Annotated in this window: 101 protein-coding genes and 1 tRNA gene (2 of these 102 running past the window's edge); 68 read left to right on the forward strand and 34 right to left on the reverse strand. The window is 41.7% G+C overall.

The genetic code is table 11. From position 1 onward, the window contains the following. The 3 genes from AHMF7605_RS09140 to ruvX form a co-directional block, all read right to left on the reverse strand. Nucleotides 1-1,587: the 5' portion of a DNA polymerase III subunit gamma/tau gene (locus tag AHMF7605_RS09140; protein ID WP_106928538.1), read on the reverse strand. 342 nt of this gene lie to the left of the window's left edge; the window shows 1,587 of its 1,929 coding nt (coding positions 1-1,587); it begins with the start codon at nt 1,585-1,587; its stop codon lies beyond the left edge, outside the window. 205 nt (nt 1,588-1,792) lie between these two features. Then, nucleotides 1,793-2,674, reverse strand: a complete 882-nt coding sequence (locus AHMF7605_RS09145) for an SDR family oxidoreductase (protein ID WP_106928540.1) — start codon at nt 2,672-2,674, stop codon at nt 1,793-1,795. Nucleotides 2,675-2,843: 169 nt separating this feature from the next. Further along, entirely contained in the window at nt 2,844-3,257 is a 414-nt protein-coding gene (gene ruvX, locus AHMF7605_RS09150) for a Holliday junction resolvase RuvX (RefSeq protein WP_106928542.1), read from the reverse strand. A gap of 487 nt (nt 3,258-3,744) precedes the next feature. On the opposite strand from ruvX, the gene AHMF7605_RS09155 reads away from it, so the two are divergent. Both AHMF7605_RS09155 and AHMF7605_RS09160 read left to right on the forward strand, forming a co-directional pair. After that, nucleotides 3,745-5,415 carry a S41 family peptidase gene (locus tag AHMF7605_RS09155; RefSeq protein ID WP_106928544.1) on the forward strand — a complete coding sequence of 557 codons (1,671 nt, stop codon included), beginning with the start codon at nt 3,745-3,747 and terminating at the stop codon, nt 5,413-5,415. Between the two features lie 93 nt (nt 5,416-5,508). Next, entirely contained in the window at nt 5,509-5,844 is a 336-nt protein-coding gene (locus AHMF7605_RS09160) for a DUF6984 family protein (RefSeq protein WP_106928546.1), read from the forward strand. A gap of 70 nt (nt 5,845-5,914) precedes the next feature. On the opposite strand, the gene AHMF7605_RS09165 is transcribed toward AHMF7605_RS09160, so the two are convergent. The 3 genes from AHMF7605_RS09165 to AHMF7605_RS09175 all read right to left on the reverse strand — a co-directional run bounded on the left by AHMF7605_RS09165 (nt 5,915) and on the right by AHMF7605_RS09175 (nt 7,939). Next, nucleotides 5,915-6,751 (reverse strand): phosphatidate cytidylyltransferase, encoded by an 837-nt coding sequence (locus AHMF7605_RS09165; protein ID WP_106928548.1) that lies wholly within the window; start codon nt 6,749-6,751, stop codon nt 5,915-5,917. A gap of 241 nt (nt 6,752-6,992) precedes the next feature. After that, nucleotides 6,993-7,589 (reverse strand): CPBP family intramembrane glutamic endopeptidase, encoded by a 597-nt coding sequence (locus tag AHMF7605_RS09170; RefSeq protein ID WP_146153553.1) that lies wholly within the window; start codon nt 7,587-7,589, stop codon nt 6,993-6,995. A 38-nt stretch (nt 7,590-7,627) separates the two neighbouring features. Continuing rightward, nucleotides 7,628-7,939: a hypothetical protein gene (locus AHMF7605_RS09175; protein ID WP_106928551.1), complete on the reverse strand. Its 312-nt coding sequence runs from the start codon at nt 7,937-7,939 to the stop codon at nt 7,628-7,630. 57 nt (nt 7,940-7,996) lie between these two features. Between AHMF7605_RS09175 and dusB the strand changes: the two genes are divergently transcribed. Both dusB and AHMF7605_RS09185 read left to right on the forward strand, forming a co-directional pair. Beyond that, the gene (dusB, locus tag AHMF7605_RS09180) at nt 7,997-8,989 is read left to right on the forward strand and encodes a tRNA dihydrouridine synthase DusB (protein ID WP_106928553.1); all 993 of its coding nucleotides are present in this window, start codon (nt 7,997-7,999) and stop codon (nt 8,987-8,989) included. A gap of 131 nt (nt 8,990-9,120) precedes the next feature. Beyond that, on the forward strand, nt 9,121-9,585 hold the full coding sequence (locus AHMF7605_RS09185) for a GxxExxY protein (RefSeq protein ID WP_106928555.1): 465 nt from the start codon (nt 9,121-9,123) through the stop codon (nt 9,583-9,585). A gap of 62 nt (nt 9,586-9,647) precedes the next feature. On the opposite strand, the gene AHMF7605_RS09190 is transcribed toward AHMF7605_RS09185, so the two are convergent. Beyond that, nucleotides 9,648-11,381: an amino acid permease gene (locus AHMF7605_RS09190; protein WP_106928557.1), complete on the reverse strand. Its 1,734-nt coding sequence runs from the start codon at nt 11,379-11,381 to the stop codon at nt 9,648-9,650. 112 nt (nt 11,382-11,493) lie between these two features. Between AHMF7605_RS09190 and AHMF7605_RS09195 the strand changes: the two genes are divergently transcribed. Together AHMF7605_RS09195 and AHMF7605_RS09200 are read left to right on the forward strand one after the other, a co-directional pair. After that, a complete protein-coding gene (locus AHMF7605_RS09195; protein ID WP_146153554.1) occupies nt 11,494-11,892 on the forward strand; it encodes a hypothetical protein in 399 nt (132 codons plus the stop codon). 286 nt (nt 11,893-12,178) lie between these two features. After that, nucleotides 12,179-13,873, forward strand: coding sequence for a PAS domain-containing protein (locus AHMF7605_RS09200; RefSeq protein ID WP_106928561.1), 1,695 nt, complete (start codon nt 12,179-12,181; stop codon nt 13,871-13,873). A 12-nt stretch (nt 13,874-13,885) separates the two neighbouring features. Here the strand turns inward: AHMF7605_RS09200 and AHMF7605_RS09205 are convergent, their stop codons facing one another. After that, nucleotides 13,886-15,007, reverse strand: a complete 1,122-nt coding sequence (locus AHMF7605_RS09205; protein ID WP_233218992.1) for a sensor histidine kinase — start codon at nt 15,005-15,007, stop codon at nt 13,886-13,888. 305 nt (nt 15,008-15,312) lie between these two features. Between AHMF7605_RS09205 and hemA the strand changes: the two genes are divergently transcribed. The 4 genes from hemA (at nt 15,313) to AHMF7605_RS09225 (ending at nt 20,201) form a co-directional block, all read left to right on the forward strand. Next, nucleotides 15,313-16,590, forward strand: a complete 1,278-nt coding sequence (hemA, locus tag AHMF7605_RS09210; RefSeq protein WP_106928565.1) for a glutamyl-tRNA reductase — start codon at nt 15,313-15,315, stop codon at nt 16,588-16,590. Between the two features lie 898 nt (nt 16,591-17,488). Further along, nucleotides 17,489-19,273 carry a T9SS type A sorting domain-containing protein gene (locus AHMF7605_RS09215; RefSeq protein WP_106928567.1) on the forward strand — a complete coding sequence of 595 codons (1,785 nt, stop codon included), beginning with the start codon at nt 17,489-17,491 and terminating at the stop codon, nt 19,271-19,273. Nucleotides 19,274-19,683: 410 nt separating this feature from the next. Further along, entirely contained in the window at nt 19,684-19,887 is a 204-nt protein-coding gene (locus tag AHMF7605_RS09220; protein WP_106928569.1) for a hypothetical protein, read from the forward strand. Beyond that, nucleotides 19,884-20,201: a PIN domain-containing protein gene (locus AHMF7605_RS09225; RefSeq protein WP_106928571.1), complete on the forward strand. Its 318-nt coding sequence runs from the start codon at nt 19,884-19,886 to the stop codon at nt 20,199-20,201. Before AHMF7605_RS09220 ends, AHMF7605_RS09225 begins: the two co-directional genes overlap by 4 nt. A gap of 579 nt (nt 20,202-20,780) precedes the next feature. On the opposite strand, the gene AHMF7605_RS09240 is transcribed toward AHMF7605_RS09225, so the two are convergent. The 9 genes from AHMF7605_RS09240 to AHMF7605_RS09285 form a co-directional block, all read right to left on the reverse strand. Continuing rightward, the gene (locus AHMF7605_RS09240) at nt 20,781-21,587 is read right to left on the reverse strand and encodes a hypothetical protein (RefSeq protein WP_146153555.1); all 807 of its coding nucleotides are present in this window, start codon (nt 21,585-21,587) and stop codon (nt 20,781-20,783) included. Between the two features lie 8 nt (nt 21,588-21,595). Then, on the reverse strand, nt 21,596-21,775 hold the full coding sequence (locus AHMF7605_RS09245) for a hypothetical protein (RefSeq protein WP_106928577.1): 180 nt from the start codon (nt 21,773-21,775) through the stop codon (nt 21,596-21,598). Next, the gene (locus tag AHMF7605_RS09250; RefSeq protein WP_106928579.1) at nt 21,775-22,860 is read right to left on the reverse strand and encodes a toxic anion resistance protein; all 1,086 of its coding nucleotides are present in this window, start codon (nt 22,858-22,860) and stop codon (nt 21,775-21,777) included. Before AHMF7605_RS09250 ends, AHMF7605_RS09245 begins: the two co-directional genes overlap by 1 nt. 10 nt (nt 22,861-22,870) lie before the next feature. Then, the gene (locus AHMF7605_RS09255) at nt 22,871-23,308 is read right to left on the reverse strand and encodes a hypothetical protein (RefSeq protein ID WP_233218993.1); all 438 of its coding nucleotides are present in this window, start codon (nt 23,306-23,308) and stop codon (nt 22,871-22,873) included. A gap of 536 nt (nt 23,309-23,844) precedes the next feature. Next, nucleotides 23,845-25,182, reverse strand: coding sequence for an MFS transporter (locus AHMF7605_RS09265; RefSeq protein ID WP_106928583.1), 1,338 nt, complete (start codon nt 25,180-25,182; stop codon nt 23,845-23,847). A 140-nt stretch (nt 25,183-25,322) separates the two neighbouring features. Further along, entirely contained in the window at nt 25,323-26,108 is a 786-nt protein-coding gene (locus tag AHMF7605_RS09270) for an SDR family NAD(P)-dependent oxidoreductase (protein WP_106928586.1), read from the reverse strand. 198 nt (nt 26,109-26,306) lie between these two features. Further along, a complete protein-coding gene (locus tag AHMF7605_RS09275) occupies nt 26,307-27,365 on the reverse strand; it encodes a sugar phosphate isomerase/epimerase family protein (protein ID WP_106928588.1) in 1,059 nt (352 codons plus the stop codon). 124 nt (nt 27,366-27,489) lie between these two features. After that, nucleotides 27,490-30,057, reverse strand: a complete 2,568-nt coding sequence (locus tag AHMF7605_RS09280) for a DUF7133 domain-containing protein (protein ID WP_106933408.1) — start codon at nt 30,055-30,057, stop codon at nt 27,490-27,492. Nucleotides 30,058-30,362: 305 nt separating this feature from the next. Beyond that, nucleotides 30,363-31,748 carry a Gfo/Idh/MocA family oxidoreductase gene (locus AHMF7605_RS09285; RefSeq protein WP_106928590.1) on the reverse strand — a complete coding sequence of 462 codons (1,386 nt, stop codon included), beginning with the start codon at nt 31,746-31,748 and terminating at the stop codon, nt 30,363-30,365. A gap of 656 nt (nt 31,749-32,404) precedes the next feature. On the opposite strand from AHMF7605_RS09285, the gene AHMF7605_RS09290 reads away from it, so the two are divergent. After that, on the forward strand, nt 32,405-33,337 hold the full coding sequence (locus AHMF7605_RS09290; RefSeq protein WP_106928592.1) for a hypothetical protein: 933 nt from the start codon (nt 32,405-32,407) through the stop codon (nt 33,335-33,337). A gap of 10 nt (nt 33,338-33,347) precedes the next feature. After that, the gene (locus AHMF7605_RS09295) at nt 33,348-34,892 is read left to right on the forward strand and encodes a phosphatase PAP2 family protein (RefSeq protein WP_106928594.1); all 1,545 of its coding nucleotides are present in this window, start codon (nt 33,348-33,350) and stop codon (nt 34,890-34,892) included. Nucleotides 34,893-35,127: 235 nt separating this feature from the next. On the opposite strand, the gene AHMF7605_RS09300 is transcribed toward AHMF7605_RS09295, so the two are convergent. After that, a complete protein-coding gene (locus AHMF7605_RS09300) occupies nt 35,128-36,150 on the reverse strand; it encodes an ABC transporter ATP-binding protein (protein ID WP_106928596.1) in 1,023 nt (340 codons plus the stop codon). A 443-nt stretch (nt 36,151-36,593) separates the two neighbouring features. On the opposite strand from AHMF7605_RS09300, the gene AHMF7605_RS09305 reads away from it, so the two are divergent. Continuing rightward, a complete protein-coding gene (locus AHMF7605_RS09305) occupies nt 36,594-37,568 on the forward strand; it encodes an SGNH/GDSL hydrolase family protein (protein WP_158267482.1) in 975 nt (324 codons plus the stop codon). Nucleotides 37,569-37,619: 51 nt separating this feature from the next. Here AHMF7605_RS09305 and AHMF7605_RS09310 read toward each other — a convergent pair whose 3' ends face one another. From AHMF7605_RS09310 to AHMF7605_RS09325, 4 genes are all read right to left on the reverse strand, one after another. Further along, the gene (locus AHMF7605_RS09310) at nt 37,620-37,823 is read right to left on the reverse strand and encodes a hypothetical protein (RefSeq protein ID WP_106928601.1); all 204 of its coding nucleotides are present in this window, start codon (nt 37,821-37,823) and stop codon (nt 37,620-37,622) included. Nucleotides 37,824-38,180: 357 nt separating this feature from the next. Further along, a complete protein-coding gene (locus tag AHMF7605_RS09315; RefSeq protein WP_233218994.1) occupies nt 38,181-39,287 on the reverse strand; it encodes a peptidoglycan DD-metalloendopeptidase family protein in 1,107 nt (368 codons plus the stop codon). Between the two features lie 487 nt (nt 39,288-39,774). Next, the gene (locus AHMF7605_RS09320) at nt 39,775-40,521 is read right to left on the reverse strand and encodes a Mut7-C RNAse domain-containing protein (protein ID WP_106928602.1); all 747 of its coding nucleotides are present in this window, start codon (nt 40,519-40,521) and stop codon (nt 39,775-39,777) included. A gap of 110 nt (nt 40,522-40,631) precedes the next feature. Beyond that, complete coding sequence (locus tag AHMF7605_RS09325; protein ID WP_106928605.1) at nt 40,632-41,069, reverse strand: hypothetical protein; 438 nt, start codon at nt 41,067-41,069, stop codon at nt 40,632-40,634. A 552-nt stretch (nt 41,070-41,621) separates the two neighbouring features. Here AHMF7605_RS09325 and AHMF7605_RS09330 point away from each other — a divergent pair. Next, the gene (locus tag AHMF7605_RS09330) at nt 41,622-42,626 is read left to right on the forward strand and encodes an NAD(P)/FAD-dependent oxidoreductase (protein ID WP_106928606.1); all 1,005 of its coding nucleotides are present in this window, start codon (nt 41,622-41,624) and stop codon (nt 42,624-42,626) included. Between the two features lie 15 nt (nt 42,627-42,641). Next, on the forward strand, nt 42,642-42,962 hold the full coding sequence (locus AHMF7605_RS09335) for a 2Fe-2S iron-sulfur cluster-binding protein (protein ID WP_106928608.1): 321 nt from the start codon (nt 42,642-42,644) through the stop codon (nt 42,960-42,962). A 230-nt stretch (nt 42,963-43,192) separates the two neighbouring features. Here AHMF7605_RS09335 and AHMF7605_RS09340 read toward each other — a convergent pair whose 3' ends face one another. Further along, on the reverse strand, nt 43,193-43,858 hold the full coding sequence (locus AHMF7605_RS09340; RefSeq protein ID WP_106928610.1) for a helix-turn-helix transcriptional regulator: 666 nt from the start codon (nt 43,856-43,858) through the stop codon (nt 43,193-43,195). A 355-nt stretch (nt 43,859-44,213) separates the two neighbouring features. Here AHMF7605_RS09340 and AHMF7605_RS09345 point away from each other — a divergent pair, with 355 nt between their 5' ends. The 7 genes from AHMF7605_RS09345 to AHMF7605_RS09375 are packed head-to-tail and all read left to right on the forward strand — an operon-like array spanning nt 44,214 to nt 50,149. Beyond that, nucleotides 44,214-44,540 carry a HesB/IscA family protein gene (locus AHMF7605_RS09345; protein WP_106928612.1) on the forward strand — a complete coding sequence of 109 codons (327 nt, stop codon included), beginning with the start codon at nt 44,214-44,216 and terminating at the stop codon, nt 44,538-44,540. 21 nt (nt 44,541-44,561) lie between these two features. Beyond that, the gene (sufB, locus tag AHMF7605_RS09350) at nt 44,562-46,007 is read left to right on the forward strand and encodes a Fe-S cluster assembly protein SufB (protein ID WP_106928614.1); all 1,446 of its coding nucleotides are present in this window, start codon (nt 44,562-44,564) and stop codon (nt 46,005-46,007) included. 21 nt (nt 46,008-46,028) lie between these two features. Then, the gene (sufC, locus tag AHMF7605_RS09355) at nt 46,029-46,796 is read left to right on the forward strand and encodes a Fe-S cluster assembly ATPase SufC (protein WP_106928616.1); all 768 of its coding nucleotides are present in this window, start codon (nt 46,029-46,031) and stop codon (nt 46,794-46,796) included. 1 nt (nt 46,797) lies between these two features. Continuing rightward, on the forward strand, nt 46,798-48,144 hold the full coding sequence (gene sufD / locus AHMF7605_RS09360; RefSeq protein ID WP_106928618.1) for a Fe-S cluster assembly protein SufD: 1,347 nt from the start codon (nt 46,798-46,800) through the stop codon (nt 48,142-48,144). A gap of 4 nt (nt 48,145-48,148) precedes the next feature. Continuing rightward, nucleotides 48,149-49,399 (forward strand): aminotransferase class V-fold PLP-dependent enzyme, encoded by a 1,251-nt coding sequence (locus AHMF7605_RS09365; RefSeq protein WP_106928620.1) that lies wholly within the window; start codon nt 48,149-48,151, stop codon nt 49,397-49,399. Nucleotides 49,400-49,409: 10 nt separating this feature from the next. After that, nucleotides 49,410-49,841 (forward strand): SufE family protein, encoded by a 432-nt coding sequence (locus tag AHMF7605_RS09370; RefSeq protein WP_106928622.1) that lies wholly within the window; start codon nt 49,410-49,412, stop codon nt 49,839-49,841. After that, entirely contained in the window at nt 49,838-50,149 is a 312-nt protein-coding gene (locus tag AHMF7605_RS09375) for a metal-sulfur cluster assembly factor (RefSeq protein ID WP_106928624.1), read from the forward strand. The genes AHMF7605_RS09370 and AHMF7605_RS09375 overlap by 4 nt, the downstream gene beginning before the upstream one ends. A gap of 135 nt (nt 50,150-50,284) precedes the next feature. Here the strand turns inward: AHMF7605_RS09375 and AHMF7605_RS09380 are convergent, their stop codons facing one another. After that, nucleotides 50,285-50,848 carry an NADPH-dependent FMN reductase gene (locus AHMF7605_RS09380; protein ID WP_106928626.1) on the reverse strand — a complete coding sequence of 188 codons (564 nt, stop codon included), beginning with the start codon at nt 50,846-50,848 and terminating at the stop codon, nt 50,285-50,287. Nucleotides 50,849-51,125: 277 nt separating this feature from the next. Here AHMF7605_RS09380 and AHMF7605_RS09385 point away from each other — a divergent pair, with 277 nt between their 5' ends. From AHMF7605_RS09385 to AHMF7605_RS09430, 10 genes are all read left to right on the forward strand, one after another. Then, nucleotides 51,126-51,749 carry a TetR/AcrR family transcriptional regulator gene (locus AHMF7605_RS09385; protein WP_106933409.1) on the forward strand — a complete coding sequence of 208 codons (624 nt, stop codon included), beginning with the start codon at nt 51,126-51,128 and terminating at the stop codon, nt 51,747-51,749. A gap of 17 nt (nt 51,750-51,766) precedes the next feature. Beyond that, complete coding sequence (locus tag AHMF7605_RS09390; protein ID WP_106928628.1) at nt 51,767-52,945, forward strand: TolC family protein; 1,179 nt, start codon at nt 51,767-51,769, stop codon at nt 52,943-52,945. Between the two features lie 103 nt (nt 52,946-53,048). After that, on the forward strand, nt 53,049-53,993 hold the full coding sequence (locus AHMF7605_RS09395) for an HlyD family secretion protein (RefSeq protein ID WP_106928630.1): 945 nt from the start codon (nt 53,049-53,051) through the stop codon (nt 53,991-53,993). Then, nucleotides 53,990-54,928: an ABC transporter ATP-binding protein gene (locus AHMF7605_RS09400; RefSeq protein ID WP_106928632.1), complete on the forward strand. Its 939-nt coding sequence runs from the start codon at nt 53,990-53,992 to the stop codon at nt 54,926-54,928. The genes AHMF7605_RS09395 and AHMF7605_RS09400 overlap by 4 nt, the downstream gene beginning before the upstream one ends. Continuing rightward, nucleotides 54,928-55,671, forward strand: coding sequence for an ABC transporter ATP-binding protein (locus AHMF7605_RS09405; RefSeq protein WP_106928634.1), 744 nt, complete (start codon nt 54,928-54,930; stop codon nt 55,669-55,671). The genes AHMF7605_RS09400 and AHMF7605_RS09405 overlap by 1 nt, the downstream gene beginning before the upstream one ends. A 19-nt stretch (nt 55,672-55,690) precedes the next feature. Continuing rightward, the gene (locus AHMF7605_RS09410) at nt 55,691-56,839 is read left to right on the forward strand and encodes an ABC transporter permease (protein ID WP_106928636.1); all 1,149 of its coding nucleotides are present in this window, start codon (nt 55,691-55,693) and stop codon (nt 56,837-56,839) included. After that, a complete protein-coding gene (locus tag AHMF7605_RS09415; RefSeq protein WP_106928638.1) occupies nt 56,836-57,954 on the forward strand; it encodes an ABC transporter permease in 1,119 nt (372 codons plus the stop codon). The genes AHMF7605_RS09410 and AHMF7605_RS09415 overlap by 4 nt, the downstream gene beginning before the upstream one ends. A 240-nt stretch (nt 57,955-58,194) precedes the next feature. Further along, nucleotides 58,195-58,419, forward strand: coding sequence for a CDGSH iron-sulfur domain-containing protein (locus AHMF7605_RS09420; RefSeq protein WP_106928640.1), 225 nt, complete (start codon nt 58,195-58,197; stop codon nt 58,417-58,419). 158 nt (nt 58,420-58,577) lie between these two features. Then, nucleotides 58,578-59,402: an MOSC domain-containing protein gene (locus AHMF7605_RS09425; RefSeq protein WP_106928642.1), complete on the forward strand. Its 825-nt coding sequence runs from the start codon at nt 58,578-58,580 to the stop codon at nt 59,400-59,402. Nucleotides 59,403-59,473: 71 nt separating this feature from the next. Next, nucleotides 59,474-59,995, forward strand: a complete 522-nt coding sequence (locus AHMF7605_RS09430; RefSeq protein WP_106928644.1) for a GNAT family N-acetyltransferase — start codon at nt 59,474-59,476, stop codon at nt 59,993-59,995. A 1-nt stretch (nt 59,996) separates the two neighbouring features. Here AHMF7605_RS09430 and AHMF7605_RS09435 read toward each other — a convergent pair whose 3' ends face one another. After that, nucleotides 59,997-60,497 carry a DUF2062 domain-containing protein gene (locus AHMF7605_RS09435; protein ID WP_262512341.1) on the reverse strand — a complete coding sequence of 167 codons (501 nt, stop codon included), beginning with the start codon at nt 60,495-60,497 and terminating at the stop codon, nt 59,997-59,999. 620 nt (nt 60,498-61,117) lie between these two features. On the opposite strand from AHMF7605_RS09435, the gene AHMF7605_RS09445 reads away from it, so the two are divergent. The 9 genes from AHMF7605_RS09445 (at nt 61,118) to AHMF7605_RS09485 (ending at nt 74,593) form a co-directional block, all read left to right on the forward strand. Continuing rightward, on the forward strand, nt 61,118-63,064 hold the full coding sequence (locus tag AHMF7605_RS09445; RefSeq protein ID WP_106928650.1) for a DUF2339 domain-containing protein: 1,947 nt from the start codon (nt 61,118-61,120) through the stop codon (nt 63,062-63,064). A 116-nt stretch (nt 63,065-63,180) separates the two neighbouring features. Continuing rightward, nucleotides 63,181-63,906 (forward strand): peptidylprolyl isomerase, encoded by a 726-nt coding sequence (locus AHMF7605_RS09450; RefSeq protein ID WP_106928652.1) that lies wholly within the window; start codon nt 63,181-63,183, stop codon nt 63,904-63,906. 411 nt (nt 63,907-64,317) lie between these two features. Further along, nucleotides 64,318-64,728 (forward strand): hypothetical protein, encoded by a 411-nt coding sequence (locus AHMF7605_RS09455; RefSeq protein WP_146153556.1) that lies wholly within the window; start codon nt 64,318-64,320, stop codon nt 64,726-64,728. 578 nt (nt 64,729-65,306) lie between these two features. Further along, nucleotides 65,307-67,646, forward strand: a complete 2,340-nt coding sequence (locus AHMF7605_RS30920; protein ID WP_106928656.1) for an InlB B-repeat-containing protein — start codon at nt 65,307-65,309, stop codon at nt 67,644-67,646. A gap of 204 nt (nt 67,647-67,850) precedes the next feature. Further along, nucleotides 67,851-68,432: an RNA polymerase sigma factor gene (locus AHMF7605_RS09465; RefSeq protein WP_106928658.1), complete on the forward strand. Its 582-nt coding sequence runs from the start codon at nt 67,851-67,853 to the stop codon at nt 68,430-68,432. Between the two features lie 119 nt (nt 68,433-68,551). Continuing rightward, nucleotides 68,552-69,283 (forward strand): head GIN domain-containing protein, encoded by a 732-nt coding sequence (locus AHMF7605_RS09470; RefSeq protein ID WP_106928660.1) that lies wholly within the window; start codon nt 68,552-68,554, stop codon nt 69,281-69,283. A gap of 75 nt (nt 69,284-69,358) precedes the next feature. Next, complete coding sequence (locus AHMF7605_RS09475) at nt 69,359-70,354, forward strand: FecR family protein (RefSeq protein WP_106928662.1); 996 nt, start codon at nt 69,359-69,361, stop codon at nt 70,352-70,354. Between the two features lie 31 nt (nt 70,355-70,385). Further along, nucleotides 70,386-71,993, forward strand: a complete 1,608-nt coding sequence (locus AHMF7605_RS09480; RefSeq protein WP_106928664.1) for a DUF4974 domain-containing protein — start codon at nt 70,386-70,388, stop codon at nt 71,991-71,993. 95 nt (nt 71,994-72,088) lie between these two features. Further along, on the forward strand, nt 72,089-74,593 hold the full coding sequence (locus tag AHMF7605_RS09485; protein WP_233218995.1) for a TonB-dependent receptor: 2,505 nt from the start codon (nt 72,089-72,091) through the stop codon (nt 74,591-74,593). 223 nt (nt 74,594-74,816) lie between these two features. On the opposite strand, the gene AHMF7605_RS09490 is transcribed toward AHMF7605_RS09485, so the two are convergent. The 4 genes from AHMF7605_RS09490 to rsmA form a co-directional block, all read right to left on the reverse strand. After that, complete coding sequence (locus AHMF7605_RS09490) at nt 74,817-75,209, reverse strand: HIT family protein (RefSeq protein ID WP_106928666.1); 393 nt, start codon at nt 75,207-75,209, stop codon at nt 74,817-74,819. 5 nt (nt 75,210-75,214) lie between these two features. Next, the gene (greA, locus tag AHMF7605_RS09495) at nt 75,215-75,688 is read right to left on the reverse strand and encodes a transcription elongation factor GreA (protein WP_106928668.1); all 474 of its coding nucleotides are present in this window, start codon (nt 75,686-75,688) and stop codon (nt 75,215-75,217) included. A 189-nt stretch (nt 75,689-75,877) separates the two neighbouring features. Continuing rightward, the gene (locus AHMF7605_RS09500; RefSeq protein ID WP_106928670.1) at nt 75,878-76,831 is read right to left on the reverse strand and encodes an NAD(P)-dependent oxidoreductase; all 954 of its coding nucleotides are present in this window, start codon (nt 76,829-76,831) and stop codon (nt 75,878-75,880) included. 94 nt (nt 76,832-76,925) lie between these two features. Further along, the gene (rsmA, locus tag AHMF7605_RS09505) at nt 76,926-77,708 is read right to left on the reverse strand and encodes a 16S rRNA (adenine(1518)-N(6)/adenine(1519)-N(6))-dimethyltransferase RsmA (RefSeq protein ID WP_106928672.1); all 783 of its coding nucleotides are present in this window, start codon (nt 77,706-77,708) and stop codon (nt 76,926-76,928) included. Nucleotides 77,709-78,016: 308 nt separating this feature from the next. Here rsmA and AHMF7605_RS09510 point away from each other — a divergent pair, with 308 nt between their 5' ends. The 9 genes from AHMF7605_RS09510 to accC all read left to right on the forward strand — a co-directional run bounded on the left by AHMF7605_RS09510 (nt 78,017) and on the right by accC (nt 86,122). Continuing rightward, on the forward strand, nt 78,017-79,462 hold the full coding sequence (locus AHMF7605_RS09510) for a leucyl aminopeptidase family protein (protein ID WP_106928674.1): 1,446 nt from the start codon (nt 78,017-78,019) through the stop codon (nt 79,460-79,462). A gap of 104 nt (nt 79,463-79,566) precedes the next feature. Then, the gene (gene pdxA, locus AHMF7605_RS09515; protein WP_106928676.1) at nt 79,567-80,577 is read left to right on the forward strand and encodes a 4-hydroxythreonine-4-phosphate dehydrogenase PdxA; all 1,011 of its coding nucleotides are present in this window, start codon (nt 79,567-79,569) and stop codon (nt 80,575-80,577) included. A gap of 70 nt (nt 80,578-80,647) precedes the next feature. Then, a complete protein-coding gene (locus AHMF7605_RS09520; protein WP_106933411.1) occupies nt 80,648-81,187 on the forward strand; it encodes a YceD family protein in 540 nt (179 codons plus the stop codon). 40 nt (nt 81,188-81,227) lie between these two features. Further along, entirely contained in the window at nt 81,228-81,413 is a 186-nt protein-coding gene (gene rpmF, locus AHMF7605_RS09525; protein ID WP_106928678.1) for a 50S ribosomal protein L32, read from the forward strand. A 4-nt stretch (nt 81,414-81,417) separates the two neighbouring features. Beyond that, nucleotides 81,418-82,359 (forward strand): phosphate acyltransferase PlsX, encoded by a 942-nt coding sequence (gene plsX / locus AHMF7605_RS09530; protein WP_106928680.1) that lies wholly within the window; start codon nt 81,418-81,420, stop codon nt 82,357-82,359. A 29-nt stretch (nt 82,360-82,388) separates the two neighbouring features. Beyond that, nucleotides 82,389-83,387: a beta-ketoacyl-ACP synthase III gene (locus AHMF7605_RS09535; RefSeq protein ID WP_106928682.1), complete on the forward strand. Its 999-nt coding sequence runs from the start codon at nt 82,389-82,391 to the stop codon at nt 83,385-83,387. Between the two features lie 103 nt (nt 83,388-83,490). Continuing rightward, nucleotides 83,491-84,054 carry an elongation factor P gene (gene efp, locus AHMF7605_RS09540; RefSeq protein ID WP_106928684.1) on the forward strand — a complete coding sequence of 188 codons (564 nt, stop codon included), beginning with the start codon at nt 83,491-83,493 and terminating at the stop codon, nt 84,052-84,054. Between the two features lie 4 nt (nt 84,055-84,058). Next, the gene (gene accB, locus AHMF7605_RS09545) at nt 84,059-84,556 is read left to right on the forward strand and encodes an acetyl-CoA carboxylase biotin carboxyl carrier protein (RefSeq protein WP_106928686.1); all 498 of its coding nucleotides are present in this window, start codon (nt 84,059-84,061) and stop codon (nt 84,554-84,556) included. A 216-nt stretch (nt 84,557-84,772) separates the two neighbouring features. Next, the gene (gene accC, locus AHMF7605_RS09550) at nt 84,773-86,122 is read left to right on the forward strand and encodes an acetyl-CoA carboxylase biotin carboxylase subunit (protein ID WP_106928688.1); all 1,350 of its coding nucleotides are present in this window, start codon (nt 84,773-84,775) and stop codon (nt 86,120-86,122) included. 113 nt (nt 86,123-86,235) lie between these two features. Here the strand turns inward: accC and AHMF7605_RS09555 are convergent, their stop codons facing one another. Continuing rightward, entirely contained in the window at nt 86,236-86,814 is a 579-nt protein-coding gene (locus AHMF7605_RS09555; RefSeq protein WP_106928691.1) for a DUF3109 family protein, read from the reverse strand. Between the two features lie 158 nt (nt 86,815-86,972). Here AHMF7605_RS09555 and AHMF7605_RS09560 point away from each other — a divergent pair, with 158 nt between their 5' ends. Then, entirely contained in the window at nt 86,973-87,515 is a 543-nt protein-coding gene (locus tag AHMF7605_RS09560) for a YfiT family bacillithiol transferase (protein ID WP_106928694.1), read from the forward strand. A 34-nt stretch (nt 87,516-87,549) separates the two neighbouring features. Here the strand turns inward: AHMF7605_RS09560 and tsaD are convergent, their stop codons facing one another. Then, nucleotides 87,550-88,554: a tRNA (adenosine(37)-N6)-threonylcarbamoyltransferase complex transferase subunit TsaD gene (tsaD, locus tag AHMF7605_RS09565; protein WP_394336196.1), complete on the reverse strand. Its 1,005-nt coding sequence runs from the start codon at nt 88,552-88,554 to the stop codon at nt 87,550-87,552. Between the two features lie 6 nt (nt 88,555-88,560). Between tsaD and AHMF7605_RS09570 the strand changes: the two genes are divergently transcribed. From AHMF7605_RS09570 to AHMF7605_RS09610, 9 genes are all read left to right on the forward strand, one after another. Further along, nucleotides 88,561-93,141, forward strand: a complete 4,581-nt coding sequence (locus AHMF7605_RS09570) for a translocation/assembly module TamB domain-containing protein (protein WP_106928698.1) — start codon at nt 88,561-88,563, stop codon at nt 93,139-93,141. Between the two features lie 226 nt (nt 93,142-93,367). Then, a complete protein-coding gene (locus AHMF7605_RS09575) occupies nt 93,368-94,267 on the forward strand; it encodes a cell division protein FtsX (protein ID WP_106928700.1) in 900 nt (299 codons plus the stop codon). Nucleotides 94,268-94,409: 142 nt separating this feature from the next. After that, on the forward strand, nt 94,410-94,625 hold the full coding sequence (locus AHMF7605_RS09580) for a DUF3098 domain-containing protein (RefSeq protein WP_106928702.1): 216 nt from the start codon (nt 94,410-94,412) through the stop codon (nt 94,623-94,625). Next, the gene (locus AHMF7605_RS09585; RefSeq protein ID WP_106928704.1) at nt 94,626-95,465 is read left to right on the forward strand and encodes an undecaprenyl-diphosphate phosphatase; all 840 of its coding nucleotides are present in this window, start codon (nt 94,626-94,628) and stop codon (nt 95,463-95,465) included. Between the two features lies 1 nt (nt 95,466). Beyond that, nucleotides 95,467-96,162 (forward strand): tRNA pseudouridine(55) synthase TruB, encoded by a 696-nt coding sequence (gene truB / locus AHMF7605_RS09590; RefSeq protein WP_106933412.1) that lies wholly within the window; start codon nt 95,467-95,469, stop codon nt 96,160-96,162. Continuing rightward, entirely contained in the window at nt 96,149-97,084 is a 936-nt protein-coding gene (locus AHMF7605_RS09595) for a bifunctional riboflavin kinase/FAD synthetase (RefSeq protein ID WP_106928705.1), read from the forward strand. The genes truB and AHMF7605_RS09595 overlap by 14 nt, the downstream gene beginning before the upstream one ends. Before the next feature lie 409 nt (nt 97,085-97,493). Next, nucleotides 97,494-97,922 carry a tail fiber domain-containing protein gene (locus AHMF7605_RS09600; protein WP_106928708.1) on the forward strand — a complete coding sequence of 143 codons (429 nt, stop codon included), beginning with the start codon at nt 97,494-97,496 and terminating at the stop codon, nt 97,920-97,922. Nucleotides 97,923-98,383: 461 nt separating this feature from the next. Then, entirely contained in the window at nt 98,384-99,289 is a 906-nt protein-coding gene (locus AHMF7605_RS09605) for a bestrophin family protein (protein ID WP_106928710.1), read from the forward strand. 131 nt (nt 99,290-99,420) lie between these two features. Continuing rightward, entirely contained in the window at nt 99,421-100,044 is a 624-nt protein-coding gene (locus tag AHMF7605_RS09610; protein WP_106928712.1) for a carbonic anhydrase family protein, read from the forward strand. 27 nt (nt 100,045-100,071) lie between these two features. Here AHMF7605_RS09610 and AHMF7605_RS09615 read toward each other — a convergent pair whose 3' ends face one another. After that, nucleotides 100,072-100,923, reverse strand: coding sequence for an endonuclease/exonuclease/phosphatase family protein (locus tag AHMF7605_RS09615; protein WP_106928714.1), 852 nt, complete (start codon nt 100,921-100,923; stop codon nt 100,072-100,074). Between the two features lie 372 nt (nt 100,924-101,295). Beyond that, on the reverse strand, nt 101,296-103,359 hold the full coding sequence (locus tag AHMF7605_RS09620) for a cation:proton antiporter (RefSeq protein ID WP_106928716.1): 2,064 nt from the start codon (nt 103,357-103,359) through the stop codon (nt 101,296-101,298). A 527-nt stretch (nt 103,360-103,886) separates the two neighbouring features. On the opposite strand from AHMF7605_RS09620, the gene AHMF7605_RS09625 reads away from it, so the two are divergent. The 6 genes from AHMF7605_RS09625 to AHMF7605_RS09650 all read left to right on the forward strand — a co-directional run bounded on the left by AHMF7605_RS09625 (nt 103,887) and on the right by AHMF7605_RS09650 (nt 113,739). Continuing rightward, nucleotides 103,887-107,060 carry a SusC/RagA family TonB-linked outer membrane protein gene (locus tag AHMF7605_RS09625; RefSeq protein WP_106928718.1) on the forward strand — a complete coding sequence of 1,058 codons (3,174 nt, stop codon included), beginning with the start codon at nt 103,887-103,889 and terminating at the stop codon, nt 107,058-107,060. 83 nt (nt 107,061-107,143) lie between these two features. Continuing rightward, on the forward strand, nt 107,144-108,625 hold the full coding sequence (locus AHMF7605_RS09630; RefSeq protein ID WP_233218996.1) for a RagB/SusD family nutrient uptake outer membrane protein: 1,482 nt from the start codon (nt 107,144-107,146) through the stop codon (nt 108,623-108,625). 33 nt (nt 108,626-108,658) lie between these two features. Beyond that, the gene (locus AHMF7605_RS09635) at nt 108,659-110,122 is read left to right on the forward strand and encodes a sulfatase family protein (RefSeq protein ID WP_106928719.1); all 1,464 of its coding nucleotides are present in this window, start codon (nt 108,659-108,661) and stop codon (nt 110,120-110,122) included. A gap of 11 nt (nt 110,123-110,133) precedes the next feature. Continuing rightward, entirely contained in the window at nt 110,134-111,525 is a 1,392-nt protein-coding gene (locus AHMF7605_RS09640) for a sulfatase family protein (RefSeq protein ID WP_106928721.1), read from the forward strand. A gap of 428 nt (nt 111,526-111,953) precedes the next feature. After that, on the forward strand, nt 111,954-112,652 hold the full coding sequence (locus AHMF7605_RS09645; protein ID WP_106928723.1) for a TIGR04283 family arsenosugar biosynthesis glycosyltransferase: 699 nt from the start codon (nt 111,954-111,956) through the stop codon (nt 112,650-112,652). A gap of 16 nt (nt 112,653-112,668) precedes the next feature. Further along, complete coding sequence (locus AHMF7605_RS09650) at nt 112,669-113,739, forward strand: NAD(P)H-dependent oxidoreductase (RefSeq protein ID WP_106928725.1); 1,071 nt, start codon at nt 112,669-112,671, stop codon at nt 113,737-113,739. A gap of 130 nt (nt 113,740-113,869) precedes the next feature. On the opposite strand, the gene AHMF7605_RS09655 is transcribed toward AHMF7605_RS09650, so the two are convergent. Beyond that, a tRNA-Ser gene (locus tag AHMF7605_RS09655) sits at nt 113,870-113,954 on the reverse strand. 257 nt (nt 113,955-114,211) lie between these two features. Here AHMF7605_RS09655 and AHMF7605_RS09660 point away from each other — a divergent pair. Continuing rightward, nucleotides 114,212-114,775 carry a DUF4468 domain-containing protein gene (locus AHMF7605_RS09660; protein ID WP_106928727.1) on the forward strand — a complete coding sequence of 188 codons (564 nt, stop codon included), beginning with the start codon at nt 114,212-114,214 and terminating at the stop codon, nt 114,773-114,775. Between the two features lie 147 nt (nt 114,776-114,922). Beyond that, a protein-coding gene (locus AHMF7605_RS09665) for an FG-GAP repeat domain-containing protein (protein WP_106928729.1) crosses the window boundary here: on the forward strand, nt 114,923-115,343 show its beginning. The gene runs 743 nt beyond the window's last position; 421 of the gene's 1,164 nt are visible here — the first part of the coding sequence; its start codon is at nt 114,923-114,925; its stop codon lies off the right edge, out of view.

The following is a 115,343-nucleotide window of genomic DNA, read 5'->3' on the forward strand; positions in this document are numbered from 1 at the left end:
GAACTCAAATGAATTAACTGGTCGTATAGCTCCATTACTAAAACTTTCCAATTCTTCTTCTAAAACTACCGCCACCTGATTAGCCGCAGGGCTTTGTACTTGCGCCTTTATATCTTTCAAGCTCGGCAGCTTTACTATTTTTTTTGCCGGCGCCACCGGTGCTGCCGGACGAACAAATGTCTGTTCGGTATACTGATCTTCGGGTACATTCGGGGCCGGTAAGGGCACGGTGGGCACGGGTGGTAATTTGTTTATTGCGGTAGGCGAAGTAACCGGCATAGGTTCCGAAACAGTATTTCCGTTAGTAGCTGGGTTTGTTCCGGAAACTGAACTTGTACCATTAACTACTATCGCTGGATTTACATTGTGGCCGTTAGCCACAGAAGCAGAACCATTCGAAACTGTAGTAACCGGATTTATTGGGGTACCAGTGGCTCCGTTAGTTTTTTTTTTGACGTCGCCGTTAGAGGAGAAGTCTTTCGCAAAGGAAACCGCCGAAGGCAGATGCACCAGTTTCATGAGGCAGAGCTCTACGTGCAGGCGCTGATTTTTACTGTTTTTAAAATTTTGATCGCACGCCGCTACAATATTTAAACCGGATAATAACAACGACAACGAAGCTTTCTGAGCTTGTTGGGCGTATTTGGTTTTAATATTATCTGAAACTTCGAGCAACTGCACCGTTATCGGGTCTTTACACACCAATAAACTCCGGAAATGCTCGCCAATGCCTAAAACAAAATTATGCGCGTCGAATCCGTTTTTTAAAATTTCGTCGAATAAAAGTAAAGTACCCGATAAATTATTGGCCAGGAAATAATCGGTCAGTTTAAAATAATAATCATAATCCAGGATATGAAGATTATCTACCGTGGCTTTGTAGGTAATCTTGTTGCCGGAAAATGTAACCATTTGGTCGAAAATGGAAAGCGCATCGCGCAAAGCACCATCGGCTTTTTGCGCGATTAAATGCAAAGCATCGTCTTCGGCGGTAATTTCTTCTTTGGTGGCAATACTACCTAAGTGTTTTACCATATCTTCAATCCGGATGCGGTTAAAATCGAAAATCTGGCAGCGCGATAAAATGGTAGGAATAATTTTGTGCCGTTCGGTAGTTGCTAGAATAAATATAGCGTATGAGGGCGGTTCTTCGAGGGTTTTCAGGAACGCGTTAAATGCCGAGTTCGAGAGCATGTGCACCTCGTCAATAATATATATTTTGTATTTACCGGTTTGCGGAGCGTAGCGAACCTGCTCCACCAAATTCCGAATATCTTCTACGGAGTTATTAGAAGCCGCATCGAGCTCGTGGACGTTAAAAGAGGCATTATTATTAAAACTCCGGCACGATTCGCAAACATTACAGGCCTCGGTGGTAGGCGTTATATTCTGGCAATTGATGGTTTTAGCTAAAATACGCGCACAAGTAGTTTTACCCACCCCCCTCGGACCACAAAATAAAAATGCCTGAGCCAGGTGGTTACTGTTAATGGCATTTTTAAGAGTAGTAGTAATGTGGTTTTGCCCCACCACGCTATCAAAGGTAGCTGGCCGGTATTTACGAGCCGATACAACAAAGTTTTCCATCCTTAAACAAAGATAAGAAAACCGGTGTAAGGTTGAAAGCTAAAAGTTTAAGCTTACACTAACCTTCTTATAGTCAGATGATTAAATTAAAAGCAGGAATTTTATTGTTAAATCTTAGCTTTTGGTTACGTCTATTGCTGCTCTCAAATTATAAACTGTAGGCTCTATTATTTTGATTGAAAGTAACTCTGACTAAAACGAAAAATTACAGGTTCTCCGGAATAAAACAATCAGCGTTTTGCTGGGCAAATTCTTTAAAAGTTCTGGCTCGCTGCCCGGTAATTTTTTCTACTGTGTCGGTAATGGTAGCGCCATAACCTGATTTTAAAATATAATTAAGCTCCATCATGGCATCTATCATCCAATCCGGTGTGTGAATGCCGCTCATGACTTGTCGGGCGGCTTGTTCCGGCACATCCACGTAGGTGATGGTACGCCCGGTAACCTCCGTTAAAACAGCAGCAATCTCCGGTACCGAAATAGCTTCTGGCCCGGTTAACTCCAATATCTCGTTTTTGAAGTCTGGCCGCGTTAATACCACTTTGGCAACGGCGGCAATATCGTGCGCATCAATGTAACTTACTTTTCCTTCTGCCAGTGGCTGGTAAATTTTGCCTTCCTGTACAATACTGGTTCTTTCGAAATTGATAAAGTTTTGCATAAACGAAGCAGGCCGCAAGATAACATACGGAATACCGGTAATTTCTAAATACTTTTCTATTTCCCGGTGCCAGCGGCCCAACTGAATACCTGGTTCCGCATCGGCCCCGCTAGCGGATAAACGTACAATTTGTTTTACTCCGGCTTGCTTTGCTTCATCAATTAGTTTTTTAGCTATTTCAACTTGATTATGGGTAAACGGAGTAACCAGGAAAACGCGGGTAACACCGGTAAAAGCTACCTTTAAGGATTCGGGCCGGGCAAAATCAAGCTCTACTAAATCCACGTTGGGGAAAACTTTAAGCCGGTCGCCTTTTATAATGGAATGCACTCCGGCCCGTACTTTCACATCTTCCGAAGATAAAGCTTTAACTACCTCGTTCCCTACCGTGCCGGTAGCGCCCGTAACTAGAATGGTTTCGTGCATAGCTTTCTTAAATTTCAGGATAAATTAAATACAACTGGCAAAATAGAATTTTTAAATTCAGGCAATTACAGTAGTAAGCCAATAATTGGTAAAATGTTTTACTAAGCAGCTAAATTTTTACGAACAGTTTCGGGTGGTAAGTCTTTTTCTTTGTAATGTAACTGATTGTTTATGGATTTGCTTCCAGAAAGGATTGCAGAATTAAGGCGGCGCTTACTTTATCGACGGTAGCTTTGTTCTGGCGGTCTTTCTTTTTTAATCCTCCATCAATCATCGCCTGAAAGGCCATACGGGAGGTAAAACGCTCATCTAAAGTATGTACCGGAATAGTTGAAATTTCTTTTTGCAGTTTGCGTACAAAACCAATTACTGCACCGGTTACATCCGTGGGCGTATTATCCAGTTTTTTGGGCATACCTACCACAAAAGCTTCTACCTCTTGCTGCTGAATGTACTTTTTTAAAAAATCGTAAATATCTTTGGTAGGAATGGTATCTAGGGGGGTTGCGATTAACTTTAAAGGATCGGTTACGGCCACTCCTACCCGTTTATTTCCGTAATCAATAGCTACAATTCTGCCCACAAGTAGTAAAAAATTTAAAAATAGATAGAAAAATTTATTTGTTAGCGGTATGGATTAGGTTACCCACGCCTTTTATGATAAAGTACCAGAGTTTCACGCATATTTTCACAAGAAATAAGGTAATTTTTTGGTAATTGGTTATACCTTTTATTTAATAAGCCGTTAACTTAAAATTAAATTATTTTCATCTGCCAAGGCGAAAATAACGGCAATTTGGCTCAACTTAAAGCAGCCGAAATTACGTAGATACCCGAAAGTAAAGCATGTTCCGGAAGTATTGAATAGTAAGTAGTTGCCTCTTATTTTTAATTAGTTTATAAGTGAATCAGAGATTATTGTTCTATTGGTATTCCATACATAAGGCTGCAACTTTATTTAAGGGGTATTTGTCTAAAAAAGTAGTAAAATATTCTTTATTTTGATATATTAGATTGCTATTGCCCGCAGGCAATTTGGAAAGCTGCCTGCCCAAATAAGTTTAATACATATGAGCGAAAAATTTAAAAACTCTTCTTTCCAGGTAAGATTACCTTTGTTTCTGGGTTTAGCATTGGCAGTTGGTATTTTAATCGGGGCGAATGGGTTTCGGCCTTCCGGTAATAACCCCCAGGGAACCGCAAAAAGTTACCTTAAATTCCGGGACATTCTTTCTTACATCGATCGGGATTACGTGGATACGGTAAATGTAGAAGAACTGTCGGACTTTGCCATAAACAAGATGCTCGAAAAGCTGGACCCGCATACAGCTTATATTCCGGCCAGTGAAATGGATGTGGCCCGGTCGTATTTAGAAGGTGATTTTGACGGTATAGGCGTTGAGTTTAATATCTTTAAAGATACCGTTTACATTGTAGCTCCGCTTAGTGGCGGCCCCTCGGAAGCAGTAGGTTTGCAAGCCGGCGATAAAATCATTAAGGTAGATGGTAAAACCATTGCCGGAAACGGTATTACCACCCAAGGAGTTTTTGAAAGATTACGTGGCAGTAAAGGCACCAAAGTAAACCTGACCATTCTGCGGCGGAACGAGAAAAAACCAATGGATTTTACCGTTACCCGCAATAAAATACCTACCGTTTCGGTTGAAACCGGCTATATGGTAGATAATCGTACCGGGTACATCAAAGTTACCCGCTTTTCGGCCAATACCTACGATGAATTTAAATCAACCTTGGTTAAATTAAAAAAGAAAGGCATGGACCGGCTCATCCTGGATTTACGGGGTAACCCGGGCGGCTACATGGACCGGGCGACGCGCATGGCCGATGAATTTATCTCGGGTAATAAAAAAATCGTCTATACCGATGGCAAGGGTACTAAATACGACAATGAAACCTATGCCCACGTGCGCGGAGAATTTGAAGACGGGCCGGTAATTGTACTGATTGATGAGGGCAGCGCTTCGGCTTCCGAAATTGTTTCGGGAGCTTTACAAGATAACGACCGTGCCTTAATTGTAGGTCGGCGGTCTTTCGGGAAAGGTTTGGTACAAATGCCTATTCCGTTGAATGATGGCTCTGAATTACGCTTAACTATTTCGCGCTATTTCACGCCCAGTGGCCGTTCCATCCAGAAGCCATATACCGAAGGCATGGAAAACTACGAAATGGATATTTTAAATCGCTTCCAGCGCGGGGAGTTTTTCCATCCGGACAGCATTAAATTTAATGATTCATTAAAGTATAAAACACTGCATGGCCGTATAGTTTACGGCGGCGGCGGAATTATGCCGGATGTATTTGTAGCCCGCGATACCATGGAAGTTAGTAATTACCTGAACGAACTTTACAGTAAAAATTTAGTCCGCGAATTTGCGCTCACTTACTTCCAAGACCATAAAGCCGAACTGCAAAAAATGCCTTTCGAAAAGTTTAAAGCTACTTTCGAGGTAAGCGATAGAATGTTGGACGCTATCAACAAAGAGGCCAAGGATTTAAAAATTAAATACAACGATACGGAATTTAAACGATCCAAAAACCTGCTTAAAAATAATATCAAAGCGTATATTGCCCGTAGTGTTTACGGTCCGGAAGGATTGTATCCTATCTTTCACGAAACCGACCCTGATTTCCAGCAAGCACTTAAATTGTTCGACCAAGCCAATAAGTTAAACAAAGGCTACGTGCAATTAGGTATCAATAAATTTAGAGTGGAAAATTAGAAAGAATACGATTTAACCATTAAAAAAACGGTTGATTTATTAACTTAAATCAGCCGTTTTTTTAATAAATAATGCGGAATTGGTATTACAAAAATGACTAAAAGACCGATAAAGGAACAAGAACTAAATCTGGTTAAGCACCTACTTCAACTTACTTCCAAATTAAATTTTGATTTAACTAAATTTACTACCGTTATAGAATTAGAAGATGGTGGAATGGGTAGTATTCGTTTTATAAATAATAAGCCCGCCAGAGTTTATGGGACAGATCTTGTGCAAGTTGAATATATTGACGAAGACAAAGTTCCGGTATTAATTACGGTAACCATAGGTAATCATCAAGAATTGTTTGAACTGGAATTTTGGAAAGTAGATTTTGGGAAACTCCTCCGTAATCCCAATCCTTCTGAAATAACCATAAAAAACTAAAGAACAAATATTTTAGCCGATCAAACTGAACGATGATTGCAGTAATGTTTAATTTTTCTTATTGTAGATTTTAAAACAACTTCAGGAAAGCAACGATAAAAGGTACTACTAATACTAAGCTATCAAACCGGTCGAGAATACCACCATGACCAGGAATAAGAGTACCTGAGTCTTTTACCTGCAAGCTACGCTTTAATAGCGATTCAATTAAATCGCCGAGTACACCGAAAATAGAAACGATTACGGCAATACCCAACCACTGCAATAAATTTAAGTCCTGAAAATACACCGACAGAAAATAGCCAACCAGTAGAGCAGCGAAAGCACCGCCAACCCAACCTTCCCAAGTTTTACCCGGCGAAATTCTTGGAAATAATTTATGCTTACCAAAAGTTTTCCCAACAAAATATGCCCCTGAATCAGAAGCCCAAATTAGCAGCATCGTACCCATAATTACTTGCCAACTATAATAGCCCTTTAAAAAGCCTAAAATGGGCAGCATACTAAAAGAGCCGCCTACGTACAACATTCCGACAAGTGTAAGAGCAATATTTACAAAGGGTTGTTCTTTTTTACGGAACAATTCGGCGATAAAAACAAAAAAAACAATGGGGGGCAAAGCAAACAAGGCCTTTGGTTGCACCACTTTTAATTGCAGCAGAAAAATTAACACGAATAAGGCACTGCCTAATACAATGCCGGCGTTGTAATTAGGCGCAAAACCCCGCAAAGTAAGTAATTGATAAAATTCCCGAATACCGAGCACCGTTAAGCCGAGAAATAAAACAGCAAATGTCCACTGATCAAAGTAAATTGCGCCGATAAATAAGGCTCCCCCGGCTAAGCCCACCAATACACGTTGCTGAAAATTATTTAACTGCTTTTTTTCGGTTGGTTCAGCGGGCATTTTATTTAGTACTTGTTTCCGGGTGCAAGATAAAAAGTTAATGCCAACTAAACCTTAGCCCACTCTTATTTCTAAGGCGGCTATTTCACTTCTTTAAAAGGATTAGCTGAAATATAATCCTGGAAAATCCTGAATAATTATCCTAAATAAAGATTTTATCAATGAAAAAACTTAAACTTAGTTTCTAAATTTAAATGGATAATAATACCGGAAGATTTAATTTCAGATTTGCCCTAGAGTTTTAAGTTGTTGGCAGTTCGGAAGGCTGCTTCATAGGTAAATTTTTGTAACTCCGGTAAAGGTATAAAAGGGTGAGTACGCTGATAATTAAAGAAAGCATAATACTACTCAAGGGCATAGCCGTGGTAGCCTCAATCTGAAAGTTTATAAATTTTCGTTGTTGCAAGTAAAGAACCAGTACGGTAAAACCATTATTCATAAAATGCCCGGCAATGGGCACCCAGATATTACCCGACCAAGCGTATAAGTATCCTAGAATGGCGCCTAATAACATGCGCGGAATAAAGCCATAAAACTGCATATGAATAGCACCAAAAATAAACGCGGCTACCCAAACGGCTACATGTGTATTTCTCAATACCCGGTTTAAGCTGCGCTGCAGCAAACCTCTGAAAACAATCTCCTCTCCTATCGCCGGAATCAAACCAAAAATCAACATACCAAAAAGAAACTGTCCCGGATTATCAAATACAGTTAGTTGGTTAGTTAAAACTTTGAGAGTTTCTTCCTTTGACTTTGCCCAGGTTTCAAAAGCTTTTAGCGCTTCCGGAAAATGCACGTTGGCATTCCAGTTAATTACCCAGGAATTGGCGGGCATAATAAACAAGATCACTAAAGCACTAAGCAATACCAAACTCAGTGGTACGTATTTTTGGGGGATAAGTAAGTACCCGGTCTCCGGTTGCTGGCGTACACATACGCTAACGGCCCCAAAGTAAAAGCAAATAGATGAGTTACCCCCTGGAAAAGGTTAATGGCCATTTTTCCGTTAGGTTGAGCATTTGGATTTTGGGTGAGTTGGGTTATATCGATTAATTTCACATTAAATAATACCTTCATGAGTACCAGCGCTATAAAATTGCCGATGAAGAAGCCACCGGCAATAAAAAGCAATAATACCAGCATAGCCGTAAAGGGGTGTAGGTCTTTCGAAATGAAACCTTTCATAGCGGGATTTCGGTTTAGAAATGGTAAATTTACGCGAATTTTTAAATAATCTATTCTTTGGTAAAGATAGGAAATATTACTCTACCGGACTTTCCGCTTCTATTAGCGCCTATGGAAGACGTGAGCGATCCGCCCTTCCGGGCCGTATGCAAGGCGAACGGCGCCGACTTCATGTACACCGAATTTATTTCGTCGGAAGGATTAATTCGGGCAGCCGCTAAAAGCCGGCAGAAATTAGATGTATTTGATTACGAACGCCCTATTGGCATACAGATATTTGGCAGTGATATAGAATCTATGCGGGAGTCAGCGGTAATTTCTGCCGCTGCCGGGCCGGACTTAATTGATATTAATTACGGCTGCCCGGTAAAAAATGTGGCTTGTAAGGGAGCTGGCGCGGCTTTGTTACGCGATGTTCCTAAAATGGTGCAAATGACCGCAGCCATTGTAAAAGCCACTACTTTACCGGTTACGGTAAAAACCCGCCTCGGCTGGGACGATGCCACGAAAAACGTAACCGAAGTAGCGGAGCGCTTGCAGGATATTGGTATTCAGGCCTTATCCATTCACGGCCGTACCCGGGTACAGATGTACAAAGGAGAGGCTGATTGGCGTTTAATTGCCGAAGTAAAAAATAATCCCCGCATTAAAATTCCAATTTTCGGTAACGGGGATATAGATTCTCCGCAAAAAGCGCTGGAATACAAGAACCGTTACGGGGTGGATGGCGTGATGATTGGCCGGGCCGCTATTGGTTACCCTTGGGTATTCCGGGAAATAAAACATTACGTGCGAACCGGCGAGATGCTGGCTCCGCCAACGTTAGAAGAACGGATTACCAATTGCAAACTACATTTCAGCCGTTCTCTGGAATGGAAAGGTGAACGTCAAGGCATTTTTGAAATGCGCCGGCATTATGCTAATTATTTTAAAGGCCTGTCTAATTTTAAACCCTTTCGCGTGCGCTTGGTTCAAACCGAATCCCCGGCAGAAGTTTACGATATTTTAGAAGAAGTAGCTTTATCAGAATCGCTGATTTACGCGGATTAAGGGATTACGCAGATTTTTATCTTGTCTTTGGTAAATTTGTTTGCAGCAAGCGTTTATGTACTATAATCAAAACTCTAATTTAACTCACTTAAAGAGTTAATGCTCATTTCTTTTGGTTACCCTTTAGTAAAATGAATAAAGAGTATGCTTATGCGGATATCACCCGAAAAGTAATTGGTTGTGCTAGGCAAGTTCATACTGTATTAGGTAATGGCTTTCAGGAAGTTATTTATCAACGTTCTTTAGCAATTGAAATGCAGGCTGCCGGACTACAATTTGCTAGGGAAATAGAGATGCTATTATATTATAAAGACCAGGAGGTGGGTATCCGTAGAGTTGATTTTCTAGTAGAAAATCCTGTATTAGTCGGATTAAAAGCCGTATCAGAGATTACTATGCTTCACCATGCTCAAATTATCAACTATCTTAACGCTTATAGATTGCAAGTAGGTTTATTGGTTAGTTTTGGTGGAAAAAGCTTAACATATATACGATTCGTAAAAACAAAAAACTTACGTAATCTCATTTTACTAATTCTAGCCATCATATTAAACTCTCCATCTATTTACATCTGGGTAATACGCAAATCCGCATAAATCTGTGATCCAAAATTCAATCTGCGTAACCCTTGAATTTGCGAAAATCTGCGATTCTGGAATTAGCGATTCAGTTTACTATGCCGATAACTGTAACTAAAGTAAATCACTAGACCTAAAGCCAGCCATAATAGAAAACGGCTCCAGTTGGTAATACCTAATTCGGTCATTAGGTATAAATTAGTGAGCAGGCCTAAAACCGGTATTAAAGATAAATTTCGGGTATAAGCATAGTACGTAAGAACCAGGCATACCACCAAGAATCCGTACATAGGCAACCGGTGTTTTACTACGTCCCAACCTGAATTTATTCCGTCGCTTAAACTAAAGAAATGCTGTATTCCTTGGGGATTAAAGTACAATGCTACGAGTATGCCTACTAGTAATAAGGTGGGCAAAATAAATTTAGCGTTATAATAAGGTACCCGGAAACCTTTCGTACCGGGCAACCGGGCTTGGTCGTGGTCGATGAGTAAAATACCGCCGCATACCAAAACAAACGCGAACAAAGTACCAATGCTGGTTAAATCGGTTACTTCCGTCAGGTTCATAAATAAAGCCGGAATACCTACCGCCATACCTGAAATAATAGTAGCGAAATAAGGAGTTTTAAACTTTGGATGAACCTTGGAAAAAGCATGGGGCAACAAGCCATCGCGGCTCATACTCATCCAAATCCGGGGCTGCCCAATCTGAAACACCAGCAATACACTCGTCATGGCAATTACAGCGCTGAAAGCCACAATACCGGAGATTATATTTAAATGTAACCGCTCGAAAACGTAAGCCAGTGGATCCCCGATACCGAGTTCAGTATAAGACACCATGCCCGTTAAAACTAAGGTGATGGTTACGTACAAAAGAGTACAAATAATCAGCGCGTAAATCATGGCTTTCGGCAAATCGCGCTGCGGGTTTTTACATTCCTCGGCCGTAGTAGAAATGGCATCGAACCCGATATAAGCAAAAAATACCGCGGAAACTCCTTTTAAAACTCCGCTTATTCCATTGGGGGCAAAAGGGCTCCAGTTAGCCGGTTGTACGTAAAAAGCGCCTACTACAATCACCATTATAATTACCAGTAATTTAAGCAGCACCAGAAAATTTGCGGTTTGTTTCGATTCTTTAATACCTACGTAAACCAGGTAAGTAATAACAATGGTAATGAACAAGGCCGGAATATCGGCCACTAAACGAATGGGACCAAAAGTAGGCGCTATTTGCCAGGCAGAGTAAGCATCTCGTAAAATAGGAGTAGCATCGGCCAGCGTTTTACCTTGCGCCAAAAGTTCCGTAACCGCCGAGTGGCCCCGGGAAGCGGATAAATAATCCATGGTCAGGTACAAAGGAATATCTAAACCCAACCCGCTTAAAAAAGAAGTAAGGTAATCGGACCACGAGATGGCTACCGCAATATTACCGATGCAATACTCCATTAATAAATCCCAACCAATAATCCAGGCGATTAATTCTCCGAAAGAAGTATACGCATAGGTATAAGCACTACCCGAAACCGGCACGGTAGAGGCAAACTGAGCGTAGCACATGGCCGAGAAGGCACAAGCCACGGCGGTAAATACAAATAAAAGCGAAACAGCCGGACCGCCTGCCGCACTGGCATTACCAATCGTACTAAAAATGCCCGCCCCAATTACCGCCGCTATACCCAGCGCCGTTAAGTCTCTTAAAGTAAGATTGCGCACCAAACCACCCGTAGTATGCAAGGATTCGTTATGGTCGAATTCGGCAACAATAGAAGCTATATCTTTTCGGCGAAAAAGATTCCTAAAATTCATAAGAGGTAAGTAAAAGCGGAAAGTACAAATTATTTACATAACAATGGCAAAACTATTATCTTGCCCGGCAACCGAAAGGTAGATGTTTCACCGTAAACTTCCGGTATTTTTTATGAATTCAGAAGCTATTTTTAAAAAGTTACGCTTATCACCCAACCAAAAAATATTGGTTATCAACGCACCAGCCGAATTTTCAGATTTACTTACCGAATTTGCGTATGATGCCCAATTTAACCCGAAAAATAAAGGCCTTTACGATTTCATCGCGGTTTTTAGCACTTCAAAATCAGAAATGGAAGATGTAACGCAATCGGTAGCAGAAGCAGGTAAATACGATTGTTTATTCTGGACCTGCTATCCCAAAGGAACCGGAAAAATGAAAAGCGATCTGAAACGAGATACTATCTGGAACGTGGTAGAGCAGATTGGTCTACGTTGCGTTACCCAAATTGCCCTCGACGAAACCTGGTCTGCTTTACGAGCCAGACCTCACGAGGCGGTAGGTAAATAAAAATTTCAAATTTATTCGGGTTGTTATTAACTCGTAAGTAATACTACCTATTTTTTAAATAGTATGAGTAGTATATAAAAATTCTAAAAACTTAATCTAGATGGTTTTAATTTATGCGGAACAAAAATTATATTAATAATTCATTTTATTCTGGTTTAAAGAGCATCATTTCATTGTTATAAATGGCATTGACTATTACCTAAGTGCGCCGGGCTGACCGCAGTTAATTGCCGCCGCTATTCCGATCAATTCTTATTGTTGTTGTAAATATTCCTAGTCTGGCCTTATGACAAACCAAAAATATGAGTCGGTTCTAACGCAATTAAGTACCATTATAGTTACCGATGCCAAAGGTTTTATATTGGAGGTAAATGAAAATTTTTGCCGAATCAGCCAGTATACCAGTTCTGAGTTAATCGGTCAACCTCTCCGTAATTTCCAGTTAGAGCCCCCACCCGAACAATTTTTTACTAATCTATCTTTTACTACTGCTCCTATTTGGCGCGGAGAAATTAAGAATAGAGCAAAAAACGGTAGTTACTTTTGGCTGGATTCGTCGATTGCACCTTTTACAGATGAAAATAGTCAAACAAGCGGTTTTATTTTTAACTGTTCGGATATTACAACTAAGAAAGAAGAAGAGGCCAAACTAATCCGGCAAGTTCAAAAATTTAATTTTATTGTTGAGCATAACCCAGATGGCTTCATTAATGTAAATGCGGACTGGCAGATTACGGGCTGCAATAAAAAAATGGAGGAAATTATTGGCCTGAAGCGGGAACAAAGTTTAGGTCGCGATTTCATTCAACTATTTGTGGCTGGAACTACTGGAGCCGATAAATGTACCGATTTAGAAAAAGCTTTAGCCGAACAAGAACCCACCAGCTTTGATGTATATTGTCCGGGTCGGAAAGCCTGGTTCGAGGTTAGTGTTTACCCCGATGGGAGAGGTCTGGCTTTAACTTTCCGGGACATTACCGAACAAAAATTAAATATTGAGAAAATAAAGCAGTCGGAACAACAATTACGGGCCATCCTACAAAGCACGGTTTCCGCCTTCTTTTTTCTTGGCTTAGATATGCGCGTTATCAGTTTTAATGAACGCGCCCGGCAAAGCATAAAACGCATGTATAATAAAGAACTACAGGCAGGAGATGATATTCGACAGTATAGCTTTGAAAAGGAAACCCGGGCAATAACAGAACCTTTTCAGAAAGCCTTACTGGGAGAACCCGTAGAAATAGAGCGTAAAACGCAGGTAAAAGGCAAAACAGAATGGTACTGGATGACTTACTTTCCCGTTTTTGATGAAGATAACCAAATTATGGGCGTAGTGCTAAACGCCGTAAATATTGATAATCTTAAACTTTTTGAAACGGAAACTTTGCGGATGAACGAACGATTTCGGCTGGCCGCTAAAGCTACTAACGATGCTATTTACGACTGGGACATAGAAAAAAATAAATTTCAGAGGTACGAAGCTTTTTACGAGATGTTTGGCTATCCGCCCCAAGAGGTAGCAAGCTCGCTAAGTTGGTGGGCGCAACGGATTCATCCGGAAGATAGAGGAACGGTGGTAAGCAGTTTAAATCAGGCTATCTTAGATAATCAAATGCATTGGCAAGCGGAATACCGTTTTAAATGCCACAACAATAGCTATAAATTTGTGTACGACCGGGGCTACATTGTTTATACGGAAACGGGTGCGCCTAACCGCATGATTGGAGCTTTGCAAGACATTCAGCAAGTAAAGGAACACGAGCTTAAAATAACCCAGCAAAACGAACAACTCCGCGAAATTGCTTATTCCCAATCGCACGAAGTCAGGCGGCCGGTGGCCAATATTCTGGGCTTATTAAAATGCTTAAAAAAAGAGGATTTTGGTACGAAAAACCAGCAGGTTTTACAATACTTAGAGCAAACTACCGTAGAATTAGATCAACTTATCCGCAAAATAGTAGATAAAACGTACCATACGTAATCCGTAAATTTCTTAACGATTCAGCATTACCCGGAACATGGTGCCTTTGCCTAATTCCGACCATTTTACGTATAACCGGCCCTGGTGGTAATTCTCGATAATCCGCTTGGCCAAAGCCAGCCCTAAACCCCAACCTCGTTTTTTAGTGGTATATCCCGGCAAAAACACATCGTTCAGTTTACTTTTAGGAATGCCCTTACCCGTATCTTTAATATCAATGGCTACATTATTTTTGTTTTTACCGGCAAAAGAAAGCCGTACATCAATACTGCCTTTGCCATCCATGGCATCAATGGCGTTTTTACAAATATTTTCAATTACCCACTCAAACAGCGGAATATTTACTTTCGCCGGCGTATCCGACGGGAATTCAGCTTTAACGCTAAAAGCTACTTTCTTCGATACCCGGTTTTGCAAATAACTAATGGCATTCTCGGTCACGCGTAAGATATTTTCATCTTTTAATGTGGGTACCGAGCCAATATTACTAAAGCGTTCAGTAATAATTTCGAGCCGCCGTACGTCTTTACCTAATTCTTCGACAATAGGTTCATTCTGGAAATTTGGGCTAGCTTTTAAGTACTCGTACCAGGCCATCAACGACGAAAGCGGCGTACCCAGTTGGTGCGCGGTTTCTTTCGCCAGACCTACCCAAACCCGGTTTTGCTCTGCCTTACGGGAATAACTAAAAGCAAAGTAAGCCATCAGCGAAAAGCAGGCAATTACCGTTAACTGCACGTAAGGATAGTAGCGCAATTGAGAAAGCAAAGCTGAATCTTTATAAAAAATATAGTTTTTATTCGGACCGTAATCCACCAGAATGGGGTTATGCTGCTCCTTCATAATAGCTAACTCGCGTTTTAATAGTTCCAGTTTTTTACTTTCAGCAATATTTTTCGGGAAAGGAATATTCTTCGAATCCTGCACATTTTCCTGCCCATCCGTTAATATAACCGGAATAGTTTTATTGGCATCAATAATTTCTTCCTGAATGAAAACCTTATTGTCGTCACTTTCGCTATCAATCATAAACCGCAATCCTCTGGCGTAGAGTGCTATCCGTTGCCTTTCGATTTCGGAGAGTTTACTTACCAGAATGTTGCTGTAAATAACGGTTGCCGCGCCAATCAACAAGGCGATAACGATAATAACTAACTTTAATCTGGTTTTTTGGAATATATTGGTATCATTCTTTGTTAAGATAGCAGCACTCCTACTGTATGGTATAAGCAGTTATTATAAATAAAAGTATAATCAGTGCTGTTAATAAACGAAAGTTACCTGTAAAACAGATGCCCCAAGGCTAAAATAATTAATGATTTATTAAGCTAAACAAGTAGGTTTATTTAAAATGATTATAAATAAACTTGGTTTTTGAATACATAGTTTTAATTTTAGAAATCGCAATGTAATATTGCGGGCTAGTTCGTTCCTTTATCATGCTTCAAAATTTTAAAGCAGTAACGTTATCGTATAAAAAGGCACCTTTGGATATCCGCGAGCTCATAGCTTTAGACGAGATCTCCTGTAAGCAGTTTTTGCAGAACCTTAAAGATTTTATTCAGGCATCGGACCTGCTGGTTCTTTCTACCTGCAACCGCACTGAGGTTTACTACACTTCTGACTCAGATGCCAGTGCCGAAATTGTAAAGCTTTTGGGTATTACCAAAGGCATTGCCCATATAACGCAATACCTCGATTATTTTACTATTATCAATAGCCATGCGGACGCCGTGCAGCATTTGTTTGAGGTGGCTATGGGACTGGATGCTCAGGTAGTCGGCGATATTCAAATTTCAAATCAGGTAAAGCAAGCTTACCAGTGGTCGGCGGATAATGGTACGGCGGGTCCGTTCTTGCATCGTTTGCTGCACACTATATTTTTTACCAACAAGCGGGTAGTACAAGAAACCTCTTTCCGCGATGGCGCGGCTTCTACTTCGTACGCGGCCATTGAGTTAGTAGAAGAATTAACGGCGGATATTCCCGAACCAAAAATTTTAGTGGTAGGTATTGGCGAAATAGGGGCTGATGTTTGCCGTAACTTAAAAGAATCGGCGGCTTTTCAACACGTTACTATTTCGAATCGTACGGAAACGAAAGCGCAACTATTAGCCGACGAATGCCAGTTACAAGTACTTCCCTTTGAAGATATTGTATCAGGCTTGAAAGAGGCGGATGTAATTATTTCTTCTATTGCCACCCATTCGCCGTTTTTTACTTCCGAGATGATAAAAAGGCTGAACGTGTTATCGTATAAATTCTTTATTGATTTAGCGGTGCCGCGCAGCATTGAAGCCGACGTAGAAAATATTCCGGGAGTATTGGTTTATAATATCGATACTATCCAAAACAAGGCTACCAAAGCTTTAGAGCAACGCTTGGCTGCGATACCTAAAGTACAGGAAATTATTGCCGAATCTATTGAGCAGTTCAACGACTGGTCGAAAGAAATGATGGTGTCTCCTACGATTCACAAATTAAAGAATGCGCTGGAAACCATCCGTCAGGAAGAAATGGCCCGTCACCTGAAAAAATTAAGTCCGGAAGAAAGCAAGCGCGTCGATGAAATTACCAAATCGATGATGCAAAAAATCATCAAGTTACCAGTCCTGCAATTGAAAGCAGCCTGCAAACGGGGGGAAGCCGAAACGTTAATTGATGTTCTCAACGATTTATTCGATTTGGAAAAACAACCGGATGAGCAGGCATCATAAATAATTTTGTACAACTAAACAGCAACGGCCCGAAAAATTCGGGCCGTTGCTGTTTAGACGAAAGTTAATTTATCTATCCCCTAATTGCTAGTCAAGATAACTCAGCCTTTAACTCATTTCAAGTGCATTGGATAGTTTTTACGGAAAAGCTACTTTTGATTTTACTCACCACCTGGAGGTACTAGAAAAGCAAACTAAATTCAATTTATAAGCTGGGTAGTTCAATGGGACGGTTGTCCTTGAAGAAGCTGCAATTTCTTACATGAATGAAAAATTCATTCGAATACTCCACCCTATCATTCTTCTTTTTTCTTCCTATAATCATAAGAAACCAAGTTTAACCGGTTCCTTCATGAACCCTTTTGATTATCGCCGCAGACCGCAGCTATGTTCAAATTCCTGCCAAATAACAAGTACTACTAGCCAGTAGTGGAATACCCATTCTTTTCCGGTGGTCGCTCATTTACCTTCACCACACAAAGAACATAAATCTACCGCTATGACAAGTTTCTCTCCTTTACTTCCATTACTACAGGTACTCCAGCCAGGTATAATACCGGTTTTCTGCGAACCATTCTATAGGGCAATCTCTCCTGTTCGAGGGCATTCGACCAAAGACAAAGTACAATTTCTATTCGGCCTTTTCATCGTTTATTTTTCTATTTTATCCACTATAACCTCTTTTATTTCCCTGAAAACTTACATCCACCAATTTACTACAGCTTTACTGGTGCAGTCACTTTTTCAACCCGGATTTACTAATGCAACAGTTAGGCTTTCCCCGGTAAATTTTACCAAAATTAGCTAAGCCCCACACTTAAAAACGAGGCAGCAAACCTGGTACTAGTCATCTTCTTCTTCCTAAATTTTTTATCCAATCATTTTAAAGTCTATCCATATGAAAACTGTATTCACTATTATTTTGCTCTTGATTTTTCATCTGGCCCAGGGCCAGGTAAGGTATTTTCAGCGTGAGTTTAATTTAAATTACGTGACGCCTTTATACCGGCACGAACGGTTAAACGGCGGCATCCGAACCCATTTTAATTTTGATGCGAATAATCCTTACTATTTTGTAGGCATTGGCACCTCGTACAAGAACCCGGCGCTCGCCTCTCCCAACAATACCGCCGACCGTTTGCGCTTTATCCGTTTAGGTTCATTAAGTAATGTCTTAGCTAATCGCAGTCATCAGTACGCCCGAGACGGAAAAGCCTTGAATGTCCAAGGTAACAGTATTACAGAAATAAAGATTGCGGCCGGAAATGGCGGTTATGTAGCAGTTGGGGCAGTTTCCAGTAATTCGGTAACCGGGGCAATAGCCACCGGGGGAAGTGATGTATTATTTACTAATTTAAATTTCAATGGTTTTGTGGTAAACTCCTCCCGGATAGATATTGCCGGGGGGAGCGACATTGCCTGGAGTATCAAAAGATCGAATACGCTTGCGGGTGGCCAACCTACCTGGATTATTTGCGGCGAATCGAAGCAAGGAGCCACCCATACGGATAGTTTCGTGGCGCGGGTAACTTCGGCCGGCGCTATTATCTGGTGCAACCGTTTTAACTTCGACCCGGGGGGAGGTTTGTTCAATTCCGCGCATTGTATCGCCAAACAACTGGTAGAAGATGCCAATGGAAATATTTACGTAGTGGGTACCTTGCGGGATAATACGGGAAATAACGGCACGGATGGGCTGGCTTTTAAACTCGGACCGGGTGGTAACTTAATTTGGGCCAACAATTACCACTTAGCATCCGACGATGAGTTTCAAGCGGTGCGAGTAACGGTAGATAATAATTTAATTGTGGGTGGCTTCACCAATTTTACCGGCCTGTATAATATGCAGATTACCAAACTAACCGCCGCTGCCGGCGCCATTCAATTTCAGAATATCCTGCGAGCCAGAAATGGCAATACTACCTACCCTAGCAAGTGCTACGATATTTTAGAAGCACCCGGACCAAACTATTACCTGGCCGGCGTTATCTCCCAGGAGGGCGTTAACCGCGAAATGATGTACCGGACGGGTGCCGGAGGAGCAGGAATTAACTGGAATAGTTATAATCCGATGGTATTTAGTGTGGGATTTGGTCTGAGTTATGTACCGGATAACAATTGCCCGGGCATTGCTTATTTCTCTTCGCTGAAAAATACCAACAATCCGGTTTTTAGTGATAGCCACATCATGAAAACCGATTTAACCACGAAGACCTGTAATTTTATGTTTCCGAAAGCTCCCTCTAATTTAGCATCTAATTTGGTACGATTCGCCCGGCCACGGCGAATGCAACCAGCGGGTTCAGTAGCCGGATTAACCTGCACCACTGTAACTTACGACGATAAGCTGATTTGTAAGGTAGATTGCCCTGCAGCCGCAAGCGTTATTACGCCTGCTGATTCTAAGTTACCAGAGCCTCCTAAGGCAAATAGTAAATTAGTACTTGCTCCTAACCCAGTTACTCAAAATCTGCATATAGAGGCGGCCTCTTTGCCCACTGGCGCGTACCAAATTGAGCTAAAAGATATGCTAAAAGGAAATACTGTCCTGCAAAGAACGAACAACCTGCGTACAGGAACGCTGACCACCGACCTGGATTTATCAACGATTCCTTCCGGAGTCTATCTGCTTACGATTAAGTCGGGAACCTTGGTACTGCAACAGAGAGTAGTGAAGCAGTAAGATATATTGATTTCTTAAATATCGGTAAGAAAAGGACAGCTAATTCATTTTGCTGTCCTTTTCTTTAGTTAAACTTACTTAACGCACCTGCCGAACCCGGCGCATAAACTTACCTTTCAGTTAAAAACGAAAGAAGTACAGTATTTCTTGACCATGCAGGAATGGAAATCTAAAATTGGTTTAGTGAACAGAAAGAAGCAAAAGAGAGTTGACCAAGTCCTGGAAAACTTAATTATAGATTTTTATCTTGTAGGAGCAGTAGCTAGAGCTGTTTAGATGAGAGGAATAAATAATATCGCACTCAAACGAACAACAGGAGATATAGTTTTTGCAGTCTTAATAAATAATGTTAAGGGTTATTTAAAAAACAGTGATAGAAATATTTCGTAAATTTGAATAAATGAAAGCTTATGATAGTTGAAAGGACAAACAATGAATTAATCATCCGGCTTCCGGCAACTGTTGATGCGGCAGAAATCCAAGACTTATTAAGTTATTTAAGGTATCAAGAGTTGACTTCTAAGTTTACCGTTAAACAGAGTAAAGTGGATAAGCTTGCCCGGCAAGTTAATCAGGGCTGGTGGGAGCGCAACAAAGACAAGTTTATTAAATGAGAATTGTTGTTGACACCAACATTGTCTTTAGTGCTATTCTTAACTCTTCCGGAAACCTTGGTAAAATCCTCATTCATTCTAAAAAACATTACCAGCTATACTCTTGTCATTACCTCAAGGAAGAAATCTTTGAACATAAGAACAAGCTGTTAAAGCTGACAAAATCAACAGAAAATGAATTATTAGAACTCATTGACTTAACTATCCGCAATATCCAGTTCTTGAACGAAGCCGTTATTTCAGAAAAGACTATTTTAAAAGCTTATGAGCTTGTTAGAGACGTAGATGAAAATGATACTATTTTGTTGCTTTAACCAAGCATTTGAAAGGTTCTAAATTATGGACCGGAGACAAAAAACTTATATCAGGGCTTCACAAAAAGAAATTTACGCAAATAATATCCATTGCTGAATTAAACGCCTTTCTGGACCGAAAAGAAGAAATAAAAACGTCCGCTAATAATGTGTATATAAAACTCTTGCTTCACTACAGATTTTTTATATACTAACCGATGCTGTATACGAGAAATCGAGAAATTAAAATTACTTGAAGGAGATGGAAAGTTTTCTTACTTATGAACCCGAACCTACGCTAACCGGTACCCAGCCTGGCACCGGCCATACGGCTACAGCACTAAAATGGATTACTGTATTAACCGTTGACCAATACACTTGACTTTTCCAATACTTTATCACTCCATTTACGCAAAGCGGCAGTAAAGTAGATATAGATGTAAAATTTAAAATCCACAGCACAGAAAATAGTCCACTGGATGAAACCAAACCGCAATACAAAAATGCCAAAGAAGCAGCTAAGCAATTAGGGTTGAATTTTGAGGAAGAGTAAGGTAGATAACGTATTCTCCTCGAAACGCTTTATTTCTCACAACCCTTTTACTTCCGGCTAATTTTCACCGGAAATAAGCGAAAATCATTTAAGTTGAGCGCGTATAAAAAACCTTCCCAGTGCACGATGGGTACTAAACCGGTAGGCTGGGAGCCGTTGTTATTAAATATGGAAAGCAATGCATTACCCATATAGGCAACATTCCGGATTCCCAGGCAGGTAGAAACGTATTGCAAAAAACCTTCTTTTTCTAAATCAGAAGAAGTATATCCAATTTCTCTAGAGATAAGGTTACCCGCAGCATCTTCTTTATAATATAATAATTTGGCGCTAGTGTCGATGGAAATATCGGGTATGGTTAATTGGGGAATATTCCGTTCCGGAGTTCCCGGGGTGAAAATCGGACCTGGTGGAGAAATAGCTCTCACCATTTCTATTTTCCGGTATTCTTCCAGGTTATGTTTGTTTTTGAAGGCTCTTGATTTTTCCGGTAACGACGTTGTTCTCCCATTGCGGTACGGCGAAGCAGCAATATTTTCCCGTTGCAGAAATACATCCAGAATGACCGTGAACGTATTAATAAAATGATCGGTATTCCGGAGATGAAAAATCTCTAACTCGTAGCCTCGTTTTTTGCCTTCGAGGTAGTCGTGAATAGTTTGCGTTTTTTCGTAAACGGCTTTTATTTTAACTTCGTGCGGGGTGCCTTTATAGCGGTTACATAAATGATGCAGTTCCTTTAAACGAGCTTTGGAGTCACGGACGTAGGTAACTTCTTTTACATCCACATCCGGTTTTGTTCCCACTACTATCCGATCTTCCGATGCCTCGCTCCTAGTAAAAAGGGAACGCATAAATTGTATCATTTAGTAAGTAATCTTTTCAGGTGCAGCGTTTCTATTTCGACTTGTATCTTTTCCGATTCTTTTAATTGCTCCAAATAAGCATCCAGCTTTTGCAGGTATAAATCCAAAATAGCGTCCTGCTCTAACGTCAGAACGCTTTCTGGTTTGAGCTCCCGGTTATTTTCTCCGTTCGCCATTATTCAATTTCAATTTGTTTCGATTTTCCAAAAGTACCCACAATTTTACGGTTGAGTTCTTCCTGCACGGCGGCTAATTCTTTCACGGCCTCGGTCCGCTTCCGGGCGCCTTCTTCGGATATTTTAATCACCGCGTCCAAAGTTTCTACCATATCGCGGTTTACTTTTTTCAGGGTTTCCACGTCTACGATGCCGCGCTCATTTTCCTGGGCGGCCGTAACCACGTTGGTTTTTAAGAGTTGGGCATTTTTGAGCAGCATTTCGTTGGTAGTATCCGTTACTTTTTTCTGAATTTCCAGGGCTTTTCGCTGTTTTTCCAACCCTAAAGCAATGGCTACTTGTTGCCGCCAAACCGGAATTACCGTTACAATCGAATTCTGGATTTTCTGGGCCAGCACATCGTTGGTGGTCTGAATCATCCGGATCTGCGGCATGGATTGGGTAGCAATGGTGTGCGACAGCCGGAAATCGTGTACTTTCTTTTCCAAGCGTTCTTTAAAGCCAATCATATCGCTGAGGCGCTGCACGGCAATTTCATCCTGGTTGCTGTTTTCTACTTCGGCTTGCAGCTTCGGAATAATTTCGTTTTCGATTTCCGCAATTTTCATGGTGCCGGCCGCAATTACCGCCCGTACCTCGTAAATGTACTCTACCGCTTGTTTAAACATTACTTCCAGGCTGGTAGAATCCTTTAAAACACTTTGCCGCGTTTTTTCCAATTTCAAAACCACGTCGTCTACGTTTTCGGAAATGGTGTTATACTGGCTGGCAATTCTTTTAGACTTATCGGCAATTTTTTTCACGAAAGGCAACTTCGAAAAGAAACCCGGCTTTTCCGATTCGTCTACCTTAATCATGTTAATTTGGGCTAGCAATTCGTTTATTGCTTCGCCGGCATCGCCCGAATCTTTTACCTTTACTTTGGTAAGCAGCTCGTTCGAATAATTTCCGAGTTTACGTTGGGTATCAACCCCAAAGTTGTTCAGGCTTTCGGGCTTAGTAGGATCAATGGCTTTCGAGATAGCCAGCGCTTTTTGCTGGATTAACTCTTTATTTTCGGCAATGGAGATATCGGTTTCTTCCATAGTATTTATTTCATAATAGGTTGTAGTGGTTTAAAGTAACAGCGCTCAGGTATTTTTTAATGTTTTCGTGCCGTTCATTGGTTTCGTACCATTCAATTTCGTTTAAAGGCAGGTAATCGCCTAATAAACCTTGTACTTCTTTCAGTAAGGCTTCTCCTTTGCGGGTTCTGAATTCCGGATTTCGGTAATCCGCGCTGAGATACTGCACTTTTACTTGTCCGCTTTGAGTAATAGCCAGTTCCTTCACTTCCACTACTAGTTCCGAAGACTTATTACTACCATTGGTAATTACGGTTTTGTACACTCCTTTATTGCCTTCTTCTAAAGCGGCAATACATTTTTCCCGGACCTCCCGCACTGCCCGCCGCAATAGTGGCTTCGGCCGAATGTGATGACCATATATATAGCCCAGTATTGCTCCTATAATTAATAACAAAAAAGCTCCCATAAATTTTTAATTTTAACAGAGTACCAGTTTATTTATATACGCGAAACGATGCTAAGCGGCCAAGCATTGTCCTCACCTCAACTATATCTTGTACGGTACTGTACTGGCCGCAACAGCTTCTGGTTAAACCTAACTGGTATTTGGTTTTCTGGCAACCTTTTAAACCAACTCCCAGAAAATAGCCTAACCTACCCTTACCAGATTCCTTTTATTTACTTAAATATGAACAAATTATTTTACTAAAATTTTATCTAAGTATAAACTTTTCACTCAAAGATATTCGTCGAATTAAATGGGAACAATTGCCGGGCGTTTACCGGGTACGAATTACCGGTAAAAAGAGGATTCCATCGGTGAGTATTTTCAATAAAGCAGGAAGAAAAAATTAGGCGCTTATATAAAGCCTAATTAAAATAAAAAATGCAAATCTTTCCGATTTGCATTTCGCGGCTTTGCCATTCCTTACCATCCCTCTGTTTACCAAAATTTTAAAGAAAGCATCCGTAAAATTAATGGCTAAAAACTCTTTTAAATTTCTATTTTGAGGTCGAAAGTAATTCCTGTTCTTTAGGCTCGGTTGGTGCGGTTACCTGCTCTATTTTGCCCACTAAAAATAAATAAGAACAGGCTCCAATTAACCCTAAAGTACCGATAAAAATTAAAGCGGGTTTAAAATCACCGCCTTTTACCAGAAAACCTATGACAATAGGAACGACAATAGAGGCCAGATTACCCATAAAATTAAAAACACCGCCGGTTAAACCAATTAAATGCTTGGGTGATAAAATAGAAACAAAAACCCAGGAAATTAAAGCCATACCAGCGCCAAAGAAAGCGAGCGCCATAAAGAATATAATGGCGGCCGTACCGGTACTATAATTGGCGCCAACAATGCTGGCCGAAACTATTAAGCCAATAATAATAGGCGTTTTGCGGGCCATTCCAATAGATTTACCTTGCCGGATTAAGTAATCGGAAACAAAGCCCGATAAAAGCAAACCAGCACAAGCGGCCAGAAAAGGAATAGAAGCCAGGTAGCCCGTTTTAATAAAGTTTAAACCCCGGTATTGAACCAGGTAAGTAGGAAACCAGGTAAGAAAAAACCACAACATGGCGTTCATGGCGAACTGCCCGATGTAAACTCCCCACAAATTACGGTTGGCAATTACTTGTTTTAAGTTTTCCCACTTCCAGATGGAAGGCTGACCAGCCGCAACTTTTTTCCCTTCGATCAATCCGCCGCCTTTTTGAATATAATTTAGTTCTTCCTGGTTTACGCGCGGATGTTCCAGGGGATCGCGATACAAGAAATACCAGATTACTCCCCACAACAAGCCCACCAGACCGGTTGTTACAAATAAACCTTTCCAGCCAAAATAATACTGAATCGTTACTAATACCGGGGTGAAAAATGCTAAGCCGATAAATTGCCCGGAAACGTAAAGGGCAATGGCCGAAGCTCGCTCGTGGTTGGGAAACCAGCTGGTAACAATCCGGTTATTAATCGGGTAAGAAGGCGCTTCGAACGCGCCGGTAGCCAAACGCAAACCAAATAAACTCACAAACCCACGGGCAAAACCCTGGCATAAAGTTGCTACCGACCACGTAATTAAACACAAAGCATATAACACCCGCGGGCCAATTTTATCGGCTAGCAGCCCTCCCGGAATTTGCAAAATAGCGTAGGTCCAACCAAAAGCAGAAAAAATCAAACCCATCTCCACGGTGGATAAATTCAAATCTTTGCTCAAAGTAGCCGCGGCAACCGAAAGGTTGCTGCGATCTAAATAATTAATCATAACGTTGATAAACACCAACGCCAGCATGGCATAACGAATTCGGGTTTTTCGGGTATTGCCACTTAGGTTTTCCATGGAGAAGAGCTTGCTTTAGACACTTAAATTTTAAATTAACGGCACAGTAGTAATGAACCGATAGTAGAATACAGAATAAGGAAATCAGGCATTTAAGATTACGTTAGAAGCAACCGAAAAAGCTTTACTATCCTCTTAAATTAACGGGCCGTCCAGCCACCATCTACGGTAAGCATGGAGCCTACCATATAACTACCGGCTTCACTCGCCAGAAAAATGGCAGCCCCCTGAATTTCGCGCATTTCGCCCCAACGACCCAGGGCGGTAGCCCCTACCACAAACTTTTTACCTTCTTCGGTATCGGCAATGGGAATGTTCATTTCGGTGAGAAAAGGTCCCGGACAAATGGCATTTACGTTGATATTAAAAGGGGCTAGTTCTAAGGCTAAGGCCCGGGTCATTTGTACGACGGCTCCCTTGCTCGAAGCATAAGGTGTCCGGTTCGATAAACCCACTAAACCCAAGGTACTAGCCAGGTTAATAATACTACCGCGGTTATTTTTTTTCATGTAGGGAGTAACGGCTCGGCAGCACAACCAGGTACCGTTTACATTTACCTCCATTACTTTGTTAAAATCCGCAGGAGTTACTTCGTCAATAGCACCCCGAATATTTATACCGGCACTATTAATTAAAATATCTATCCGGCCAAAGGTGTCCATCGCGACAGATGCCATGGCTTCAGTTTGTTCCTGGTTAGTAATATCGGCGCTAAAGGAAATAGCCGGTACGCCAAAATCCTGGCTCAACTCTTCGGCAGCTTTGGCGCCTTCTTCCGCATTCCGGTTTACCAGCATTACCTTAGCCCCCGCCGAAGCCAAACCGGCTGCCATAGCTAAACCTAAACCCTTAGAACCACCGGTTATAATGGCAGCTTTACCGCTTAAATCAAATTGTTTAATTCCGGGAAGTAGTTCGTTACGCATGGAGGATTGTTAAATTGTATGTATGTGATGGAGAATGTATTTTAGTTGTTGCTTTTGAATAATTTCTAAATCAATGAAAATTTCCATCCGTCATTAGTGTTTACTGAAAAGTAAATTTCTCTTCTAAGCGCCAGTACTGGCTCACTACTACCGGAAGGGATTGTTAAGTACTTTGCTTTTAACTAAAAAGCTGGATAATTATAATCTTACGGAGTTTTTGCTGTAAGCCAAACAGGCGAGGATGTTGTTTTCTTCGGCAGCTAACCGTTCCTCGGGAGTGAGTTGCGAAACTCGTGGTAAACCGGTAGTGTATTTATGCTGTCTTACCATCCGCAGGGTACGGGCCAATTCGGTGCCGGGTACTCCCGAAAAAGTTGCCCAGTAATCATCTTTCAGGCACGGAATTTCCAAGGGATCGCGGGTAATCATTTCCAGGTTAAAAGTTACGTTAGGATTATGCTGCCGGCAAAGCGCCATTATTTTAGGTAAATCCAGAATGCCTTTACCTAAAGGCACTTCGGATAGCAAGAAACCATCCGGATATTCGTCGACCCCCATATCCTTTACGTGGGTACTAAAAACATAGGGCACCAAGGTTTTAATAACCGCCATAGGATCTTCGAGTAAAGAAATACTATTACCAAAATCCAGAGTAACACCAATCCATTCGCTGTTAACTTGTTTTAATAAAGCTTCCAACTCCTTTGCGCGCCAATCTTTATGGTTTTCAACGGCTAACTTCATTTTATGCTTCCGCAATATGGGCTCGGCTAATTGTAAAGAACTGAGCGCATTCTTCTGCAGTTCGGCAAAATCTTCGGCGGAGTGGTAAGTTTCGTAACGACGGCCGCTGGAGCATACGGTCCGGAGCACCTGCATACCTGCTTCTTTGGCGTTTTTAACTTCTTGCTCAAAAGCCGCTACCTCTTCCGTTTTTTTAGGTACGCCAATTGAACCTTCTATATAAAGCCCTAACTTCTCGCGCCGGTCCCGTACTTTTTTAGCGAAATCGTTTGTCCAGTCTTTTACCACTACTTGCACCCCACCCGCCCCTATTTTATGGCAATGTTCTATAAGATCCACGGCATCAGCAAAGCCGGGATATTTCGCACTGGGCGTTTTGGAGTTCCAGCGGCTGCCGTACGAATGCACCACAATACCCATCGGGATATCTTTAAAAAGAGAGGTAATGGTACCTGGGATAGACATCGCCAACGCGCCGACCGAAGCTTTATGTAAAAAGTCTCTTCTATTCATTAGTTTAAGCATTAGATTTGATTTTGGCAAAAGTTTATTCCTCAAATTAAAAATCGGTAAATACATCAGGTATCTAATCCACTTTAATAGAAGCAAGTATTCTGAAAAATAAGCTAAAAATCAACTACTTAGCTTCCGCGGCTTTTGTTTCCAGAACGTACTTTTTCAACTCTTCGGATTTCCAGGGTACCACCCGGCCCTGCGACGTTAAACGGGTAGCACCAACTGTGCGCTTGCCTACCGGACCCGCGTTATTCCCCCATTCGTTCCGGATATAAGTTAAAATAGCCGTAATAGAAGCATCGTCCATGGTAGAATGGGCCGGCATTACGGGTAATATTTCGGGGGCATCGTAAACTTTGCCGGTTACTTCCACGGGGCCTTCCATGCCGTGTAAAACTATTAACGCTAATCGCTTTTCATCGCCTAAAACCCAGTCGGAGCCAACCAGTGGCGGCGCAAAACGGTTTAAACCTGCTCCGTTAGTTCCATGGCAACCCGCACAAGTAGTAAGAAAATGCTGGCGCCCTAGAGCGAATAACTGTTGCTGCTCTTCGTTTAAAAGATTGGTTTTCGTTGCGTTTTCGTTAGCTGCCGGAACTGTATGGCCAGGCCATTGAAACAATTTAATTAATGTTGCTAGACGGGTAGGATCTATTTCCCGGGATGATTTGGTGAAGATAGCTGGGGCCGAAGTTAGCTGGATTGGTGGTGTTTTGGCATTACTGCCGCTCATCGACAAGCCAGTGAGCACCGCATTTGTTCTCCAAGATAATGCTTTATTATTTTTATTTAGTAAAGTTAAAAGCTCCGCTAACTCACCGGAATCCCGCTTTTTTATGATAGCTGTAGCTAACATTTCCAGAAAAATTTCTTTCGCCGGTTCAGCCGTTTGCCAGGCAGGTACTTGCCACAGTTTTTGCAAAAAAGCAAATTCCTGATTAGGTAAACTGCTTAGTACCGCATCCCGGATTAAGGCCGAGGAACCATACTTTTCGACAATACCCGCTAATAAGGTGTGGGCTACTTTCTGGTCGAGGCTGGAGGCAGATAGTGCTATTTGCAGAATTTGTTCCATCGGTGCGTTTTCCCATTCCTGCAAAAGTTTCTTTCCTAATTGTTCCTGAACTGTTTTATTTTTCTGCGCAATTGGCTCCAGTAATCGTAAGGCAGTAGTCCGAATTAGTGGATTTTGGTCGGCTACCAGGCTGAGCAGTAAATTTGGGTTTTCTTTTTTTAATCCGGATAGGGTCCATAAAGCGTGAAAGCGCCCTAAGTCATTCTCGCCTTTAGTGGCTAAAGCCATTAATGCTGATTCTGCGCCCGGGTCGTTGCGTTCTACGAGAAGGCGCTGGGCCATATCCCGGTACCAGCCGTTTGGGTGCGACAAATACGTTACAAGTTCTAAAGTAGTGGCCGTTGAAAGTTGCGGAGTTTTAGACAAGCTGCCTTTCTCCGGCACAATCCGCCAAATGCGGCCCCGGTGAATGGGCTGCACCAGCTTCCGGCTAAGCGTTTGCTCCTTTAAGTAGGGGGTAATATACGCTCCGTGCTGCACTAATCCGCGGTACATATCGGCGATGTAAAGGGCGCCATCCGGCCCGGTTGTTAAATGGACCGGCCGGAAACGTTCGTCGGTAGATGCCAGAAATTCTTTACCCGGGTGCGGATCGTGCGCCGAAAGCGTAATTCCGTTTTCTTCTACCACGTTGCGTTTAATCAAATTCCCCGAAGGTTCGCACACAAAAACATTGCTGTAATATTCTTTGGGCAAGGCCGTGCCCCGGTATACGTGCGGCGAGCAAGCGGCCGTAAATTCGAGTAAGCGACCTTCTTTATCTAAAGTACCGGGTATGTACCCCCGGTTCACGGCCGGATTCGGCCGGATGGGATAAATGCGACGGTCAACGGTTAGGCCGTGGTCAATGCCGGTGGTAGGTTTATGATTTTTGTTCCGGCTAAGGTAATTAGGCGGCACTAAATCGGCGTGTAACTGCGACCAATTGTAATTGTAGTATAAGCGGCCTTCATCGTCCTGACTAATGCCCCACTGCCCACGGAACTCGGTACTATCCCGCAACCACTTTCCGTTTTCCAGGCGGTAACGCAAACGGGATTTAGCGTTGTAATACCAGTTATCCGAATCGCGCCAGAGTCCATTGCCGGAATGTTCCGGTAAAGGGCTACCCGCGTAAGTAGAATCAATCAGGGTTTTCGTATCCGCTTTTAAATCGTTGTTTAAATCTTGGGTAAGCCATAAAGAACCATTTTCCGCGACTAAAGCCCCGCCGGGAACAAAAGTCAGCGCTCGAGGCATAATCAGGCTATCGAGGTAAACCGTGCTCCTATCCATGTGGCCGTCGCCGTTGGTATCTTGCAGTATTGATACGCGGCCTATTTTTTCTTTTTCCCCGGTTCCGTCAATCGTGGGCATAAAACCGCGCATTTCTACGGTCCAGAGTCGGCCATCGGCATCGAAGGCAATTACTACCGGATCCTGCACCATTGGCTCGGAAGCAACTAATTGAATTTTTAAACCAGGCTCTAATTGAAAAGTAATTAGTTCTTCGGCCGGAGTTTTAGCCGGAGAAGGGCCTTCGTCCGGCTTATTGGTGGTACCCGGATTCACGCAGGCAGTAAGCCCCCAAAAGCCCAGACCTAAAAAGCAAATTAAATAAATGCGCTTCCCCATAGTAGCTGAAATTGCTTTACTTACATACATGCCTTCACTAATTAGGTGTATAAGCCCCTTAAACTGGTATACTCGCCGGCGAATGAGTTAGTTGAAGCGTTTTTATCTCTCCCGAATGCCAAACAACTAATTTCCCATTCTCGAAAACTTCTACCTATTCTATCACCTTATTAAAACTGCTCCAATCAAAAAGGCAACTTTATTTTTTAATAAATTCTCTCTTTACAATTTAAAAATTATACTTGCTCTTGACCATAAGCAACCAGAAGCAAGTACAATTTATGGCTGGGTAAAATGACTTTATTTTAAACCATGGTTGGGTCGGGATGAACGTAGGGTTGGCGGTAAGGTTTTTTTAACAAGGCCGTAGCTTCGGGGTCGCCTACCACTTCTCTTTTTTTCGGGTCATAAACCAGCGGGCGACCTACTTGCATGGAAATATTGGCTAAAAGGCAACTGGCCGTAGAGATGTGCCCTTCTTCAATATCGGCTACTGGACGGCTACCTTTTTCAATGGCCGCCAGGAAGTCCAGCATGTGCCGGCGAGTGGCCGGAGCGGCGTTTAACTCAATTTTTGGTTCGGTTGGTTCGGTTACATCTTCGGGGTACTTTTCCTTTTCGTACAGCACATCCAAGTGAATTTTCTTGCCTTCACTACCTTCGCCCTGCGGAACAAAATCGCACTGCATGGTGGAGGCAAATAAAGTACCTTTATCGCCGTACAAAGTAAGCGACCACGGATAATCAGGGTTGGCCGGCGTACCCCAGCTCCGGTGCGTCCAGACGCAGTTCAGGCCATCGTACTCAAATAGAGCCGACTGAGTATCCGAGATATTAGATTTTCCTTCTTTCTGTACGTAAATACCACCCGTAGAACTAATCTTCTTGGGCCAGCCAAGATTCAGCATCCACCGTGCTGTATCAAACATGTGAATACACATATCGCCCATAATACCGTTGCCGTATTCCATGAAAGTACGCCACCACCGCACGTGCGGCAAGCCGTCGTAAGGACGGAGCGGAGCCGGTCCGGTCCACATCTCATAATCTAAAAAGGCAGGTACCGGTTGTTCGGGCGGGTTGCCATTGGCGCGCATGTGAAAATAGCAACACATTTCTACGTGCGATACTTTACCGAGTAAACCGGCATCCACAATATTTTTCTTCGCATCAATTAAGTGCGGAGTACTTTTGCGTTGGGTACCTACTTGTACTACTTTGTTATATTTGCGGGCCGCAGCTACCATGGCCTCGCCTTCTATTACATCTTTGCTAATGGGCTTTTGCACGTACACGTGGGCACCCGCTTTTACAGCATCAATGGTTTGCAGCGCATGCCAATGGTCCGGCGTACCAATAACCACAATATCTAATTTATTTTCGGCTAATAGTTTACGGTAATCGCCGTAGAGTTTCGGTTTCTTCTTTGATTGTTGGCGTTGGCTTACCAGTTCGGCGGCCTTTTCCAGCATGTTCTTGTCCACATCGCACAAAGCCACCACGTTTACCGGAGCTACCTGAATTAGGCGGAGCAAATCGCTTTTACCGTACCAACCCGTACCAATTAGAGCCACTCTGAGAGGCTTAGCCGGATTAGTGAAATTCATACCTTGAGCCCCCAAAGCCGTTAGGGCCAGCGATGCCGTTGCTCCTTTTAAGAAACGACGCCGGTTAAATGTAAAATCACTCATGTAAATATAGGTTTAAGGTTAGTAGAAGCACATTCCGGTAAAGCCTGTTAAGTAGAGCAAAAAATCAAGCTAAAAGGTAATTTCTACAGGCTTCCAACGAGCAATATACAAATATTCTGGATAGCACAAAGCGAATAACAATAGATTATGAATTTAAGAATACTGTAGGTCAAGCTTGTAGAAAAGTAGAAAGAAGAGAAGAGAGAAACAACAATTTTCCACGCTAATTCACGACAAGTTTTTACTTGAAAAATTCAAATAACCAGTCATTAACGAGATTTTAAATTAGACTTCTAGGTTATTTCACTTGATATTTTAACTTTACTCTATTGTTCTTCTAAAAAATAGAATAGATACTTGAAAAATTCTTAATACTTAGAGAATATAATTATCTTAATTAAAATTATTTAATTTTTAGGATGTTTTTTACGGAATACTATTTTAAGTATTAAAACTTATTACTTAAATTTAGGAATGAAAATAATTTAATAGAGAATTTTTCTATTAGCTTATATTTAAAAACAGTTTATAATTACGATAATCAATAATTTCTTTTATGTTCTAATACACTCCTTCCCGGCCATTCTGGCTCAAAAATCAACCTAATTTTATTGTAATTTCTGCTAATATATTTTACGCCTTATTATTAATCATCCATGAAAAAAAAATTTTACCCACTACTTTGGTGCTTTTTCTTCTTAGGATTTATTCCTATCCTTTCTCATGCTCAAACCGAACAAGATGCCTTAATGATGGGCGAACGAAAGTTGTGCGTCGCGGGCTCCGTTGGCTATAATAGCTGGACCAATTACTGGGAAGGCACTTTTAAACGTGATAACGAAAATATAGGCCGGGTATCTACCAAATCGGCCATGTTAATGCTGAACTATGGTATTAAGAGTAATCTAAATATTTTGGCTTCCCTGCCTTACATGAAAACTAAAGCAACGCAAGGTACCTTAAGTGGTTTAGGCGGTTTTCAGGATGTGGGCGTTTTTGTGAAATGGCTGCCCTGGCAAAAACAGTTCGGTCGTCAAACCGTTTCGTTGTTTGCCGTAGGCGGTTATTCTACACCTTCTAATAAGTACAATATTGATTTATTACCCATGTGTATTGGTTTAGGCAGCAATATTCTGAGTGGCCGCTTAATAGCCGATGTGCGGGTAAGTAACTTTAATCTTACCTTATCGGGCGCTTACCTGCATCGGAGCAACGTAGAAATTGATCGTTCGGCTTACTACACCGATCACCAGATTAATTCACACGAAGTAAAAATGCCCGATGCCGGTAACTTTCAACTGCGTACTGGTTACCGCAGCCGGTTGTTAATTGCAGAAGCTTTCGTGGATAATATGACTACTTTCGGCGGTTTTGATATCCGGAAAAATGATATGCCTTTTGTGAGCAATCAGATGAATAGCACGAAAGTGGGCCTGGAAGCCAAACATTATTTAGCGAAACTACCCTCTTTAGGTTTTCACGCGAATGCCTGGCGCACATTGGCGGGCCGGAATGTTGGCCAGGCTACTGGCTTTATGGCCGGTGTGGATTATATATTTGATTTTTCTCCGAAAACTGCAAAAAATTAGCTATCGTTAAATGAAAAAGATTTTCACCCTTCTGCTTTCCGGCATTTGCTTTACTTACCTGATTTCCTGCGATAAAGACATCACCGAAAGTAATGCTGGCTATCCCGCTCTACAACCCGTTAAAACCGATGCCGAAGCCGGTAATTGGTCACCGTTTATTGTTTCTTCTCCGGCGGATTTTCCGGTTCCTGCCCCGCAACCTACTTCTTCCTCGGCTTATCAGCAAGAATTACAAGAGGTTAAGCAACTCTCTTCTAACTTAACCGACGAACAAAAGCGCATTATTAATTACTGGAAAGCAGGAAGTGTGCTGCGTTGGAACGAAATTATGCGAAATTTAGTGGCCAAACATAATCTACCACCTTACCAAAAAGAAGACAATACGTACCCGGTACCTAGTGCGGCAAATCCTTTTGCTTATCCTACTTTTCCTTTTTCAAATCCGCCTTATGCGGCCCGGGCTTACGCTTACGTGAGCGTGGCCCAATACGACGGCTTAGTAATGGCCCATCATTTTAAAGATGAATTTAAGCGTTCGGCTCCTTACCAGGTAGATAATTCTTTAAATCCGGCCATTCCAAAAAGCGAATTAGCCGCTTATCCTTCGGAAGATGCCGTTGTGGCGGGCGCTTCCTTCGAAATGATGAAACTTTTATTTCCGGCGGATATTGCTTACATCACCAAAATGGCGGAAGAAGAAAAAAGTTACCGTTTATGGAGCGGAGCCAACGTGCGCAGTGATATTGTAGCCGGCGATTCTTTGGGTCGTTGGGTAGCTCGTAAAGTAATTCAAAGAGCCAAAACGGACGGTATGGGAACAGCGGGCGGTAACCCGGCACTTTGGACTAAGTTAGAAGACGATTGCAAAGCTAAAGGCGAAACTCCCTGGTATTCGCTGGAATTCCCGAAGCGGCCTCCTATGTTACCGGCCTTTGGCAACGTGAAACCTTTATTGTTTAGCCCTACCGAAGTACCTGCAATCCGGCCGGCGGCTCCCCCATCTGCCAATTCAGAACAAATGCGTAAGGAATTAGACGAAGTCTTAAGTTATACTCAAAATCCTACCCGTGAGCGGATGCGCATTGTTAATTTTTGGGCGGATGGCGCGGGCACGTATACTCCTCCCGGACATTGGAATGCCATTGCTACCGACGAATTTGTGAAGCACCAGTACAGCGAGGTGCGCTGGGCGCGTAATTACGCATTATTAAACGCTTCCTTAATGGATGCGGCTATTTTATGCTGGAACACCAAGTATTTCTACTTTAATGCTCGTCCTTGCCAGCTAGACCCGAAAATTAAAACTTTAACCGGCGTGCCTAATTTCCCGGCATATATTTCCGGGCACTCCACTTTTAGCGGAGCCGCCGCCACGGTTTTAGGTTATTTAATTCCGGCTCGTGCCGGAGAATTTCAGGCGATGGCACAAGAAGCATCTAACTCCCGAATGTACGGGGGAATACATTATCGCTCCGACTGCCAGGCCGGCTTAGAAACCGGTCATAAAATTGCTAGTTACGCCGTTGAACGCGCAAAAGTAGACGGCGCCAATTAATTATTTAAGTTCTTAAAATAAAATCCCCTTCTAAGGATTGAACTTTAGAAGGGGATTTTTTATGCTTTTTCCGGTAAGGTACCCGGCTGTTTGTGTTTTAACGGCAAAGTTCTGGCTTCGGACTACTTAGTTACACTAGCAGTTTCTCATGGAAGCTTAAAAAGGCTAGATGAGGTAACTTTGATTAATTATTATCAGATAAAACATAATCCTTTTTAAAGAGGAAAATTAACTTTCAAATAAACCAAACTGCTTCCGGATCTACTGAAATAAAAATAATATTACCCTTTTTGAAATCCCGTGCTTCCGTTTTAACCTTAATAGTTAAACCCAATAAAGCTACTTCCAGCAGGTAATAACTTCCAAAAAAGCTTACTTTTTTTACTTTCGCGGCAAGTCCCCTACCTACAGCAGAAACAATTTTAAAACTTTCCGGCCGGATAAGCATATTTTTCTCTTTTTCCTTTATTCCTGGATTTTCAGTTAAAACCTTGGCTTTTGTTGAGGGCAGCAAATTGTAATCGCCGAATAAACCCGCCGTATAAACATTTACCGGTTGCCGGTAGATCTGTTCGGGTGTACCTCGCTGAATAACTTTTCCGGCTTGCATGACGAGTATTTCATCGGCCCACGCAAGCGTATCCTGAGGGTCGTGCGAGATAAGAATACAGGTTATTTGCAAACTTTCACTAATGTCCCGGATAACGGCTTTTAATATATTCTTATGCACCATATCCAGGTTAGAAAAAGGCTCGTCGAGTAATAGAAGTTGAGGTCCCGAAAGAAGCAAACGAGCCAAGGCAATCCGCTGCCGCTCCCCGCCCGACAAGTGTTCGGTACGCTTTGGTAACAGGTGCGTGATGCGACAAACTTCGTATAAGTTTTCGGCCTCTCCCGGCCCTAGCTTATTAGCGTATTGTAAAACTTGTTCTACCCGTAAAAAGCGGGGCAACTCAAACTGCTGCGACAAGTAAACAATCCCCGGATGTCCCGGAATTAAGTGTTCCTGCGGACCTTTCACGCGTTTCTGTGCAAAGCGCACTTCACCGGAACTAGGCTGCACCAGTCCCGCAATGGTTTGCAGCAAAGTACTTTTCCCTGAACCCGTTTCGCCGGCAATAGCTATTTTCTGCCGCTTTTCTTGCGAAAAACTAATATCCTGCAAAACCCAACTGCCTGCCTCTTGTAAATGAATGCCCGATACTTGTAAAAGTGTTTTAGCCGCCGTTACTTTCTTAGGCGGGGTTACTTGATGCATAATTAAAAAGGAAAATTTCCCGTAATAATCCGGATTTTCTAACAGAGATAAATTGTTTTTTTACTCTTTGCGGCTCCTTAGTCCAAGTAACCAGTCTTTTAATTTTTAGATACGGAATATCTCTACCACCTACTTCCCAGGTTGCGGATCTAAATGGCTACTTTCATTACTCCGATCAGGAAATAATTATTCAGTAAATAATTAGTGAATTCTGATTCAAAAATTCAAGCCCAAATGTAAGATTTAACCGTAGAAACTAACCGGATTGTTAGTAATCTTGCGCTATAACTCCTGCAAATAGTAACTGCTTTTATGAAATTCAAAGGTAATCGCCTGCTTCTCTTTTTTGCTGCTTAAGTTTAAGCTGCGCCCGACCCGAGGTTAATACAAAAAACACTAATATCTTACCCGCTTCTGCTTTACAACCTTATGGCAGATACGTAGTGAACCAAGAGCAAAATGTAGAACTAATAAGCTCGGCTGTGCATTTTGGTTTTAGTTTTGAGGGAGAAGAATGTCAGATATATGCCACTATCCCTAATCCTGAAGGGCATAACTATTTGCAGTATGAGCTGGATGGGGTATATCAAAAAAGAATTAAAATAAGCGGCAACTCGCAAGAACCTATTCGCATTACAGCTCCGGGAGCAGGTACTCACACGATTTGGATTTACAAAGCTACTGAAGCGCATACCGGTCCGATTGGGATTCAAAAAATTGCCGCTAAAAACATAAAATCTATCAAAAAGCCGACTCAGCCGTTAATAGAATTTATTGGCAATAGTATTACCTGCGGAGCGGCAGCGGATCCTTCGGAAGTACCTTGTGGCACCGGGGTTTACCACGACCAGCACAACGCTTACATGGCTTATGGGCCTAGGGTAGCCCGTAGTTTAGGAGCTAACTTTATATTGAGCAGTGTAAGCGGAATTGGCATCTATCGTAACTGGAATAGCAACGGACCCACCATGCCACAAGTATATGAGAAGCTAGACTTTCAGGATCAGAATTCAAAACTTTGGCAATTTGCCACTTTTACGCCCCAAGTGGTAAGCATTGCTTTGGGTACGAACGACTTCAGCAAGGGCGACGGTAAAAAGGAAAGATTACCTTTTGATAGTGCCAGCTTTGTGAGCACTTACATTAGGTTTGTACAAGTAGTAAAAACGAAATATCCGCGGGCGCAAATAGCTCTTTTAAGCAGTCCAATGGTAAACGGCTCCAACCGAACCCTTCTGCAAAATTGCCTCACTGCCGTAAAACAAAGCACCGACACTTCCTATCCAGCCGATAAACCCGTAGCCTTGTATTTTTTCCGGCCTATGCAAGCCCGGGGTTGTAGTGGACATCCGAATGTAGAAGATCACGCTATTTTAGCAGCCGAACTAGAACCATTTTTTAAGCAATTATTGCTGTAAAGGAGTATAGAAGATTTATCCAACCAGAGTTATCAAAAACCTCTTAGTGAACTAATTAGTATTACTAAGTAGCTTTTTAGGAGAATTTTGAATAGCATCGTACACCACCGGACCGAAAAAAGCCAGATTTTCTAGAATACAGGTCATGCTGTAGAATTTTTTCGGATCAACGTCCGGATGCTCCGCCATAGCAACCAGGATATTATCTAAAGCGTTCTGGAATTTATAATTAAAATCTTCTTTGGTTATTTCCATGTAAAATTAAGGTTAGCTACTATTACCTTTCCCATTATGTAAAGGATAAAATTACCGGAATAGTGCCCGATAAAAAATATGAAAGGCGTAATTGCGCCAAAAGGTTTTAGAGCAAATCTACTCTTAATGAAAATCCAACTTAGGTAAAGTTCAAAGAAGATTTCACGTTATTTTTGGTGATTCAGATAGATTAGCAATTTTTTTGCAATGAAAAACCATCTTACTATATACTAAAATTTACGGACCTGCTCTTCCAGTTATCTTTCTTTCATTAACCTTTTCGTAGAGTTTCAGCTTTTTCGGCTGCCAGTAAATCGGATTTTGCCGGTGAAACAGGTAATGCTTCCATCCGTTTAATCATTTCTGCTTTACTGGCAAGAAAAGCTGCTTGATTTTTTGGTTAACGGGTTCTGCTAAAGGTAATTTAACGCGTAAGGCATCTACTTGTTTGCCATTTTTCCAGAGGCGGTAACACAAATGCGGCCCCGTAGAAAGGCCTGTACTGCCCACATAGCCAATGGTTTGTCCTTGCGCAACACTTCGGCCGCGCCGAATACCTTTCGCGAACCGGGATAGATGCAAATATTGAGTAGTAAAGGTTTTGTTGTGTTGAATTTTTACGTAATACCCATTGCCAAAATTATAAGCTGCCTCTACTATTTTACCTTCGCCTACGCTGCGGATGGGGGTGCCCCGAGGAGCGGCAAAGTCCGTTCCTAGATGCGCTTTAAAGCGTTTCTGTACCGGGTGAAAGCGGCTCATGGTGTACCGGGAACTAATCCGAGTGTATTCCAAAGGCTCTTTCAGGAAAGCCTTTTTAAAGCTTTTGCCATCCTGATCGAAATAGCTGATGCCTTTGCCCTGATCAAAGCCAATGGCGTAAAGCGGTTGACCACTATGTTCGAAAAAAGCAGCTTTTAGAATTCCGTAGCCAATACTATTACTATTTACCAGCTTTTCCTCATAAATTAATTTAAACTGATCGCCGGGTTGCAAATGATTCAGGTTTAGCCGCCAAGCGTAGATATCGGCTAATTGATTTACCAACTGCGCCGATCCGCCGGCCGCCAGCACCGACTCATATAACGACCCTTTGATTTCACCAGCCAGTTCCCGCTCAACTACTTTAATTTCCCGTTCATGGCGCGTTACCGCTAAGTCTCCCCGCAAATCGTATATCACGTAGTCCGAATTACTTGGTTCGTAGATAAAATACTGGGCGGTTTGAGCGGAATCAAGAGTATGCAAGAGTACGTAGGGACGCTGGGATTGAATGCGCCGAACGTTAAAAACAGATTTAGCTTTTTGGGCCAGGTTATGTACCGTAGTGGGAGAAATATTATAATGCGTTAAAATATCCGATATACTCTCGCCTCGCTCAATGGTTCCTTCTACAATGGCTAAAGAATCGGTAGCTATTCCGAATACTATTGGAGCCAGCTTTTTTATTTCTTTTGCAGCCACCGGAAGTTTTTGGGCGGTAGGGGCGGAAGGCTGTAGCTTAGTAAGGACTCGAGTTATATCAAAGTTTAGGGTCTGAGCAGCAGAAAAAAAGATGAGAAAAGATAATGCGATTAGGATGACCAGACCTTTATTACGTTTGAACATTAGTTATACACCTTGGTTAAAAATTAATAAAGAAGGCGCAAAACTAGGTTCTTACGTTTAGAAATAAAAATTTTAAGCAGCACAATAATCTTCGTTTAAATAGGTTGTAGCCACTACATATAGCTATTTTTATTCAGTTTAAGAAAAACCTGAGGTTTACTGATCCTTTATAATCATCTGTTAGTTAGCTATTTGCCTCCTTAAACCCGGCAAGCCTCCTTTGACAAACTAAATCTCGGAAAAATGCTTATTGAGGAAAATAATTGAGAAAAATAAAAATTCAAAACGTATTAATTTTATCAATCTGTTGTAAATAATGTGTAATAATACGTTCACTCTTTAGCTAATTGGCTTGTTTTAGTTTCTCCACAAAGGCTTCCATGCGCTCATAGTGAGAACCTTTCCAGAAGACCCGGCCGCAACTCTGGCATTGATGAAATTCCTGAAAATAGCGTTTCGTTTTGGGTAGTAATTTTTCCAATATGCTTTCCTTTGGTACCAAACTTAAAGTACCATTACAAACCAAACAACGGGTAAATGGTTGAATAACCGGCAGAAGGTGGAAATAAGCAAGCACTTCAGCGAGTTGCTTTTCCGGATGCTGCGAACGTAGCCAATATCCCCATAGCACAGCTTTGTGTTTTAACAAGCCCACATCGCGGGTAAGAATAATGCGTTCTTCCATTACAGATAGCTGCACAATCGTTTTATCGTCGTAGTCGGTACGGTAAAGCGTATCAAAGCCCAGTAGCCGCAGGCTTTTGACTAATTTGCCTAAGTGTACATCCAGAATAAATTTATTCCAAACCGGTAAAGTAGCTTGCCGGGAATACGCCGCGAAATGAACATTATATAATCCGGCCGGATAAACCGATACAGTATCGTTTAATTGAAGAAGATAATAGAAATCTTCTGGTTTACCGTTTACTAAAATTACATCTACCTCTGGATGGGGCACTCCTAGTGCTTCTATGGCATCTTTTACGGCCGGGGTACCACTAAATGAGTGAAAAACAACTATTGCTTTTTGGGAAGAAGGCAGAAAATCATTCAGGTTACCGAAAAAATGAAAGTAAGCTGTTTTATCCATCCTCCTTTAGCGACTAATTCCCTTTTAGGCATTAACCGATTACTTTATCCTTATCCGCTAAAAATTGAAAAAATACTGGATAAAGTAAGCTGATAGAAAAGGAATAAAAATTAAGATACCGCAAACCAAGCTTGCCAGGGTATGCGGCTAAGAATAAGCAAAAGGCCCAAACCATAAAAAACAAAAATGCTTCGGAAACGCGCTTTACCTATTTTTAAACGTTTGGCCCGCGCGTACCCAACTGTTATGAGCACGACCGCGAGAACCATAGTAAGCGGATGTTCCAGGATATACAACCGGGAAGTAGCGTCTTTCATGGCAGCCCCCGACGCGTTGGCGGCACCCAGAGGAGAAACGAAATATAAAACTAAACCAATTACCCATTGCAAATGCGTGGGAATCAATCCAAGTAAAGCACGTTTCCGGTCTTTATCGACGAAAGGCCGGTTTTGCATCCAACCTCCCAGCGCCGTGAAAATGCTAAATAACAAGCCTAATAAAACCAGGTAAGCTAAATAAGAATGCAAGTGTTGTAATCCGGTGTACATACGTTTTGAAATTAAAAATTTTATCCGCAACTAAAATCAGCATCTAATGAATAACGCCTCAATATTAGTTATTTTTTTACGAAATCTGCATCCGGCAATAATTTGAAGCGCGTCTAAAAGAAAGTTACTTTATTACAGCTATTTAAATTCTAAAAAATAAGTTTAAGGAATGAATGAGTTTATCCACCTAAAATTTATTTTATTTCAGGTAATTAAAACTAAAATAAAGGCCAAAAAACTTTTTTGAGAAATATAGCTTGTTTAATAAGCTGGAGATATTACTTTTGCAAATAAAACAAGTAGTAACTTGTAAAATTAAAATGTTAGATTTTTCGCCAATCCCTTTTCTTACCTTTAAGATTATTTGTTGTAGCTAGGCACCCGAAGGTCTTAGCTATTAACGGTTGGCTTTCCACTCTATTTTGCCCGTGTAACCGGCGCTTTCTCATTAAACTAAACTTTTACTATTACTTCTGGCTTTATTAAAGCAGAGGAAGAAACAGGCCTTATTCTGTTTCTACTTTATTTTATTTAAATCTTCTATATAAAATCATGATAACTACTGATATATGCATTATTGGTGCCGGTCCCGTGGGCTTATTTGCCGTTTTTGAAGCCGGATTATTAAAAATGCGTTGCCACTTAATAGATGCTCTCCCTCAGGTGGGCGGCCAATTATCGGAAATTTACCCGCAAAAACCCATCTACGATATTCCTGGCTTTCCGGCAATTAATGCCCAGGATTTAGTCAATAACCTTTTAGATCAGATTAACCCTTTTCATCCTACTTTCACCTTAGGCGAACGCGTAGAAAAACTGGCTCGCCAGGAAGATGGTTCTTACTTATTAACTTCCAACGAAAATACCCAGATTCACTGCCAGGTAGTAGTAATTGCGGCCGGACTAGGCTCTTTCGAGCCCCGTAAACCAGCCGTAGAGCGGTTAGAAGATTTTGAAGGCAAAGGCGTAGCCTACATGATAAAAAATCCGGAGTTGTTTCGGGATAAACGCATTGTTTTAGCTGGCGGTGGCGATTCCGCCCTGGATTGGACCTTATTTTTATCGGAAATAGCCCGGGAAGTTACCTTAGTCCACCGGGGCGAAACCTTCCGGGGCGCACCGGATTCTGCGGAAAAAGTATTTACTCTCGCGGAACAAGGCCGGATTAATTTAATTCTGAATGCGAATGTTACCGCTTTAAACGGCAATGGTCATTTAAAAGAAATTTCAGTAGCCCGGAAAGATAAAATAGTATCCAGCCTAGATGTAGATTATTTTATACCCCTTTTTGGTTTAACTCCTAAACTGGGCCCCATTGCCGACTGGAATTTAGCCATTGATAAATCAGCCATTGAAGTAAATACCCAGGATTTTTCGACGAATGTAGAACGAATTTACGCTATCGGGGACATTAATACGTATCCGGGTAAGCTAAAGCTAATTTTATGCGGATTTCACGAAGCGGCTCTAATGGCGCAAAGTGCTTTTAAGTACGTTTTCCCGGCTCAAAAATTGAGTTTTAAATACACCACCGTGAATGGTATTCATGCCTTATAATTTGTTTACTGTAATATGATTCACTTAACCATAGAAGACCGGGATGGGAACCGCCAGGACATTGAAATACCGGAAGGCATTAATCTTTCTCTGATGGAAGTGTTAAAAGCTTCGGAATACGATATTTTAGCTACTTGCGGCGGTATGGGAATTTGTGCTACCTGCCACGTACAGGTTTTAGAAGCTCCCAACTCCTTACCTCCTGTTAATGATACTGAATTGGATATGCTCGATACCTTACCCGAAGCCGGTCCGGATAGCCGTTTATCTTGCCAGCTGCGGGTAAATGAAGACATGGAAGGAGCTATTTTTAAGATAAAAGGAGAATCGAATTAGTAAAACGCTCCCGTTAAAACAAAAATGCCAAAGATACACTTTGGCATTTTTGTTTTTTATCACCTTAATTAAAGCAAATTTTAATCTATTAGGACTCCCGCACTAAGTCCTAGTTATATGGCTGCTTTTTACGGATAAATTATCTTATCCATGGCCTAAACAATACAGATTAGTAGCTGGCCCCGTTACACAATTTACAAAATCTCTAAAAAATAATAAAGTCAAACTTTTTAAAGCACTAAAGTAATACGGTACGCACAACGGCGGGCACCTTCCAAAATATGATCTACGCGTTTTACCTCTACTTCACTGCCTAATACCTGCTTTAAAATGCGTAATTCCGACCGGCAAATAACGGGATTAGCCGTAGCGGCTGCACATATTGGGCAATGATTTTCGACTAATAAATAACCAAATTCATCTTTTTGCCAAGACGCAATATATCCTTCCTGGTGGCGGATGGTAGCAAAGCGATTAATTTTTTCTTCTAAGCTATGGCAATCTTTTAATGCTTCGGCATACCGGGAAAAAACTTCTTCGCCCCGCCGATCAATAATTTGTTCTAAAACTTGTTCGCCCAGCTCGGCTTTAATGGTATTTAGTAATTGCACCGACAAGTTGTCGTGGGTATTAGGAAAGCGCGCATTACCTGCCGCCGTTAAACTCCAGTTTAATGTAGGCCGTCCCACCCCTTTCGCTTCGGAAGTAGCTTGTACTAAACCTTCTTCGGCTAATTTTAAAAGATGCAAACGGGCACCTTCGCCGGTCATTCCTAAAACTTGGGCAAGACTTCCGGCTGTTTTCGGTCCCTCGGTTTTTAGCACCTTCAATATTTTTTCAATAGCCGATTGAGAGCTGACAGAACTACTTTCCAAGTAATTACTTGTTTTATTCATTATTGTGATAACTTTGCCTCACTTTATACACCAGACCGGATAAATTGCAAATATACTTTAATTAAAGAGAGCCGTTGGGTATTCAACTATTATTAAACAAGGAACAAGAAACAAAGTAAAAGGGTGCTTAATTGAATACATTTTTATTTTGTCTGATACATTTAAGATCAACATTCAGACGGTTAAATCTTTCGGTTAAGCAAACTTACCCAATTTATATTTACTTTTGCGTCAAATTCATTTGCCAGTACCCTTACTTTTTACGAAGTACGGAGCAGAATAGTCGAATCCGGGAGTTTATTTTGCAACCTATTACTTGGAATATTTGTTAATTATGTAACTAATCAGAAATATTATGATTACTGTATCCTCAAAAGCAAAAGAATATATCGGCCAGTTAATGGCAAAAGAACGTAAAGATACTGATACCTTTGTGCGGGTGGGCGTGAAAGGCGGTGGCTGCTCAGGTTTAGAGTATCAGCTGCAATTTGATTCAGAAAAAAAAGAAACCGACGAGGAATTTCTGGACAAAGACATCAAAGTAATAGTGGACCGCAAAAGTCTGCTTTATTTATTTGGTACCGAACTGGATTATTCGGATGGCCTGAATGGTAAAGGCTTGTTTTTTAATAATCCTAATGCTTCCCGGACTTGTAGTTGCGGGGAAAGCTTTGCGGTATAAACAATATTTTAAACTGGCAGCATGAAAGATAGTAATGAAATAATTAACGACTTTGCCACCAAGGAATACGAGTATGGCTTTGTCACCGATATAGAAATGGATATTGCTCCGGCCGGATTGGACGAAGACATTATTCATTTTATTTCTAATAAAAAAAACGAACCATCCTGGTTACTTGACTGGCGATTAAAAGGTTATCAAGCTTTTCAGAAAGAGTCTATGCCGCAATGGCAGAATTTTGAAATGCCGGAATTTGATTTCCAGAAGATTTCCTACTATGCCGCTCCAAAGAACAAGAAAAAATACGAAAGTCTGGATGAAGTAGATCCGGAGTTATTAGCCACTTTCGCTAAACTGGGAATTCCTTTATCGGAACAAAAAACTTTGGCTGGGGTAGCGGTAGATGCGGTTTTTGATAGTATTTCGGTTGCGACTACTTATAAAGAAAAGCTAAAAGAACTTGGTGTAATTTTCTGTTCTATCAGCGAAGCCGTGCAGGAACAACCGGAACTGGTAAAGAAATACCTGGGCTCCGTAGTGCCGCATTCCGATAATATTTTTGCGGCTCTTAATACGGCCGTATTTTCCGATGGCTCTTTTGTGTACATTCCGAAAGGTGTTCGCTGCCCGATGGAGTTATCTACTTATTTCCGGATTAACAGCCAAAATACCGGCCAATTCGAGCGCACTTTAATTATTGCCGACGAAGGCAGTTATGTAAGTTACCTGGAAGGCTGCACCGCTCCTATGCGCGACGAAAACCAGTTACACGCAGCTGTTGTGGAATTGATTGCTCTGGGAAATGCGGAAATCAAATATTCTACGGTACAAAATTGGTATCCCGGCGATAAGGACGGCAAAGGTGGTATTTATAACTTTGTAACTAAACGTGGTATATGCAAAGGAGCCAATGCCAAAATTTCCTGGACGCAGGTAGAAACCGGTTCGGCCATTACCTGGAAATATCCCAGCGTTATTCTGCAAGGCGATAATTCCAGCGGTGAGTTTTATTCGGTGGCGGTAACCGGTAACCGGCAAATTGCGGATACGGGTACTAAAATGTACCATTTAGGTAAAAATACCAAAAGCCGGATTATTTCTAAAGGTATTTCCGCAGGTCAAAGTAATAACAGTTACCGGGGTTTGGTGCAAATTGGATCCAAAGCCGATAATTCCCGCAACTTTACCCAGTGTGATTCTTTGCTGATTGGCAGCCATTGCGGCGCCCATACGTTTCCTTATATCGAAACGAAGAATAGCACCGCGATGGTGGAACACGAAGCTACGACTTCTAAAATCGGGGAAGATCAGATCTTTTATTTGAATCAAAGAGGAATTGATACCGAGAAAGCAGTAGCGCTAATCGTAAACGGATACGCGAAAGAAGTTTTAAATCAACTGCCGATGGAATTTGCGGTAGAAGCACAAAAATTATTGTCTATTACCCTCGAAGGTAGCGTGGGTTAATACTAAATAAATAATAAATAAATGCTAAGCATTAGAAATTTGCACGCCGAAGTAGAAGGCAAAAAGATTTTAAAAGGAATAAACTTAGAAGTTAAGGCCGGAGAGATTCACGCCATCATGGGTCCAAATGGTTCCGGTAAAAGCTCCCTCTCGTCCGTTTTGGCGGGCCGGGAAACGTACGAGGTAACCGAAGGCGAAGTACTTTTTGATGGCAAAGATTTACTGGATATGGCACCCGAAATCCGGGCCCGGGAAGGTTTGTTTATGGCTTTCCAGTATCCGGTTGAAATTCCGGGCGTATCTAATATCAACTTTCTGCGTACGGCTTTAAACGAAATCCGCGAATACCGCGGATTACCCCAGTTGGAAGCAAAAGAATTTTTAAAACTCACGAAAGAAAAACAAAAGCTGGTTGAGTTTCAATCCAAGTTGGTGAACCGTTCGTTAAACGAAGGATTCTCCGGCGGAGAAAAGAAGCGAAACGAAATTCTGCAATTAGCTATGCTGGAACCTAAGCTTTCTATAATGGACGAAACGGATTCCGGCTTAGATATAGATGCGTTGCGCATTGTAGCGAAAGGTGTCAACCAAATCCGCAATGAGCATAATGCTTTTATCTTAATTACGCACTACCAACGGCTTTTAGAATACATTGTACCCGATTATGTGCATGTATTGTACGATGGTCGCATTGTTAAGTCCGGCACCAAAGAACTGGCGCTGGAACTGGAAGAAAAAGGCTACGACTGGATAAAAGAAGAATTTAAAACGGAAGAAACAGCCCACTAAAATGGCTAATCAAATATCCACCCTCCCTTTATATCAAGACCTGTTACATGGTTTTGATAGTTGGTTAACGAGTAGGCAAACCACCGGCCACGAGTTCACGCTGCCTCTTCGAAAAAAGGCAATGGAGCATTTTCAAGCAATGGGTTTCCCTTCGCGTAAAGTAGAAGACTGGAAATACACCAATGTATTGCCTTTTCTCCAGGAACCGTATGAATTTAACCCGGACATTATCCAGAATACGGATAAAGCGGCTATTACGCTGGATAACATAAATATTCCAGGATTAGATGCTTACCGAATTGTATTAGTAAACGGTCAGGTACAATTGGCTTTGTCTGATGAGTTACCAGCCGGCATTCAGATAAAAAGCATTGTCGGAGCCGAAAGCGAACCTGCCTTTCAGGCCAATTTTGGGCAACAGATTAAACTGGACAAGTACCATTTTGCCGCTTTAAACACGGCTTGGTATGCCGATGGTTTATTTTTAGAAGTTCCGGCTAATACAGTTTTAGAGAAACCTTTCCATTTAATTCATATTTACGCGGGAACCGGAAACTTATTCATTCAACCCCGGAATTTAATAGTGATAAACCGGAGTGCGGCAGTTAGTATCGTGGAATCAGTTATTTCGGATAATTCTACCGGCGATATTTTTGTGAATAGTGTATCGGAGGTAGTAGTGAAAGAAAATGCTCAGGTACACCAATATTATTTGCAAACCAACAGCAAAAATGTACGGCAGGTAAACCACACCGAAGTCAGCCAGAAACGTAACAGTGTATACAATAACTACACGTTTTCTTTACCCGAAGCGGACTTGCTGCGCAACAACCTGCATCTAAACCTGAACGATGAGTATACCGAAAGTCATTTGTACGGTCTGTATTTAGTTAATGGTCGTCAGCTGACAGATAATCACACCTTTGTAAACCACTTGCATCCGCATTGCGAAAGTAATGAGGTGTATAAAGGTGTATTGTTAGATAATGCCACTGGTGTGTTTAACGGTAAAATTTTTGTGCAACGCGATGCCCAGAAAACCAACGCTTTTCAGCAAAATAACAACTTGCTATTAAGCAATAAGGCTACTATAAATTCTAAGCCGCAGTTAGAGATTTTCGCCGATGATGTAAAATGTAGTCATGGTTCTACTGTAGGGCAATTAAGCCAGGAAGCTATGTTCTATTTACGTTCCCGGGGCATTTCGGAACAAACCGCGCGCCGTTTATTGGTAAGTGCCTTTGCTTTTGATGTTACCCAGAATATTCAGATTCCGGCGGTAGAAGCCTATATAAATAAATTAATTACCCAACACATTCCTGCCGAACAGGAGTTGGTTAAAGCCTAAAATTATGCCGGCAAACTTTATTTTCGAAACAAGCGCTCAACTGGACATTCAAAAAATCCGGGCAGATTTTCCGCTGCTGGCCACTCAGGTATACGGTAAACCATTAGTATATTTAGATAATGCCGCTACCACGCAAAAACCTGAGTTAGTTTTACGAGCTATTCAGGACTACTATACGCAGTACAATAGCAACGTTCACCGTGGGGTGCATTATTTAAGTCAAGTGGCCACCACGGCCTACGAAGATGCGCGCACCAAAGTAGCAGCCTTTATTAATGCCAAACATACCCACGAAGTAATCTTTACCCGCGGAACTACGGATGGCATTAACTTAGTAGCCAATTGCTTTGGTCGTAAATTCTTAAAAGCCGGCGATAGTATATTAATTTCTGCTATCGAACACCATTCGAACATTGTGCCTTGGCAAATGATTTGCGAGGAACGGGGGGCTACTCTTAAAGTAATTCCGGTAAATGAGAAAGGTGAATTAATTCTGGAAGAACTGGATGAATTACTGGATGATACGGTAAAGTTGGTAGCCGTAACCTATATTTCGAATACTTTGGGTACTATTAACCCGGTAAAAGAAATTATAACCCGGGCTCACCAACAAGATATTCCCGTATTGGTTGATGCTGCCCAAGCGGCACCCCATTTACCTTTAGACGTGCAGGAATTAGACGTAGATTTTCTGGCTTTCTCGTCGCATAAAATGTACGGGCCTACCGGAATTGGCGCTTTGTACGGCAAAGAAGCCTGGCTGAACCAGTTACCCCCTTACCAAGGTGGCGGCGACATGATTAAATCGGTTAGTTTTAAGAAAACAACTTACAACGAGTTGCCTTTTAAGTTTGAGGCGGGTACTCCCAGCATTGCCGAAGGAATTGCTTTTGGGGCCGCTATCGATTATCTCCAGATTTTAGGAATTCCTAATATTCAGGAAGCGGAAAGCCAATTATACGCGTATGCCGTTGATGCCCTGCAAACTATTGATGAGCTGCGCTTTATTGGGGAAGCCAAACACCGGGCGGCCTCTATTTCATTTTTAGTAGGCGATGCGCATCCGTTTGATGTAGGCGAAATTTTAGATAAACAAGGCATTGCGGTTCGTACCGGTCACCATTGTACGGAGCCCATTATGCAATATTTTAACATCCCGGGTACAGTAAGGGCTTCTATCGCTATTTACAATACTACCGAGGAAATAGATAAATTGGTAGCTGGTATCAAAAAAGCGGTTACCTTGTTAAGCTGATTTATTTAACATGACGATAGAGGAACGGCAGGACCAGATTATTGAGGATTTTGAGTTGTTTGATGACTGGATGGATAAATACGAATATATTATTCAGTTAGGTAAAGACTTGCCTCTTATCGATGAAAAATATAAAACCGACGAAAACTTGATTAAAGGCTGTCAGTCGAAGGTATGGCTGCACGCCGATTACGAAAATGGCAAATTAATTTTCACGGCGGATAGTGATGCTATTATTACCAAAGGCTTGGTGAGTATGGTGGTACAGGTTCTTTCGGGACATACCCCCCAGGAAATTGCGGAAGCCAATATTTATTTTATCAATGAAATTGGCTTACAAAACCACCTTTCTCCTACCCGTTCTAATGGATTATTATCCATGCTGAAACAAATAAAACTTTACGCCCTCGCTTACCAAACCCAAGCTTTCAATCCATCATGAACCCTTCGGAATTAAGAGATAAAGTAGAAGAAGCTTTACGAACAGTACACGACCCGGAAATTCCGGTAAATATTTACGATTTGGGTTTAGTGTACGAAATTAAAGTAGAAGAAGGTTCGAAGGTTAGAGTTACCATGACTTTAACCGCCCCAGCTTGCCCCGCAGCTGGCGATATTATTTTTGAAACTCAGAGTAAACTAGAATCAATTGAAGGAGTAACGGATGCCTACGTGCTTCTCACCTTCGACCCACCTTGGAACCGCGACATGATGAGCGAGGAAGCTAAATTAGAGTTAGGTTTCTTATAGGCATAGTTCATTTAAGGTAAATATTATTGCGTGGGTGTAGTTAGCTAACTACACCTTTTTATTTACTTTTTGATAAAGCAATTTTATACGTTATTAAAGTAGTTTTTGACTCCCGGATGATATGCAAAAGCGAAATCAATCAGGAGGATTCATTTTCTCTCTTGCTTCCATGCACCATACTAATTCTTGCAAAAAGGTTTGGGTTCTTTTTTCTGTACCCGTAATATCTGCCGGATATCCGTTTTCGTCAAAGGCTTCTTGAACATGGGGTACCTGGTAGCGGGCGGGTATTACCCAAACTCCTTTCTTCCATAAAGAAAATATTAGTGAAGGATAAACTAAAACCCCACCAAATGCACCAGTAGATACCGTAACAATTCCCGTAGGTTTCCGCTTCCATTCTACCGATAACAAATCAATCACATTTTTCAAACTTGCCGGAAATCCACCGTTGTATTCCGGAGTAATTACCACTACTCCGTCAGCATTTTTTATGCGGGTAGCAAAATCTACAATTTGAGGAGAAGGGTCAATCATAAATCGTAGCCTTTCTTCGAAAATAGGAAATTTATAATCCTGCAAATCAATTAAATCCGCAGTTGCAATTTCATTTTTCTCTACGTATTTTTTAAAATAAAGCCCTACCCGGTGGCTATTTCGCCCGGCACGAACACTCGTGGAAAGAATGGCGATATGCATAAAAATAAGTGTAAAGGATTACATTTTAGTTTACTATTTTATAACAATTTCCAGGGCCTTTGTTCCTTTAACTTAGAAAAAAGAAATTTATTCCTCATAAAAAAATAGTGAAGCCTAAAAAGTAATTACAAAAGCTATTTGCTTTTAACTTTTAGTTGATGTTAAACTTTCCATTTTATCATTCAGCTTTCGCTTCCAAAGATTTATTTAAATTTCTGATAAAACTTTTTTTATTTAAAACTAGTATTTACATTTGTTAACCAAATGGTTAAATTTAATGGTTAAAAAACTAAAAGATCAGTCTACCGAACAGCGCATTTTAGAAGCTGCAAAAACAGTTTTTATTCACAAAGGAATGGCTGGTGCCCGAATGCAGGATATTGCCGATGAAGCTGGTATTAATAAAGCCATGCTGCATTATTATTTCCGGAGTAAAGAAAAATTATTTGAGGTGATATTCCGGGAAGCGGTAGGAAGGTTTTTGCCGAAGCTTAACGCTATTATTGCGATGGATTCTTCCTTGTTCGAAAAAATTCATGTTTTTTGCCGGGAATACATTAGTGTTCTCACCGAGAATCCTTACATACCCTTATTTGTAGTAAATGAGGCGAATAAGCAATCCCATGCTTTCTTGAGTTCTATGATGGGAAGTCAAAAACCGAACTTACCTGCTTTAATTAACCAAATTGAAGAAGAGGTAAAAAAAGGAATTATCCACCCCATTAGTCCGGCGCAATTATTATTAAACATGATGTCAATGTGTATTTTCCCGTTTCTTGGCCGGCCCATTTGGAATTTTTTATCCGGTATGGATGAATTACAATTTAATTTTTTGATGCAGCAGCGTAAGGAAGAAGTAGCAACCTTTATTATCAGTTCCATAAAAAAACAAAAAGAATAACCTTAAAATTTTTTGTCATGAAATTAACTATTTGGTTAAACACTTTGGTTATTTTATTTTTAATCAATCTACCCCTTGCCCGAGGTCAAACGGTTACTTTGGAGCAATTGCAGCAAAAAGCCCGCGAAAATTACCCGCTTACCCGGCAAAAAAATGTAATTCAGGAAAGTAATGCGCTTTTGCTGCAAAACATTAACAGAAACAACTTACCCCAATTAGTCATTTTGGGGCAGGGTAGCTATCAATCGGATGTAACCAGTATTAACTCTCCAATACCTGGTCTGGAGATAGAAGCACCCGCTAAAGACCAGTACCGGATTACCACCGAACTAACCCAACCCTTATACGATGGGGGCTTGAGAAGATCCAAACAACTCGTGCAGCAAATAACTAGTGAAACGGAAAACCAGCGATTAGAAGTAGAGCTTTATAAGCTGCGGGAACAAGTAAATCAAATGTACTTTGCTATTATTCTGTTGGAGGAACAAGCCCGGCAAGCATCTCTTTTGCAAAAGGATCTGGCCATTGGCATCAAGCGAACTCAGGCCCAGGTAGCCAATGGTATTACTTTTAAATCAAACCTGAATGTGCTTCAAGCCGAACACCTGAAAGCGGGCCAGCGAATCATTGAATTGCAAAATACCCGCTTAGGCTATTTACAAGCCCTGAGTTTATTAACGGGCGAACCATTACCGCTAAATATTCAACTTACCCGGCCAGTGGCACCCGCCATCTCTACTACTCCGGAAATTCGCCGGCCCGAACTCAATCTTTATAGTAAACAAATACAAGTTTGGGAAGCCCAGAAAAAAATGGTAGAAGTAGGCTTACGACCTGGTCTTAGCTTTTTTGGACAAGGTGGCTACGGGAGGCCCGGCCTGAACTTACTCAAAAATGAATTCGATTACTTTTACCTTACCGGCTTACGTTTTACGTGGCGTTTAAATACCTGGTACACCCACCGCAACGAAAAGAAAGTTTTAGACCTGAATAAGAAAACAACCAACTTGCAACAGGAAATTTTCTCATTAAATATCAATATGCAACTCACCCGCGAACGCGCGGAAATTCAAAAACTGGAAGAATTAATCAAGAGTGATCAGGAAATTATAGCGCTTCGGGAAAGCGTAAAAAATCGGCCCAAGCCCAACTGGAAAATGCCGTTATTACCGCCAACGACTTTTTACGCGAGGTGAACGCCAAAGACCAAGCCCGGCAGGCTTTAATCATTCACCAGGTGCAGCTATTGCAATCGCAAGTAAACTATCAAACTATTTCGGGCAATTAATTTATCTAAAGATGAAAAATATATTCCTAGTATTATTGCTAACCACGAGTCTAGTCTCCTGCCATTCGGGAGAAAACATCCACGATGCCTCCGGCACTTTTGAGGCAGATGAAGTTATTGTATCAGCGGAACTGAGCGGTGAAATTGATTCTTTAGCAATTGAGGAAGGACAAGTGATACCGGCCGGTAAAATTGTTGGGTTAATTGACGCCGAAAATGTAAGACTCCAAAAAGAACAAGCTGAAGCAAGTTTAAAAGCTTTAGCGGTAAGAACCACCGACGTTGGGCCGCAGGTATTACTGTTAAAAGATCAGTTAGCTGTGCAGCAAGTACAATTAAAATCCTTGTTACGGGAAAAACAACGCACCGAAAATCTTTTAAAATTAGATGCCGCCACCGGCAAACAACTCGATGATATAAATACCCAGATTGACATTTCCGAACGCCAAATACGAGTCATACAGCAGCAGATTAAAGTTCAGCAAAACGAAGTAGCTACCCGCAACCGGACGATACTCAGCGAAAGGCAACCCATGCAGAAACTTATTGCCCAATTGGGCAGCCAACTAAGCAAAGCGCAGGTGCGCAATCCAATTGCCGGTACCGTACTTACCAAATACGCCATGACCGGGGAAGTAACCGCACCCGGTAAAGCTTTATACAAAATAGCCGATTTATCTACCCTAACCCTGCGGGCTTACATTACCGGAGATCAGTTATCGCAGGTTAAAATTGGGCAGCCCGTAACGGTGCTGGTAGATAATGGCCAGGAAAATTATAAAAAGTTGTCCGGTACCATTACCTGGGTAGCCAGCCAAGCCGAATTCACGCCTAAAACCATTCAAACCAAAGACCAGCGGGCTAACCTGGTTTATGCCGTGAAGGTAAAAGTTAAAAATGATGGATTTCTGAAGATTGGCATGTATGGTGAGGTAGCATTAAACACAGCCTCATGAAAACAATAGTAGTAAATAATCTGGTAAAGACTTATACAACCGGTAAGCAAACGGTACAGGCTTTAAAAGGAATTTCGCTGGAGGTAGATTCCGGGGAGCTCTTTGGCTTAATTGGCCCCGATGGCGCCGGTAAAACCACGCTCATCCGGATTTTGGTAACGCTGTTATTAGCTGATTCGGGCTCTGCCCAAGTAGATGGCCACGAAGTAGTTCAGGATTATAAAATTATCCGGCAGCGGGTGGGTTACATGCCCGGCACTTTTTCTTTGTACCAGGATTTAACAGTGCAGGAAAATCTCAACTTTTTTGCTACCGTTTTTAATACTTCCATTGAAGAGAATTACGACTTAGTAAAAGATATCTATGTTCAGATTGAGCCTTTTAAAAACCGGCGGGCAGGCAAGCTTTCCGGGGGTATGAAACAAAAGCTGGCCTTGTGCTGCACTTTAATTCATAAGCCAACTGTTCTTTTTTTAGATGAGCCCACTACCGGGGTAGATGCCGTTTCCCGGAAAGCATTCTGGGATATGCTGGCTAATTTGAAAAAGCAAGGCATTACCACCTTGGTATCTACCCCTTACATGGACGAAGCCGCTATGTGCGACCGGGTGGCCCTAATTCAAGAAGGTACTATTCTGGCTATTGACCGTCCGGCAGTTATCAACCAGCAATTTCACAAACCCTTGTTGGCTATAGCCTCTACCGCCATGTTCCGGCTATTAAACGATTTAAAAAATTATACTGAGGTAATTGCCGCTTATCCTTTCGGCGAATACCAGCACGTAGTTATGCAGCCCGACTACCATCCGGAACAATTGGAAAAATACCTGCAAGGCAAAAATCATCTGGATTTAGAAATAAAAATTGTTTCCCCCAATATCGAAGATTCATTCATTCAACTAATGTCTAAAAACCAAAATCAAATCCTTTCCTAATGAATAATTACAGCATTGTTTGCGAAAATTTGAGTAAAACCTTCGGCAGTTTTAAAGCAGTCGATAACATTTCCTTTTCTGTAGAAAAAGGCGATATATTTGGTTTTCTGGGCGCAAATGGAGCGGGTAAAACAACTGCTATCCGTATGTTTTGCGGCTTATCTAAACCCACTTCCGGCAAGGCTACGGTAGCCGGCTTAGATGTATTTACTCAAACCGAGCAGATAAAAAAGACCATCGGCTACATGAGTCAGAAATTTTCTTTGTACGCCGATTTAACGGTAAGAGAAAATATTCAATTATACGCCGGTATTTACGGCAAATCCGATCAGTTTATTAAAGAAAAAAGCCGGCTTGTACTGCAGCAATTGAAATTAGAAAAAGAAGCCGATCAGTTGGTCGGTTCGTTGCCCTTGGGTTGGAAACAAAAACTGGCTTTTTCGGTGGCTATTTTCCACGAACCGCAAATAGTTTTTCTCGATGAACCTACCGGCGGCGTAGATCCGATTACCCGTCGCGAGTTCTGGCAAATGATTTACGAAGCCGCCGAACGGGGAATTACCGTTTTTGTAACCACCCACTACATGGACGAAGCCGAATACTGTAACCGGGTTTCGATAATGGTTGATGGCCGGGTGGAAGCCTTAGGCAAACCCAAGGAGCTAAAAAACACTTTTAATGCTGCTAACATGGGAGAAGTATTTCTGAAACTTGCCCGTCAAGCCAAACGCTCCGGAGAATGAATTTGAAAAATGAAAAATCATGAAAAATCACCTGAGTACCGGTAAAGTAAAAAATAATAAACACCGGCAATTTCTTTCGCTGGTTAAAAAAGAATTTTCCCACATTTCCCGCGACCCGAAAACCTTAATTATTCTGTTGGGAATGCCTATTGTGCAGATTATTATATTTGGTTTTGCCTTAACTAACGAAGTAAAAAACGCGCGCATCGGCGTATTTGATCAGGCGCAGGATGCCAGCACTCAAGCCTTAATTTCTCAAATAGAAGCCAGCCAGTATTTCGAAATTTTCCGGCATTTTAATTCTTACCCCGAAATTGAACAGGAATTTAAAAAAGGCACCATAAAAATTGCCCTGGTTTTGCCCCAAAACTTTGCAACCGACTTGCAGCACTTTAACAAAGCCCAGGTACAACTTATCGCCGATGCTTCTGACCCCAACGTAGCCAATACTTTAATTAACTATGCTTCTGCCGTTATTTTGGATTTTCAGGATAGAACTACCGCGAACAATGGCCTGCCTTACACCATCCACACCGAAACCCGGATGTTGTACAATCCGCAATTGCAAGGTACTTATAGTTTTGTTCCCGGGGTAATGGTTATGGTTTTAATGTTGGTTTGTACCATGATGACGGCTATTACCATTGTGCGGGAAAAAGAACTGGGTACCATGGAAATACTGCTAGTATCGCCGCTGCAGCCGCTTAAAATTATTGTAGCTAAAGCAGTGCCTTACTTGCTTTTATCTATGCTTAACATTGCCAGCATTTTGCTCTTGAGCGTATTTGTGTTGCAAGTACCCATTAATGGCAGTTTGCTCTTGCTTTTGGCCGCCAGTATTCTTTTTACCATTACCAGTTTGTCTTTAGGCTTGCTTATTTCTACGGTTACTGATTCGCAACAAACCGCCATGTTCATTTCTTTAACGGGTTTGTTTTTACCCACCGTTATGCTGAGCGGATTTATGTTTCCGATTGAAAACATGCCTTTGCCGCTGCAGGTAATTTCTAATCTGGTGCCGGCTAAATGGTTTTATAGCATTGTAAAAACGGTAATGATTAAAGGTGCCGGATGGGCAATAATCTGGCGGGAAGTTCTGGTATTAACCGCCATGACTTTGCTCTTCCTGGGCTTAAGTATTAAAAATTTTAAAATCCGGTTAGCATGAGAACCTTACAATTTTTGCTGCGCAAAGAGTTCCGGCAAATATTCCGGAACAAGTCCATACTACGCATTATCTTCGTGATGCCTTTAATGCAATTACTGGTTTTGCCCTGGGCAGCGGATTATGAAATGAAGAATATCCGTTTAACCGTAGTAGATCACGATCATTCCGTCAGTTCGCAAAAATTAATCTCCAAAATAAATTCTTCGGGTTACTTTTTATTGTATGCCTATACTCCCTCCTACCAACAAGCCATGGCCACCCTCGACCGGGATCAAGCCGATTTGATTTTAGAAATTCCGGTGGATTTTGAAAGAAATATAATCAAGGAAAACGAATCTACTGCTTTAATAGCCGTAAACGCCATCAATGGCATGAAAGCAGGTTTAGGCAATGCTTACCTGCAAAGTGTAATCCGGGATTTTAATAACCAGGTCCGAACCGAATGGATTCAGCCTACCCGTTTTTCGCCGCAGCAAGTTATGGAAGTAACCACTTCTAACTGGTACAATCCATTACAAAAATACAAAGACTTTATGGTTCCCGGTATTTTAGTGGTGCTGGTAACCATGGTAGGTTCGTTTCTGGCTTCTTTAAACATTGTAAAAGAAAAGGAAATTGGTACCATCGAACAAATGAACGTAACACCGGTAAAAAAATACCATTTTATTCTGGCTAAACTTATTCCTTTTTGGGTGCTGGGGCTTTTTGTGTTGAGTTTAGGCTTGCTCATTGCCTGGGCGTTTTACGGCATTGTACCCGTCGGCAATTTGCTCGTTTTATATACCTACGCGGCAGTTTATCTGCTGGCCGTTTTAGGTTTAGGGTTGTTGCTTTCTACTTATTCCGAAAATCAGCAGCAAGCCATGCTGCTCTCCTTTTTTCTGATTATGGTTTTTATTTTAATGAGCGGCTTGTATACTTCCATCGAAAGCATGCCTTTGTGGGCTCAGTATCTAACCAAAATTAATCCGGTATCTTACTTCATTCAGGTTATCCGAATGGTAATTTTAAAAGGCAGCGGATTGGCCGATATCTCCCAACAACTATTTATTACCGTCGGATTTGCTTTGCTACTCAATGCCTGGGCCGTTGTAAATTATAAAAAGCGGAGTTAAATAACGCAAGTAGCAAGTTATTAGATTTTTATTAGGTTAAACAGTTGAATAGCAATGATTTTGCAACAATATTATCTTCTAGAATATGATTAGCTAATCCTCGTTTAAAAGCTGTTAATAAACCTACCAGCCTCGTTGAAGTATCTGTTATTATAATTAATCCTTAAATTTTGAAGCCAATACCTATTCGCCTTCGTTATAAGGCTTATCTTTGTCGAGATTTAACTGTACCCCCACTATATGAAAACCCGAATTACTGTAAATAGCAATGGTTCTTTAAAAATACAAGGCGACGATTTTGAAATTGTAGATGCCCAAGGCAATGCTTATGATTTAGGTGGCCGCGAGATTGTTTCTATCTGCCGGTGTGGCTTATCCAGTAACAAACCTTTCTGCGATGGCTCCCACAAAGGCCATTTCGAGCATGTAGCCGAAGCTTTTGCTTTACCTCCCCGCAAAGTTTAAGGCGGGCAGGTTCAGGTAAAACATTTCGGTTTTAGTAAATATTATCTAAAAAAATTGAATTAAAATCTTCTTTCCGATTACCTGCTAGTTATTCTTTAGATTTTGAGTAAATAAAATCTATCCATTCAGTTATTAAATTGTATTTTATCTCCTGGTAAATGGCCTCACCGCTTATTTTAACTGATATCTATATTTATCCCATTAAATCGTTGGGCGGGGTGCGCGTAGATAGAGCCTTAGTAGAGCCACAAGGGCTGCAATATGATCGTCGTTGGTTGTTGGTAGACGAAACGGGCACTTTTTTAACGCAACGGGTATTTCCGCAAATGGCACTGCTGCAGGTACAGTTGCTGCCTACCGGTTTACTCGTAACGCATAAACAACAAGTGGCCGAAAGCTTGTTTATTTCGTTTGATTCCCAAAATTACCTGAATACCCCATTAACGGTTACTATCTGGGACGATACGGTAGCTGTGGTAGAAGTTAGCTACGAAGCTAATGCCTGGTTTAGCCGGCTGCTGCGAATAAACTGTTGCTTAGTATTTATGCCACCCGAGGCACATCGCCCGGTTGAACCGGATTTCGCCCAAAACCATGAACCCGTAAGTTTTGCGGATGCTTTTCCTTATTTGTTAATTGGTCAGGAATCCTTGAACGATTTAAATACTCGTTTACCGGAACCCGTACCCATGAACCGGTTCCGGCCCAACCTGGTATTTTCGGGTGGTGAGCCCTTTACGGAAGATTCCTGGCAGGAATTTAAAATTGGAAATCAGAACTTTGCGGCCGTAAAACCCTGCGCCCGCTGCGTTTTAACCACCGTTAACCAAGACACCGCCCAAAAAGGTACCGAACCCCTCCGGACCTTGGCTACTTACCGGACCATTAACAAGAAAGTACTATTTGGCCAAAACGTACTTCCCCGTTCAGGCGATTTATTATTGCAAACGGGAAATCCTATTTCAGTTCTTACCTACCGTTAATTAAAGAAGCTGATAATTAATAAATTAAAACTTTAATTTTAGTAGCTATATACTACTCGTATTCTTTCCGTATGCACGCAAATACTCCGGCGCAACTAAAAAATACCCCTATTCGGACTGCTCAAAATCCTAAAGATATTCCGGTTATTATGGATTTGGCCGTTCAAACCTGGGCTCCTACTTATCAGAATATTGTTTCGGCGGAGCAGTTAGGCTATATGTTTCAGGAAATTTATAACCCCAAAGCATTAAAGCAACAAATGGAGGCCGGTCAGCAATTTTTAATTTTGTACCAAGACCAGACTCCAGCCGGTTTTGCCTCGTATTCTCCTTTACCAAATAATACTTTTAAGTTAAATAAATTGTACGTAGCGCCCGCCTTTCACGGATCTGGTTTTGGGCGGTTGCTTATTAGTGCCGTAGAAGAAGCGGTAAAAAATAGAGGCGGAATTACTTTACTGCTAAATGTTAACCGGCATAATCCGGCCAAGCTTTTTTACGAAAAATGCGGGTATACGGTAGCCTACGAAGAAGACATTCCTATTGGTCCTTACTTTATGAACGATTACGTTATGCAGAAGAGCTGGCAGTAGCTTATGGTTGCTCCTCCGGCAAAGGCAGGCGCTTTAATAATTTTCGCACAACGGGTAGCATTAGCACATAGCAGAAAAAGGTGAGCGGCCCCGCCAGAACCAGCCACAATAACATTCCCGCGAGATTAGCCAGCCAAATAGTCTTTAAAGCAACTACCCAATCTTGTTTAAATAAAGCGGTTATCTCGCTTAAACTTAAATTAAAAGTGGTTAAAGGAAAAACTTTTAACCCCACCTCAATAAAAGGAATGTACAAAATCAGGTGCAAGGGACTAATTAAATAACAGATTAAAAGCAAGGCCGGTAAATTTAGCTTAAACCGTAAGGCTAATAAGGTGCATAAAAAAGAAGTTAGCCCAAACAAAGGCATTAGCCCAATTACTACCCCCAAAGCGCCTGTAACCGCTAACTTTTGGGGCGTAATCCCCATTGTAAGCAGGTTTTTAAAAGGATGAACAACCTTTCTTTTAAAGTAAGAAGGCTTGTGGTGCGGTGTAAGCAAAAGAACTATTTTTACGGGTACGCTCTTAATAAATAATGCAAAGCTTTAATTCAGATTCATTTGCAACGCAATTATTCGCTGGCAAATTAACTGTTTTTAGCAACTTTCATCTAAAAACATTATTTAATCTAGTTAACCTTGTTTTTTATTTAGAGAAGGTGTCTCAAAATTGAGACCAGAATGTAATTAGTAAAAATTTTAATACTGGTTTTAAAATGCTCATACACAGAATCCAGAGTAATGCTAAAACCATTGGTAAAATTATTTCGGTAGCTAAAAGGTTAAAAATCCCTAAATTTCAGGTAAATCATACACCTAAACAACTTCTTTCTTATTTCTACAGATTTGGTATTACTGTTAAGCGTAATACTACTACAACAAAATTGCCTTGTAATACCGTCATTTTACCGGGAATGGGCAAATTCGGGTACTTCAACGCTCGTTATAAAAAAGGTGTAGAGATAATTATTTGATTAATCTTATGAATGCAGATTTTTTAATTTGAGAGATATCTACCTACCGTGATAATACCACCCGGAAACAAATGCTTCTTTCATTTAAAGTTGTAGTTTTAACTTTATCTAATTATTAAATTTAAACAAAATCGGGAATTCGATTAAATGGAGGCTGTTTACTATTTTAGCTTGTTGGCGATATTACTAATTGTTGGCTTGTTTTTGTGGCAACTGCTGGTAAAAATGCGGGAAATAAGCGCAGAGTTACGGCATTTGCGGCAAGAACTTACGCAAAGCAAGCATTCTCCGGTTACTCGTTCCCAATCTCCTGCTCCCGTTTTTATTCCTGAAGAACCTGTTATACCGGTAAATCGAGAAGATTTAGTGCAAAATCAGATCAGAACTGAGATAAAAATCAAAACTAAACCTATTAAACGCCCGTCTTTCTTTGAACGAAATCCTGACCTGGAAAAATTTATTGGGGAGAACCTGATTAATAAATTGGGAATTGCCGTGCTGGTATTAGGAATCGGATACTTCGTTAAATTCGCGATTGACCAGAATTGGATAAATGCTTGGGGACGGGTATGGGTTGGTTTTGCCGCTGGGGCTGGTTTATTAGGTTTAGCGCATTGGTTACGTCGGCAATACGCGGCTTTTAGTTCGGTGCTGGTAGGCGGTGGGTTAGCGGTTCTGTATTTTTCCATTGCCCTGGCCTTTCACGAATACCAATTGTTTTCCCAAACCCTGGCCTTTATTTTAATGGTAGGCGTTACGGGATTTTCGGTATTTATGGCTATTACCTACGACCGCCAGGAACTGGCGGTGCTTGCGCTGCTAGGTGGGTTTGCCTCCCCTCTTTTGGCTAGCTCGGGAGGTAATAATTACCGGGTATTGTTCATTTACATCCTGATATTAAATATTGGTATGCTGATTCTGGCCTATTTTAAAAACTGGTCGGTCATTCGGGTAATTTCTTATTTAGCCACGGTAATTCTTTTTGCGGGTTGGCTGGTAGCCAAAGTAATAGGAGAACCGCAAGGTCCTTATCTGGGCGGATTTATTTTTGCCATGCTCTTCTACCTGGTGTTTTTTGCCATGACCGTAGTGTATAATCTGAAACAGCAACAATCTTTTACGCTTCTCGAAATTGGTCTTTTGCTGAGCAATACGGCTTTTTTTTACTTATGTGGCTTGTATTTATTAGATCAGTTAGCCTCCGGAACGTATCTGGGCCTTTTTTCGGCTGTAATGGCGTTTTTTAACGGAGTAGTGGTTTGGCAATTAAAACAGTCCACCACTGTAGATCCTAAGCTGCGCTACTTGCTCGGAGGTACGGGAATATTACTTTTATACCTGGCCATATTGTTTGAGCTTACTTATCGATTAGGCAGTACCAATACCGAAATGCGCGAAATAAAGTACCTGGTTGTTGCCAGCTATCATTATCTTTTTGCCTTGCTAATTATTCGCTTTTTACCCACCACTGTTCAAACCAGGTGGCCCTTCCGGGAAGTATTGCTGGGATTTAGTTTAGCTTCGTATGTACTTTTGGTACAACCCATTGTGCAAGAAGCGCGCAACACTTATTTACTGCCACCCGGAGGAAGTATATTGCCATTTGTGCTGCACTACTCTGCTGTAATTTTGTTAATACTGCTCCTCTACTACGGCTTTATTTATTACCGCGACACTTTCGGCTTGCATTCTAAAAAAATGAATGGCTTATTATGGGTTGGTTGCGCTGCCTTCGTGTACCTGGCCAGCACGGAATCGGATCACTTATTAGCGCTGTGGCAATACAGGCCCGGTCAGAATTTAGCTACTTTGCTGCAACAGCAGCATAAAATTTATTTTCCAATTTTGTGGGGGCTCGCTTCTTTTGGCTTTATGCTTTTGGGTATGCGTTATAAACTAAAAACCCTGCGACTGGCTTCCCTGAGTTTATTTTTCATCACTTTATTAAAGCTTTTTTTATTCGATATTCAGAAAATATCGGCGGGCGGACGAATTGCGGCTTTTATTTCTTTGGGCGTTTTGTTATTGGTAGTTTCTTTCCTGTATCAAAAATTAAAGGTTTTGTTACTCGATGATACTCCACCCGAAAAGTAAAACAAAAGACTGGCTGGTTCGCAAACAAGAATTATTTTATTAGCCAAACCCTAACTCTTATATTTACTCATTCTTGTATTTACTCGTTCTTGGTTAAACGCATCTTTCTTTTAAATATGAAAGCATTACGGTTTTTTACTTGTTGGTTGGGCCTTTTGAGTTATGTATTTTTGGCGGGGTGTTCCGGTAAATCAAAAAACCCTGATTTAGGTACCTACGAGACCCTTACCGACGCCAATGCTACCGAAATCCTTACTAAATTCGGTAAAGAAAATCCGGAAACGCTGGTTACCATTAGCACCAGTATGGGCAAAATAAAAGTACGCTTATACGAAGATACGCCCCTGCACCGGGCAAACTTTGTGCGGCTGGCTAAAATGGGTTTTTACGATAACACTATTTTTTACCGGGTGCTCCGCGATTTTATGATTCAAGGAGGCGATACCCGGGAACGTAAAATCAAAAAAGATAAGTACGGCGTTCCCAGCGAAGTAAAATCCAATCATTTTCATAAACGCGGCGCTTTGGCCATGGCCCGCTACGACGATGAATTTAACCCTAAGCGCTTATCTTCGTCGCATAATTTTTATCTGGTGCAGGGAGTAGTGCATAACCAGGAGAGTCTCGACGACATTGCCCTTACTAATAAAATTACGTTTTCGCCGGAGCAAATCAAAACCTATACCACCCTTGGCGGCGTTCCGTCCCTGGATACTAAATACACGGTATTCGGCGAAGTGGTGGAAGGCTTGGAAGTAATTGATAAAATTGCGAAAGTACCCGTCGACCCAAACGACTTCCCGGTACAGGACATTTTCATGACAGTAGAAGTAGAAGAATAATTTTTAACGATAAAACCGCTTCCTTATCTTAATTACCTACCAGGAATAGGGTTATAGATGTGGTTAAAAGACTATGTATTTTTCAAAAATCTTTCTAACTTTAGACTAAAACCGTATTAAAATTTTACAAACTAACCAGTTATTTTCTTCCTACCTTACTAGTTGAATTTATTATAATTTTTTTAGACTATATTACGTCTAATAACGTATATAAAAAAGTTAAAAAATTTAGATTGTTCTTCTATTTTACTCTTACTTGATAGGCTTCTACTCCGGTAGCAGCTACCTATTGGTTGTTCCTAAATTTACTCTTTAAGCTCCCCGATAATCTGGAATTCTTTTGTGTGGGTTCTGCATTAAGTTTTGGTAATGGTGCGTCTGGTATATCAAATCCTAATAGGTAAAGCGTCTATGCTTTTTTTCACTCAAAACAATATTGAAATTGAATATCACTCTGAAACCGGAATTATAGAAGTAAGATGGATTAAAATATTACAAGAAGAACACTTATGCACCATGTGGGAGGAAATTTTAAAATGTATTGCAAAATACAATATAAACTATCTTCTTTTTGATGCGAGTCATCTGGATTATATTCCATTTTTACACCACGAACGAACAACTCTCATCTTTCAAACCGAACTACCCATTACCCCTCTGAAAAAAATTGCCATTATCCTCTCCGAAAAGGTGCCGAATCTTTTAAAGATTGAAAACTTATTTCGGCGGTATACGCATCTCAATAGCCCAAATTTAGAATTTAAATTATTCCATCATCATTACGAAGCCTTGGACTGGCTTCTGGAATTCACAAAGTATTAGTTAGTAAAATCTGATGCTAATGAAAGTTTATGAATTGATGTGCGGCGTGGGGTGACTAAACTCTATCAATTCAGCGTAGAACTGGAGTTAATATTCTAAACTAACTTTGTTGAAGTACTTAGATTACAAGCTGATTTTTTGTCATTACTAACTGTTGAGCTGGTTCAAAAAACCAACTTATTGGTAAATCGATATTAAGGCTACTACCCATTCTGCCTTTTCCCTCGTTCATTTTTGTTTCAATGTTAGCCTGATTGCGCCGTACTTTTATATCTGTCAGAAAATAGACGAAGCAGGTAAATCCAAAGAAATGACTCTATTTGGTTATGTAGGCCTTTACTCAAAATGGAATGCCCATCTAAATTATTTAAGCAGGTATTTATAACCATTACGTTAAATCTTCAATCATTTTGCCCTTACTTTTTTGATTTTTCCATTTAATTTCTTATAATCATTCTGATAATTAGTATAAATTTACTTTTCGCCTACAGAGTATAGTTTAATTCAAGGGCTTATAAACCTTCGATTTTTCATCTTTTCTGTAACACGACCCACATAAATAAAAAGTTAAATGCTCTATGAAATATAAAATTATTCTGCTAGGTATTCTTTTCCTCTCCACTCTATCTCTTCGGGCCCAGGTAGATGTAGATAGTGCCTTTCGCCATTCCGCCAGCCAAACCAAAGTAATGCTCCAGGAAATTAAAAAAGCCCTGACCACCAAATACCCGGAATTAGTGGTGCCTCGGACCCTACGCCCAAGTGGTGAACTTAAACTTATTCCCTCCCGCGATTGGACCAGCGGTTTCTTTCCGGGAAACTTGTGGTTTTTATACGAATATACCCAAGATCCACAATGGCTAGCCGAAGCCAAAAAGTTTACGGCCGAAATAGAAAATGAAAAATTGGATCTTACTTCTCACGATGTTGGCTTTAAAGTGTATAACAGTTTTGGCGCGGGCTACCGGCTGACTCAGGATACAGCTTATCGTTCCGTCATTATTCAGGGTGCTAAATCGTTAATTACGCGTTTTAATCCTAAAGTGGGTTGTATTCAATCTTGGAAAGCCTGGAACAAGTGGCATTATCCGGTTATTATTGATAATATGATGAACCTGGAACTACTTTTTGCCGCTACCCGCTTAACCGGCGACTCTACTTATTACCAAATTGCCATGAGCCACGCCGACACTACTATGAAGAATCATTTCCGGGCGGATTACAGTTCCTATCACGTGATAGACTACGACCCCATAACCGGAAAAGTACGCAAGAAAAACACGCACCAAGGTTACAGCGATTCTTCGGCTTGGGCCCGGGGGCAATCCTGGGGTTTATATGGCTTTACTATGTGCTACCGCGAAACCAAAAAGCAAAGCTACTTAACGCACGCCGAGAATATAGCTTCCTTTCTTTTAAAAAATCCGCGTTTACCATCGGATATGGTGCCTTACTGGGACTATGATGCCCCGCTAATTCCTAATGAACCGCGTGATGCCTCGGCGGCGGCCGTAATGGCCTCTGCCTTGTATGAACTTAGTACCTATAGCAAGAACAAAAAAATTTACCGGGCTGCCGCCGATAAAATAGTAAATAGTCTGGCTAGTTTGTATGCTTCGCCGGTGGGGCAAAACCGGGGTTTTATTTTATTGCACAGTACCGGCCATAAACCCGGTAATTCAGAAGTGGATGTACCTTTAATTTACGCGGATTATTATTACTTGGAAGCCTTGATACGCAAAAATGAAACAAACTTACCTCCCCGTTTAAATGCTATTAGTAACAAGTCCGTTATTAAAGGCCGAAAACTAAGATTTACCGTTTCCGCTACCGATGGTAATCCGAATCAAATTCAAAACTATTCTTTAATTAATGCCCCGGCAGGAGCTAATATCAATTCCGCCACCGGTGTTTTCAACTGGACTCCCCAACAAACCGGAACGTATACTTTCTTTGTAAAAACTACTGATAGCGGCTCGCCTGTTTTAACCAGTCAAAAGCGGGTAACGGTAACCGTTACCCCGGTGCCTTACTTTTCTTTGCAGGTAACCGTTAACGGTTCCGGAACAGTTACCCAAGAGCCTTTACAAGATAGCTACGCTTATGGCACGAAGGTGGCTTTAGCGGCCATTCCCGCGGAAGGTTATACATTTAACGGCTGGAGCGGGGACGTAAATAGTAAAAATCCAACCTTGCCTTTGGTCATGACGGGCGATAAGCAAGTTACCGCCAATTTTGTTTTACAAACCACCCAAGACCTTGTTAAATTAAATCTCATTAACACTGAAAACAAGGAAATAATAACTACTCTCACGGAAGGCATGGTCTTAAACGTAGCTGCTTTGCCTACAAAAAATTTAAACATTGAGGCTGTAATAAATCCATCCACCGTAAAGAGCGTTACTTTTGAGCTTTCCGGCGAGGAAAGCCATACCTTAACCGAGTCGAAAGCCCCTTACTTGTTGTTCGGCGATGCGGAGGGTAAACCCAACGCCTGGACTCCGGCCGAAGGAAAATACACTTTAAAAGCTACTCCCTATTCCGAAGCCAACGGGAAAGGTCCAGCCGGAGAATCAATGACTCTTCATTTTTCGGTAATTAATAAGTCATTAACCGATTCCGAAAGGCAGGCAACCCTTAGAGAGCAGCTAACTAATAGTACGTTACATGTAAAAGCGTATCCTAATCCTACTCACGATGGTCATTTAACGGTTTCTTTACCAACTAAATTACAGGGTAATTTTTCTTATATTCTATTTTCGGCGGTGGGAAGCAAATTAACCAGCGGTGAAATCAACGCTACCCAATCTACTAGGGCAAAGTTCGATTTTTCCCGCCAAATGTCGGCCGCAGGTATTTATTATTTACGCTTAGAGAATGCTACCTCTAAAGAGTGGGTTAAATTGATTAAGTATTAGACAGATTAAAATGAATCGATAATAATTCAGGTAGCTATCTTGTAGCTACCCGATTGTTTAATTCTTTTTATCAGCCGTGCTCTCGGTTTATAGTAACTCAAAAGCGTATTAGGTATTTTGTAGGATAATTTCAATTTAATTTTGCCTGAGTTTTCTGCTTTCCTAAGGAAATAGAATACTTTTGTATTGTATTAACCTTGCTTGATGGTTGCAGAAAAATCCGGCGGTAAAATCATATCCCTTTATCCTTCCCTTTCGCCCGAAGAGAAGGTGGAATGGCTATTCCGGAAATATTACGCCAGTTTATGCCGAAGCTTGTACCGCACCTTACGCGATGCCAACTTTGCCGAAGATATTGTGCAGGAAGTTTTCCTGAAAGTTTGGGAAATGCGCGAAAGCTTACAAATGGACGAAGCCATTCAGGCCTACTTATATCGTTCCTGCTATAATACAGCGCTCAATTTTTTAAAAACCCAAAAGCCAAAAACGGATATTGATACCATCGGCGAAATAGTACCGGGCAGCGACTCAGCGGAGAAACACGTTAATTTTCTTGAAACCGAAACTCAGGTTTTACAAGCCATTGATAGCCTTCCTCCTAAAACCAAGCTGGTATTTTCGATGAGCCGTTTTGAGGAATTGAGCTACAAAGAAATAGCCGACCGGCTGGATATTTCCCTGAAATCCGTGGAAAAACACATGGGCATTGCCTTGCAGCGTCTGCGCGAAAACCTGAAAGAATACCTCGTCGGGCTGCTTTCATTTATCCTTTCCGATTTTTTTTAATTTTTTTTCAAATACGAGGTAGGGTAAGGACTACTTTAATTGTTTTATAGACGAAGACCCGAGGCGCCCTTCTTCCTTTAAACAATTTTTTCTTAAAACAATCCTTAACTCTTACTTAAATGAAATCTTATTTAGTTAAAAAATTAAACCTAACTTTTTTAGGCGTTGCCACTCTGTTTTTAATAACTTCTTGCGAAGATGAGTTTTTGCGCGGCCACGGCGATGTTGTTTCCCGTAACCGTCCGGTAGGTACGTTTAATGCCGTAAGTGCCGGAGGCGAATTCGAAATTTTCTTAACCCAAGGGCCCACTAAAGATGTATTACTCGAAGGTCAGGAAAATGTATTATCGGAATTATCTACCGAAGTCCGGAACAACAAGCTGATTATTAAATACGACAAGAAACACGTGAAAACCAGTAAACCGGTGCGCATTTACATTACTACGCCCGAGTTAACCGAAGTTTCCGTTTCCGGCGCTAACTCCGTCAGAAGTTTAACCGACTGGCAGGTAGATGATTTTGATTTAGAAGCTTCCGGCAACACCGATATTCATTTAACCTTAAAAGGAGCCCAAACCATTGATACAGAATTATCCGGTTCGGCAGATATAGAACTGAACGGCGATGCTGTTTACCACGACATTGATATTTCGGGTTCCGGAAATGTAAAAGCTTTTGACTTGATTACCAAAGAGGCGGATATTGAGGTGAGCGGCTCCGGCAAATGCGAAGTAACGGTAAGCGACCGTTTAAAAGCTATCCTCAGCGGCTCCGGCCGGGTGCGTTATAAAGGCAATCCTAGCGTGAGTACTAAAATATCCGGCAGTGGCAGTGTAAATCAAGTTGATTAATAAATTTTCGTAACTTTTAAAATAAAATTTACCTTTAGGGTAGGGTAAGAATTGTTTTAACTGTTATATAAGTACATGAATGAAAACCGGCCTACATTCTGGGAACACCTGGCCCGGGAAGTCAGTGGAAATGCTTCGGAAGAATCGAAAGACTGGGCGCAGCAGCAACCAGACCAGGAAATTAAGGAAGCAAGAAAACAGGCCGAACGGGTATGGCAAAGTACGTCCTTACCGGTAGACTCGTACGAACCGGATGTAGAGCGCGGCTGGCAACGGTTTCAGTTAAAAGTGCAAGCCCGGCAAATGCCGCTCACTCCGGTAAAGAAAAGTAAAACGGGCACCATACGATGGGCAGTGGCGGCTACTATTTCTTTGTTATTGGTAGCCGGAGCTTACTTTCTTACTCGCCCCACGCAACCCGCTTGGACGGAAGTAAAAACGGCAGCAAATGAAACCAAAACCATTCGGCTTGCGGATGGTAGTACCGTAGCCTTAAACCAGAAAAGCGTATTTTCTTACCCTACCAATTTTCAGAAGGAAAATCGGATTGTGAAATTAACGGGAGAAGCATTTTTTGAAGTGGCAAAAGCCGAAGGCAAGCGCTTCACGATTTTCGCCGAAGGCACCAAAACGGAAGTAATTGGAACGTCTTTTAATTTAAGAGCTTACGCCCACGAACCCGTGAAAGTGCAGGTAGTTACCGGCAAAGTAGCGTTTGCTCGCACCGAAACCGACGATGCCGTATTTCTAGTACCCGGGCAGGAAGGCGTAATAGGTGAAAAAACTCCGATAGCCCAAAAGCAAACAATCCAAAATGAAAATTTTAGAAGTTGGAGAACCAAGAATTTAACTTTTAGCAATACCCAACTGGACCAGTTAACGGCCGAACTGGAAAGTTACTTTAACATAAAAATTACCATTCAAAACAATGCCTTGCGCCAATGCCGGTTTACCACTTCTTTCCGGAATCCGGACCTGAAAGAAGTATTAGATATCCTGGCGGTAACGGGCAACCTAACCATTACCCAAAAAGGAACCGAATATTTTATTACGGGTCCGGGGTGTAAATAAAAAATCTAGAAAATTTTAAATAATTTTAAGAATGAAAACACGCAGTTTTTTCATAATGGCTTTGCTATGCCTGGTTTTTTCAGCCTGTCTGGCTCAGTCGCAACCGCTAAAAACCAAAATTTCTTTAAAAGTAAATAACGCCACCTTACCGCAGGTGCTGCAATCTATCCAGCAGAAATACGCTATTCGGTTTTCTTACCTCAACAACGATTTACCGCCCAAAAACCGAGTTTCCGCTGAAATACAAGATAAAACCTTAGCCGAAGTACTGGATGTGCTGCTGGCTAATACCAACGTAGGTTACCTGGAAAAAAACGGCCAGGTAATTATTAAAAAAGGTTTACCGAAAAGTTTACCCAAAGCCTCCACCTTAAACAAACTTCCTCCGCCCACTTCCAGTACTCCAGCTAAGCCAACTCCAAGAACAACGCCCACTCCAGCTGAAGTTAAGCCAGAACCCACTCAGAAAAAGGTGGAAACCGTAGTCACTCCCCCAAGTACAAGTGCAGCAGAAGAGCCTGCTTCCGTTCCGGATACTCTGGCTACTCAAAGTGTTTCGGATACAAGTGCGGCCCGTACTTCTATTACTATTAAAAGGGTAAAAACCATTGCTTTTGATGAAGATTCGCTGGAAATCAAACCGTATCATCTGGGAATTATCTACCCATTAAGCACCAACGGAACACGGGCGAACGAGTATGTCAATCGGGTATCGGCGCACTTACTCGTGGGTACGGCCGCCGGCAACCAAGGTGCTGAATTTGCCGGAATAGGTAATATCGATAAAAAGTACGTGCGTGGTTTTCAGTTCGGCGGCTATTTCAATATAATCGGTAACCGCGATAAACTAACCCCAGTAACGGATAGCGTAATTAATCGGTACAGCTTACAAGGAGGTCAGTTTGCGGGCTTTCTGAACGTGGCCAGCGGTAACAGCAATGGGGTTCAGTTTGCCGGTTTCTTAAACGTAAGCCGTAATATTACCGGGGTGCAAGGTGCCGGTTTCATGAATATTGCCCGGGATGTAAAAGGCGCGCAATTATCTGGTTTTATCAACAAAGCCCGCTATGTAAGAGGTACGCAAATCGGATTTTTAAATTTTGCCGATAGTATTAACGGTGTACCGGTCGGGTTTTTAAGTTTTGTAAAACACGGCGGTTACCATCACGCAGAGATTTACGTTGCTGATGATTTTAACGTGAATATAACTTATAAAATAGGGGTCCCAAAATTCTATACGTTGTTTGCCTTAGGGGCGGAACTCGACGATAAAAAACGCTGGGGTTATGGGGCAGGCTTTGGCTCGGAATGGACGCTTTATAAACGTTTGCATTTAAACACGGATGTAGTATCGTATTATGTTATCGAAAAAAGTTACGAAAATTTTCCGGATGGCTTGTTTGAAGATTATGAGTTAAACATGCTGAACAAATTTAGGTTGCTAGGTACTGTACAATTGGCCAATCATTTATCTTTCTTTGGGGGTCCTACTTTTAACGTAATGGTATCGAAATACCAGGAACCCGGCGAATCGGAAGTGGGCTCAACTTTTCCCAAACACACCTTTTTTAATAAAACCGACTTCTTCGATACGAATGTAAAAATGTGGATTGGCTTTAACGCCGGTATCCGTTTTTAGAATTACCTACCCTCCTACTCTTCTTTCAATTTTGCTTCTATCCGTTTAAAACCGCTTTTTAGCAGTTATCAGAACCTTATTGTCTAAAAAATTCTATGAATCAAGCTAATTATTCAAACCCGATCAATATTGCCCAGGATTATCAAAAAGGCTGGGAAAAATCCCAGGCCGAATACGAACGTCAACGTGTCCGCGCTTTACCAAATCTAAATCTCCGCAAAGGATATTGTAAGCAAAAAGCAATTTCTTTACTAACGGTATTCCTTATTTTATTAACCAGCCAGCTTTCTTCCTTCGGCCAAAACCTGACCCAAACTATTCGTGGCAAAATCATTGACCGGGAATCACAAACGCCGTTAGTAGGAGCCTCCGTAGCCATTGTATCGTTAAACCCGATTAAAGGCAGCACGACCGATAACGATGGAGTTTTTAAAATTGAAAAAGTGCCGGTTGGCCGCCATACGCTCAAAATTAATTACATTGGCTACCAGGAACAAATAATTCCGGAATTACTGCTGGGTTCCGGTAAAGAAATAATTCTCACAGTTGGGCTTACCGAATCCATCCGGCAAATGGACGAGGTAGTCATTACAGCACAACCTGAAAAAGGGCAACCCCTCAACGACATGGCTACGCTCAGTGCCCGTTCTATCTCCGTGGAAGAAACCAAACGGTATGCGGCCAGTGTGAACGACCCCGCCCGCGCCGCTTTATCTTACGCCGGTGTAGCCACCACCGACGATGGCGGCAACCAAATTGTGGTTCGGGGCAATTCGCCGAAAGGCATTTTGTGGCGGATGGAAGGCATCGAAGTACCTAATCCTAACCATTTTGGCGAGGAAGGAGCTTCGGGCGGGGGCATAAGTATCTTGAGTGTAAATATGATTGATAATTCGGATTTTTATACCGGCGCCTTTCCGGCCGAATACGGCAATGCTTTATCCGGAATTTTCGACATGAAGTTGCGCCAGGGTAATAACGAAAAACGGGAATATGCTTTCCAAGCGGGAGTTTTAGGTCTCGATTTTGCCGCCGAAGGCCCTTTTAAAAAGAACTACAAAGGTTCTTATTTAGCCAATTACCGGTATTCGACCTTAGCGATTCTGAAAAAAGTGGGCGTAAATATTTCGGGCGATGCCGCGCCCGAATTTCAGGATTTTTCCTTTAAACTGCATTTTCCTACTACTAAAGCCGGAATATTTACTTTGTGGGGTATTGGCGGTTACAGCACCCAGGTACAAGAAGCAGAACGAAACTCCAAGGAATGGAAAGAAAAAGAAGACCGCTTCGATGATATTTTTAAATCCGGTATGGGAGCCGCCGGTTTATCGCACGTTTATTTTTTAAATTCTAAAGCTTACTTCGAAACGGTGCTGTCTTTGTCCGGCAACTTTACCCGTTACCGTTACGATTCGTTGGGCACCGATTATAAACCTACTACTTTTTACCGCGAATCATTTAATAATTACGCTGGCCGCTTATCCGTGCTGTATAATCATAAATTAAATAACCAACACACCATTCGGGTAGGCGCCATTTACAGCCAGTTAAACTTCGACTTATTCAGTGAAGGCCGCGATGAAGACCGGGATAATACCTTGGAACGTTGGGTAGATAATGCGGGCAATTCCGGGTTACTGCAAGCGTATGGCCAATGGAAATACCGGATTGCCGAAAATTTAACGCTTAACTCCGGGGTGCATTTTATGCGGTTGGGTTTAAACGGCAATAGCGCCCTGGAACCAAGGTTAGGCATTCGGTGGAATTTTTCGGGTACCCAATCTTTAGGAGCTGCTTTTGGTACGCATAGCCGGAACGAATCCATGGCTGTTTATTTTGCGCAACAACCCTTAGGAAATGGCCTGTATTCGCAAGCCAATAAAGATTTAAAACTGACCAAAGCCCGTCATTACGTGATTTCCTACGACCAAATGCTCCGCGAAGACTTACGTTTTAAAGTAGAAACGTATTACCAGCAATTGTATAACTTAGCCATCAGCCCGGACCCCAGGAGTACCATTGCCGCCTTAAATTCCGAAACCGGCCTTATTGCCGATAGTTTAGTAAGCAACGGTAAAGGTAAAAATTACGGCGTAGAATTAAGCTTAGAAAAGTTTTTTACGAATAATTACTATTTTTTAATTACCAGTTCGCTGTACAATTCTAAGTTTACGGCGGCCGATGGAGTGGAACGCAATACCCGGTACAATGGCAATCATATTTTAAATGTTTTGGGTGGCAAAGAATTTAAAGTTGGGAAAGATAAAGCCAATTTAATTGGGGCGAACGTGCGAGTACTTTGGGCCGGCGGCAACCGGTATACGCCTTTAAATGTAGAACAATCGCGCCTAGAGGATAAGGCTGTGTACTACGAAGATAAACGCTACGAAGCCCAAGCTCCCGATTACTTCCGCACCGATATCCGGGTAAGTTATCGCAAAAACCGGCCAAAAGCTTCTTACATCTTGTCGCTGGACATTCAAAATGTAACCAACCGCTTGAACATCTACAACCAGTACTACGATAAAGATACCCAGAGCCTTAAAATTAGTACCCAAACCGGCCTGATACCCGTACTAAACTATCGCATTGAATTTTAAAACTACCCAAGCAGGCATTAGCACAAAATCATTCTTTAAGCACTGCTTATTTCACAAACTCTAAAACAATTTTTGCCATTCTTCACCAATAAAAGCCTTTTCGAAGAATAAAAAGGACATAGCTTTTTTACATACAGTCTCCGTTCGTAATGATTGATTAAAACTAAAAAGGGCTTACTTCTAATTGGAAGTAAGCCCTTTTGTTTATTTGTTGTAGAAGATTTTACATGTTTTCCCGGATGCGGTGGGCTAACTCCTCAAATTCTTCTTTCGTTAATTTTAATTTTGGATTGGCAAAGTTCATGTCCTCCATCCTGTTAATCGGAATTAAATGAATATGCGCGTGCGGCACCTCAAATCCAATCACAGCCATTCCAATCCGGGAAGCTCCGGTTGCCTGCTTCACGCCAACTGCTACTTGCTTGGCAAATACATGCAAGTCGGCGAGCAGCGTATCTTCCAATTCAAAGATATCTTCTACCTGTTTCTTAGGTACCACTAAAGTATGACCGGGCTGCAAAGGACTTATATCTAAAAAAGCTAAAAACTGATCGTCTTCCGCTACCTTGTAAGCCGGAATAACGCCTTTTACGATTTTAGTGAAAATGGATTCCATAGTAATTAACGGGAAATTTCGAGGACTTCGAAGCGAATTTTACCAGCCGGAATCGTAATTTCTGCTATTTCGCCCACCGACTTACCCAGCAAACCTTTGCCAATCGGTGATTTTACGGAAATTTTACCTTGCGCCAGGTTAGCTTCTTCTTCCGATACCAACACGTAATCCATTACCAGGTTATTGTTCAAATTCTTAATTTTTACTTTTGACAGTATTAAAGCCTTGCTCAGATCCAGGTGCGAATCATCAATCAGCCGGGCATTTCCTACGACTTCTTCCAACTTAGAAATTTTTAGTTCCAGATGCCCCTGAGCGTCCTTCGCAGCATCATATTCTGCGTTCTCACTTAAATCCCCTTTATCGCGGGCTTCGGCCAGTTGGCGCGCCACTTCCGCCCGTCCTTTCGTTTTTAGCTCCGCTAATTCGTCTTTTAACTTTTGCAAGCCTTCGGCGGTATAGTACGATACAGATCCCATAAATTTAATTTTTCAGCAATAGTTAAAACAAAAAGAACGGCCAAAGCCTGACCGTTCCTCCTGCAAGTTAATATTTTTTTTAATATTCTTGTCAAGAGTACGAACAAGATTTTACTTGCTTTCGTCCTAAAGTACGGAGGCCCAACCTTTACTATTTCGAGTAATGAAAGATTTAAAAATACTCATTTTTTAAATCGGATTATCTAAAAAACTTTTGATTTTACGCGTAAGAACCTGATTGATTTTATAATAGGATTCGTGGGTCCAGCCGGCAATATGCGGCGATAATAATACGTTTTGCGCCTGAATCAGGTACTCAAAAGTAGTTTTTTGTTCGTCCGTTAAAGTACCCAGTTTTTCGTTTTCCAGCACATCTAACGCTGCTCCTTTAATTTTACCGGTTTGCAACAAAGTAACCAAGCCTTTTAAATCGAGTATTTCGCCGCGGGAGGAGTTAAGCAACCAAAGGTTTTTGCGGAAACTATTTAGAAAATCCGGATTCGCGAAGTAACGGTTAGCTGGCGTATAAGGTATGTGAAAACTTATTACATCGGCTTCACCTTCTATTTTTTCTAAGGAACACAAGGTAGCATGTTCATCGGCTTGGATGCTTGAGTCGTTATCGTAAGCAAGAACCTGGCAATCGAAGCCCCGCAGCCGTTTGGCAAAGGCCCGGCCCATGTTGCCATAGCCAATAATGCCTATGGTTTTTCCCATAATCTCCTCACCCCTGTTTGCTTCACGGTACCATTCATAATTCCGGACTTCCCGGTCGGCTTTTACCATATGGCGCAGTAAAGCCAGCAACATGCCCAAGGTATGTTCGCCCACGGCGTCGCTATTTCCCTCCGGCGCGTTTAAAAGTTTAATGTGGTATTTAGCCAAAGCAGCTTCATCAATATTATCTACGCCAGCGCCGGCCCGGCCAATAAAGCGTAATTGTTGATTGCCGTTTAATAATTCTTCTGTAATCCGGAGTTTACTGCGCACAATTAGTCCATCGTAACCCGGCAAAGCATTTTTTACTTCGGCTGCTTTCAGTTCGGGCTGATACGAAACGATTAAACCAATTTCTTCCAGCATGGGAATAATGGAAGAATGCATTTGGTCGATTATCAAACAGGAAATTTTACGGGAAAACATTTTTAAGTAAACCTAAAGAACAATTATAATTTTTATGAAAGTACTCCGACGAAAGTAGTTTCTTGCGGAAAGAGAATGAATTCTTGAGTTTGTATTACGCTGCATGTGCTTCAATCAGTTGCGTTAATTGAATAAACTCCGCCACCGATAACTGTTCTGCCCGCTTATCAAAAACGGGCTGTTTCGTAATTTCGTCGGGTAAGTGGTAGGGCCGTAAACAATTGCGTAAGGTTTTCCGGCGGGTACCAAAGCTCAGTTTCACTACTTCAAAAAATTTCTTCTCGTTACAAGGCAATTGCTCCACTTGGTTACGAACCAACGTAATAACGCCCGATAATACTTGCGGCGGCGGATCAAACACTTCCCGGCTTACCGTAAACCTATACGCAATGGTATAAAATGCTTGCAGCAGCACGCTCAAAATTCCGTAAACTTTAGAGCCCGGCCCGGCGGCAATTCGTTCCGCCACTTCTTTTTGCAGCATACATACTACCTCCATCACCTGTTGCCGGTGTTCCAGAACTTTAAAAAAAATCTGACTGGAGATGTTGTAAGGGAAATTACCAATTATGGAAATTTTATTTGAAAACCGTTTGCTTAAATCAAGACGCAGAAAATCCGCTTCCAGAATACGGCCGGTCAACTCCGGAAAATGCGCCTGCAAGTAACGAATGGATTCCTGGTCAATATCAATAATGGTGGTTTGGTACGCCGTATGCTGCACCAGGTATTTCGTTAAAACCCCCATTCCCGGCCCAATTTCCAGAACATCCTTTACTCCGGCGGGTAAAGTTAATTGTTCCACAATGCGGGTCGCAATATTTTCGTCAGTAAGAAAATGCTGGCCGAGGTGTTTTTTAGGATTTACCTTTTTCACACAAATTAGCGGTAAAATTTAAATAATAGATACTAACAAAAATTATTACTTTAACTACGAAAACAACGAGTAAAAACCTGCTACTACCGCAAACGGTAATCGGAAAAGCTAATACGTAATACGTAGCTTTTAAAGCTAGCTTAACTTACCCGGTCCTATCTTAAAACAGCGCCCTATTCAGAATGCAACGTATTTTAAAGTAGTAAATTTATTTTATTCCGAATTTTCTCCATGCAGCACCTTTACCCTTGTTCGTCCGTAAACTTTTAAACTTTTAGTATATTGCGCGCCAAAGATACAATAGAACCATGCCGACACAACTGAAACACGATACCAAGATAGATAAAAATAAAAGCTTGGTAGTTATTATTCACTCCGCCGAGGATTTGACCGGCACAGATTTTACTTCGGAGGAGCAAGCTTACGTAAAAAAACAGATTGATTATAAAAATAAACTCATCACCCTCAATCGGTTTACCCACTGCATTTATGTATTGGTAACTACTCGTAAACCGGCTTTTTATTCTTACCACGAAGAATTGCGCAAAGCCGGTTTTAACTTGCAAAAATTATTACAAGCCGATAAAACCGAAGCTATTTACTTAGCAGATTTAACCGGTTCCAAAGCTTCCTTTTATTTGGCCGAAGGCTTGTTTTTGAGCAACTACCAATACGATAAATATAAAACCGATAAAAGTAGCGCCTCAACGCTCCAAAACATTATAATAACTGATAGTTCCATTGCTGAAGCCGAAGTGAACGAACTAAACAACTTGCTGCACGGCGTTTACCTGGCCCGCGATTTGGTGAATGAGCCGCATAACTACCAATCGGCGGAACAACTGGCCGATACCATTACGGCAGTAGGCGATCACGCCGGGTTTACTACCGAAATTCTGGATATTCTTAAAATACAAGCTTTAAAAATGGGTGGCTTATTAGCCGTTAACCAGGGGAGTCTGGACCCACCTACTTTTTCTATTTTAGAATACAAACCAGAAAATGCCCGTAACGAAAAACCGTACGTATTAGTAGGCAAAGGAGTGGTGTATGATACCGGCGGCTTAAGCTTAAAACCTACGCCTAACTCCATGGACCTAATGAAATCGGATATGGCTGGGGCTGCTGGCGTAATTGGAATTCTTTACGCGCTGGCTAAAAACCAAATACCTTTGCACGTTATTGGATTGATTCCGGCTACCGACAATCGGCCGGGTGGTCGCGCCTTTGCTCCCGGCGACGTTATTACCATGCACAGCGGAACTACCGTAGAAGTAATGAATACCGACGCCGAAGGCCGCCTGCTTTTAGCCGATGCCTTGCATTTTGCTAAAAAATACGATCCCGAACTGGTTATTGATATGGCCACCTTAACCGGAGCCGCCGCGCGCGCGGTAGGTCGCGAAGGAATAGTAATGATGAGCAGCGCCCCCGAAGAAACCCGACAAAAATTTAAGAAAGCGGGTGAAACCACCTACGAGCGCCTCGTAGAACTGCCTCTATGGGAAGAATACGCCGAACACTTGAAATCAGATATTGCGGATCTGAAAAACATGGGTGGCCCGGAAGCAGGGGCTATTTCGGCCGGTAAATTTCTCGAACATTTTACTTCTTACCCTTGGATTCACCTGGATATTGCGGGTACAGCTTTCCTAACTTCGCCGGATAATTACCGTGGTAAAAATGGCACCGGTTCCAGTGTCCGGCTTATTTATCAGTTTTTAACGGAATCCGTTAAAGAAAATAACAACTAACCTCGGCAATATTTATACAGTTTTTAAATCCGCTACCATCTTTAAACCGGTTATTCAAATCTAGTTATTATTAATAACGTAAAGCGCATAACCCACACTCTTCCATGGATAAACCAAAGCTAAAAATAGGTATCACGCTGGGCGATTATAACGGTATTGGGCCGGAAGTAATTATTAAAACCCTCGCGGATACTCGCATTCTGAGTTTTTGCACTCCTATTATTTACGGTTCCGGAAACTTAATTAATAAAACCCGCAAACTGCTTCACATCGAAAATTTTTCTTTTCAGCAAATCCGGCAAATGGCTGAGTACGACCACAAGCGGATAAACGTGCTTAATTGTTGGGAAGAAGAACACGAATTAAATTTGGGTACCCCCACCCCGCAGTCCGGGAAAGCAGCCTTGCAATCTATTCAGACCGCCAGCGCGGATTTAAAAGCGGGCCTGATTGATGGTATTGTAACCGCACCGATCGATAAAGACAATATTCAATCCGAAGAGTTTAAATTTCCGGGTCATACCGAATATTTTACGTCCTATTTTGAAGCTCCCGAAAGTTTGATGTTTTTGGTAAGCGGCAATCTACGGGTAGCCACGGCTACCGGGCACTTACCGGTAAAAGAGGTTGCGCCTAAACTTACTACCGAACTATTGCTGCAAAAACTAACTATTTTACTGCAATCCCTTCAGAATGACTTTGGTATTCAAAAACCCCGAGTTGCGGTTTTGGGCTTAAACCCCCACGCCGGCGAAAACGGGTTATTGGGAACCGAAGAACAAGAAATTATTATGCCGGCCATCCGGATTTTAAAAGAAAAAGGTCATCTTTTATTTGGGCCGTTTCCCGCCGATGGCTTTTTCGGGACTCGTCAATACCAGCAAGTAGATGCTACTTTAGCTATGTACCACGATCAAGGGTTAATTCCCTTTAAAACGCTGGCCTTTGAAAACGGAGTTAATTATACCGCCGGCTTGCCCATTGTACGCACTTCCCCCGATCATGGCACGGCGTATAACATTGCGGGCGCGAACAAGGCCCAGGAAAGCTCTTTCCGGGAAGCACTTTTTCTGGCAATTGATATCATAAGAAAAAGACAACCGTATAAGCACTAGCGGAATATTTTAATTTTTTTAATTAGAGATTAAATTACTAATTTTGCGCTTTGCAAAAAAATTGGCAGTCGTGAGAAAGATAAATGAGTTTGATATTCAAATTGCCACCCTTAGTGATAAGGTTCACGAGTATGATTTTGTTATAGATGATGCCTTTTTTGCATTATTTGATCAAAATCTGGTGAATGGTGGTAATCTGCGGGCACACATTGTGTTAGACAAAACGGATCTTTTGCTGCAATTTGAATTTAAAATTTCAGGTACCGTAAATGTAACCTGCGATCGCAGTCTAGACGAATTTGATTATCCGATTGAATTAGAGGAATTGCTGTTGGTTCGGTATGGCGCCGTTGAAGCAGAATTGGATGATAATGTTTTGCAGATAGTTCCGGGCACGCAAGCTCTAAATATTGCGCAACATTTGTTCGATTACATTGGCTTAGCTATTCCCATAAAAAAACTGCATCCCCGGTTCTACGAGGTAGATGAAGATCCGGACGCGGAGAATATACTGATTTACTCTAGCGGCGGATTAAATCAAGATACCGATGACGAAGATGACGATACCGCCGGTGACCCGCGTTGGGATGTCTTGAAAAAATTAAAATAATAAATAAGTAAAAATAAATAAACAGTACAGTTTCTAGAAAATGGCACATCCTAAACGAAAGATTTCGAAAACCAGAAGAGATAAGAGAAGAACGCATTATAAGTTAACTCCTAGTACGCACATGGAATGCTCCAACTGTGGTTCACCCGTTCTGTACCACCGCGTTTGTTCTGAATGTGGGTATTACAGAGGTAAGCAAGCTATTGAGAAAGAAGTAGCGGCCTAACCTTATGAGAATAGCCCTCGACGCTATGGGCGGTGATTTTGCTCCTGACTCTATCGTTCAAGGAGCAATTCTGGCTTCCCACAATTTGCCGGAAGATGCCGAAATAGTCTTGATAGGTCAGGAAGAGGTAGTGCAGGAATGTTTGAAAAAATACGATGCCACGTCTTCCCGAATATCTATCGTACCTGCTAGTCAGGTTATTCATATGGGCGAGCATCCCACTAAAGCACTTACCCAAAAACCAGATTCCAGCATTTCAAAAGGTTATCAATTGCTAAAATTAAAGCAAATTGATGCTTTTTGCAGTGCTGGGAATACAGGTGCCATGCTGGTAGGTGCTATGTTTAGCGTAAAAGCCGTAGAAGGAGTATTACGTCCGGGCATCGTCGGATTTGTTCCCAAATTAGATGGTGGTACTGGGGTTATTTTGGATGTAGGCGCCAACGCTGAATGTAAACCAGAAGTATTAGAGCAATTTGGCGAGTTAGGATCCATTTACGCGCAGAATGTACTGGGAATTGCTAATCCCAAGGTAGGTTTGATGAATTTGGGCGAAGAAGAAGGTAAAGGCCCCGTCATTTCACAAGCGGCCCATCAATTACTCAAAAATAATGCTAGTCTTAATTTTATCGGCAATATTGAAGGCCGTGACTTATTTAATGATAAGGCCGATGTTATTATTTGCGATGGCTTTATTGGTAATGTAATTTTAAAATTATCGGAATCGATATACGATATTTTATTAAGCAAAAGCATTGTTGACCCGTATTTTGATAAATTCAATTACGAAGCCGTAGGTGGCAGCCCCATCCTGGGAATTAACGGTAATGCTATTATCGGGCACGGCGTATCCAGCCCGACCGCTACCTGCAATATGTTGCACTTAGCTTATAAGTTGGCCAAATCAGGAATAACAGAGCAAATTCAAAAAACTTTTAGTGCCTGATTTTCCCTTACGAACCAAGAAACCTGACTATGAGTAAAATATCTGCTGCTATTACTGGCGTAAGCGGCTATGTACCGGACTATATCCTTACCAACCAAGAGTTGGAAACCATGGTGGAAACCAATGACGAATGGATTGTTACCCGCACCGGTATTAAAGAAAGAAGAATACTGAAAAAAGAAGGCGAAGGCACCTCTTATATTATAAATTTCGCCGTTAAAGATCTGCTGCAAAAAACCAATACCCTCCCGGAAGAAGTAGAGTTAATAATTGTGGCTACCACCACTCCGGACATGGTTTTCCCCGCCACGGCTAATCTGGTAGCAGCCGAAACCGGTATGATAAATGCTTTTGGCTACGATTTGCAAGCCGCTTGTTCCGGTTTTTTATTCGCCCTCTCTACCGGCGCTAAATTTATTGAATCGGGTCGGTATAAAAAAGTTATTGTAGCTGGGGCAGATAAAATGTCGTCCATTATAAATTACGAAGACCGTACTACCTGCATTATTTTTGGCGATGGTGGCGGCGCGGTAATGCTGGAACCCAACACCGAAGGTTTAGGCCTAATTGATGAAGTCTTGAAATCGGATGGTACGGGCGCTCCTTACCTGCACATGAAAGCAGGCGGCAGCCGCCGGCCAGCTACCCACGAAACCGTAGCAAATAAAGAACATTACGCTTACCAGGAAGGAACTACTGTGTTTAAATTTGCGGTAAAAGGCATGGCCGAAGTAGCCGGTGAAGTAATGGAACGTAATCAATTAACGGGCGAAGATATTGCCTGGCTGGTACCGCACCAAGCAAACAAGCGAATTATTGATGCAACCTCCGGGCGCATGAATATTGGCAGCGACAAAGTAATGATGAACATCGACCGTTACGGTAACACTACCAGTGGTACGCTGCCCTTGTGCCTTTGGGACTACGAAAATCAACTCAAAAAAGGTGATAATGTGATTCTTGCCGCTTTTGGTGGTGGTTTTACCTGGGGTGCTATTTACCTGAAGTGGGCCTACGACCCTCAATAATAATTTATAAATAATTTAGAATTAATAAATTGAACGTAAATTAAAAGCCCAATTCAGGTACTTTTTAAAAGAAGGTGCTTTTAATTATTAATTTTTACTTAAAATGGCAACTACTGCTGATTTCAAAAACGGTTTGTGCTTAGAATATAACGGTGATTTGTACATTATTACCGAATTTCAGCACGTGAAGCCCGGTAAAGGTCCGGCTTTTGTGCGCACTAAATTAAAAAATATAAAAACCGGAAAAGTTATCGATAACACGTTTAACGCTGGGGTGAAAGTTACCACTGCTCGGGTAGAACAACGTCCGCATCAGTTTTTGTACAAAGATGATATGGGCTATACGTTTATGGATACCAACACCTTTGAACAAGTAATTCTGGACGAAAAAATGGTGCCTTTTGCTGATTTATTAAAAGATGGTCAGGAAGTAACCATACTGTTTCACGCTGAAACGGAAACTCCTCTCACTTGCGAAATACCGCCGTTTGTGGAGCTGTTAATTACTTATACGGAACCCGGCATAAAAGGTGATACAGCTACAAATGCATCTAAAGCCGCCATTGTAGAAACCGGAGCAACTATTCAGGTTCCTCTTTTTATTAACCAGGATGAGTTAATTAAAGTGGATACCCGCACCTACACCTACGCAGAACGAGTAAAATAAATCTATGAAAGCCAAAGAACTTCAGGAACTGATTGACTTTATTGCAAAGTCGGGTTTAAACAAAGTAGATATTGAAACCGAAGAATTTAGAATTTCGGTAAAGCGGGAACCCGATTCTCCAAAAGTGCATTACTTGCCGGAACCGACCCGACCAACTGTTTCGACGGCCTCTGCGCCTGCTTCTACTCCGGCAAGTGCTCCGGCTAACCCGGCACCTGTTAGCTCTCCTGCTGCGGCCACTACTACTAGTGCCGAGTCTAATTATTTAACGATAAAATCACCGATGATCGGAACATTTTATCGCTCTTCCAGCCCGGAGTCCGACTTTTTTGTAAATGTAGGAGACGTAATTTCAAAGGGTGATATTATTTGTATCATTGAAGCCATGAAATTATTTAACGAGATTGAAGCTGAATTTGGTGGTAAAGTGGTAAAAGTGTTGGTAGAGAATGCCTCCCCAGTAGAATACGACCAACCATTATTCCTGATTGATCCGTCTTAAATTCAATTATGAATTAAAACTTAAAAATTATGAATGACTCTGTCTTCATAATTTTTAAAATATACATTGTTTAAAACATACGTAAAGCTCTCTGGCTACTAATTAGGTGAATGGGCGTTGAAAACACCGCCTAACTTAATTGTAGCAGATAAATTTAAATAAGGCGTAGGTTTTAATTTCTAATTCATAATTTCTCATTCATAATTTAATAAAACTGTGTTTAAGAAAATACTGGTTGCCAACCGCGGTGAGATAGCCTTACGTATTATTCGTACCTGCAAAGAAATGGGCATTAAGACGGTGGCAGTTTATTCTACTGCTGATAAAGAAAGCCTGCACGTTCGATTTGCCGACGAAGCCGTCTGTATTGGTCCTCCTTCGAGCACCTTATCTTATTTAAATATTCCGAGTATTATTTCCGCGGCCGAAATCACCAACGCCGATGCCATTCATCCGGGTTATGGTTTTCTATCGGAAAATGCCGAGTTTTCGCGAATTTGCCATGAGAACGGTATTAAGTTTATTGGCGCTACGCCAGCCATGATTAATGCCATGGGCGATAAATCTTCGGCTAAAACCACTATGAAGAAAGCCGGCGTACCTACCATTCCGGGTTCCGATGGCTTGTTAAAATCAGTAGAAGAAGGGATTAAGCTGGCGCACAAAATCAAATACCCGGTTATTATAAAAGCAACGGCGGGTGGCGGCGGCCGGGGCATGCGCATTATTAACAACGACGAAGAATTTGAAAAAGCCTGGAACAGTGCGCGTACCGAAGCCAAAGCAGCTTTCGGCGACGATGGCATGTATTTGGAAAAATTTGTAGAAGAACCTCGTCACATTGAAATTCAGTTGGTTGGCGATCAGCACAACAAGGTTTGTCATCTCTCCGAACGTGATTGCTCTATTCAGCGTCGCCATCAGAAATTAATAGAAGAAACTCCCTCGCCGTTTATTGATGAGAAACTCCGGGAAGCTATGGGGAAAGCCGCTATTGCCGGTGCTTCCGCTATTAGTTACGAAGGGGTAGGTACCATTGAGTTCCTGGTAGATAAACACAAAAATTTTTACTTCATGGAAATGAACACCCGGATTCAGGTGGAGCACCCCATTACCGAAGAAGTAATTAATTACGATTTAATTAAAGAGCAAATAAAAGTAGCCGCTGGGGTTCCTATTTCCGGAAAAAATTATTATCCCCAAATGCACGCCATTGAATGCCGCATTAATGCCGAAGATCCGGTAAATGGTTTTCGGCCCGCTCCAGGCAAAATCACCACCTTGCACATTCCGGGTGGGCACGGAGTACGGGTAGATACTCACGTTTACGCGGGTTACACCATTCCGCCCAATTATGACTCCATGATTGCCAAGCTTATTGTTACAGCGCAAACCCGCGCGGAGGCAATTGTAAAAATGAAGCGGGCCTTAAGTGAATTTGTGGTAGAGGGAGTAAAAACAACTATTCCTTTTCATTTAAGAATGATGGATGATGAAAACTTTAAATCGGGTAACTTCACCACTAAATATTTAGATACCTACGATTTTAGTGCGCTGGCTGAATAGATTGAAGAATAGTTTAAAAGTTAACAATTTATTTAAGCAGAAAGCCCGGTTTAACCGGGCTTTCTGCTTTTGCAACTTCACCTAAAACTTATTTGTACTCACCTTGCTAAATGTTACCTAACTGCTTTCTCCTCACCGGCAACCAGCTCTTCTAATTGATTATACCACTCTTCGCCGTATTTCCGAATTAAAGGCTCTTTCAGGAATTGATACACGCGCACACCTAACTCTTGGCCAAAGCTGCAGGCGGCATTACATATCTGCCATTTGTCATAATTTAATGCTTCAAACCCGTCGTATCTAGTTATCCGGATAGGATATAAGTGGCAGGAGATTGGCTTTCTCCAATTAATTTTACCGTCTAGGTAGGCTTGTTCAATACCGCATTTTAAAGTTAAATTATCGTCATAAATGGCATAGGCACATTCGCGGTTACCAATAGTGGTAGTCGAAAAGTCGTCTTCCCAATCTTTAATGTATAAACCTTGTTCCGCAATGGCTTTTTGCCCTTCTGCAGAAAGATAAGGTTTAATAGCCTCGTAATTTTCGGATAATATAGCCAATTCGTCTTCCTCCAGAGGGGCACCTAGATCGCCTTCTACACAGCAGGCCCCTTTGCATTTCTCTAAATTACAGACAAAAAACTTATCTTTTATATCGTCGCTAATAACTGTGTGTTCCAGAATAATCATGGTACATGTATTTACCGAAAATACAAAGTTCCTACCTTTTTAGTTCGACTGCCATCTTTCGGTTAGTTTTACTTAATCATTTATTGGCCAGAAAGAAGATTGCTATTGTAAAAGATTTTTCTCTACTTAACCGGTAATCAGCTTGATTAAACAAAGTTATGGAAAGTAATAACACAGACTCACTTCGGTATCCGATTGGTACATACACCGCAAAACCAATTATTTCACCCGAAGAGCTAAAAGAATATATTCAGCATATTACCCATTTACCGGCCCAATTACGCAAAGCAGTAAAAGATTTGAACGAAAAAGAATTAGATACTCCTTACCGGGCGGGTGGCTGGACGGTACGCCAGACCGTAAATCACGTGGCGGATAGCCATATTAACAGCTATGTTCGCTTCCGCTTAGCCCTCACCGAGGATAAACCGGTAATTAAAACGTACGAAGAACACCTTTGGGCCGAACTAGCCGATGCCAAACATGCCCCCGTAGATATGTCCCTCATTTTGCTGGAAGCCTTGCACCTGCGTTGGGTAATGCTTTTGGAATCGCTTACCCCGGAACAATGGCAACGGGTATTTGTGCATCCTACTTTGGGGGAAGTAACTTTAAGTAATGCGGCGGGCTTGTATTCGTGGCATGGTCGGCATCACGTAGCCCATATTACCGAACTTAGAAAACGGAATTTCGACCGTTAAAATAAAAGAAAGCTATATTAAATAAATAAGGTTTTTACAATTTTAAACGGGGGTCAGGGCTGACGTATTGAGTAGTAAAATCCTCTTGTAAATACTTATAATGGGCGGTTATCGCAATCATAGCGGCATTATCGGTGCAATACTCAAAGGCGGGAATGTACACATTCCATTTATAACGAGCGGCACTATCGGTCATAGCCTGACGCAAACCTGAATTTGCCGAAACCCCACCCGCAATGGCTATTTCCCGGATTCCGGTGTCTTTAGCGGCTTGCTTTAATTTTTTTAGTAAAGTTTGAATTAAGGCATTCTGAATGCTGGCACAAATATCTGCTAAGTTTTCGGCAATAAAATGGGGATTTTGCGTTGTATTTTCCCGGAGGAAGTACAAGATAGAAGTTTTAATGCCGCTAAAGGAAAAGTCGTAACCCGGCATGTTTACAATTGGAAAAGTAAAACGATCGGGGTTACCGGTAGCCGCGGTGCGGTCCAAGAGCGGGCCACCCGGATAAGGTAGGCCCAGCAATTTGGCCGATTTATCGAATGCTTCGCCTACAGCATCATCGGTGGTTTGACCTAATACTTGCATATCCAAATAATCTTTTACGAGTACAATTTGGGTATGTCCGCCGCTTACGGTAAGGCACAAAAAAGGAAAAGATGGTTTAGGTTCATCAATAAAATGGGCCAAGATATGGGCCTGCATGTGATTTACTTCCATTAAAGGTAAATTTAAACCCAAGGCAAACGATTTAGCAAAGGCACAGCCTACCAGCAAGGCGCCGAGTAAGCCGGGTCCGCGGGTAAAGGCTACCGCATCTAAATCACTTTTTGTTATCTTTGCCGTAAGTAAGGCTTGCGACACCACCGGAATAATATTTTGTTGATGTGCCCGGGAAGCTAATTCCGGCACGACGCCGCCGTACTGTTTATGAACTTCCTGCGTGGCTACTATGTTGGCTACTACTTTGCCGTTGCGGATAATTGCCGCCGAAGTATCGTCGCAGGAAGATTCGATTGCTAATATTGTAGGACCCAAAACCATTTGGAAAACAAGACAAATAATAAGTGGACTGGTGTTATTAAAACTACTCTCCGAATAGTTATCGGTTTATTTTTATTTATTGTTTTGCTTTTAGCTGGGCTAATGTTTGCCTTACGGCAGTCCTCTATTCAAACCAGCGTGGTGCAAAAAGCATCTAAAATCCTCTCCGCTAAAATTGGTCACCAGGTTACCATTGGCCGAGTAGATATTCGATTTTTCAACAAAGTTATACTGGAAAAAGTAAAAGTTCTCGATCGGAACCAAGAAGAATTATTTTATATCGGCGAAGTCGAGGCAAGTCTTAGTGGTTTTTCGCTGCAAAATTACCGCAAATTAACCATCGAAACCTTAAAGCTTACGCAGCCACACGCCGCTTTTGTAAGATATAAAACGGCCGATTCGATGAACTTAAGTGTTTTTCTGGCTTCCCTGAAAAAATTAATGAAAACCGATACCACTAAAACGGCTAAAACTAAGTTTGATTTTAATATATATGGCCTGGAAATCCAGAACGGATATTTTCGCTACGATAATCAGAAACGTGAACCTGTTGCCTTTGGTATGGATTACCAACATTTGGACATTGACAGCATTAACGTAAAAATATCGGAAATTGCTTTTTTAGGTGATACTATTAGCATGCACCTAACTGATCTGCAAGCCCACGAGCATAAATCAAATACCAAACTAAAAAACCTGGACGCGCACATGATCTACGCGCCAACATTTTGGGAGTTTGCCGATCTGGATTTACGTGTAAACAAAAGCAATTTGGGCCATTACGTCCGTTTTGATTACAAACGATTTTGGAACTTTACTTCGTTTAACGATAGTGTTCGGGTAACCGCTTCCCTTGATTCTTCCGCCGTATTTTCCGATGATATTGCCATATTCGCTCCGCAGTTAAAAGATTGGCACGAAAAAATTCTTATTTCCGGGGAAGCTAAAGGATACGTCAGGCGTTTTAATGCCCAAAATATTGACCTGTATTACGGCGAAAAAACTCATATCGTTGGGAATTTAAGTGCGGATGGTTTGCCCCGTTACAAAGAAACGTTTGCCGATATTAAACTCAAACCTTCGGTAATACTGGCGCGGGATCTTAAAAAGTTTATTCCGGCTAAGAATTATGCCCTGGTAGAGCGGTTGGGAACCGTAAAGCTGCAAGGCGACTTCCTGGGTTTTTATTCCGATTTTGTGGCGCATGGTTCTTTTGCCACGGCCCTGGGCAAGGTGGTGTCGGATATAAATCTTAAAATAAATAAGAATCCGGACCTATCTACTTACAAAGGTTATTTAAAAACCGATCGGTTTGCGTTAGGCAAGTTTATTGGCAATGTGCGTACCCTGCAATCTATTACCATGAACGGTCAGGTGAAAGGAACCGGCTTTAACCTGGCTTCTGCCCGTTTAAATTTAGATGCCACTATCCAATCGGTAGGAATTTTAGGTTATAACTACCGCTATATTACCACCGATGCCACCTTAAGTCAGGAGTTAGTAGCCGGAAAATTGAACATCAAAGATCCCAATCTCGAATTAACCGCCGACGGAAAGATAAATTTAAGTCAGAAAAAACCCACTTTCGACCTAAAAACAACTATTAACCGAGCTAACCTGCAAGCATTAAAGTTATTGAACAAGAACTTTGTTTTACAAACCAAGGCTAGTTTAAATTTTACCGGTTTAACTCTGGATAATTTACTCGGGCAGGCTACTTTCCAAAATACTACTCTTACGTACGGCAAAGAAATTATTAATTTCGATTCGGTCTCCATTCAATCTTCCCGCAACCAACAAGGCCAGCGTTCAATTGCGGCAAGCAGTAAAATTCTGGATTTTTCAGCAACCGGTAATTTTGAGGTATCGCGGTTTATAACTGATTTTACCACGTTTGTGCGGGAAGATATTCTTAGTTTTAAAAGCAATCAATCGGCCAGTGAAGCTTATTACCAGCAGAAAAAGAACTATACCGGCCAAGATTATGAATTAAATTTAGCTTTCCGTTTTAAGCAAGGGAATTCTTTCCTGAAAGCTTACGTGCCAGAATTATACCTGGCTGAAAACACTTTATTTACGGGTAATTTCCGGCAAGGGCGCAACTCGATTTTTAATTTATACAGTCACCTGGACACCTTAATTTACGGCAATTATAAATTCTATAACAACGATTTTGAAATTAACAATTCTAAGCTACAAAACAGTCCAACGGTATTAGCCAGCGTGGTATTTTCCTCGCGTAATCAGCAATTTGCCGGGGCGGCTCCTTCCGAAAACTTGTTTCTGGAAGGAATTTGGAACGATAGCACCATTAACTTTGCTACTAATATTGCGCAAACGAACAGCACGAATAAAGCCTCCGTGAGCGGCAATATTAGTTTTCCGCCCGATAAAGTTCAGATAATTCTAAACCAATCCAACATTAATATTCTGGGTAAGCAGTGGAGCATCCGGCCCAACAATAATATTTTAATTGGGGCTGCCGGTAAAGAAATTGAAGTAAACGGATTGGAATTATTTTACGGTAACCAAAGCGTTAACGTAACTGGTCAGGCTTCGCGTAATCCGGAGAAAGAACTGGTCATGGAAATTAAAAACTTTCAGCTCGAAAACTTAGTCCCGCTATTGAATCAGCAAATTTATGGAATACTAAATGCCCGGGCATCAGCTTCCAACTTATTTAATAAATCTATCATTCTCAGCAAATTATCTGTTGATTCCTTGCGTCTGGATTCTATTTACATCGGGGAAATTAGTGGTTCTACCGATTGGGACAAGAACGAAGACAAGATAAAAGTAGATTTAGGAGTATTCCGGAGTAATATGCGGGTAGTATCGGTTACCGGCGATTACAATCCTCAATCCGAAAACAATCCGTTGAATTTACTGGCCGTAATGGACGAAGCTCCCATTAAGTTGGTGGAGCCTTTGTTAAAAACGTTATTTTCCGATTTATCGGGTATTATGGAAGGCCGCGTTCAAATAAATGGCCGCCTGAATGCCCCGGTACTCATAGGGTCGGCGTTCGTTACCAATGGCCGTTTCCGGGTAAATTATTTAAATACGTATTACTCTTTCAGCGACCGGATTTATTTTTCGGATAAGGACATAACGTTCCGGAATATTAAAATCCGGGATATGTTTACCAATTCGGCGGTTATCGCCGGCACCATTCAGCACGAAGGATTCCGGAACATGTCGCTTGATTTGAAAGGTGATTTCCGGAAGTTTATGGTGCTAAATACCACCCGGGCCGAAAACTCACTCTATTATGGAACCGCCATTGCTACGGGTACGGCTAGCTTAACGGGCACTCCTTCCAATTTATCTATTAATGTAAATGCCCGTAGCGAAGCGGGCACCAAAATGTCGATTCCTCTGGACGGCCAACAAGAAGCAAAGCGACAAAGTTATATTCAGTTTGTTAATCACAAGCGCTTGCGCCAGGATTCGGTAGCTACCGATTCTGCGGCAGATGTTCCGCGGGTAGATTTAGCGGGTATTAAGCTTAATTTTAATTTAGGAATTACGGATGATGCCGAGTTGGAAATTATTTTTGACGAAGAAACCGGCGACATTGTGCGGGGCTCGGGTAACGGCCGGATAAATTTAAATATTGATACCCGGGGCGAATTTACCATGGATGGGCAGGTAGAAATTGTGAAAGGTTATTACAACTTCACTTTGTATAACATAATCCGGAAAGGCTTTAACATCCGGCCGGGCGGTACCATTACCTGGAACGGCGACCCTTACGCCGGAATTATGGACCTTACGGCCACTTATACGCAAAGGATAGTTTTACCCGTAAGTATCACGCAGGAACAAAGTAACATCCGCTACCCCGTAACGGCAGTAATGGACTTGGAAGGAAGATTACTTGCTCCGGAAATTAAACTGAACCTGGAGTTTGAAGATACTCCCTCTACTCTGGAAACTCAAATTAATGCCTATTTAGCGGATATTCGAAACAACCAGGATGAACTCAACCGGCAAGTATTTAATTTATTAATTTTAAAACGCTTATCCGACCCGAGTAACACCGCGCAAGCCAACGTTGGCGCCCAGGTAGATAACGCGTTAGGCCTCACCAGCAGTTTGAGCCAAGCTTTATCAAACCAGTTAGGTAATTTAATTTCGCAACTCGACAGCAATTTAGAGATTGACATCGGCTTGGATGGTTTTTCTAACCAGCAAATTAATGATTTACAACTCCGGTTAAGTTACTCTTTATTCAAAGGGCGGCTGCGGTTGAGCCACGAAGGTGGCTTACCGGGTAGTAATAATTACACCAATAGCACAAATTATAACCAGACCGGAACAGAAGTGCCGGGATCGTGGCGGGCAGATGTTTACCTGCGCGCTGACGGAAAACTTCGCTTAAAATTAGAGTATAACATCACTCCTTATTCTTATTCCACCTTTGGCCAGACTACGGTAAGCAGTTTACGCGGCAGTATTTTACACACCGAGCGCTTCGACACGTTTTCCGAGCTATTTGCCCGTCGTAAAATGCGCCGCCGCGACCGCAAAGCCACCGAAAAAATAATCATCGACTCCGACGACCGCGTAGGACTCTGACAATTACCAGCTACCAATTATTAAATATCAGTAACTAATTATCATCTTTCAGCCAAATAATGCGCCTTTAACTAAAAATAATTGTTAGAAATTTTCGGTAGCTATTACGAGTATTGAAGAAAATATAGCATTATTTAACCGATACTTGGTACATGGTAACGGGTAAATGATAAATGGTAATTGAAAACTGTAATATTTATTCTTAATTTTGCGGGGCAAATAAATTATGGCAAAACACCCCAATAAACCTACCCGCAAAAAGAAACTTGGTAGCTATCCGCATACCATGGTTATTTTTACCATTACTTTGGCTCTTTTTGTGATTGGTTTGTTTAGCACCTTGCTTATTCACGCGAGTAAATTATCCGATATTGTTAAACAAAGCATAGAAGTACAAGTCTACCTGGATTTTGATTTAACGCAAACCCAGTTGGCCCGCCTGAAAAACACGTTTTCTCAGAAAGAATACATTGCCTACCTGAATCAACAACCCCAAGTTCGCTTTTTTTCGAAAGAAGAAGGCGCTAAAGAATTTATTCAGGAAAGCGGCGAAGACTTCATGGCCTTTTTAGGTGATAACCCCCTGCGGGACGCCTTTATTTTAAACATTAACCCCGATTTTGCCGACTCGGAACATTTGAAAAAGATAAAAGCTGAATTGGAAGAAATGGATGGCGTTTACGAGGTGCAGTACGTAGCTAGCTTAATTGATTCCATTAACCAAAACCTTAAAAAAATCAGCATTATATTGCTCAGCTTTGCGGGTATTCTGGTGTTGGTAGTGGTTATTTTAATCAATAACACGATTAAACTGGCTATGTTTTCGCAACGTTTCTTGATTAGGAGCATGCAATTAGTAGGCGCTACGGCTGGTTTCATCCAACGTCCCTTTATGAACCGGGCTATTTTACAAGGTTTTATTAGTAGTTTACTGGCCTCGGGTATGTTGCTAGGCTTATTAAGCTATGCTTATTACCAAATAAACGAGTTGTATTTACTCCGCGACGAAACCAAATTAATCATTCTGGGTATTTTGTTGGTAATATTAGGCATGGTTATCGGTTTTATTAGTTCGTACCGGGCCGTGCGCAAATACATGCATTTATCTTTGGATGAACTTTATTAAACCTTAGACGCTAGAGACTAGATAATAGACGTAAGAATAAGCATTAACAAGTTTTGTTTATAATTAATAGAACTTCACATTATTTAATAAATCTTTAAAAAGAAGAAAGTCTAGAGTCCAGTATCTAGCGTCCAGGAAATATATGGAAAACAAAAATGAGTTTGCCTTCGGCAGAAAGAATTACCTGTTCATGATAGTGGGCTTAGTAGTATTAGCTATTGGTTTTATTATTATGACCTTGGACGCAGAGCCCTACGGCGAAGGTTTTATGGGAATTACCTTAGGCCCCATAATTTTAGTAATTGGATTTATTATTGAGTTTTTTGCTATTATGGTAAAAGACCGTAAAAAAGCTTAAATGAGTTTCTGGCACGCAATTATCCTGGCTATTGTAGAAGGCCTTACCGAATTTTTACCCGTATCCTCTACCGGCCACATGATCATCGTTTCGAGTTTGATGGGCATTAATGCTACGGAGTTTACGAAAATGTTTACCGTAAATATTCAGTTCGGAGCTATTTTATCGGTATTAGTTTTGTACCGGAAACGTTTTTTTCAATCCCTGGATTTTTATAAAAAATTACTTATTGCATTTATTCCGGCAATTGTCATCGGTTTTTTGCTCAACGATGTAATAGATGCTTTGTTGGAAAGCGTGCTAACCGTGGCTATATCGCTGGTGTTGGGCGGTATTGTATTATTATTTGTAGATAAATGGTTCAACAATGATCCTACGCACAGCACTCCTTCGGCGAAGCAAGCTTTTGTAATTGGTTTGGCCCAATGTATTGCCATGATTCCGGGAGTTTCCCGATCGGCGGCTTCCATTATCGGGGGTTTGGCGCAAGGTATTTCCCGGAAAGCCGCGGCTGAATTTTCTTTTTTCCTGGCTATCCCTACTATGCTGGCCGCCGCGAGTTACAAATTCATCACTGATTTTCTGCACCTGGATATGAAAGACGATATTTTAAAAATGAATACGGCCAAAATTCAGGCAAGTCTGAACCAATTGTCGGCGCACGATGTACAAACCCTTTTACTAGGCAATTTGGTAGCCTTTGTGGTAGCCATGCTGGCCATTAAGTTTTTTATTAATTTCTTAACCAAATACGGCTTTAAATTTTTCGGCATTTACCGCATTATTGTAGGCGTACTTTTATTGGTATTTTTATTATTTGGGGTGGATCTAAGTGTGTAATATGCGGGAATATGATTTCGAGGCCGGCGAAATTCTCTTGATTGACAAACCACTGCATTGGACTTCTTTTGATGTGGTAAAAAAAGTGCGGAATTTGCTCCGGATAAAAAAAATCGGCCACGCGGGCACGTTAGATCCTTTAGCTTCCGGCTTATTAATTTTATGCACCGGAAAATACACCAAGAAAATAGAAGAAATTCAAGCGCAGGAAAAAGAATATACCGGTCATTTTACCATCGGGCAAACTACTCCTTCTTTTGATTTAGAAACCGAAGTCGATCAAATCTGCGATTACCAGCACCTTACCGAGCAAGAAATATACACTGCGGCAGCCGCTTTTGTAGGACACATTAACCAGGTACCACCTTTATTCTCGGCCGTAAAAATTAACGGGGAACGCGCCTACACCTTGGCGCGCCGCGGCGAAGAAGCTGAAATAAAAGCTAAATCTATTCATATTCAGGTTTTTGAAATTACTAAATTGGAAATACCCTTAGTGCATTTCCGGGTAGTTTGCTCCAAAGGCACGTATATCCGCAGTCTGGCCCGTGATTTTGGGCAACAATTAGGTTGTGGTGCCCATTTATCAAAATTAATCCGGACCCGCATTGGCAATTATCATGTAGAACAAGCGCTAACTATAGCCAATATCCAGGCTATCCGGAAGTACCAACAGGAACAGCATGCAGGTAATTAGGAGCCTTTCGGAGTTTCCGGCGTTAAGCCAGGCCGTTGTTACCAGCGGTACCTTCGATGGAGTTCACAAGGGCCATCAGAAAATTTTGCAGCGCCTTATCCAAATTACGCAGCAAACTAATGGCCAAAGCGTGGTTATTACTTACTGGCCCCATCCTCGCCTGGTCCTGCATCCGGAAACTCAAAACCTGCATTTACTTTCTACCATTGAAGAACGGATTGAACAATTGGCGGCTTTCGGCATGGATTATTTGCTAATAATTCCGTTTACCCGTGAGTTTGCCAACCTTGATTCAGAACAATTTATCACCCAAATTTTAGTAAATACCATTCATACCAAAAAGTTGGTGATCGGGTACGATCACCGTTTCGGCCGCAACCGGATGGGCAGTTTCGAATATCTGCGCCAACACGCTCCCGAACTAGGATTTGAAGTAGAAGAAATTCCTCGCCAGGATATTGATCATGTAGCAGTAAGTTCAACTAAAATCCGGACTGCTTTGGAACAAGGAGAAATCCAGATTGCCAATGCTTATTTGGGGCGTTACTATTCTCTACGAGGTACCGTGGTGAAAGGCAAACAATTGGGCCGCACTTTGGGTTATCCAACTGCTAACCTCGATGTATCGGATCAGCATAAATTAATTCCCAAGCAAGGCATTTATACGGTACAGGTTAAAATTCAGGAACAGGTACTAGGCGGCATGCTCAGTATTGGTACAAACCCCACCGTAGGCGGTATTCATCAAACCATTGAGGTTAATATTTTTAATTTTGAAGCAGATCTATACGGCCAGGAAATTACCTTACTCTTCGTGGATCGTATCCGGGATGAGGAAAACTTTGGTAGTGTAGAAGAACTGGTTTTACAGCTGCATCGCGATAAAGAATTTGCCTTACAAATCTTGAATACGCGCTTATAATCTTTTAGTAAGTTTATAATAACTCCTCTATCGGGCTCTATATACGGATTACCAAGCTGGACAAATTAAATGATTAATCTGAAAAAAGGCCCTATATTCTAAGGTATTTTTCCAGATTATATGCTTTTACCATAAGTAACACCTTCAATATTTACCTCATTTGAAAAACTTATTTAAATCCTAATTTATTTATTACCCACAAAATGTAGCTTTGTTGCAAATTTTATAAAAACAACAATCATTTTTAACCCGTATTAAAAATTATTCATTAATCCAGGTTTCAATTTTGATCAACTAACTATTTATTTGAATTTTAATCTGATTTTAATGCAAATTTAATTTTCTTTTAACTCGTAATTATTTTATTTGTGGTATAAAACAAATGGTTTAACTCAAATATATAAATAAGATGAAGATTGTTGGAAAGAGAGAAATAGCGATTGCCGTACTGGCATTTTTTAGTAGTATCCCCTTCAGTTTTGCCCAGCATGTTCCAGAACAGGATTTAAAAAAAAATGTACTTCCCATTTTAAATGGACTGGCTTATGTGCAGCAATTAGAACCTAAAATGTATCAATTTGATACCCGGAAGTACAATAAGTTAAACCTGCCGAGTGGTCAGCAGTTTGGTTTTTTAGCCGAAGAGGTACAAAAAGTGTTGCCGGAACTAGTAAGTTCAGAATCGCAGTCGTACATGGTGGGTAAAAACACTTACCGGAATACTACTCTTAAAAATACGGATTTAGAAAGTATGATTCCGCTTTTGGTGGCTGCTATCAAAGAGCAGCAAAAACAAATAGACGAATTAAAACGCCAATTAGACGCAAGTGCAAAATAAAACTAACTTTCTAAATTTCCGGTAGAATTTATTTAACAATTATTGCAGGCTAAGCTTTTAGTTTACCCTTAACCCAAAAGTTGAGCGTAAGCTAAAAGCTTTTTTATCTTAAATATAATAGTGTACCGCTGGAAAGTAAGTAACAGGTTCCATGAGTTATCTAATTCTTATCTACACCCCAATAATAAAATTCAATGGTTCTTGCCTCTTAAAGAATAATATTTCTATCTCACTTCAAAAAACATGACCTATAAAAACTTAAAACTGGTTTGGTATCTGGTTTATACAAATAAGGTTAAATTCCGATTTAGCTGATAAATTAAATTAAAAGAAATAACCCATCTATTTAGTTAACTTAACTGGGTTATTTATCCGTAGGTATCAAAGTAAACAGAGTAAGCTTTTTTGAATTCAAAAAGCTACGGGGCATTTGCTCGTAGGCCTCTGTAAAAATTAATTTTATGCTAATCGAAAAGAGAATTCCATTTAAGTACTTGTTTAACAAAATAAAACTCGATGTCTTACGCGTGTTTTTATTTTCGATTCTTTTCCAGATTTTAAAGCATTTTTTTGTTGACTATCTACCTGCTATTCCTATTACACTTCCGTCGATTTTGGGTACTTCTATTTCCCTGATTCTAGCCTTTAAATTAAATCACTCTTACGACCGTTGGTGGGAAGCCCGCAAAATATGGGGCGCCATTGTAAACGATTCCCGTACTTTAATCTTGCAAGTAAAAGGTTTCGCGAATAATAATGTTTTTACCCCAGTTGACAGCATTATAAAACGAATGGCTTTCCGTCAAATTGGCTGGTGTTACAGTTTAGGTCAGTCGTTACGCGGGCTAAATCCCTTAGCCGATTTAGATACTTATATTTCTGCGGAAGAAATAGCCTATATCCAGCCGCAGACGAATAAACCTTTAGCCTTACTGATGGGGCACGTAAACGATATTAAACTTCTGCAGCAAAATCAAGCAATAAATGCGTATCAACAAATTCAACTAGATCAAACCCTGGTACGGTTGTGCGAATCGATGGGACGGGCCGAAAGAATAAACGGCACGGTGTTTCCGGTTACTTACCGGATTTTGGTTCATATTTTTATTTATCTTTTTCTTATTACCTTATCGCTGGGATTGGTAGAAACTATTGGCTTATTCGAGATTCCTTTTCTGATTTCCATTGCGTCTACTTTCTTTTTACTCGAAGAAACGGCTACTTACCTTCAGGATCCTTTCGTCAATAAACCAACGGATACCCCCGTAACAGCTATTGCCCGGAACATAGAAATTAATATCAAACAATTATTACAAGAGCCTCAGGTTCCTGCACCACTAAAACCGGAGGAATTCTATTTGATGTAAGTAGTTGTTGTTTATTACTTGTTCGTTGTTTAGTTACTAGACTTTTATAATCCCGGATAGCAGAAAATAAGGTTTTAAACTTATCTCGTTGAAGTACTTACTATAAAAAGTTACGGAATTCTCCGCCAACTATGAAAACACAAACTAAAGAAATCCAAAGCAGCTTAACTCCTGATGCCGCCTTGCAAATTTTAAAAGACGGTAACTTACGCTTTATCAATAACCTGAAAGCCAATCGCAACTTATTGCAGCAAGTAAACGAAACCTCCGAGGGTCAATTTCCTTTTGCCGCTATTTTGAGTTGCATCGATTCCCGCACTTCGGCCGAATTAATTTTTGATAAAGGTTTAGGAGATATATTCAGCATCCGGATTGCGGGAAACATACTGAATGAAGATATTCTGGGGAGTATGGAATTTGCCTGCCGGGTAGCAGGTTCTAAACTAATTTTAGTATTAGGACATACCCGCTGCGGCGCAATAATCGGGGCTTGCAACCAGGTTGAAATGGGAAACTTAACCACCCTGCTCAGGAAAATACAACCGGCTATTGAACAAGAAACGCAAACAATCCATAATCGAAACGGCAACAACGAAACCTTTGTGGAGAATGTAACTAATAACAATATCTTCCTGACAATTAATCGAATCCGGAAAGAAAGCAGCATTCTGGCCGAAATGGAACAAGCCAATCAGATTAAAATAGTAGGCGGGTTATACGAGGTAGAAACCGGTAAAGTAGTTTTTTACGAATGATTTTAAAAAATTAAACCCATAAGCAACTTATTTCCCTCCCAGTGATAACACCGTCATTACCGGGAAATGATCCGAGGGGAATTTACCGTGGTAAGTATCAGTTAAAATTCCCCATTTCTGCACTTTAAAATTTTGGGTAGTGAAAATATGGTCGATGATTTCGTTACCATCCAACTTTTTGCCGAAAGCATTAAACGACGCATTAACGGCGTAAGGGTTCTTAGCTTGTTTGTACGTGTCTAGTACCTGACCGGAGTTAGCCACGGTTTGGTACCATTCGCTACCGTGGTCGCCGTTAAAATCGCCGGTTAGAATAACGGGTTCCGGGCCGGCAATTTCTTTTATTTTGCTCAAAATTAATTTGCTGCTTTCTTTGCGGGCCTGTACTCCCTGGTGGTCGTAGTGGACGTTAAAGAAATAAAACTTCTTTTTACTTTGCGTATCCTGTAAATACACCCAGGAACATATACGATTGCAGCAGGTAGCATCCCAACCCAGCGAAGGTTTTTCCGGAGTTTGCGATAACCAGAAATCTCCTTTTTTCAGTAATTTAAAGCGATCTTTTTTATAGAAAATAGCAGAGTGTTCGCCTTTCTCCTGTCCGTCGTCGCGACCTTTGCCGTAACGCTCATAAGCGGGTAAAGCTTGACTAATATCCTCTAATTGATTTTTTAAGCCTTCCTGAGTGCCAAAAATATCAAAATCGTGGAAGCGAATTAAAGCAGATACCACCGGCGCCCGGTCTACCCATAAATTACCCGTATCATTCGGATTATCGTAGCGAATATTAAAAGTACCAACGGTTAGTTGCTGAGCGTAGATAAAACCTGGAAGCCAATTAAGAGCAAACAGAATAAAAAGAACTCGATTTTTTTTCATCGGTTAACGGTTTATAGTTTTAAAGTTGAAGCATTCGGCCCCGAAATTTATAGGAATAAATAATTGCGGCTGCACAAACTTTAAAAATATTCCGAAGCGAGCAACATATTATTATACTCTCACTCATTTAATAAAAGGTTGGTTTTACCTCTATCCCCTTTTCAGATAATAAAGATACAATTGCTTTTATCTATAAAATTTAACTCTCCATATATTATGATAAGTATCACTTACCCAGTTTTTGACCACATTTGCATTTGATAACCGATCAGTAAAGGTGAAAAAATGGAAGAGGGTAAAGGCAAGAGCACCTTTACTAGGAATGTATTTTAGATGCGGGTTTCCTTAAAACAGAAAAATGAATAAAAATGCTTAGTAAACATCGTAAATCTGATTGGAGTCGTGGCGCTCCGGATAAATTATAATTTTACTAAAATCAGGAAAGTCCTTTTTTAGCTTATTAGGTATGGTATCCACTACCTTGCGGTACGAAATGGACTCTTTGCGGGCAGCCGCAAAAACTAATAAATCCTGACTTTGAAAGTTTTGAGTTAGCGACCAAAGATCCTCCCAATTAGTAAAATTAAAAAATTCTAACGGCATGCCGGCACTGGTTTGAGAAGCTATATACGAAATGGCTTCGCGGGTTTTATGGTTACAATAGCAACCAACGGGCAGCGAGAGCTCTACGGCCAGCTTAAATATTTTACTCAGCCAGACTGGGAACCCAACTTCTAATTCGGCTAAGGGTAAACCAATGATACGAATTCTTTTCTGACTGATTAAGGGTGTTTCGAAATGGCAGATAAAGATATTTTTGTTCGTTTTGTTAAGAATGGTTTCCGTTTTATCGCCAATGTACCGCTCCAAGATGGTTGCTCTTTTCGGCCAGGAAACAATAATTGAATCAGCCATAATTTCCCGGGAAATACGGGCAATTCCTTGCGCAATGTTATAATCAATGGTGGCCATTACCTGCACATCTGTTTCGTGAGCCGCGGCAATTTTTACGGTTGCTTCTAATTCTTTTTTAGCTTTCGCTAAATTTTGTTCCGCTTCGGTATTATTGGGTACCACCGACAGTACGGTAATGGGGTGGGGCGACGATTTATCTTTTAACAACAAGGTAAACTCGAGCATCCGCTCTAAGGTAGTTAAGTTGGTAATGGGCAAAAGCAGGTGTTCCGTTCTTAAATTTTCCTGCACGGGCATGACTAGGGAGCCCTCTTCGGCTTCCACTATGGTTTGTTTCGCGGCACTTTCACTCACGAAAGAAGAAATAACGCAGGTAGCCAGAATCAAAATAATGGTACCGTTTAGTATGTTCTCATCCAGAATTTTAGCGTTAAAGCCCACCAATATTACCGCTAAAGTAGCGGCCGCGTGCGCGCTGCTTAACCCAAAAATTAAATTTCGTTGCGATTTATTGTACCGGCAAACGAGTTGCGTAAAAAATGCGGCTAACCACTTCCCCGAAATAGCTACTATCGTTAAAGTAAATGCCACAATTAAAGCGGTTGGGCCGTTCATAATTACCCGTACGTTTACCAGCATACCCACGCTAATCAGAAAAAACGGAATAAAAATAGCGTTGCCAATAAACTCAATCCGGTTCATTAGGGCCGACGAATGCGGAATTAATGGGTTTAAAGCTAATCCGGCCACGAAGGCCCCAATAATAGGTTCTACCCCGGCTACTTCCGCTAAAAATGCCGAAAAAAAGACCACCGATAAAACAAATATATAATGGGAGGTTTTCTCGCTTTCCAGTTTGCTGAAAAACCATTTGGCTACCCGCGGAATAACCAAAAACATAATAGCCGAAAAAATAGCTAATGAACTGGCCAATCGAATCCAAAACGCCTCGGTAAGTCCGCCTTGCTTAGAACCCATAATTACCGCTAATATTACCAGCACCGCCGTATCGGTTAAAATAGTACCGCCCACCGTAATGGCTACCGCCTGGTTTTTAGAAATTCCGTATTTTCCCATAATCGGGTAAGCTACCAAGGTGTGGGTAGCAAACATACTGGCCGTTAAAAAACTGGCGGTAGCATTGTATTGCAAAATGTAATGGCAAACCGGGAACCCAATTGCTAGGGGAATGATAAAGGTAAAAAAGCCAAATAAAAGACTTTTGTATTTATTTTTCTTAAACTCATTTAAATCCAGCTCCAGACCGGCAATAAACATGATGTAGAGTAAGCCAATGGTAGAAAAAAGTTCTACGGCCGAGTTCCGGGTTAAAAAATTTAAACCGTGAGGCCCGATCAGTACCCCGCAAATAATTAAGCCAATAATACCCGGCACCTTGATTCTGCTTAGTAATAGAGGCGCCAGCAGAATGATAAACAAGATAAGCGAAAATACGAGTACCGGATTGGTAAGGGGTGTTTTAAACTCGTGAGCTAAGTGTTCAAAAAAGCTGGTTTCCATAATAGGTAAAATATCCTGGTAAATTCAATAGCTATACTGCTTTAATAAATTATTGGCTGTAAACCCGGTTCATTTATTTAAGCTAAGACTTAGAAAACCGGTTTAAATACTTAAGGTATAATCCATTCCATTCTAAAGAAATAAAGAGCCGCGCAAACGAAAACTTTAAGAAAAATATTCTCCATTATAAAGATTTAAATCACGGCTCAAGAAAATAGTAACTTCGTTTATTCCAGCTATTTTCCGGGAAAAGATTGATTTATATAAATTTTATTAGAACCATTTGGAAGTATAAAGATAGTTTACTTTGTTTGTCTATTATTTCCATAGAGTATATAATAAAGCAGAAGTAAATACGAAACCGTGGTTTTAAACCTACTTTTTGGGAAAGAATGACTAACGGAAATGAGTCAAATTTAAAAAGGGCCTGTAAGTCAAAGCACTTTTCTGGAACAAGAAACAAAATACACAATCGGCTTCCCCGCAGGAAACCGGCCTATAAACATAAACTTTAATCTGACTAAATAATGAAAAAACTACTACCTAAAAGTAGTAAGTGGTTCGTATTGCTTTTATTGTACCACCTACCTTTCCTGAAAAGCATAGCGAATCCGGCGCTTGCCTTTCCGGATAAAGCCAGCATTATTTTAAATTTAATCGATAAACCTGTTACGGGGAAAGTAATATCGGCTGCCGGAGAAGCTTTACCCGGCGTAACGGTGCTTTTAAAGGGTACTACTATTGGTACTACCACCAATTCCGAAGGCGGATTTGAGTTAACCGTGCCGGATAACGGCGGTACATTGGTGGTGTCGTTTATTGGCTATTTAACCAAAGAAGTAGCATTTACCGGCAATGAACCCATCCAGATTAGCTTAGCAGAAGATACCAAAGCACTGGACGAAGTTGTGGTAGTGGGCTATGGTACGCAGCGGTCGCAGGATGTAACGGGCTCGGTAGCTACCGTGGATCAAAAAAATATTAAAAGTTTACCGGTTGCCACCATCGATCAAAAACTTACCGGGCAGGTGGCTGGGGTGCAAATTCAGCAGGTATCGGGGGCACCGGGCGCGGGAACGTCCATTAAAATCCGGGGAAACGGTTCTCTGGGGGCCGGCAACGAACCTTTGTACGTGGTAGATGGCTTGCCTTACTCGGCCGGCATGAACCAAACTACTAATCCATTATTATTCATTAACCCGAACGATATTGAATCGGTAACTATTTTAAAAGATGCTTCTTCCACGGCTATTTACGGGTCGCGGGGGGCCAACGGTGTTATCTTAATAACCACGAAAAAAGGCGCTATCGACCGTACCGAAGTAAATGTTTCGTCGATGCGGGGCGTGCAGCAGGTACCCCAAAAAGGCCGGCCGGAAATGCTGAATTTGCGCGAATTTGCCGAATTGCAGCGCGATAAAATTAACGTAACCGTTCGCCGGCTCGAAAACCGGGAAGCCACCTTAAACGATTACCCCGTAGAATACCAAAACCTGGATAATATTACCGGTAGCGGCACCGATTGGTACGATTTACTTTTACAAACCGCCGCCATTCAGGATCATAATGTGAGCCTTTACAAAGGCACGAAAGATTCCCGCTTAAATTTTAGTCTGGGCTATTTTAAACAGGAAGGAACCGTGCGCTATACCGGGGTGGAACGCTACAGCAGCAAACTGGGCATGGAATCAAACATTGGGAAACACTTGTTAGTAGGCGCTTCGCTGCAGCCGAGTTACATTAAGCAAAACCGCACCAACACCAACGCCAACCGCGAAGATGTGCTGGGTACGGCTATTTGGGCCAATCCGTTTTTGTCGCCGTACGGTGCTAATGGACAGCTGGTGCCCTACTTGGTTTCGCCGCAAAGTAAATACCATTCGGCCTGGAGCTTTGCCAACCCTTTATTCGTGTTACAAGAAACGGTGCAGGATCAGAATATTTTTCAAAATCTGGGCTCCGCGTTTGTGCAGCTAACTTTGTTTAAAGATTTAAAAGCGAAAACCTCCTTATTTACCAATTGGTCTACTTCTAACTATTTTCAATTTGTGCCGAGTACCGTAGGCGCGGCCAATAAACCACCGGTAGCCGGTACGGGACGCTCCACTACCATCCGCGACCAGAGTTTTGATTGGTTAATTGAAAATACCCTGAACTACGATAAAACTTTTGGCAGCCACCAGATAAGCGCGGTTATAGGCTACACCACCCAGAAAAATTCGGCCAGATCCATTAACCTGAACGCCGACCCCTACGCCAACGATTTGCTCGAAACCATTAACGCGGCGCAAACCATTAAAGGTTGGGGGCAGGGTTCCAACGAGTGGAGCATGATTTCGTACCTGGGCCGCGTAAACTACGGCTTTAAGGACCGTTATTTACTAACCGCCACGTTCCGTTCCGATGGTTCTTCCCGGTTCGGCAGCAATAACCGGTATGCCCTTTTCCCGTCTATGGCGGCAGCCTGGCGCCTCTCCGAAGAAAATTTTTTAAAAAATAACCTAGTTGTTTATAGCCTGAAACTGCGGGCGAGCTACGGAAAAAGCGGTAATAACAATATCGGTAATTACGCGCATTTGGCTTCGATTAGTCCGGGTGCTTACGTTTTCGGCAATACGCAGGTAACCGCGGCCAGCGTGGGGTTACCTAATCCCAATCTTACCTGGGAAGAATCAGATCAGTTGGATGCGGGCTTGGATTTAGATTTATTCGAAAACCGTTTGAACCTAGTGGTAGATTTTTATAACCGGAAAAGCAAAAACATGCTCCTGGATAACATTATACCCGCCATTACCGGCTTTAATACCCAAACGGTAAACAAAGGAAACGTCCGGAACCGGGGAGTGGAAATTGCGCTGGGCGGAACTCCTTTGGCCGGTGCGGTACAATGGAACACCAACTTTAACATTGCTTTTAACCGGAACAAAGTTTTATCCCTGAACAGTAACAACGACCGCATTTTAGCCGGTAACAACGATAACAATCCAACGCACATTTCGGTGGTCGGTAAACCCATCGGGCAATTCTTCGGGTACATTTACGAAGGCTTGTATACCGCCGAAGACATGGCGAACCCCAACATTATTAAAACCGCGCAGGTATACGAAGGCAACGTAAAATACCGCGATGTAAACGGCGACGGCATTATCACCGACTTACTCGATTACACCATTATCGGCAATCCGCACCCCGATTTTACCTACGGCTTCACCAATAATTTTTCTTACAAAGGCTTGAGCCTGGGCGTAATTGTAAACGGGCAATACGGCGGCCAGGTCATGAACGGGCTGCGGCAAACCGTGGATAACCTGCAAGGCTTTTTTAACGTGAGCAAAGAATGGGTAAACCGCTGGCGGAGCGCCGACCAACCCGGCGACGGCATGCATTACGGCGTTCCTAAACTTACGCCCAGCTTAGGCCACCGGGTTTCTAACTTATGGGTAGAAGATGCCACTTACTTACGCCTTGCCAACGTAACGCTGGGTTACAACTTACCGCAGAAATGGGTGCAATATACCGGTGCCATTAAAAATTGCCGGCTGTATTTAACCGTGCAAAACCTGGCTACTTTTACTAAATACGGCGGTGCCAACCCCGAAGGACAATCGGTGAACATAAACAATACCCTGGCGCCCGGCTTCGACATGACTTCTTACCCGCTAGCCCGCACTACTTCTTTAGGCATTAATCTTACTTTTTAAATAAGCAGCCAAAGATTGTTTTGGGTTTAAAAAACCGAGTCTCTTTTCCTCTTGATTCACTTTATTTAAATAAAATAATTGCCGTGAAAAAGTATTTAGCTTATATATTCCTGTTATGGCTGCTACCAGCCTGCTCCGATGATTTTCTCGAAATTTACCCCGAATCCAGCCTGAACGAGGGCACTTTTTACAAATCAGAAAAAGAAATTATTCTGTTGGCCAATGGTTGCTACGTGCCCATGCGCAACTACGAAAAAGTAGAACACTGGGTAATGGCCGAGCTTCCTTCGGATAATGCCAGTTTCCAGTACAATACCGCCACCGGCGAGGCTTCTAAAGGCGTAATTGACCAGTTTATTCTGGCTTCCAACAACGTGGCCTACGCCAATTTCTGGAACGCTTCTTACAACGGTATTACCCGCTGCAACAAATTATTATTCGAAATAGATCGTCCGGAAATAACCTGGTCCAAACCCGCGTACAAAGACCGGAGCGCCGGCGAAGCTTTATTTTTGCGGGCCTTGTATTATTTTAATTTAGTACGGCAGTTCGGGGGAGTACCGGTAGTTACCGAACCCATCAGTTCCGAAGAAGCCGTGGAAATTAAAAGATCGCCGGAAGACCAGGTTTACGAAAGAATTATTGCCGATTTAAAAGACGCCGCTACCCGGTTTGCCCAGGCCAAAGAAGTAGATGAAGTAGGTAGGGCCAACGAAGGAGCCGCCCTGGCTTTATTAGGTAAAGTGTACGTTACGCGGCACCAATTTGCTGAAGCCGAAGCACCGCTCAAAGCCGTTATAAACTCCGGCAAATACCTTTTACTACCCAACTACGCCGATGTTTTTAACCCCACCAACAAAGATTTTAAAGAAACCATTTTTGCCATCCAGTTTTCGGAAAACAGCGTGGAGCTGGCAAACCGCTTTATTTTCTGGTTTGCCCCCTGGACTTCCGGCGGAGCCATTACCAACCGCCCGGCCATTAGTTTAGTAGGCGGCGGTTGGAATCAGCCAACGGATGATTTGATTAATGCTTTTGAACCCAGCGATTTACGGAAAGATGTATCCATAAAATACTGGAACGGAAAAGATTGGGATGGACAAGTGCGGGATATTCCGTATTGCGGCAAATACAAACCCCCGGTAACCGCCGCCGACGACCGCACCGGCGATAATTTGCCTGTTTTGCGCTATTCCGATGTATTGTTGTTATACGCCGAAGCTTTAAACGAGATAGGCCGCACCGGCGAAGCAATCTCGTACGTGCAACAGGTACGCGCCCGGGCCGGATTAACCAACGATTTAACCGGTTTAGATAAAGTTTCCTTGGAAAATTTAATTGACAAAGAACGCCAGGTAGAGTTTTGTTTCGAAAACCAACGCTGGTACGACCTGAAACGCACCGGCAAAGCTTTAGCCGTACTTACCGCGCACGGTTTACGCGAAAAAGCCAAAAAATCATTCCTGTATGCCTCGGCTTACGAAATGACACCGAATAAATTGCTGGCCCCCGTACCGGAAGAACAAATATTGGTCAATCAACTAGCGCAAAACCCGGGTTACTAAGCCGGAATTTTAAATTTTTAAAAAATTAGCACGATGAAACAGTTCGCGATTTTATTGATTGTGGCGGGGCTATTTAGTTTTACCCTGACTTCTTCATTAAAAACCGGTGCCCCGCCACCTGCCCGCAAGCCCAATATTGTTTTTATTGTGGTAGATCAATGGCGGGCGCAGGCTACGGGTTATACCGGCGATAAAAATGTACAAACACCTAATTTAGATAAGCTGGCCAGCCAAAGCCTTAATCTTAAAAATGCCGTATCCGGAATGCCGGTTTGTACACCTTACCGGGCTTCGTTATTAACGGGCCAATACCCTTTAACTACCGGCGTTTTTATGAACGATGTAATGCTGGATACGACCAAAACCACTCTGGCCAAAGTTTTTAAAAAAGAAGGCTACCAAACAGGCTTTATTGGAAAATGGCACATCGACGGGCACGGCCGCACCAGTTACATTCCGGAAAACCGCCGCCAGGGCTTTAATTACTGGAAAGCGCTGGAATGTACCCATAACTACAATCAATCACCTTATTATGCCGGTAATTCCGATAAGAAGCTGTTCTGGGAAGGTTATGATGCTATTGCGCAAACTACCGATGCTATTCAGTTTATAAAGGAGCAAGCCCAAAAACCAAATCCGTTTATGCTGTTTCTTTCCATTGGTCCGCCGCACGATCCGTACCAGACCGCCCCGGAAAACTACAAAAAGCTGTACGCCGATAAAGAAATTAAAATAAACCCGAATGTGCCGCAGGAGTTTCGCGAAAAAGCTACCAAAGACTTAAAAGGCTATTACGCCCACGTTACCGCCATTGATGATTGCATGGGCCAAGTATGGGAAACCTTAAAACAAACCGGCATTGAGAAAAATACGATTCTGGTGTTTACCGCCGACCACGGTGATTTGCTGGGTGCGCACGGTTCCTGGAATAAACAACAACCCTACGAAGAAAGCATCCGGGTACCCTTCCTGGTTCATTATCCGGCTGTTTTCGGCAATACCCAAAAAACATCTCCTATTCTGATTAACACGCCCGATATTATGCCTACTTTACTCAGTCTGACCAATACCAAAATTCCGGCTTCGGTAGAAGGAGTAGATTTTTCGGGCGTTTTAAAGGGTACTGCCAAAGATAAAGTAACGCATACGGTAATCTCATGTGTGCAGCCTTTCGGGCAATGGAACCGCTCGAAAGGCGGGCGCGAATACCGTGGCCTGGTAACCACCCAGTACACTTACGCGCGCGACCTGAAAGGTCCTTGGCTGTTATTCGATAATACGAAAGATCCGTTCCAGCAAAATAATCTGGTAGGCCAGCCGGCTTTTGCCGAAACGCAGCAAAAACTGGATAACTTACTCTCAGCTACTCTAAAACAGCGCAAAGATGATTTTAAGCCCGGTATGGAGTACGTAAAACAATGGAATTACGTGGTAGACGAAACCGAAACGGTACCTTATAACAAAATCAACTTCGAAGGAAAACCGATTCTCGAATAAATGCTGGATGAATGAAAAATTTTAAAAATTTTGCGGCTTTAGGAGTTCTTTACTTGCTGTTCGCGGGTGTTTTTTACTCGTTTCGGCAAAAAGAAACGAAAAAGCCTAATATTATTGTGGTGGTAACCGACGATCACCGCTGGGATGCCTTGGGCACCATGGGCAACAAAATAATCCAAACTCCTCACCTGGACAAACTGGCGCGGAAAGGTTTATTATTTAAAAATGCGTACGTTACCACGGCTATTTGCATGGTAAGCCGGGCCAGTATGCTCAGCGGGCAGTACTTATCGCGGCATAAAATCAACGAATTCACCACCGATTTCAGTAAAGAAGCCGTGGAGCAAACTTATCCTATTTTACTCAAAAAAGCAGGGTACAAAATTGGCTTTATCAACAAATACGGGGTGGGGCAGAAAAATCAACCGACAGATTACTTCGATTATTGGACCTGCACCCCCAAACTGCAACCCGACTACGAAATGCACGACGAAGCGGGTAACTTTATTCATAACACCGATCAAACTGACCGTGACATTCAGGATTTTTTAAATAAGTTTGGGCAAAAAGAGCCTTTTTGTTTATCGGTGGGCTTTAAAGCGCCGCATGAGCAAGACGGCGATCCGCCGCGGTTTATTGTGCAGGAAAAATTTAAAAATTTATACCAAAATGTAACCATCCCCACTCCCGAAACCGCCGACCCCAAGTATTGGAACAGCTTTCCGGCGTTTTTTAAGAACGATAAAAACATTGCCCGCGTCCGCTGGAAGCCTTTATTTTCTACTCCAGAGTTAGCCCAGGAAACCACCAAAAATTACTACCGTTTAATTACCGGCGTCGACGAAGTAATCGGCAATATGGTAGCCAAACTGGAAAAACTGGGCATTGCCGATAATACCGTTATTATTTTCATCGGCGACAACGGCTTTTATTTAGGCGAACACGGCCTGAAAGGCAAATGGTTTGGCCACGAAGAATCTATCCGGGTGCCTTTAATCATTTACGATCCCCGGCAGCTCAACTCATTAAAAGGCAAAGCTATAAATGAAATAGCCTTAAATATTGATATTGCTCCCACTATTTTAAAGTTAGCGAACCAGCCCATTCCTGCTCAGATGCAAGGTCTGGATTTACTGGCCGTAGCCGCGCATAAACCGGGAACCTCCCGGCCAAATTTCTTTTACGAGCATACTTTTATGGGCAGTCCGCGTTTGCCGAAAGTAGAAGGGGTAGTGAGCCGGGAAATGAAGTACATGAATTTTATCGAACACGGGTACGAAGAATTGTACGATTTAAAAAAAGACCCGCAGGAAAAGCAAAATCTGGCTGCTAATCCTACCTATCAAGCCCAATTGCAAAAGTTACGCTTACGTTACCAGCAATTAAAACAAGAGGTGCAGTAAGTACAACATAATTTTGTATTTAAATTTACCTGTCTTTTCATTAATGGATTTCCACTGAGCCCTTTTAAGGTTCAGAATAACAGTGCTGATGTATTTGAGCCGTACCCTGTTTGCCTCCCTAGCTAAACGGGTGGCAATTGCTCGTAGCTACTGCCTTGCTTGTACTTCCTGATTATTTCAATTCAAAATAAGGTATAGGCTTACAGATTCGTAAATCATACGTATCTAACATATAATCCATACTACTTTCCAAAAGATTTACTCGTGAGCTTTCTTAACCTCTGGTAGCCTGATACTTGCATCCGTTTACCTCTTAGTAAATTAAGGCATTTAGGCGATGGTAGAGCAACTTTTTCTACTTGCTTCCTTATAAGTAATTATCTATCAAAGGCTAGTAAAATAGCCTCGATTATTTTTAGCAATTACGGATGATAAGTGTCATAATACCTACTTACAACGAAAGCGAGCACATTGTAAATACCATTCAAGCTTTATATAAAAAAGGAGCCGTTAGTGCTATTTCGGAGGTACTAGTAGTGGATGGAGGCAGTACGGATAACACCGTACAAAAGGCCGCTGCCACTGGAGCAATCGTAATTATTAGTAAGAAAAAAGGCCGGGCGGTACAGTTAAACTATGCCGCTGCTCAGGCAAAAGGATCTATTCTGTACTTCCTGCATGCCGATACCATTCCTCCGGCGGGATTTACCAGCGATATTATTCAATCCGTTCAAGCGGGGTATAACAGCGGCTGCTTTCTCTTGAGTTTTGATAGGAACCATTGGTTTTTAAAAGCTAATTGCTGGTTTACCCGGTTCCCGGCAGTTTTTTTCCGTTTTGGCGATCAAAGCTTGTATGTAACCAAAAAAGATTTTGAAAAAGTAGGGGGTTATAATGAAGCCCATCGCGTTTTAGAAGACCAGGAAATTATTAAACGTTTAAAAAAAATCAGCCGATTTACTATCATCAAAAAGCCAGTTCTAACTTCTGCCCGTAAATATGTAAACAATGGTATTTATAAAACCCAGGGTATTTTTTTTCTGATTTATGGCCTATACTGCCTCGGATTTTCGCAGAACAGGTTAGTCAGTACCTACAAGAAATTGATTTTAGAAGACAAAATGTAGCTCCTTATCTACTCTTATGAAGCCTAACGATGAAAATGCCAAACTGCCGGTTGCAGAAAGACCCTTTCGGATATTGATTATTTCGGGCTCGGACCGGAGACAGTATAATTGTCCGGGGGTAAATAGCAAATCCAGAACCTTAATGCTGCAAATGGCAGAAATGCTGCCCCCGGAATGGGAAGTGGATTACGAAGATTTAGGTAATGTTTATGGCCGCGCCCGGATTCAAAGCTGCAACGCGTGCGCCTCTACTTCTATGGCGCTGTGCGTATGGCCGTGCAACTGCTACGAGAAAAACAGCTCTTCCGAACCCGATTTACTCTGGGACCTGGATATGTACGCGCGCCTGGATATGGCCGATGCCTGGGCCATTATTGGTCCGATAAACTGGTACGGCCCGACCAGTAATTTAAAATTAATGTTCGACCGGCTGGTTTGCATGAACGGCGGCAATCCCGATGAAAATTCCATTGACCACAAAGACCCGGAAAAAGCCATGGCCCTGGAGCACCAGGAAAAATGGCAGCACATGAGCCAAAACCACCTGGAGGGCCGAACCGCCGCTTTTTTCTGTTACGGCGACGAAGGCGCCGATGAAATGGACGAAACCGGCCGGCCTAAAATCCTGCGCCACAAACATTATTTTAACCCGGAGAATGAGCCTTTTACGCGCGAGCGCGAGGCGTATGCCCCATTAGTCTGGCAGTGCCGGTACGGCGGCGTGGAAGTACCGGATAATTTGTGGGTTCATGGCACCACTGGCAAAGGCCGGAAATACAGCGACAACCAGGCCGAACACATGATTCAGGAAACTGAATTTATGGCTACCTTTAACCAGTGGGTGCAAGACTTTACCGCTTTTGTAGCCCAAAAAGGCAAAGTACCTCCCAATCAATACCGGGCTTATGGCTATAAAAGACCTCAGAATGTACTTAAAGAACTAAAAACAGGTATTCGCTCCTGGAAATTACGCTTCGGATTAGCGCCGGAAGATTCTTCTAACCAGGCCCAAAAAGACCTGGGTCTAAATAACGATACTACCTTAACCCCTCAAAAAAGCGAAGGAGAAAAATTAAGGAATAAATAAAATAGTTTTAAAATCGAGTAGCCTACTCGCTTACTTGTTGTTGTATAAAGAACAATTCGGTGAACTATAAAAACAAAAAAGCCGGTAAATTTTATATTTACCGGCTTTTTTGTTTTTATAGTAGCTTTTGCAGAGAGAGAGGGATTCGAACCCCCGGACCTGTTACAGTCAACGGTTTTCAAGACCGCCGCAATCGACCACTCTGCCATCTCTCTTTAGTGGTACAAAAGTATACTTTTACTCGAAAACCACAAAAAAATTAGTAAAATTTGTTTTCACCAATGCTGTAACGCGTTTATTCTGAAAGAGTTTATTTTTAGAAAGCTCTTTTAAAGAAAAAATTATGGAGGCATTCCGTATCCGTTAGAGTTTCATTCTCTTTTCGGAAAAATACAGAGCCGGAAGATCTTTGATTACATCATAAAATGAAAAAATTCTTCAAATTTAGAGTAAAATTTTGGACGCTGTTCGAATGAGTATACTTACCCGGGTTAAACTTTTTTGGTTGATTTTCTTTCTTTTACCGGTTAACTTAATTGCCCAATTTTTACCCCGGGATATAACATCCGGCAAATTCTATTATTCCGAAGAAGTGCTGGTAAAAGATGGCCCGCAGCAGGATTTATACCATCGGGCAAAATCCTGGTTTGCCTCTCTTGGTCAAAATAAAAAAACTTTGCGGCAGGATGATAGCGTTAACGGAATGGTAATAGGAGATATTCGTTCTATCATTTCCGTTTTTGACGGCCACCAAAATCAGAAATTTAAATTAGGGTACACGGTACACGTACAATTAACCGATGACCGTTACTGGCTAAGTTTAACCGATTTTCAGTTACAAAATTTATCTTTATTAAAAGAATCCGGCTCAGCTAAAGAGACACCAATAAACAATCAACCCCTGGAAGCCTGGCTAAAACCCCAAAGTCAGGTAAATTTAAAAGACAAAGAGCCAATTTATATGAAAGGGTTAGAGAATGCGGTTTATAAAAGTATATTTACTCAATTAAAAGATTTAAAAGCGCATATGCTTTAGTTTGAAATAGTTGTATTTTATTCGCCAACAGAATAGGCACTTAAAATTAGGTCCGTAACATACATGATAGTTCTTGTGCCTAACCACGGAGTTCAACCCAATACCTGATAAAAGTCTAATTATAATCGAAAATTTAAACGCGACACTATGTTAATCTTTTTCGTTTTAGTAGAATTTTTGATCAAAGGATTCGTTTATTCCGCTCCGGCGCCTCGTTTTGAAGAGCAAACCTTAGATAAAAACCTTAGTATTGGCTACGGACTGGCCATTGGCGATGTGGATGGCGACCAAAAACCGGATATATTACTGGCCGACCAAAAGCAATTTGTCTGGTACCGCAACGGCGACTGGAAGCGTTTTGTGCTGGCCGAAAATTTAACCGAGCGCGATAATGTGTGCATTGCCGCCCGTGACCTGAACAAGGACGGCAAAGTAGAAATAGCTGTTGGCGCCCAATGGAACCCCGGTGAAACTTCAGATACTATTCAATCCGGCGCCGTTTTCTATTTAATCCGGCCCCAAGATCCTACCCAAAAATGGGAAGCCGTACGTTTACCCCACGAACCCA

This window comes from Adhaeribacter arboris (genome assembly GCF_003023845.1).
In the GTDB taxonomy this organism is placed as follows: Bacteria; Bacteroidota; Bacteroidia; order Cytophagales; family Hymenobacteraceae; genus Adhaeribacter; species Adhaeribacter arboris.

What these genes read in the sequence shown, in the direction of transcription:
- AHMF7605_RS09250 (WP_106928579.1), bottom strand. Translation starts at nt 22,860, where the DNA reads ATGGAAGAAACCGATATCTCCATTGCCGAAAATAAAGAGTTAATCCAG.
- AHMF7605_RS09345 (WP_106928612.1), top strand. Translation starts at nt 44,214, where the DNA reads ATGATTACTGTATCCTCAAAAGCAAAAGAATATATCGGCCAGTTAATG.
- AHMF7605_RS09390 (WP_106928628.1), top strand. Translation starts at nt 51,767, where the DNA reads ATGAAATTAACTATTTGGTTAAACACTTTGGTTATTTTATTTTTAATC.
- AHMF7605_RS09380 (WP_106928626.1), bottom strand. Translation starts at nt 50,848, where the DNA reads ATGCATATCGCCATTCTTTCCACGAGTGTTCGTGCCGGGCGAAATAGC.
- AHMF7605_RS09215 (WP_106928567.1), top strand. Translation starts at nt 17,489, where the DNA reads ATGAAAACTGTATTCACTATTATTTTGCTCTTGATTTTTCATCTGGCC.
- sufD (WP_106928618.1), top strand. Translation starts at nt 46,798, where the DNA reads ATGGCTAATCAAATATCCACCCTCCCTTTATATCAAGACCTGTTACAT.
- AHMF7605_RS09340 (WP_106928610.1), bottom strand. Translation starts at nt 43,858, where the DNA reads ATGAATAAAACAAGTAATTACTTGGAAAGTAGTTCTGTCAGCTCTCAA.
- AHMF7605_RS09555 (WP_106928691.1), bottom strand. Translation starts at nt 86,814, where the DNA reads ATGATTATTCTGGAACACACAGTTATTAGCGACGATATAAAAGATAAG.
- AHMF7605_RS09295 (WP_106928594.1), top strand. Translation starts at nt 33,348, where the DNA reads ATGAAAAAGATTTTCACCCTTCTGCTTTCCGGCATTTGCTTTACTTAC.
- AHMF7605_RS09415 (WP_106928638.1), top strand. Translation starts at nt 56,836, where the DNA reads ATGAGAACCTTACAATTTTTGCTGCGCAAAGAGTTCCGGCAAATATTC.
- AHMF7605_RS09375 (WP_106928624.1), top strand. Translation starts at nt 49,838, where the DNA reads ATGAACCCTTCGGAATTAAGAGATAAAGTAGAAGAAGCTTTACGAACA.
- AHMF7605_RS09385 (WP_106933409.1), top strand. Translation starts at nt 51,126, where the DNA reads ATGGTTAAAAAACTAAAAGATCAGTCTACCGAACAGCGCATTTTAGAA.
- AHMF7605_RS09450 (WP_106928652.1), top strand. Translation starts at nt 63,181, where the DNA reads ATGAAAGCATTACGGTTTTTTACTTGTTGGTTGGGCCTTTTGAGTTAT.
- AHMF7605_RS09165 (WP_106928548.1), bottom strand. Translation starts at nt 6,751, where the DNA reads ATGCCCGCTGAACCAACCGAAAAAAAGCAGTTAAATAATTTTCAGCAA.
- AHMF7605_RS09160 (WP_106928546.1), top strand. Translation starts at nt 5,509, where the DNA reads ATGACTAAAAGACCGATAAAGGAACAAGAACTAAATCTGGTTAAGCAC.
- AHMF7605_RS09635 (WP_106928719.1), top strand. Translation starts at nt 108,659, where the DNA reads ATGAAACAGTTCGCGATTTTATTGATTGTGGCGGGGCTATTTAGTTTT.
- AHMF7605_RS09535 (WP_106928682.1), top strand. Translation starts at nt 82,389, where the DNA reads ATGAGTAAAATATCTGCTGCTATTACTGGCGTAAGCGGCTATGTACCG.
- AHMF7605_RS09480 (WP_106928664.1), top strand. Translation starts at nt 70,386, where the DNA reads ATGAAAACACGCAGTTTTTTCATAATGGCTTTGCTATGCCTGGTTTTT.
- AHMF7605_RS09225 (WP_106928571.1), top strand. Translation starts at nt 19,884, where the DNA reads ATGAGAATTGTTGTTGACACCAACATTGTCTTTAGTGCTATTCTTAAC.
- AHMF7605_RS09575 (WP_106928700.1), top strand. Translation starts at nt 93,368, where the DNA reads ATGGCAAAACACCCCAATAAACCTACCCGCAAAAAGAAACTTGGTAGC.
- AHMF7605_RS09395 (WP_106928630.1), top strand. Translation starts at nt 53,049, where the DNA reads ATGAAAAATATATTCCTAGTATTATTGCTAACCACGAGTCTAGTCTCC.
- AHMF7605_RS09300 (WP_106928596.1), bottom strand. Translation starts at nt 36,150, where the DNA reads ATGCATCAAGTAACCCCGCCTAAGAAAGTAACGGCGGCTAAAACACTT.
- AHMF7605_RS09155 (WP_106928544.1), top strand. Translation starts at nt 3,745, where the DNA reads ATGAGCGAAAAATTTAAAAACTCTTCTTTCCAGGTAAGATTACCTTTG.
- AHMF7605_RS09265 (WP_106928583.1), bottom strand. Translation starts at nt 25,182, where the DNA reads ATGGAAAACCTAAGTGGCAATACCCGAAAAACCCGAATTCGTTATGCC.
- AHMF7605_RS09400 (WP_106928632.1), top strand. Translation starts at nt 53,990, where the DNA reads ATGAAAACAATAGTAGTAAATAATCTGGTAAAGACTTATACAACCGGT.
- AHMF7605_RS09310 (WP_106928601.1), bottom strand. Translation starts at nt 37,823, where the DNA reads ATGGAAATAACCAAAGAAGATTTTAATTATAAATTCCAGAACGCTTTA.
- AHMF7605_RS09240 (WP_146153555.1), bottom strand. Translation starts at nt 21,587, where the DNA reads ATGCGTTCCCTTTTTACTAGGAGCGAGGCATCGGAAGATCGGATAGTA.
- AHMF7605_RS09285 (WP_106928590.1), bottom strand. Translation starts at nt 31,748, where the DNA reads ATGAGTGATTTTACATTTAACCGGCGTCGTTTCTTAAAAGGAGCAACG.
- AHMF7605_RS09470 (WP_106928660.1), top strand. Translation starts at nt 68,552, where the DNA reads ATGAAATCTTATTTAGTTAAAAAATTAAACCTAACTTTTTTAGGCGTT.
- AHMF7605_RS09640 (WP_106928721.1), top strand. Translation starts at nt 110,134, where the DNA reads ATGAAAAATTTTAAAAATTTTGCGGCTTTAGGAGTTCTTTACTTGCTG.
- greA (WP_106928668.1), bottom strand. Translation starts at nt 75,688, where the DNA reads ATGGGATCTGTATCGTACTATACCGCCGAAGGCTTGCAAAAGTTAAAA.
- sufB (WP_106928614.1), top strand. Translation starts at nt 44,562, where the DNA reads ATGAAAGATAGTAATGAAATAATTAACGACTTTGCCACCAAGGAATAC.
- AHMF7605_RS09170 (WP_146153553.1), bottom strand. Translation starts at nt 7,589, where the DNA reads ATGCCCGCCAATTCCTGGGTAATTAACTGGAATGCCAACGTGCATTTT.
- AHMF7605_RS09175 (WP_106928551.1), bottom strand. Translation starts at nt 7,939, where the DNA reads ATGAAAGGTTTCATTTCGAAAGACCTACACCCCTTTACGGCTATGCTG.
- AHMF7605_RS09650 (WP_106928725.1), top strand. Translation starts at nt 112,669, where the DNA reads ATGAAGCCTAACGATGAAAATGCCAAACTGCCGGTTGCAGAAAGACCC.
- AHMF7605_RS09420 (WP_106928640.1), top strand. Translation starts at nt 58,195, where the DNA reads ATGAAAACCCGAATTACTGTAAATAGCAATGGTTCTTTAAAAATACAA.
- AHMF7605_RS09430 (WP_106928644.1), top strand. Translation starts at nt 59,474, where the DNA reads ATGCACGCAAATACTCCGGCGCAACTAAAAAATACCCCTATTCGGACT.
- AHMF7605_RS09370 (WP_106928622.1), top strand. Translation starts at nt 49,410, where the DNA reads ATGACGATAGAGGAACGGCAGGACCAGATTATTGAGGATTTTGAGTTG.
- AHMF7605_RS09455 (WP_146153556.1), top strand. Translation starts at nt 64,318, where the DNA reads ATGCTTTTTTTCACTCAAAACAATATTGAAATTGAATATCACTCTGAA.
- AHMF7605_RS09580 (WP_106928702.1), top strand. Translation starts at nt 94,410, where the DNA reads ATGGAAAACAAAAATGAGTTTGCCTTCGGCAGAAAGAATTACCTGTTC.
- AHMF7605_RS09625 (WP_106928718.1), top strand. Translation starts at nt 103,887, where the DNA reads ATGAAAAAACTACTACCTAAAAGTAGTAAGTGGTTCGTATTGCTTTTA.
- AHMF7605_RS09620 (WP_106928716.1), bottom strand. Translation starts at nt 103,359, where the DNA reads ATGGAAACCAGCTTTTTTGAACACTTAGCTCACGAGTTTAAAACACCC.
- AHMF7605_RS09510 (WP_106928674.1), top strand. Translation starts at nt 78,017, where the DNA reads ATGCCGACACAACTGAAACACGATACCAAGATAGATAAAAATAAAAGC.
- AHMF7605_RS09425 (WP_106928642.1), top strand. Translation starts at nt 58,578, where the DNA reads ATGGCCTCACCGCTTATTTTAACTGATATCTATATTTATCCCATTAAA.
- AHMF7605_RS09445 (WP_106928650.1), top strand. Translation starts at nt 61,118, where the DNA reads ATGGAGGCTGTTTACTATTTTAGCTTGTTGGCGATATTACTAATTGTT.
- AHMF7605_RS09220 (WP_106928569.1), top strand. Translation starts at nt 19,684, where the DNA reads ATGATAGTTGAAAGGACAAACAATGAATTAATCATCCGGCTTCCGGCA.
- AHMF7605_RS09645 (WP_106928723.1), top strand. Translation starts at nt 111,954, where the DNA reads ATGATAAGTGTCATAATACCTACTTACAACGAAAGCGAGCACATTGTA.
- AHMF7605_RS09320 (WP_106928602.1), bottom strand. Translation starts at nt 40,521, where the DNA reads ATGGATAAAACAGCTTACTTTCATTTTTTCGGTAACCTGAATGATTTT.
- pdxA (WP_106928676.1), top strand. Translation starts at nt 79,567, where the DNA reads ATGGATAAACCAAAGCTAAAAATAGGTATCACGCTGGGCGATTATAAC.
- AHMF7605_RS09185 (WP_106928555.1), top strand. Translation starts at nt 9,121, where the DNA reads ATGAATAAAGAGTATGCTTATGCGGATATCACCCGAAAAGTAATTGGT.
- AHMF7605_RS09200 (WP_106928561.1), top strand. Translation starts at nt 12,179, where the DNA reads ATGACAAACCAAAAATATGAGTCGGTTCTAACGCAATTAAGTACCATT.
- AHMF7605_RS09485 (WP_233218995.1), top strand. Translation starts at nt 72,089, where the DNA reads ATGAATCAAGCTAATTATTCAAACCCGATCAATATTGCCCAGGATTAT.
- AHMF7605_RS09365 (WP_106928620.1), top strand. Translation starts at nt 48,149, where the DNA reads ATGCCGGCAAACTTTATTTTCGAAACAAGCGCTCAACTGGACATTCAA.
- sufC (WP_106928616.1), top strand. Translation starts at nt 46,029, where the DNA reads ATGCTAAGCATTAGAAATTTGCACGCCGAAGTAGAAGGCAAAAAGATT.
- AHMF7605_RS09290 (WP_106928592.1), top strand. Translation starts at nt 32,405, where the DNA reads ATGAAAAAAAAATTTTACCCACTACTTTGGTGCTTTTTCTTCTTAGGA.
- AHMF7605_RS09610 (WP_106928712.1), top strand. Translation starts at nt 99,421, where the DNA reads ATGAAAACACAAACTAAAGAAATCCAAAGCAGCTTAACTCCTGATGCC.
- rpmF (WP_106928678.1), top strand. Translation starts at nt 81,228, where the DNA reads ATGGCACATCCTAAACGAAAGATTTCGAAAACCAGAAGAGATAAGAGA.
- AHMF7605_RS09195 (WP_146153554.1), top strand. Translation starts at nt 11,494, where the DNA reads ATGAATTCAGAAGCTATTTTTAAAAAGTTACGCTTATCACCCAACCAA.
- AHMF7605_RS09145 (WP_106928540.1), bottom strand. Translation starts at nt 2,674, where the DNA reads ATGCACGAAACCATTCTAGTTACGGGCGCTACCGGCACGGTAGGGAAC.
- AHMF7605_RS09475 (WP_106928662.1), top strand. Translation starts at nt 69,359, where the DNA reads ATGAATGAAAACCGGCCTACATTCTGGGAACACCTGGCCCGGGAAGTC.
- AHMF7605_RS09245 (WP_106928577.1), bottom strand. Translation starts at nt 21,775, where the DNA reads ATGGCGAACGGAGAAAATAACCGGGAGCTCAAACCAGAAAGCGTTCTG.
- AHMF7605_RS09335 (WP_106928608.1), top strand. Translation starts at nt 42,642, where the DNA reads ATGATTCACTTAACCATAGAAGACCGGGATGGGAACCGCCAGGACATT.
- AHMF7605_RS09500 (WP_106928670.1), bottom strand. Translation starts at nt 76,831, where the DNA reads ATGTTTTCCCGTAAAATTTCCTGTTTGATAATCGACCAAATGCATTCT.
- efp (WP_106928684.1), top strand. Translation starts at nt 83,491, where the DNA reads ATGGCAACTACTGCTGATTTCAAAAACGGTTTGTGCTTAGAATATAAC.
- AHMF7605_RS09660 (WP_106928727.1), top strand. Translation starts at nt 114,212, where the DNA reads ATGAGTATACTTACCCGGGTTAAACTTTTTTGGTTGATTTTCTTTCTT.
- AHMF7605_RS09600 (WP_106928708.1), top strand. Translation starts at nt 97,494, where the DNA reads ATGAAGATTGTTGGAAAGAGAGAAATAGCGATTGCCGTACTGGCATTT.
- AHMF7605_RS09465 (WP_106928658.1), top strand. Translation starts at nt 67,851, where the DNA reads ATGGTTGCAGAAAAATCCGGCGGTAAAATCATATCCCTTTATCCTTCC.
- accB (WP_106928686.1), top strand. Translation starts at nt 84,059, where the DNA reads ATGAAAGCCAAAGAACTTCAGGAACTGATTGACTTTATTGCAAAGTCG.
- AHMF7605_RS09615 (WP_106928714.1), bottom strand. Translation starts at nt 100,923, where the DNA reads ATGAAAAAAAATCGAGTTCTTTTTATTCTGTTTGCTCTTAATTGGCTT.
- AHMF7605_RS09585 (WP_106928704.1), top strand. Translation starts at nt 94,626, where the DNA reads ATGAGTTTCTGGCACGCAATTATCCTGGCTATTGTAGAAGGCCTTACC.
- AHMF7605_RS09280 (WP_106933408.1), bottom strand. Translation starts at nt 30,057, where the DNA reads ATGGGGAAGCGCATTTATTTAATTTGCTTTTTAGGTCTGGGCTTTTGG.
- AHMF7605_RS09255 (WP_233218993.1), bottom strand. Translation starts at nt 23,308, where the DNA reads ATGGGAGCTTTTTTGTTATTAATTATAGGAGCAATACTGGGCTATATA.
- AHMF7605_RS09605 (WP_106928710.1), top strand. Translation starts at nt 98,384, where the DNA reads ATGCTAATCGAAAAGAGAATTCCATTTAAGTACTTGTTTAACAAAATA.
- AHMF7605_RS09410 (WP_106928636.1), top strand. Translation starts at nt 55,691, where the DNA reads ATGAAAAATCACCTGAGTACCGGTAAAGTAAAAAATAATAAACACCGG.
- AHMF7605_RS09325 (WP_106928605.1), bottom strand. Translation starts at nt 41,069, where the DNA reads ATGTACACCGGATTACAACACTTGCATTCTTATTTAGCTTACCTGGTT.
- AHMF7605_RS09595 (WP_106928705.1), top strand. Translation starts at nt 96,149, where the DNA reads ATGCAGGTAATTAGGAGCCTTTCGGAGTTTCCGGCGTTAAGCCAGGCC.
- AHMF7605_RS09275 (WP_106928588.1), bottom strand. Translation starts at nt 27,365, where the DNA reads ATGAATAGAAGAGACTTTTTACATAAAGCTTCGGTCGGCGCGTTGGCG.
- AHMF7605_RS09190 (WP_106928557.1), bottom strand. Translation starts at nt 11,381, where the DNA reads ATGAATTTTAGGAATCTTTTTCGCCGAAAAGATATAGCTTCTATTGTT.
- AHMF7605_RS09270 (WP_106928586.1), bottom strand. Translation starts at nt 26,108, where the DNA reads ATGCGTAACGAACTACTTCCCGGAATTAAACAATTTGATTTAAGCGGT.
- AHMF7605_RS09405 (WP_106928634.1), top strand. Translation starts at nt 54,928, where the DNA reads ATGAATAATTACAGCATTGTTTGCGAAAATTTGAGTAAAACCTTCGGC.
- hemA (WP_106928565.1), top strand. Translation starts at nt 15,313, where the DNA reads ATGCTTCAAAATTTTAAAGCAGTAACGTTATCGTATAAAAAGGCACCT.
- AHMF7605_RS09490 (WP_106928666.1), bottom strand. Translation starts at nt 75,209, where the DNA reads ATGGAATCCATTTTCACTAAAATCGTAAAAGGCGTTATTCCGGCTTAC.
- AHMF7605_RS09560 (WP_106928694.1), top strand. Translation starts at nt 86,973, where the DNA reads ATGGAAAGTAATAACACAGACTCACTTCGGTATCCGATTGGTACATAC.
- AHMF7605_RS30920 (WP_106928656.1), top strand. Translation starts at nt 65,307, where the DNA reads ATGAAATATAAAATTATTCTGCTAGGTATTCTTTTCCTCTCCACTCTA.
- AHMF7605_RS09330 (WP_106928606.1), top strand. Translation starts at nt 41,622, where the DNA reads ATGATAACTACTGATATATGCATTATTGGTGCCGGTCCCGTGGGCTTA.
- truB (WP_106933412.1), top strand. Translation starts at nt 95,467, where the DNA reads ATGCGGGAATATGATTTCGAGGCCGGCGAAATTCTCTTGATTGACAAA.
- plsX (WP_106928680.1), top strand. Translation starts at nt 81,418, where the DNA reads ATGAGAATAGCCCTCGACGCTATGGGCGGTGATTTTGCTCCTGACTCT.